Genomic DNA, 112845 nt, shown 5'->3' on the forward strand with positions numbered 1-112845 from the left:
ACGTCGCCCTTGGCCCCGTCGTACGGCCCGCCGGTGTCGCTGGTGGCGATGTAGAGCGTCTGGCCGGTGTTGTCCAGCACGCCCTTGTGCGCGAGGTAGCCGGTCGGCTGCCCGGCGACCCTGGTCCAGGTGGTTCCGCCGTTGGCGGAGCTGTAGACGGTGTTCTCCTTGTCCGCGACGCCGACGTAGATCTTCTGCGTCGTGTTGCCCGCGGTCGCCGAGGACTTGTCGAAGGTCACCCAGACCACGCCTGGGCGGTGGCTGAGGTAGCCGTTGGGGTCGGCGGGGTCCTGGGCGTAGTTGCCCGGGTTGGGGAAGGACGCGACCTTCGCCCAGGTCACCCCCTTGTCGGTGCTGCGCCACAGGCCGTTGCCGTCGGGCGCGCCCAGATACACGATGCTGTTCCTGTTGGGGTCGACGGCCAGCCTCTCGCCCATCCCCCTGCCCGGCATGTTGCCGCCGAGCTTGAACGGCAACGCCGTGGCCTGCCAGGTCGCCCCCTTGTCCGCCGAGCGCAGGATCGCGCCGTTGTTGGGATCCCAGCTGTTGGTGTACATCCCGGCCGCGACGTAGACCCGGTTGGTCTCCACCGGGTCGGTGGCGAGACTGACCACGCCGTTGTAGCCCCACTTGTCCCAGCCCACCCAGTCGAGCAGCGGGGTCCAGCTCTTGCTGGCCTGCTCCCAGCGGTAGGCGCCGCCGATGTCGGTGCGGGCGTAGATCAGGTTTCTCTCGGTCTGGTTGAAGATGATCCCCGGCACGAACCCGCCACCGTCGATCCTGACGTTCTTCCACTGGTACGGCTCGGCGGCGGCCACGGAGGATGACGCTGACGCGGTCCCGCCCGCGACGGCCGCGCCGACCGTGGCGCACGCCACCGCCACGGCGGTGAGCATGCTGAACAGCCTTCTTCGCATGTACGGCTTCCCTTCGCAAAGCAACGGACAAACCGCCATGCACGATCAGGTGGCGGGACCCTGACCGTCAGCCGCCCATGATGCGCGTGCATGAACGCCCAGAGGTTCACACGCCGAACCCTGGGACGTCAATAGTTTGGACACACAACTAACAGGTGCGCGGAAAAACTCGCGCAACGCGCATAAGTTTCGCCTGGAACACGGGGTAACGGCCATCCTCATCCAGGGCCCGCCGGATCGTCGAAACCGGCCCGCGCGGAGCGAATCACACAAACCACGATCGCGAATGTGCCGGCGAACCCCAGATCGGCGCGGCCGTCGCCAAGCCGATCGATCGCGGAGTGAACTTCGAGCGTCATGACGCCCCGCCGTACCGAACGACCTCCGGCGATGACGGCGGAAGCCTCCGACCTACAACCGAGGCATCCGAGGGCTTCGCCGAAGCGTGTGAACGTACGGGCCGCCCGGCTCGCACCACGTGGTGGCAATGGTCTGCAACTCGAACTTCGCATAGAAGGAGAGATTCGTCCGGCGACCGGTATGGAGCCAGAGAGGTGCTCCGTCGAGCCGTGCGAGAACGATGTCTTTCATCAACGAACCGCCCGCGCCTCGGGACCGCCCGGCGGCCGGCACCGTCAGGTACTGGAGGTACCAGGAGTCGGTGCCGCCGGGATCACCGGCGTGCAGTCGCCGCTTGTAGTCGTCCAGGAGGACCAGCGGCGACTGGAACGCGTTACGAGTGATCGCCTGGATCTTCGCCGCCTGCTCCTCCCCGTACAGCTTCCGCCCCGGCGGCAGGAGAACGACGACCCCTCTCTCGTCCATCCACAGGAATCCTCGTGCCGCGGCGGCTTCGACGGCCAGCGAGAACATCGCTCTGAGCACGCCACGACGCGCGGTCTCATCGGGAGTCGCCCACACGAAAAACGGATCATCCAAGAACCCGTCGACAAGGATGTTCGTGGCTTCATCGTTATTGGCGGGATTCATGAAATTTCGGACTTGAGTCATGTTGGGCTCCTCGGCTGATCGTGGAGGTGGCCGTGGCTTCAAAACAAGACGTATTCATCAGCCACAGCCGGCATGACACTGCTCAAAAGACCCGCTTAAGCAGTATCCGCGATCGAGTGAGAACGCGCCAGTCGAATTCCCTTCACCTCGCACGAACCACGCAGGTGGGGCAGGCCGGGAAAGCATCCCGGAACGTCCATTCCCCAACTCCGGGCATGACCTGGAGCCGATTTCCCTTTGTGGACCGCATGACACATCGAATAAGCATGTAATATGGCACACATTTGCTTTGATCGGTCGTTGTCACGACAATTTGAGCACCTGCAAGAAGTCGACTGATGCGACATTCCTCGAAGGCGGCAGGTAAACCGTCGACGTGGTCGTCGGGGCCGGTGACGGGCGTCCCCGGCTCCAGGGTTTGGCCTGTTCGTTGAGACGAGTGGCGGCGATGCGGCGGCCAGAACATCGAGAGTCCACGCCGCCGGCCCTTCCTCGACGAACGTCGTGCTAGCAGGAGGGGGCGCAGCCGTCGCGCGGGGGGACCATCAGGCGCGAGCCCGGCCCTCGGGCTGCGGCCACGTCGTCGGGGTTGGCCAGCGCGCAGCGGTCCAGGGAGAGGCAGCCGCAGGCGATGCACTCGGTCAGGCCGTGGCGGAGCCGTTCGAGCTGCCTGATCCGGTCGTCCAGCTCGCCCTGCCACCGCGCCGAGAGCCTCGCCCAGTCCTCGCGGGTGGGCGTGCGCTCGCCGGGAAGCGCGGACAGCGCGTCCTGGATCGTCTTCAACGGGATCCCCACGCGCTGGGAGACCCTGATGAAGGCGATCCTGCGCAGCGTGTCGCGAGAGAAGCGGCGCTGGTTGCCCGCCGTACGACGGCTGCGGATCAGGCCCTTGGACTCGTAGAAGCGCAGGGCGGAGACGGCCACCCCGCTGCGCTCGGAGAGCTGGCCGACGGTGATCTCCGGGGTGTTGGGCATGCCTTACCCTACCTTGACCTCAAGCAAGGTTGAGGTTACATCCTCGAATCATGACTTTCACGCAGGCAGAACTCGACTACCTCGCCACGCAGCACCTGGGCCGCCTGGCCACGACCGGCCCCGACGGGGTGCTCCAGAACAGTCCGACCGGTTTCCGCCACAATCCCGAGACCGGCACCATCGACATCTACGGGCGCGCGATGGGGACGACCAGGAAGTTCCACAACGTGCGGGCGAACGGCCAGGCGGCCTTCGTGGTGGACGACCTCGCCTCGGTCGACCCCTGGCGGGTCAGGGGTGTGGAGATACGCGGTGTGGCCGAGGCCGTCGAGGACCACGATCCGCCCTCGCCGTACATGAGCCACGAGATCATCCGCATCCACCCCAGGCGGATCATCTCGTGGGGCGTCGACCCGGCCCAGGCGGGCATGGAGGGTCGCGACGTCTGAACGCCGCGTATTGACCGGTCCGGTGACCGTCGGCTGCCGACCTGCCGGTGACCGCTCTCCGTCCTGTCGCCTGGCGACAGGCAATCGAGGGCCTTTCCCATTACGGTCTCAAGGGATGATCAGGTAAGAATAGGCACATGACGCGAACATTGGTGCTTGGTGGCGGGGGTATAGCGGGAATCGCCTGGGAGTCGGGGGTCATCACCGGCCTGCGCCGCGCGGGCGTGGATCTGGGAGAGGCCGACCTCGTGATCGGCACCTCGGCCGGATCGGTGGTCGGGGCGCTGCTGACCACCGGCGCCGACCTGGAGAGCTCGGTCGGCACCCAGGCCGAGACCCCGGCCGCGAAGGCCGCCCCGGTCGACATGGAGCCGGTGATGGCCGCCTTCGCCCTGCTCTACGACCCCTCACTCGAACCCCAGGAGGCCAGGCGCCGGGTGGGCGCGATGGCTCTGGCCGTGGAGGACACCGGAGCCAGGATCGAGACCGTCGGCAACCGGCTGCCCGTGAAGGAGTGGCCGGAGCGCCGCCTGATGATCACCGCCGTCGACGCCGAGACCGGCGAGTTCGTGGTCTGGGAGCGCGACTCCGGGGCGTCGCTGGTGTTGGCCGTCGCCTCCAGTTGCGCGGTCCCCTGCGTGTATCCGCCGGTGGAGATCAACGGGCGCCGTTACATGGACGGCGGGGTCCGTTCGGCGAGCAACATCGACCTGGCGGCGGGCAGCTCCACCGTGGTGATCCTGGAACCGCTGGCGAGCATGGGGCCGCGGCAGCGCTTCGAGGCCGAGGTCGCCGAGCTCGGCGACGCCACCGTCGCCCACGTGGGTCCCGACGAGGCGTCCATGGCCGTGTTCGGCACCAACGTCATGGACGGCGCGCTGTGGCGCCCGGCCTACGAGGCCGGTCTCGCGCAGGCCCCGGCCGTCGTGGAGATCGTGGCGAAGGCGTGGAAAGACTGACGGCCCCGCTGTGGGTGGTGAGCGGGCCGCCGGGCGCGGGGAAGTCGACCGTGGCGGCGGCGCTGCTCGCCCGGCTCGACCCGGTGCCCGCGCTGCTCGACAAGGACACCCTCTACTCCGGGTTCGTGGCGGCCACCCTCCGGGTTCACGGCCGCGAGCCCGGAGAGCGTGAGGGCCCCTGGTACGACGAGCACGTCAAGCGGCACGAGTACGAGGGGATGACGGCCGTGGCCCGGCAGATCCGCTCCCACGGCTGCCCGGTGATGCTCGAAGGACCGTTCACGAGCCAGGTGCACGACGCTCGGCGATGGGAGCGCTGGGTCGGGGAGCTGGGCGGACCGCCGGTCCGCCTGGTCTGGATCCGCTCGGACGGCCCCACTCTGCGTTCCCGGCTGGAGGCCAGAGGGCTCGCCAGGGACGCGGGGAAGCTCGCCCGGTTCGAGGACTACCTGCGGGCGATCAAGGTGGACGAACCGCCCGCCGTGCCGTACGCCGAGATCGACAACCGCCCCGGCGCCCCCTCCCTGGCGCTTCAGGTGGACAGCGCCCTTCGGGCGTAGGCACCGGGGTCGTTCAGGGGTCCTGCCGCGCCTGTCACGAGGCGCTCCGGTCCCCGAGCCGGTCAGTACTCCAGGCCCCACTGGTGGGGGCCGAGAGAATAGGCGCTCCCGGCCACCTTCAGCCAGCCCAGCTCGGTCAGCGTGTCCAGGCTGTGCCGTACGGCCTCCTCGGGCAGGGCGGTGGCGTGGATCACCTCGTCCACCGTCGCCGATCGCCCGTCCACCGCGAGACCGGCCACCGCCTCGTAGACGTGGCTGTCCGTGCCGGACAGCGCCTGGACGTCGGGGCGTTCCTCACGCATGGCCACACCTTTCGAACCTCTCGGATCTCCAGACCCCGTCGACTCGCCGGCTCTCCAAGCCTCCGGCCTCTCGGTCCCCCGGTTTCCGGCGTCCCGGACCTTCGGACTCCGCGACCCCCTCGCGGCCCCCGTGCTCCGCATACCCCCTAACGTCGCCGGGCGCCCTCCCGCAGCCGTTCGGGGTCGATGTTCCGTTCGGGGTTGCGGCGCAGATACTCCTGCTCCAGTTCCTCCGACCGCGTCGTGTGGTTGGCGAGTGCCTCATCGGAACCGTGCATGAGCGTCTCGGTCCGGGTCGCGTGCAGCTGCCGCAGCTCACGGAACAGATCGTCCTCTGACAGGTCCTTCGGATCAATTCCCATCGTCATAGGGACTCGCCTACCCCGTCACGGCTCGCCTTCACCTCCCAGATGGTTTGGCGACACTTTCCATTGGAACGATTCGACGAAAATCCGTCAGATTTCGTGACACATTTGCATTGCGGCCATAACGTTGCGGCCTTACGTTCCCGGTATGGACCTCGAGCTCCGACACCTCAAGATCGTCCGCGCGGTCGCCGATGCCGGGAGCGTCACCAAGGCGGCCACCAACCTAGGACTGGCCCAGCCTGCGCTGACAGCGCAACTCAAACGCATAGAGCGGGTGCTCGGAGGTGCTCTTTTCGAACGCGACCACAACGGCGCACGAGCCACCCCCCTCGGGGAGCTGGTGCTGTCCAGGGCGATGGTGCTGCTGCCCGCCGCCAGGGAGCTCCAGGAGGAGGCCGTCCGGTTCGCCAACGCGAGCGTGGACGTCACCAGATACCGGCTGGGCGCCACCAACGGCCCGATCCTGGGCGGGTTGGTGGACCGGCTCGCCACGGCGTGGCCGACGGCCCCGGTGACCACCCACACCTCCTGGTCGGCCAAGGAGCTCACCACGATGGTCATGCTGGGCCGGATCGATTTCGCGATCATCGGCGCCTGCGGTGAGAGCTCACCGCCGGTGGAGGGACCGGTGGCGTGGCTGACCGTGGGGACGGACCCGGTCTTCGTGCTGCTGAACGAGGATCACCCCCTGGCCGAGAAGAAGGAGGTCGCGCTCGCCGACCTGGCCGACGAGCAGTGGACGGTCACCCCCGGCGACAGCTGCTTCGGCGACTGCTTCGCCACTGCCTGTGCCCGCGCGGGCTTCACCCCCAAGACCATCTACGAGACCGATGTGGCCACCTGCATGCACCTGGCCCAGGTCGGTCGCGCCGTGGCCCTGTGCCAGGCGACCTTCCAGCCCGCCGAGGGCCTGGCGCTGGTGCCGCTCACCGGCGCCCCGCTGCGCTGGCGGCAGCTGCTCGGCTGGCATCCCGAGGCGTCCACCGCCGGGGTCGTCTCGACGATCTTCGAGCACGCGAAGGCCTCCCACACCGACGCGGTACGGCGGAGCAGGCGATATGCCGTCTGGCTGGCCGACAACCCCGGGTTCGGCACCTCTCCGTGACCTGACGATCTCTCCATAACGTGACGATAGGTGCCAGCTGGTAGATCCGTGCCTCATGTGAAGGCCGTTACGTTGACGGCACCCCCCCACATGAGGAGATCAACACATGCTCCGCAGAAGTGCCGTGACGGCGGGCTTCGCGCTCGCCCTCGCGCTGATGGCCACCCCCGCCATCGCCCAGACGGGACCCGGCGGCGAAACCGCCGCCCCGACCGCGTTCGCCCAGGCGCAGACCCAGGCGGCGGCCGCCGCACAGCCGTCGCCCGCCCTGATCGAAGGAATGAAGCGCGACCTCGGGATCACCGCCGAGCAGGCCACGACCCGTCTGATCAACGAGGCCGCCGCGGCCAAGGTCGGCCCCGCCATCCGCGAGCAGCTCGCCGCCGGCTTCGCCGGGGCCTGGGTGACCGGTCCCACCTCCACCTTCGTGGTCGCCACCAGCGACTCGACGAAGATCACCTCCATTCTCCGCGCCGGTGCCGAGGCCAGGCTCGTCAAGCACTCGCTGGCCACGCTCGACGCCGCCGTCGCGAAGCTCGACGCCGCCGTCGCCGACGCGCCGAAGTCGGTGCCCTCCTGGTACGTCGACCTCCAGAGCAACAGCGTCGTGGTGCTGGCGGCCGATCCCGCCGCCGCCGAGGCGTTCGTCGGCGCCAGCGGCGCCGACAGGTCCCTGATCCGCGTGGAGACCTCCGCCGAGCAGCCCCGGCCGTTCTACGACGTCCGCGGCGGCGACGCCTACTACATCGGCAGCGGCTCCCGCTGCTCGGTCGGCTTCTCGGTGACCCGCGGCACCCAGGGCGGCTTCGCCACCGCCGGCCACTGCGGCAACGCCGGGTCCACCACGAGGGGCTCCAACCAGGTCGCGCAGGGCACCTTCCAGGCCTCGTCCTTCCCCGGCAACGACTACGCCTGGGTCGCGGTCAACGCCAACTGGACCCCGACCGGCGTCGTGAACGGCTACAGCAACGGCATCGTCCAGGTCGGCGGTTCGGCCGACGCGGCCGTGGGTTCGTCGGTCTGCCGGGCCGGCTCGACCACCGGCTGGCACTGCGGCGCCATCCAGGCCCGCAACGCGAGCGTCACCTACCCCGAGGGCACCATCACCGGTCTGATCCGCACCAGCGTGTGCGCCGAGCCCGGCGACTCCGGCGGCTCCCTCGTCTCCGGCAGCCAGGCGCAGGGCGTCACCTCCGGCGGGTCGGGCAACTGCACCTCCGGCGGCACGACCTACTTCCAGCCGATCAACGAGATCCTGCAGGCCTACGGACTCACCCTGGTCACCGGCGGAACCACCCCGCCGCCCACCGGCGGGTGCACCGGCTACCAGAACACCTACACCGGCTCCCTGACCTCCAACCAGAGCACCTACGCGACGAGCAGCACCGGCTACAGCGCCGCCTCCGGCGTGCACCGCGTCTGCCTTGACGGTCCGACCGGTACCGACTTCGACATCTATCTGCAGAAGCTGAGCGGCTCCACCTGGACCAACGTGGCCAGCGGGACCAGCGCCGGCGCGGACGAGGCCTTCACCTACACCGGCACCGCGGGCACCTACCGTGTCCGGGTCCACGCCTACAGCGGCTCCGGCTCCTTCCGTCTGGGCCTGACCAGGCCGTAGGAACTCCCGGGGCCGACCAGGCCACGAGCGGCCCCGGGCCTGACCAGGCCATGAGCGCCCAGGGCCGGCCGTGAGCCGGGCGCCGCCGCCGCTCTCGTGAACCTCCCACGAGAGCGGCGGCGGCGCCGTCGTGTCCCCTCCACGAGGGCGGCGGCGCCGCCACGCCCCCGGGTCGAGAACAATGGACGAATGAGCGAGCTTCTGACGTTGAGCGAGGGCGCGGTGCTGACGCACCTCGTCACCCGGGCCGAGCTGGCGGACGGGGTGCTGCTGGCCGACGACGACCTGCGCCTGTGGGCGCGGCTGGCCGACGGCCCGGGAGTGCCACTGGCCGGGGGCGGCCTGGTCAGGACCTCGATCGACACGGGCGCGCCGGTCCTGACCGGACCCGAGGGCTGGCTCGCCGGGGTGGAGCCGGAGGACCTGATCGCGCTGCGCCTGCGCGACGGCGGCTTCGAACTGTCCGTCACGGAACTGGCCGACTTCCCCGCCGAGCGGACGATCAGGGTCGTCCAGGAGTTCGGGGAGCAGGCCCTGGACGGGTTGCGCGCCTTCGCCGAAGGACTGGAACCCAGCCCCGGTGTGCCGATCGACGTCGTGGTCCTGGAGTTGCTGATGAAGGCCCCCGAGACGTTCGCCGACCCGCTGCCGCCGCTGGCGCCGCTGCTCCGCAACGCCTCGATGGAGCTGCACGGCGGCCGGGTGGGCATCGTGGGCGCGCCGTGGGACCCCGCGTCGGTCGCGGACCTCACCTCGCTGGACATCATCAGGCTGACCCTGGTGCGCAGCGCGCTGCGCACCTACGACGAGGGCGGCGACCTGTCCAAGGCGATGACCTATCTGTCCCGTTCCGAGGTGGTCCTCGCGAGGATCGCCGAAGAGGTGGAGCGCGAACCGCTCAGCCCGGCGCTGATCGAGGCGCTCTCCCGCACCGAACCGGTCGCGCTGCTGCTGATCGCCAGGTCGGCCGAGGGCGAGGGCCGCTCGTTCGAGGCGGCGGGGCTCGTCTCGGAGGCGCTCTCCCTCGCTCCCGATCTCGCCCCGGCCCGGCAGGACGCGGCCGAGTACGCCGCCTGCCGTACCGACCCCGGCGCCCCGCTGCCCGAGCGGGCCGCGCACCTGTTCCGGCAGTTGCTCGTCTACCTCTACCGCCCGGCCCGCAGGCGCCTGATCGACGACCTGATCGCGCTGAGCGTCCGGGTGGCCGAGCCCGCCCTGGCCGACCTGGCCCTGTTCGAGAACGACGTGGTCGGCGAGTTCCTGGACGCTCGGGGCGACTGGCTGCGCGACGACGAGACGGAGCTGCTGGAGTCGTGGCGGCGGACGCCGCTGCGCCTGTGGGATGTCCTCGACGTCACCGGACAGGAGATCACCGTGCGCGACGACGGGGAACGGGTGACCCTGACCGACGAGCTGCTGTCCCAGCAGGCTCTGCCCGGCGACCTGATGCTGACCAGGCTGCTGGACGACGGGGCGGGCCCGCACGTGTTCGGCCACCCGTTCAAGGTGGACCCCGAGCGCCGGGAGGAGATGCTCGCCCTGCTCACCGACCCCGTCGACCCCTACGCGGTGGCCGCCTTCTTCAGACGCCCGCGCCGGACGGGGACGCCCCCCGAGCTCGGCGACGGCCCGGTCTGAGAGTTCACCGTCCCGCGCGCGGGCGATGGACGGCGAGCCGGTGGTGAGGTCCGCGCGCCGGGCTAGCCGACGCCGCCCGCGCGCAGGGCTTCGCCGAGCATGGGGGCGAAGCCGTCGGGCCGGTCCTGGACCGGCAGCGGATCGACGTAGAAGGTACGGATACCCACGGCTTCCGCGCCTCCGTCGGCCCGGCGGTTGTCGCCGACCATGAGGGTGTGGCGTGGGTGAACGGCCAGCCGCGCGCAGGCCGTGGTGAACAGCACGGGGTCGGGTTTGCAACGCCCCTCCTCATAGGAGAGCAGGACGTCGTCGAAATACCCGGCCAGGGCGTGGGCGGCCAGCACCGGCCGGGGGTCCCATCCGATGTTGCTGATCACAGCGGTGCGGATTCCCCGTTCGGCCAGGGTGGTCAAGGTGTGCAGCGTGTCGGGGTAGAGGGCCCATGCCTGTGGCTGGGTCGATCGTCGATGGAGAGCATCGGCCAGTTCGGGCCACGGCCACCCGGCATACATGATCAATCCGGTGTAGGCCGCCCGGTGGGCCTCGGGGTCCAGATCTCGTCGGTCCCAGACGGCACGAAGCCGATCCGGGATGTGCCCGGGAGCGTGCCCACCGGGCAGACCCCCCGCACCCTCCAGACGGAGCGCCCAGGATCGGATCTCTTCTTCGGAAAGGCCGACGCCCGCCTCTGTCAGCACGGCGGCCACCCAGCGTTCGGCGGACTCGGCCCGCATCAACGTCCCGGAAAAATCAAACAACACCGCGTGCACCGGCTCTGACATGAGCACGGACCCTATCGTCACCAGCCGGCGGACACTCCGGCGACGCTCGCAGACACGAGCAGCCACTCCGCTGACCACATTCTCTCCGCGACGTCATCCTGGACGGTGGCCCCGCTCCCCTGCGTGACGCCCCTCGCTTGAGGCTCGTCATGGCCTGGCTGATCTCCATGTGGGTGTCATCCCGGTCGACACGGGACTTTCAGATGTGCTGCCGTCAGCTAGCTGTCGAGGAATCCCTCGACTGCCTCGGCGAAGGTTTTCGGAGCGGTGACCCAGGGGTAGTGAGCCCCGGGCAGCACGATGCTGGTCCCGCGTGGGAAGATCCCGGCCAGCTCGGCCGCGTGCGCGGGCAACGGTCCTGGATCCCGCTCTCCCGCGATCACCAAGACCGGTGTGGTGACCTTCGCCAGGCTCGCCCGGGTCTTCTCGGCGGCGGGCATGCCGGCGTGGAAGCGCTTCGCCGCCTCGACCGAGCGTTCGGCAAACCGTGTGGCGTGCGCTTCGGCGGTCTCGTTCCAAGGACTGTAGAAGAACGGCTGCGCCCTCAGGCGCCGGCTCTCATCGCCCGCGTCCCACGCCTTGAGGTCTGGCAGTCTGCTCTCGTACCAGCTCTCATCGGCTCGGCGCTCGATCTGGGCGCACCACTGCTCATCGGTTATCTCGATCCCCACCGGGTCCACGCTCGGTGTGACCAGCACCAGGTGCCCTATCCGTTCGGGATACCGGGCCGCGTACAGCAGCGCCAGCCCTCCGGCCGCCGAATGCCCGAGCAGGTCCATCCGCTCGAACCCCAGACGCACCCGCAGCGCCTCGACATCCGCGACCATGCGGTCCATCGCATACGTGTCCGGATCACGTGGCGCCGCGGATTCGCCGGTTCCTCGATTGTCCAGCAGGAAGAGCCGACGCCGAGCCGCCAGACCGCCGAGATCTCCCAAGTATCGTGAGGACCGCCCCGGCCCGCCCGGCAAGCAGACCAGCGCCGGCCCTTCTCCCCGCTCATGACAGACGAGCACGGTCCCGTCATACGAAGTGAAACTGACCATTCCTCTATCCCCTCGTCCTCGCGTCGCAGCCCCCAAGAGCCGTCACGCCACGATCTCGACCTCCAGCCCAGAGCCAACCGGAGAACCGCCCGCGCGCCTCGCCACTATCGCGCATCGACTCGTAAGCGACACCTCCCATGCCCACCGGAATCCTTCAGATCACGGACCGTGCCTGACACGCCGGAAAATCAACCGGCGGATCAACACCACCGGCCCCGACGTCCGGCAGGAGGGTGATCTCCAACACGAGATCACCCTCCTGCCGGACGTTCTGGCAACGGTCACTCGGCGGGGGTGGTGGCCGGGAGGTCGCGGAGGCCGCGGAGGAAGGCCAGGCCGTCGGTGGCCAGAAGGTCCTGGCTGGCGGCGAGCGGGCGCCAGATCGAGGCGGCGGTGGCGATCGAACGGTTGTGCGCGGTGAAGGACTCGATGCAGAGCGGCCCCCGGTAGTCCACCGCTCGCAACGCCCCGACGAGGGCCGGCCAGTCCAGATGGTCGGCTCCCGGTGCGCCCCGGTCGTTGGCGCAGACCTGCACGTGCGCGACCAGTTCCCCGGCCCGCCGTACGGCCGCCGCCGGATCCCGCTCCTCGATGTTCATGTGGTAGACGTCCAGCGCGAGGCCGACGCCCGGGATCCCGCCGACCGCCTCGACGGCCTGCTCCACCGTGTTGATCAGACTGGTCTCGTACCGGTTGAGGGGCTCGACGGCGACCGTCACCCCGCGCTCCGCCGCGTACTCCCCGACCGGGGTCAGGTTCTTGCGCAGCTCGGCGTAGCAGGCCCGCCGTTCCTCGTCCGACATCCGCCAGGTCCGCCCGACCGACGCGTAGGCCGGCCCCCCGATGACCGGACTCCCCACCGCCACGGCGGCGTCCACGCATCGCCGCAGGTACTCCTGGGTCGATCTGACCGTCTCCGCGTCGGCCGCGACGAGCTCCCTGCCCGGCGGCATGACCAGCACCACCGACGCCTTCAGGCCGAGCTCCTCCAGGAGGCCGGCCGCCCACCGGGGATCCCAGTCGTCGACCCGCTCCACCGGCAGCTCGATCACGTCGAACCCCCAGGCGGCCACCCTCGGCGCCAGCCGTACGAGATCCTCGCCCGTCAGCGGCGAGACCCACACCCACGTGTTGACTCCGACGGAGAACACCGGCAACCCCTTTCCTCGTGAACACGCACCCGTTCCACGGCCGAGCGGCCTTCCCACCACGACCTCGTCGTCCCGGCCACCCGGCGGAACGGGCGGCCGGGGAGGGGCGGTGCCCGGCGCCGGGCACCGCCCCTCACCCACCGGGCGGATCAGCCTTCCTTACCGCCCCACTTGGCGGGGAAGTCGGGCATGTCCTCGCACCCGCAGAGCGCGTAGTGGAGCGGCGGCATGTTGGGCTGCAGGTAGGTGTCCAGACTCTCGGCAGTGATCTTGGGCTGGGGAAGCTTCCAGGTCTTGGGCACCTCCTCACCCTTGAGGATCTTCAGGGCGGCGATGATCGGGGTGCGCCACTGGTAGGTGGGGTAGGTCGGCGCGATGGCCGTGAGCCCGCCGTCCTTCCACTTCTGCAGGAAGTCCTGCTGGTCCTCGCCGACCATCGCCGGCACCGGCTGGCCGGCGTCCTCGAAGGCCTCGATCGCGGCCACGGCGGTCGCGCCCGCGTCCATCCAGACGCCGTCGATCTTGCCGTGACGCTGGATGTAGTCACTCACGATGCTCTTGGTCTTCGCGGCGTCGCCGTCGGTGAACTCCACCCCGACCACGTCGAGCTGGCTCTTGTCGAAGGACACCTTGGCCGCCGACCAGCGGGTCTCCAGGACGTCGACACCCGGCAGGATCCGCAGCGCGAGGATCTTCCCGCCCGCGGGCACCTTCTCCACCAGGAACTCGGCGCCGTCGGCGCCGAAGGCGTAGCCGCCGATCGGGTTGATGAACGTCACCGGGCAGTCGGTCTCCACCCCGCGGTCGAAGACGATCACCGGCAGCTCGGGGCAGGCACCGGTGACCGCGGGGGTCAGCGTCGCCGTCGTGTTGGGTGAGACGATCAGCGCGTCACAGTCCTGGCCGACCAGCTCGGCGATGTCGGAGATCTGCTTGTCGTCCTTGCCCTCCGCGTCGAGGGCGGTGAACTTGGTGATCTCCTTGTGCAGGGCCACCTCGGCCTGCATGGTGTTCCAGCCGACCTGCCGCCACGGGTTGTTGACGGCGGCATTGGAGAAGCAGAGGTGGTACGGCCCGTCCTTCTTGTACGTGGCGGTGTCGGTCATCTCTGGGGCGATGGCCTGTTCCCACGGTTTGTCCGCGGGCCCCTCGGCGGTCTGGCCGCGCATGGCGAGCTCGGCGTCGAAGTCCGCCTGGACGAAGAACTTCGACTGCTCGCCCGTTCCCGATGACGCGGCGGCCGAGGCCGACGTCGAGGCGCCCGGGGCGGCGCCGGTCGTCGGCGGCATGTCACTGGCACATCCGGCGGCCAGCAACAGCGCGGAGACTCCCGCGACGAGGGCCACGATAGACCTGTTCAATGTAGGTCTCCTTTTTTCAGGGGGTGTCTCTTGTTGAGAAGTGCCTCTGATGAGGGGCGCGTTCTGTTGAGAGGGTGCTGCGTCAGGTTTTCGAGGGGCGCGTCCCGGCGGGACGCGTCCTCTCGTCAGGCGCGTACCGCACGCCTGAACGGGAGCCGTACGGCTCCCGCCGCGACCGCGGCGATGATGATCACGCCTTGGACCGCGAATTCCAGGGGCCCCGAGATTCCGTGAAGATTGAGCAGGGTGAACAGCGCTTCGAGCGTGAGCGCCCCGGCCATGGCCGCGACCACCGAACCGCGACCGCCGCCCAGGGCCACCCCGCCGAGCACGACGGCCGTGATGGCCTGGAACTCCAGCCCCTGTCCGACCTGGGCGGAGACCCCGGCGAAGCCGCCGAGCAGGATGCCCGCGACGGCCGCGGCCAGGCCGGAGACGACAAAGGCGAGGATCCTGGTCCGGTTCACCCGGACGCCGGACAACCCCGCCGCCCGGTCGTTGTCGCCGGTGGCGATGAGCCGCTTGCCGAAGTCGGAGCGCATGAGCATGATCGCCGCCCCGCCCATGACCAGGAGGATGAGCACCGACCAGGGCACCGGGCCGAGGTCCCTGCGGCCGAACATCCTGAACGTCTCCGACAGCGCGCCGCGGGGGGCGCCGCCCGTCCATAGAAAGACCGCGCCGGACAATACGAGCATCATGCCGAGAGTGGTGATGAAGGACGGCACCCGGAGCCCGGTGGTGATCACCCCGTTGGCCAGCCCGACCAGCAACCCGATCACGATCAGCAGGGCCAGCACCCACCAGGTCGCGGTCTCGTTCCCGTCGATCAGCCGGGCGGCCACCACGACCTGCACCGTGACCAGCGATCCGACCGACAGGTCGAACTCCCCGGAGACGATCACGAAGTACTGGCCCGCCGCCAGGATGGCCAGCGGCGCGGCCCGCTTGACGAACGCGAGGAACCCGGCGGGCTCCAGGAAGAACGGGTTGGCCGCGGCGATCAGCACCAGCAGCACGGCCAGCACGAGGAAGATCGGCCCCATGGACCTGAGGGCTCTCATCGGGATCGCCTCCTGCTGGTACGGCGGGCGTAGACGGCCACGGCGGCGACGATGACCACTCCGCGCACCACGTCCTTGAAGAACGCGTTGACCTCAAGCTGGTTGAAGACGCTGTCGAGCACGGCCAGCAGCAACACGCCGCCGACCGTTCCTGCGATCCCGCCCTTGCCGCCGGCCAGGGCCGTTCCGCCGAGCACCACCGCGGCGATCGACTCCAGGTCGTAACCGCCGTCGGTGCCGACCGTGGGCGCCCCCGCGCCGAGCCTGCCGGCCAGCAGCAGTCCGGCGATCCCGGCGCAGATCGAGCACAGGACGTGCGTGGCGACGATGACCCTGCCGGTCCGCACCCCCGACAGCCGGGCGACCTCCTCGTCCCCGCCGACCGCGTAGATCCGGTATCCGAGCCTCGTACGGCGGAGCAGGAACCACGCCGCGACGGCGACGGCCGCCCAGAGCAGCGCCGAGACCGGAACCGGCCCGATCCTGTCGTAGCCGAGCCGCTGGAAGGATTCGGGGACGCTGCCCGACGGCCCGTCGTAGAGGTGGTCCACGACCCCTCTGATGATCAGTGCGACGCCGAGTGTCGCGATGAAGGCGTGCACGTGAAGCCGGGTGATGACCAGCCCGTTGACCAGGCCGATCAGCGCGCTCACCGCGATCACCGCCGCGACGGCCGGGAGGATCCCGCCGTCCTGCCCGGCCATGATCTCCGCCGCGACGAGCGACGTGAGACTGATCAGGTACGCCACCGACAGGTCCAGCGACCCGACCAGGATCGCCAGGGTCTGTCCCACCGCGACGATCCCCAGCGCGGCCGACCGTTGCTGGATGCCGACGACGGTCTCCAGGGTGAGGAAGTTCCCCCCGTCGACCGCGACCAGCACCCACCCGACGAGCAGGACACCGGCCAGGGCCAGGTAGATGATCTGTGTCGAGCCGGCCATCGTCACCCGGAAGGGGAAGCGGCGGGACACAGGGGTGATGTCGCGTTCGGTCACGGCGTCGCCTCGCCGGCGGCCAGGTGCATGACGGTCTCCTCTGAAGGGCCGGCGGGAAGTTCTCCGGCGATGCGTCCGTCGCGCATCACGATGATGCGATCGCTCATACCGATCAGTTCGGGGAGTTCGGACGAGATCATCACGATGGCCATGCCGTCCCCGGCCAGCCCGCGCATCAGGTCGTGGATCGCGGCCTTGGCCCCCACGTCGACCCCTCGTGTGGGCTCGTCGAAGATCAGGATCTTGGGCGCCACGGTGATCCATTTGGCCAGCACGACCTTCTGCTGGTTGCCGCCGGACAGGTAGCGGACCTCCTGCTCGGGCCGGGGCGGCTGGAGCCGTACCGACTCGAGGAGTTCCCGGATGTCGGTCCTGCCGCCTCTCCGCACCGAGCGGGAGACCAGCAGGGCGTTGTCCCGCACCGACTGCCGCAGGGCGAGTCCCTCGGCCTTGCGGTCCTCGTTCACCAGCCCGATCCCGGCGGCCACGGCCTGCCGTACCGACCTGGGCCGCAGCGGGCTCATCGTGCCGCGTGTGAACGGCTCCGCGCCGAACAGCGCCTTGGCCAGCTCGGTACGGCCCGACCCCTGCAGCCCGGCCACCCCGAGGATCTCCCCCTCGCGCACCTGGAGGTCGATCCCGTCGAGTACGGCGTTGCCGCCGCCCCGGACGCTGAGCCGTACCTCACCGGTCTCGGTGCCGCGAGGCGGGAAGTAGGTGCCGAGGTCGCGGCCGACCATCAGCCTGACCAGCTCGTCGGAGGTGATCTCAGTGGTGTTCGCGGTCCTGACCAGCGCGCCGTCCTTCAGCACGGTCACCCGCGCGGACAGGTCGAACACCTCGCGCAGCCGGTGGGAGATGTAGAGGACGGCGATCCCCCGCTCCCGCAGCCGGGCGACCAGCCGGTAGAGCAGTTCCACCTCGTGTTCGGCCAGCGCCGCCGTGGGCTCGTCCATCACGATGATCCGGGCGTCCAGGGAGAGCGCCTTGAGGATCTCCACGACCTGCTGCTGGGCGATGGACAGGTGCCGGACCAGGTCGTGGGAGACGAAGGAGGTCTCTCCGAGCTCCTTCAGCAGCCGGGTGGTGGCGGTCTCCATCGCGGTGCGGTCGACCAGCCCCCGCCGGACGGGCTCCCGTCCGAGGAAGACGTTCTCCGCGACGCTGCGCTCGGGCAGCAGGTTGAACTCCTGGTAGATGATCGCGACCCCGGCGCGCTGGGCCTCGACGGGGTGGGCGAAGGAGACGGGAACGCCGTCGATCTCGACGGTGCCCTCGTCGGGCGCGTGGACCCCGGCGAGGATCTTCATCAGGGTGGACTTGCCCGCGCCGTTCTCACCCACGACGGCGTGCACCTCACCGGCTTCGACCTCCAGATTCACCCCGCTCAGCACGCGCACCCCGAGAAAGCTCTTGGCGATGTCGCGCATCCTGAGAATCACGACGCGCTCATTTCCCGGAAAAACGCCGCGGCGGCCCTCCGCCGGGCCGGCGTCGGACGGCCGGGCGATCGATCATGCTTACCCCTGCCCACCTGCGCCGATTCCCCGTCGAGGCCGCCCGTGGAGAGCCTGTGAACCGTGCCCGCACATTCGGTTCCCGCAACACACGATCGCAATGGATTCGCCGGTAACCGTCCAATTTCCTCCATATTTCGGGATGCTAAAGGCGGCTTATGGCGATGGTCAAGCAAAAGTAAGTCACCATTAGGCATAATGAGGCTGTCGATAGGCGTAAGTCGCTTTGACGTGGTGGAAACGAGGAGTGTTGACTGTGCGCATGCTGAGTGAAGCGAACGGTTCAATCGCCGGCGCGGGGGCGCTTCTTAAGATCCTGCGCGACGGTCAGGCCCGCACCAGGGCCGAATTGGTGCAACTGACCGGGCTGGCGAGATCCACCCTGGCCCAGCGTCTCGACGCGCTGCTGAGCCAGCAGTGGATCATTCCGACCGAGGAGGCCATCTCGTCGGGTGGCCGTCCCGCCATCGCCTTCACCTTCAACCGCGCCGCCCGCGTCGTCCTCGCCGCCGACCTCGGCGCCACCCACGCCCGGGTCGCCATCACCGACCTGGGCACCGAGGTCCTCGCGGAACGCGCGGCCGAGATATCGATAGACCGTGGCCCCGAGGAGACGCTCGCCTGGCTCCAGCGCACCTTCGAGGAGATGCTCGCCGAGACCGGCCACGACCTGGACGAGGTCTGCGGCATCGGCGTCGGGCTGCCGGGCCCGGTCGAGCACAGCTCGGGACGGCCGGTCAATCCGCCGATAATGCCCGGCTGGGATGGTTTCCCCGTCCCCGAGTGGCTCGGCTCGCGCCTGGGCGCGCCCGTCCTCGTCGACAACGACGTGAACATCATGGCCCTGGGCGAGCACTGGGCCGCCCGCCCGGAGGCGGATCACCTGATCTTCGTCAAGATCGGCACCGGTATCGGCTGCGGCATCATCAGCGACCGCCGCCTGCATCGGGGCGCCCAGGGCGCGGCCGGGGACATCGGCCACATCCGGGTGGCCTCGGCTCTCGACACCGTCTGCCGCTGCGGCAACGTCGGCTGCCTGGAGGCCGTCGCGAGCGGCTCCGCCATGGCCGCCCGCCTGTGCGCCGGCGGCGTGGACGCCTCCGACAGCCGCGACGTGGTCCGCCTCGTACGCGGCGGCAACACCCAGGCGGTCCAGCTCATCCGGCAGGCGGGTCGCGAGGTCGGCGATGTCCTGGCCTCGATCGTGAACTTCTTCAACCCCTCGGTGATCGTGCTCGGCGGCGACATCGCCGAGGCCGGGGAGCAACTGCTCGCCGGTCTCCGCGAGGTCATCTACAGCCGATCGCTCCCCCTCGCCACCCAGCATCTGACGATCACCGCCAGCGAGCTGGGCGATCGCGCGGGTGTGATCGGCGCCGCCGTCATGGTCATCGAACACGTCCTGGCCCCCGGCAGCGTCGACCGGTCGGTCATCTCCGTCTGAGCCACCCTCGACACCCCCGGCCGGTCAGTCCGCGTCCGGCCCGCTCCCAGCGTCACCGGCCGGCCGGTCACCCACGTCCGACCCGCCCTCCACCTCACCGCCCGGCCGGTCGTCCACGTCCGGCCCGCTCTCCGCGTCCGCCCCGTCTCTCCCGGACAAGGCCGGGAGAGGCCAGACGATTCTGAAGTACGGCTTCTCTTCAACGGCCACTGAATCCTCCTCGACGAACCCGGTGCCAGTCGAACACAAACCGATCGCCAGGCGATTGCCAATCGTGGAACACTCGTTTGACCATGCATGCCGAACCGATCACGACTCCCCGGCTCACGCTCATACCGCTGGCGGTGGAGCACGCCGCCGAGATGGCCGAGGTGCTCGGCGACCCGGCCCTCCACGCCTTCATCGGCGGCTCCCCGGCGACCCCGCCGGAGCTCCGCGCCCGCTACACCCGCATGGTCGCCGGGCCTCCGCCGGGCCGTGACGAGGTATGGCTCAACTGGGTGATCCGCCTGCGCGGGGCCGCGCCGGAGGGCTCGGACGGATCCCACCCCCTGACCGGTTACGTCCAGGCCACCGTGACCCCCGACCAGGCCGCCATCGCCTGGGTGGTGGGAACCCCCTGGCAGGGTCGGGGCATCGCCGGCGAGGCGGCGCTCGCGCTCGTCGCCTGGCTCAGGGACCACGGCACGGACACCGTCGTCGCCACCATCCATCCCGACCACGCCGTCTCGTCGGCCGTGGCTCGCCGTGCCGGTCTCGTCCCGACCGACACCCGGGTGGACGGCGAGGTCCTCTGGACATCCCCACGGGCCGGGTGACCTCAGTACTTGCGTAATGAAGTGAGAAATTCCGCCTCAGCTGCCTGATGTGGAACCAAGGCCCTCGCCGGATTGATCCTTGTCATCGTCGAGGCGGCTTTGGATCAATGCTGTACGCCAATCGGCGAAATGGGACCGGAGCGCGCCCACCTGAGCCTCGGTCAGACCGTAGGCGACCAACTCACTGTCGGGATAAAGATCCAGAGCGGAGAGCATCTGGGCAAAGACTTCCCTGTCGAATCCGAGATCGCGGGACGCCGCGAGGGCGAGCAGCCGATCTCGGGAGAAGCGGCCGGTGACCAGCAGGGCATCCACGTCGATGAAATCGCGAGCCTCTGCACGGGTGAACAGTGCTTCGACCTTGCCTCCGGCAACGTCGTGGAGATGCACGACCGGTCCGATCTCCATGATGACCGGCGGATGTGAACGGAGATCGGCGGCCAGCTCCACCTTGGTGACTTGACCCGTCGCGGTGTCAGAGACGCTGAGCCGTACGAATTGCGGGCTGTCCACGTCGACACGGACGGTCAAGCCATGTTCAGCGTATGCGGTGCGGACCTTCGCGACCCCGTCGGCGAAGTCGTCGCGGGCGCTGGAGGTGAACAGGTCGATGTCCTCGCTGGGGCGCTGAAGCACGCCATGGGCCTGTACGGCATAACCGCCTGCCAGAGCGAACCCGTGATCAGCCGCTGCGGACAGGGCTATACGTGCGAGACGGTGATGGTATTCGTCCATTAGGCGGCTTGATGGCGGAGTTCGGGGAAACGATCGACCCACAGTGCGCGGACAGGTGGCGGTAGCACCAACTCGGGCCAGAGCCTGCGCAGCATCGCGGCGTTGAGAAACTGCCGTAGATCGGCGGGAGTGGCGCTTTCCCTGATCACCCGCATGTACAGCAGTCGCGCATCGGCGATCTGATCCAGGTGGTAACTGCGCTTCGGACCCCAGTCCAGATGCCTGGGCAACGTGATGACGCCGCCAACCGGCCCAATGAGCTCCTCCAGCGTCTCGGGCACGACATATGGGCGGAGCATTCCGTATCCCCTGGCACTCATGGTTTCAGTGTGACCGATGCGGCCATGATCATGCTTGTTCCCCTCATGGGAAGTTCTCAAGCTGTACGCGACGCTCTGACCTGTGGGTCCGGCCAGAACGATAAAAGCATCGGCTTTTCCGGAGTTCCCGCTCCAAAAGGTGGACCTCAGCAGTTCGGTGATCTGAGTAAGGGTGCTCAGTCACAGCTGAGTGTGCGCGCCCTGCCCCGGCGTCAGGATCTTCAGGACGATCTCCGTATGAAATGGTGGATTTTTCTGGTCGCGCTCGTCAGCACCGTGGCCGCCGCATGGCTCCTCATATACGCCGACGTGCCGCTGTCCACGATCCTGTCGCTCGGGCTCGGCGCGATCAGCCTCATCTGGCTGATCCTGCTCCTCACCCTCCCCTGGAACCTGTACTTCGGGGCGCGGCAGGTCGTCCACGAGATCCACGTGTCGCGGGAACGCGGCATCGAGGTCCCCGGCGCCCATGAGACCGAGGCCCTGGAAATCGCCAGGCGCATGCGCCGCTTCGCCGTCGGCGGCCATCTCGTCTCGGCGGCGGTCCTCGCCGTCGTCACCTTCTTCTCCGGCGCCGTCGTGGGCTACTACTTCGTCGGGTTCTACCTGCTCAGCACCTTCTTCCGCCCGGCGGGCGCCTATTTCTCCCACCTTCGCGAGCGGGTCACCACCCTGATGAGCGAGGCTCGCCACCCCCGTCAGGACATCGTGGCCCTCGTCGCCCGGGTGGACGACCTCGCCACCCGGACGGCCACGCTGACGGAGTCGGTCGAACACCTCCGGCGTGACGCCGAGACGCTCGGCGTCGAGCTGCGGGTGGGCGACGAGGACCTGGACCGCCGGATCACCGCGATCGCCCGGCGTTTCGAGGACACGGTGGACGGCCTCACCGACAACCACGAGGTCATCAGCGGGCTCAAGGCCTTCCTCCGGCTCCTCCGTGCCGACGCCCTCGGCCGGACCTGACCGCCCCGGTCGACGTCCTTGACCGTTCCTGCGGCTGACCGGCACCGATAGAACGTTGACGCCAGGAACGACCTTCGTGGGATTCGGAGTGGCCTGGCATCAACATGGCGTCAGCTCTCCGGCCATCTCCGTAGAGATTCCGTAGGGATCGTGCCACCGACTACCGACCTGGATCTAACGTCCTTCTTGTACGAGTTATCCGCAGGAGGAAGTCATGTCGGAAATTCCATTATTCGTCCCGGTCCGTGAAGGCACCTTCACCGTGTCGTTGCGCCTGTTCCGGACCGCGTCGGGCAGGCGGACGGCCGCCGCCTTCTCCTCGCCGATACGCCTGACCAAGGTGCTCGGCGCCGACCAGCGCTGGATCCGGCTCAGTGAGTCCGCGCTTCGATGCATGATCGACGATCTGAACGTCCTCGACATCGTGATCGACCCCGCCGGGACGACGACCCGGCTTTCCTCCGAGGCCGCGTGATGTGCATCCTCCATCAGGACCTGGAGTCCTCCCAGCACGGCGAATCGTCCTGGGATCAGCCCTCCACCGTGATCGAGGAGACCCCCGCGTCCTCCCCCGGCCGATCGGCGAGCACGTCACGGTAGACGGACTCGGTGCGCTCCGCCACCCGCGGCCAGCCGTACCGGTGCCGGGCGCGCCGCTCGCCCGCCGTCGCGAGCGACGCCCGCAGATGGGGACGGCCCAGCACGTCGAGCAGGGCCTCGGTGAGAGCGCGCGGGCGGCGGGGCGGCACCAGCATCCCGCACCCGGCGACCGTGTCGAGATGGCCGCCGACCGCGGACGCGACCACGGGCACCCCGCAGGCCATGGCCTCCACCGGGACCATGCCGAACGGCTCGTACCAGGGAACGCTCACCAGGACGTCGGCCGAGCGCATCAGGGCCGGGACCTCGGCCCGGCCGACGCCGCCGACCAGACGGACCCGGTCCGGCAGCCCGTAACAGTCGATCATCCGGGACAGCCGCACCACCTCGTCGTCCTCGGGCGCGCCTCCCACGATGAGCAGTTCCACCTCCGGCAGGTGGCGCATCGCCTGCAGGACGGTGTCCAGACCCTTGCGGGGGACGATGCGGTCGATGCTGAGAACGCGCCGCCGCGATTCGCGGGGGGCGACGGGTCCGGACGGGCGGAAGAGTTCAAGATCGACCCCGCACGGCACGACGGCGATCCGTTCCCTGGGCACGCCCATCCGCAGGAGCTCGTCCACCTCGTCGTGGCAGGTGGCGATGACCGCGTGAACTCGCCGTCCGATGTCGGCCTCGGTGGCCGCCCGGCCCGCGGGGCTGGTGTCCGCCGCCCCCTGCCAGCGCCGTTTGACGGTGCCCAGGGCGTGAAAGGTCTGCACGACCGGTATCCCGTGATCCCGCGCGGCCATCAGCGTGGCCAGGCCGCTCATCCAGAAGTGCGCGTGGGCCACGTCGGGTGGGCGCTCGGCCCATCGCCGCGCGAGATGCGCGGCGAACATCGGCATGTACGGCAGCAGCTCATCCTTGGGAAGGGCAACCGGAGGCCCGGCCAGGACGTGCTCGACGGTCAGGCCCGGACGCAGGAAGACCCTGTCCGGCTGGGTCACGGCCGTGCGCCGGGTGTGGACGACGACCTCGTGCCCTCTCTCCGCCAGCGCGGCGGCCAGGCCCGCGACATGGACGTTCTGCCCGCCGATGTCGGCACCGCCCATGACCGCAAGGGGACTTGCATGCTCTGATATCAGAGCAATTCTCATTTAACATCCTCTTTTGCGAATACCAGGCGGGTGACGGCTTCGACCACCTGCTCGCTCGGTACGGACGAAAGACACGGATGACCTGGAACCGGGCACACCCTGGCCTGAGTGCCCCGGCAGGGGGCCTGCTGATCACCGAGAACCACGGTCGGCACGCCGTACGGCGCCCATCGGCCGGCCGGGACCACCGGAGCGAACAGGCTGACCACCGGCGTGCCGACCGCCGCCGCGAGATGGGCAGGACCGGTGTTGGCCACGACCACCGCGCTCGCCCCGGCGAGCACCGCGGCGAGCTCGGCGAAGGTCGTCCTTCCCCCCAGGTCGGTGACGGATCTCCCGGCGGATCCGTTCTTCTCCCAGCCGCCCGTGAGGGCGGCGCCGCCTTCCACCCAGCCGTCCGTGAGCGTGCGTTCGTCCTCTGTCAGGCCGCGGGCGAGGGTGGGCCCACCCGCCATCCACTGGCCGGTGAAGGCCGATCCCGCCGAGAGGCCGTGCTGCCCGGCGCCACCGGCGACTCTCGCGGTGAGCGCCCGCTCTCCGCGGCCGCCGGTCACCACGACCCGCCGGCCCGCGCGGACGAGGTCCTGGACCACTCGCGCCCAGCTCGTCACCGGCCACGCCCTGGCCTGGGCCGAGACTCCGGGATGCACGACCACGTAGCCGGGCGGCCCGGTGAGATAACCGACCTCGGGCAGCGGACGCCGTACGGCGAGCGTCCCGGTGTCCCCCGGCGGCAGATCGAATCCCGCCGCTTCGGCCAGCCCGAGCATGCGCTCGGCCTCCGGCACGTCCACCGTCTCGTCGACGACGTGCCGCAGATCCAGCAGCGAGCCGGCGTAGTCGGCGCAGATCGCGGCGGTCCTCGGCGTTCCGGCCAGCTTCAGCAGCAGGGCGAGCGGCAGCGGCGACTGCTGGAACGAGGTGAGGATCAGCGCCTGTTCGGGGGCGGTCTCGCGGAGGATCCGGAGAAGCCGCAGCGCGTACGGACCGGTCATCGGCAACGGCTCGGGATCGATCCACGGCGTCCGCCACTCCACCACCCGGGACACGCCGGGCAGCAACTCACCCGCCGCCCGGCCACGCGGTCCCACCAGCAGCACGACCTCCCGCGCCCCCTCGGCGACCGCCCGGATGGCGGGCCCGGCCAGAAGGACGTCGCCCGCGTCGTCCAGACGGGCGACGAGAACGGTGCCGGTCGTCGTTCCGGTCATCGCCGTCCTCGCGGCCCACCGCGGAGGCGACGCGCACGCGCCACCGGCGGATCATGAAAGGTCGCGTTCAACCCGAGCAGTCTCATGGAGCTGGCCTCTCGTCCGATATCTGAATGACTACCGAGAGCGGCGCTCCTCAAACAGAAAAACTGGATATAAGCGCAGTTAAGGGACCTATCGGCTGATTCTTGTTACTTTAAGTAGTTATTTTCGGGTTTATTCGCACTTGCCAGTCACGGCCGACGGCATGACGGACGGGTGCCCCCGCGTCAGCGGGAGAGGAGATGGGCGTTGGGCTCGCGGGCGCGCCATGCCAGTTCGGGGATCTCCAGCACGGTGACCCCCGCCGCCGCGAGCTCCTCCGCACCGTGGCAGTCGACGAAGAGCAGCGGCTCCCGCCAGGCCATCACCACTCGCCGGATGCCGCTGTCCAGGATCAGCCGGGTGCAGGTCCTCGGGCGCGAGCTGCGCGTGCTGCACGGCTCCAGGCTGCTGTAGATCGTGGCGCCGGCCAGCCTGGGGTCATCGGGGGAGATCTTGCTGAGCGCCGACTCCTCCGCGTGGACGTGCTGGTCGGTCTCCCGCGAGTATCCGCGGGCGATCTCCTCGCCGTCGGCGGCGACGACCACCGCGCCGACCGAGAAGGCCGTGTCGGAGGACGGGCACAGCTCCGCCAGGTCGCATGCGAGCCGCAACCAGTCGCGGTCGCCCTCGGCGGCCGTCACAGGAGGTACCGCAGGAGGGTGACGTCGCCCATCTTGCGGACCTCCGCCAGGTCCATCCGGCGCCGGCGATCGTGGGGAAAGCCGCCGTCCCGGACGAAACGCGGGGCGGTGGAGTCGCCGACGAAGAACGGGGCGATCACGAGATGGAGCTCGTCCACCAGATCTTCCTGGAGGAACCGGGTGTGCACCGAGGCCCCGCCCTCGACCATCAGCCGGCGCACCCCGCGCCCGGCCAGGTCTCCGAGAAGACGGCGGAGCTCCACGGGGTCGCCCGCGTCGACGACCTCGGCGTCCGTCCCGGCCTCGCCGAGGCGGGCGGAGAGCTTGCCGACGGCGGCCGACGCGGCATAAACGATCTTCTCCGCGTCACCGGCGGCGAAGAAGCGGCTGGACGGATCGAGGTCCCCCGCCGTGGTCAGCGTCACCTTCGCGGGCGACGGCGGCACCCCTCGTGCGACCCTTTCCCGCCTGCGGGCCTGCGACCGGACCAGGAGCCGGGGATCGTCACGGCGGACGGTGCCCGCTCCCACCAGGATCGCGTCGCAGGTGGCCCGCACCTCGTCGACCCGGTCGAAGTCCTCGTCGTTGGAGAGCAGGAGCCGCTCCGGGGAGCTGTCGTCGATGTATCCGTCGACGGACATCGCGCAGCTCAACAGCACATAGGGACGATCCTTCACCCTTCGCCTCCCGAACTCGCCCTTGCCTTCTCGCTTGCCTTCTTGCCTTCTGAAACGGATATCGGCCGATCGTAACAACCGTTCCGGAGGAGCCGCCCACCGCCACCTCCGACGATCGTCGCCGCGGCCCGCGAGCGGACGGAACTACGGTGACATGCCGTTCGTCATTCACCGTACGACCTCCCTTCGACACCGAGAGGCATCCACGCGTGCGTAGCTCGTTCTTCGGAAACCTGGAGCAGGGTCAGGTACCCGGCCATTTCACCCTGCAGAACTCCAAGATGGTGCGGGTGCACCTGAACGGAGAGGTGCTGGCGCGGCAGGGCTCCATGGTCGCCTTCCAGGGAAAGATGGACTTCGACTACGAGGGCTCCGGCGGGATGGGCCGGTTCCTGAAAAAAATGGTCACCGGAGAGGGCGCGCCGCTGATGCGGGTCCGCGGGCAGGGCACGCTCTTCCTGGCCGACAACGCCGACGACGTTCACCTGTTCTATCTGGAGAACGAGGCGATCACCGTCAACGGGACGAACCTGCTGGCCTTCGACCCTCAGCTCACCTGGGACATCCAGCGCCTCCAGGGCGCCGGCATCGCCACCGGCGGCCTGTTCAACACCACGATCCAGGGCACCGGCTGGGTGGCGGTCACGGCGCACGGCGCACCCGTGCTGCTCGACACCTCCGACGCGCCGACCTTCGCCGACAGCCAGTCCGCGGTGTGCTGGAGCGCCGGGCTGCGCGTGGGCGTCAACCGCACCATGAAGGCGGGTGCGCTGATCGGCCGCGGGAGCGGCGAGGCCGCGCAGCTCGCGTTCCAGGGCGCGGGCTTCGTGCTGGTTCAGGCCAGTGAAGGCCCGATCATGCCGCAGAGCGGCGGCTGATCATCACGGGATGAGAGCCGCCGCTCCGCCCCCACGCGCCGCGTGAGCGACGCGGCGGAAGAATCCCCGGCCTTCGGCGAAGGCCGGGAAGGGGTTCACGATCTGGCCTGGATCAGGCCGTGTGTGCCACTGACGCGCCACGGTTTTCCGCTCGCCTCCAGAGCCGTGACCGTCCCGGCTTCGAGGCCGACCACCACCTCGGACTTCAGGGTCCGCAGGGCCGCCACGGGACCGGGAAAATATTCGGTGGCCACGGCGAACGGCGTGGTCGGCGGCCAGTACCGATCGCCGACCAGCCGCCGGTAGTTCAGGTCGCCCTTCATGATCGTCAATGAGGCGGACGCGAAGTCCTCCCTCAGGTCGCCGGGCATCTCCTCGTACGGCAGGGGCGCGCACGCGAAGGCGTGTGCCCGCACGAGCAGCCGCCCCGATCCCATCGCCTCCCGGAGCCGTCCGCCGATCTCACCGGCCCTGCCACCGGCCGCCGACATGCGCCGCAGGCAGGCGACGACGTCCGCCATCATGGCGTCGGACACGTAGTAGGGAGACGGCTTGACGTGGAGGACGACCTCCTCCACGCCCCGGGCGTGCAGCAGGTGGTCGATCAGGACGAGGTCCGGCAACAGTTCGTTCCCGGCGTTGTCCGCGACGAGGCAGACCCGCGAGGAGCGACCGCCCGCCGGTGAGGCGCCGCCGGCCGAGGAGCGACCGCCCGCCGCGGAGGCCCCGCCGGTCGGCGAACCGTCGCCCGCCGCGGGTCCGCCCCCGGCCGGCGAACCATCGCCCGCCGGTGAGGCGCCGGCCGCCGAAAGGTCGTCGATCATCGACCAGACGAGCGCGCTGTCGTCGGCCACCAGGCCCGGAACCCGAACGTCGAGCCCCGAGCCCCCGGCGGAGATCAGAAATCCGAGATCCGCCCGGTTTCCCCACAGCGCCTTCAGCGTCAACGCCTGGGCCTGCTCCCCCGGGCTCAGGGCGGAGAACCCGTCGAGCGCGCGGAGCTCGTCGTCGACGGCTCCGCCGAACAGCTCGGCCTGCTTGAACGGCTCGAAGGGATCCACACCCCACCACGGACCGGGATCGAAGTATCCGACCGCGGCGAGGAGCTTGCGGTAGAAGTAGCTCTCCGCCCACAGGAACGGCGCGTCGTCCCATCGCCGCCCGAGGTGGCCCCGATCCCAGCTCTCCCAGAGGTCCCGATCGTGCGTGGCGCCCCGCAGCGGCCCGATCACACCTTCGGTGATCTCCCCGAGCAGAAGGTCGAGCGCCCGAAGCCGGTCCGGATCGTACGGCGTGGCATCGCGGACCTTCTGGATCAGGGCGGGGTGCCGCTCGTGGAGGACCTTCCAGGTGAAGGAACCGGGCACGTCGCTCAGGATCACGGACGCGTCGGACGGCACCCCGAGCCGTCCGGGTCCCCTCCGGATATCACCGTCTGCCACTTTCCACTTCCTTCGACGCCCGGCTGACTCTCGTGGACGGCACACCGTACCGGGCCCGGCGGGCTGATCGCCGCGTCAGGCGAGGCACCGCAGGGCGGTCCTGAGCCTGCGGTCGAGTGGGTGATCGTCCGGCAACCGGCCGACCGTCGTCTCGACGAACACCTCCGCGGGCATCCTCTCGCTCCTGCCGTCCGCCCGCACCACGACTCCCTCGCCGGTCAGGTCGGTCTTGATTCCCGAGCCCAGCTCGTCGAGCACGAACGCGCCCACCCTGGCCCGCCACCGCGTCCGCTCGCCGGCCTCGTCCTCCGAGACGGGCGCTCCCACGTCGTCGGCGTGGGTGGCGTACTCCGAGTCGTAGTGGAAGGCCTGCAGGCCCACCGGGTACGGTCCCGCCGAGGTTCGCAGCTCCGCCTCGCGACCGAGCGCGCGCATGCGCTCGCGCGTCTCCCCGTTCGCCCGCCGCCACTCCTCCAGCACCTCCCGGACGGGCACGTCCCGGCGGCTCCGTACGCACCACTCGTTGAAGCCGCTGAAGCCGCCTCCCACCCCTTCGCGTTCGAGCGTCGCGAAGAAACCCTCAAGGTCGTCGTCGAGGCAGGCGTGGTTGTACAGCTCCTCGCCGGCGAGGTGCCCGAGGACGTCCCGCACCGACCAGCCCTCGCACCGGGAGGGGGAACTCCAGGCTTCCTCGTCGAGCCGCGAGAAGTGCCGGTCCAGGCGGGCGGCCTCGGCGTCGAAGACGTCGAAAGGGTCGAGATCCGCCAGTGGATCCTTCGATTCTGAGGTCATGCCCTCAGCGATACCCAGGAAGGAAGAAGTGGAACGGCGCTCACCTGTGCCGCGACGGGGCCGACGCCAACGGTTACGACCGGCTTACGATCAGGACATTGTCTCCGGAATGTTGCGAAGCAAGTGTTAACGTTCACACAAGCGCTGCCAACACGCCGTTCCCCGCCGATCCTCGCTGCTCGGACCCGGGAACGGACCTTCGGGCGGACGCCGCGAGGGCCGTTCTCGTCGACATTCATCCCTCAGGGGTTGACAGTCGGGCAATGCGGGCATTTGATGGCACGTCACAAAGTCAATCACGTCATCGCAAGGTTTATAAAGATCAATGTGAGCGCTAACACCTTCAAGGCGGGCTGTGTGGGAGCCCACCTGTATGCCGCCGGAGGCGCGACTCGACCGAGTCGCGCCGCCTTTCGGCACCCGGACCACGGGCGCCGGGGCGACGGCTCTGCCCCTTGCGGCCGCGGCATGCCGCCCGAGCACCGGCTGCCCTCGGGACGCCAGGCGTTCCCGCTCTCCTCCGGCGTCCCAGGAGCGGCATGGCCCCCTCCCAGAGGGGCATACGGGTCTGAACTTCCCCACCGGGTCGAACCCCCGACACGTGAAGGAAAGAGATTGGCGTTCTCCCCACGGCTGAGGCCGAGGGACTCCGGCCCTCGCGGGTCGGGTCTCCCGCGTCACCGGCGGCCGCTCTCCGGACGGAACCGGTCGTGCGTCTCCCCGGCCTCCGCCGGCCTCACATCCCGGCGGTCCGATGACAGGCCCGGTGTCCCGATCGGCGCCACCGCACCGCCGGCACCGCATCGAACACCACGCGTCACCGTTACCCGCCCTCTCCCCAGGCCCGAAGCCCGGGGTCTCCACACAGAAGGAATTCGATGAAGCTAGCGAAGCTGGCCACCGCCTCGGTGGGCCTGGCTCTCGCCATGGTGGTAACCGCCTGTGGCTCGAGCACCAAGACCGTCGACCAGGCCGCGTCGAGTTCGGCCGCGCCGGGCGACGCCCTGGTCGGCGTCACCATGCCCACCAAGTCGTCCGAGCGCTGGATCCACGACGGCGACAACGTCAAGGGCGCCCTGGAGAAGCTGGGCTACAAGGTCGACCTGCAGTACGCGGAGAACGACATTCCCACGCAGGTCAACCAGATCGAGAACCAGATCACCAGGGGCGCCAAGCTGCTGATCATCGCCTCGATCGACGGCACCGCGCTCACCACCCAGCTGCAGGAAGCGGCCGACAAGAAGATCCCGGTGATCGCCTACGACCGGCTCATCCGCAACAGCCCCAACGTCGACTACTACGCCACCTTCGACAACTTCAAGGTGGGTGTGCAGCAGGCGACCTCGCTGCTGGTGGGCCTCGGGCTGAAGAAGGAGGACGGTTCCGACGGCGACGCCAAGGGCCCGTTCAACATCGAGGTCTTCGCCGGCTCGCCGGACGACAACAACGCCACCTTCTTCTTCAACGGCGCCATGGAGACCCTGAAGCCCTACATCGACAAGGGCACGCTGGTCGTCAAGAGCGGCCAGGTCGACTTCAAGACCGTCGCGATCCTGCGCTGGGACCCGGCCACCGCGCAGAAGCGCATGGAGGACGTGCTCACCAAGACCTACTCCGGCGGTGACGCCAAGGTCCAGGGCGTGCTCTCGCCGTACGACGGTCTGTCCATCGGCATCCTGTCGGCGCTGAAGAGCAACGGGTACGGCACCGCCGACCAGCCCTACCCGGTCGTCACCGGCCAGGACGCCGAGGCCGCCTCGGTGAAGTCGATCATCGCGGGTGAGCAGTACTCCACGATCTACAAGGACACCCGCCAGCTCGCCGACGTCACCGTCAAGATGGCCGACGCCGTGCTCAAGGGCGCCAAGCCCGAGGTGAACAACACCACGGACTACGACAACGGCAGCAAGGTCGTCCCGTCCTACCTGCTCGACCCCGTGATCGTCTACAAGGACAACTACAAGCAGCTCCTGGTCGACTCCGGCTACTACACCGAAGACCAGCTCAAGTAGGAACACCGGCATGACGAATGATGTCCGGCCGGCCGCGAGTGCCGATCACCGCCGGCCGGACATCGGGCGGATGGGGAAACGGTGCGGAGGCGGACGGTATGACCGACCACATACTTCAAATGCGCGGGATCACCAAGACGTTCCCGGGCGTCAAGGCACTTCAGGACGTCAACCTGACGGTGCGAAAAGGCGAGATACACGCGATCTGCGGAGAGAACGGCGCCGGCAAGTCGACCCTGATGAAGGTCCTGTCCGGCGTCTACCCCTACGGCTCCTACGACGGCGAGATCTACTTCGACGGTGAGCTGAGCCAGTTCTCCGACATCAGGCAGAGCGAGAAACTCGGCATCGTGATCATCCATCAGGAGCTGGCGCTCAGCCCGCACCTGTCGATCGCCGAGAACATCTTCCTGGGCAACGAGAGGGCCAAGCGCGGCCTGATCGACTGGAACCGTACGAACGCCGAGGCCATGGAGCTGCTCGAACGGGTCGGGCTGCACGAGAACCCGGTGACGCGCGCGATGGACATCGGCGTGGGCAAGCAGCAGCTGGTGGAGATCGCCAAGGCGCTGTCCAAGCGGGTCCGGCTGCTCATCCTCGACGAGCCGACCGCGGCGCTCAACGACGAGGACTCGGCGCACCTGCTCAACCTGCTGCGCGGGCTGCGCGACGAGGGCATCACCTCAGTGATCATCTCGCACAAGCTGAACGAGATCCGGGCCGTCGCCGACTCCACGACGATCCTGCGGGACGGGCGGACGATCGAGACCCTGGACATGAGGAACGACGCGGTCTCCGAGGACCGGATCATCTCGGGCATGGTCGGCCGCGACCTCGACAACCGCTACCCGCCGCACGAACCGAAGATCGGCGAGGAGGTGCTGCGGATCGAGGACTGGACCGTGCACAGCCCCTCCCAGCGCGGTCGTGTCGTCGTGTCCGGCGCCAACCTGATGCTGCGCCGCGGCGAGATCGTCGGCCTGGCGGGTCTCATGGGCGCCGGCCGTACCGAGCTGGCGATGAGCGTGTTCGGCCGCAGCTACGGGACCGACATCTCCGGCCGCGTCTACAAGAACGGCAAGGAGATCCAGCTCCGCTCGGTCGGCGAGGCGATCCATCACGGGCTGGCCTACGCCACCGAGGATCGCAAGCGGTACGGGCTCAACCTGATCGAGGACATCAAGCGCAACGTCTCGGCCGCGGCGCTGGGGAAGCTGGCCAAACGCGGCTGGGTCGACGACAACGAGGAATACCGGGTCGCCAGCGACTTCCGCACCGAGATGAACATCAAGGCCCCCAGCGTCCTGTCGGTCACCGGAAAGCTCAGCGGCGGCAACCAGCAGAAGGTCGTGCTGGCGAAGTGGATGTTCACCGACCCCGACGTGCTGATCCTCGACGAACCCACCCGCGGCATCGACGTGGGCGCCAAGTACGAGATCTACTCGATCATCAACAAGCTCGCCGACCAGGGCAAAGCCATCCTGGTCATATCCTCGGAGCTTCCCGAGCTCCTCGGCATCTGCGATCGCATCTACGCGCTGTCCGCCGGCCGCGTCACCGGTGAGGTCTCAAGGGCGGACGCCACCCCGGAGCGGCTCATGCAGTTCATGACCAAGGAAAAGGAGTAATGGCACAGATGAGCAGCAGCGGTCAGGCCCCCCCACGTGAGATATCGCCCACGAGCGGGAGCCTTCCACCCGTTCCCGCGGCGGCGTCGGGAGGCCGTTTCTCCATCAACCTGCGGCAGAGCGGCATCTACATCGCCTTCGCGCTGATCATTGTTCTGTTCTCGATCGTGACCGGGGGTGAGCTGCTCAAACCGCAGAACATCTCCAACATCATCGTGCAGAACTCCTACATCCTGATCCTCGCGATCGGCATGATCCTGATCATCATCGCCGGCCACATCGACCTGTCGGTGGGATCGGTGGTGGCGCTCACCGGCGCGATAGCGGCGGTGCTGATGGTCAACATGAACGTGGCGTGGCCGCTGGCGATCCTCATCACGCTCGTCGCCGGCGCGCTGATCGGGGCGTGGCAGGGCTACTGGGTCGCCTACTTCGGCATACCGGCGTTCATCGTGACCCTGGGCGGTCTGCTGATCTTCCGGGCCCTGACGCTGACCGTGCTCGGCAACCAGGGCATCGGCCCGTTCCCCGACGAGGTCCGCACGCTGGCCAACGGCTTCACCTCCTCCTACCTCGGCAACATCGGCCTCGGCCCGCTCGGCGGTGCCGACCTGCTGACGCTGCTCGTCGGGCTGGCGGCGGTGGCCGCGATCATCGGCAGCCAGTGGCGCACCCGCCAGGGACGCATCGGCTACCGGCAGCAGGTCGACGCGCTGCCCCTGTTCATCCTCAAGATCGCCGCCGCGGTCGTGGTGGTGATGGCGGTCATCGTCCAGCTGGCCAGGTTCAAGAACCTGCCCTGGGTCCTGGTGCTCCTCGCGGTCCTCGTGCTGGCCTACACCCTGCTGACCAACCGCGCCGTCTTCGGCCGCCACATCTACGCCATCGGCGGCAACCTGAACGCCGCGAGCCTGTCCGGAATCAAGGTCAAGTCCGTCACGTTCTGGATCTTCGTCAACATGGGAGTGCTGTCCGCGCTCGCCGGCGTGATCTTCGCCGGCCGGCTGAACCAGGCGGGTCCCACGGCGGGCACCAGCTTCGAGCTGGACGCCATCGCCGCCGCGTTCATCGGCGGTGCCGCCGTTCAGGGCGGTGTCGGCAAGGTGATCGGCGCCATCACCGGCGGTCTCATCATGGCCGTGATCAACAACGGCATGTCCCTCATCGGCGCGCCCAGCGAACGGGTGATGCTCATCAAGGGGCTGGTGCTGCTCGCCGCCGTGGCCTTCGACGTCTGGACGAAGCGTCGCGCCGGCGCCTCGACCTGAGCCGTTCACCCCGCCACCGGTTCTCCTCCCCGGCTCCCCGGCACCCCCCTACTCGCTCCCCCGCACGCCGGCGCCCCCGCCGCTCTCCTGCCCGGGTCTCGGCGTCTCGGTCTCGCCGGATCCGCGAGGGTCGCCGCTCCGTCGCATCCAGCCGTCCCACCCCACCGGGAGGGAGAAGCCGGCGACGGCGACCTTGCGGATCACCACGGTGAGCGCCGCCACGGCGACGGCCGTCCAGGTCTGGGCCTCGGAGAGGCGGAGAAGCCCGGCCGCGAGAAGGAAGTCCAGCAGCACCGCCATCGCGGTTCTCGGGCCTCCGCCGGCGAGCAGGGCGGCGAGCGCGCAGACCAGGCCCGCGGCGACGATCAGGGTGACGCCCGTCTGGACGAGCCGCTCAGCCACCTCCGGCACCGGACGCGGGAGGGCGGGAGGCGCCGTTCACCGTAAGCCGCTCCTTCTCGATCTCCCTGCTCAGGAAGAAGTTCAACGCCGTCCGGATGGTCGCGATCGCCGCGAGCTGCCCTATCTGCGTGAAGGTCGGCGCGATGGCCGTACGCAGCACGTCGCCGGCCAGCTGGAACTCCAGACCCAGCGCGAGGAACCGTCCCAGGAACAGGCGCACGGCGATGAACCCGTTATCGCCGTGCCGCCGGAAGGCGACCAGCAGAAAGCGCACGAACGCCACCGCCGCGCCGGCGAAGATGATCAACGCGCCGACCGCCTCGACGAGGCGGACCAGCAGGTTGACGATCTCCCGGAGGGTTTCCTCGGTAAGAGATCAAGCATGTGCTGCTGATTACCGTTCCTATTCAGTAAGCAGGAGTGAGTCTTGGACCCATTCCTGATCGCTGCGCGCATCCCGAACGGTTGTGGATGCACTGGTCGCCCGCGTACCTGATTGTGTCCCTGTCCGGGCGCGTGCATCGTGTGCACGGTCCGTGACAGGGCGGCGGGTTTCCTCACCCCCAAGAGCCTCCGCTCGGGCCTGGACGGTCCGATGCCCGTAACGATCACTCTGGTCGTTACGGGGCGGTGCCGTCCGTCGCCGGATCGGATGCCCCTGGGCGCGTCGGCCGATGGCGATGCTCGCAGCATCGTGCCGGCTGGTCTTCCGGGTGGGGGCGTGCAGGGGCTTTTGCCAGTGCTGCGCCCCCCACCTGCTGGTATACGCCGGATCAACGGCGATGATCGTAATGCCGGTGGCGTCGGCCATCGAGGTCAGCCGGGCACGGAGCCTGCCCGTGGGCATACCGGAGATGAGCTGCCGAAAGCGGCGCTTACGGCCGTGCTTCTCCCGGGTCGTGGAATCGCCGAAGTCCAGGTCCTCGACCGCGATGGCGGTAACGCCGCAGGTCTGTGCCCAGTTCAGCAGCCGAGACAGGGCATGCCGCACCTGGGCGTCACGATGATCGGCGGTGCCAGACACGTCGTAGAAGAACCGGCGGGGTTGTGCGACCGGGTTGCCGCGCGGGTCGAGCCGCCAGGCGGCGAGGTGGTCGGCATTGGTGTCCACGCCGATCACGCCCCGGGCGAGCGCGGTCGGCATGGAGACGGTGGCCACGACGGGGAAGGTCCAGGAGGCGTCGAGGTACCAGCGCTGCCGGGCCACGTCATAGTGGATGCGGTAGGCCACAGCCCGGCCGGCTTCCACCCGGTCGGCCCACTCGGTACCCCGGTGCGGGAACGACACCTTCGCGGCCAGCATGTACCGGCCGTGCGGGGTGTTGGCCAGGTCGGCGAGCGGCGCGGGCAGCTTGATGCGGACCTCGCCGTCGGGCGTGATCCGGATCGTCTCGTTGCCGAATCGCTTGCCGGACTCCCCGTCAGCGGACAGAAACCAGCGTGTGGTCTGCCACTTCTCACGCCACTCGGGCTCGGTGAGCCGGGCCGCGTCCAGGTGGTGGCGGGTGTTGGCCATCTTGCGCCCGCCCCGCGCCACGTGCACGACACCGGCCGCACGGTCCGCCCGGACCTCGTCGAGGCGGTCTTCCAAGACTGCCAGGCGGCGCCTCTTGTGGAACCACTCTCCCTTGGACCGGTAACCACCGGGGGCCCGGGTGGAGCCTTTCTCACCGATGGGCAACGACAGGCGGTGCGCGACGGTTTTGACGCCGGCCTCCAGCGACTGAAGATGCGAGGCCTGCCCGCGCCGGGCGAGCGCCCACTGATCGTGTGTCGCCTTCGTGATGCTCCCGGCCCACCGCGACGACGACACCGCGGTCAGGTTCCGCTTGCGTTCCGCCCACGTGGTGGTGGAGTGCTCCAGCCCGTCCGCGCAGCGCGCCTTGAGGTCCTGCGACGCCAGCGACCCCAGATGCGCGCCGACCAGACGCAGGACCTTCTCATCGTGCAAGGTCAGGTTCTTGAGGCGGTCGCGTATCGACACCCCGGACGGCCCGGGGGCGATGAACGGCGGGGCGATGGTGCGGAGCCGTTTGCCGGGCTGTTCGCCGGACTGTCTACCGGGCTGTTTGCCGGGCTCAGTCACCGGCTACCGCCGCTTCCAAGGCAGCCTTGGCCCGGTTCTTCGCGGAGCGGCGCCCGTACCGGCGGGCACAGAACGAGGTCAAGACCTCGGCCATGTCGCGCACCAGGTCGTCGTCGACCTCGCCGTCATCCAGCACGACCAGGCGACGGCCCGTGGCCGACAGGGCGGCTTCGATCAGCTCTACGTTCATCCGCCCGAGCCGGTCCTGGTGCTCCACGACCACCGTGGTCACCTCCGGATCGGCCGGCAGCCGTTTCGCCTTCGCGCGGCCGCCGTTCATCCCGGAGCCGGTCTCGGACTCGATCCGCACGACCCGGTGACCGCCCCGCGCGGCCCACTGGGCCAGCCGGGAGACCTGCCGCTCCAGGTCAGCCTTCTGCTCCTGCGATGACACGCGGGCATACAGGCCCACCCCACCCGTCGCGGGAGGTGAGGAGGAGTTCGCCTCGATGTTCACCAGGATCGTGTGCTGCACCCGCTCGGCGGGCACCGGCAGCGTGCCCTCACGGAACCAGCGGTAGGCGGTATGCGGGTGCACGCCGTTCGCTATCGCCCATTCCTTGAGGTTCATGCCGTGACCGTAACACCAGCTCAGAGGCTGCAGTACACACTTGAGTCGACTCAACCCTGAGCAGTTACCAACCCCTCGGTTCAGGGGCCTAACCGGAGGGTACGATCTGCCCCTCCGGACGGCCTACGACCTGATCGCCGCGCGCGCGTGGGCCGCCCGCACCGCGGCGGAGAGCGTGGCGATGTCGTAGGCGCCCCGGTGCCGCTGCCCGTTGAGGAAGAACGTCGGGGTGCCCGACACCCCGCTCAGGTCGGCGGAGTCCACGTCCTCCGCGATCCGAGCGGTCCCGAGGTGCTCTCGCAGATCACGGTGGAAGCGTTCGGTGTCGAGACCGAGCTCCGCGGCATGGCGGAGCAGATCGCGTACACCCAGATCGCCCTGGTCCTCCAGCAGCCGGTCGTGCATCTCCCAGAACGCCCCCTGTTCGGCCGCCGCCTCGGACGCCTCGGCGGCCAGCTGCGCGTTCGGGTGGACGTCGCTGAGCGGCAGGTGCCGCCAGACGTAACGGACGTCGCCGAAGTTGGCGAGCAGCTCGCGGACGACGGCTTCCGCCTGTCCGCAGTAGGGACATTCGAAGTCCCCGTACTCGACCACCGTCACGGGGGCGTCCATGGGCCCGCGCACGTGGTCGCGGCGTGAGTCGACCGGGGCGACCAGATCGACGAGGGACTCGGCCGTCCCGAACAGCGCGCGGATCCGGGCGCGCAACGGGAGGAACCCGGTCACCCGGGCGGTCACCCAGGTCAGGACGGACGCGCAGATCGCCGCGCTGAGCACGCCGACCTTCGCCTCCTCCAGCTCGGCACCGCTGAAGGCGATGCTCGCGACGAGCAGGGAAACGGTGAAGCCGATACCGGCGATCGTGCCGCCGCCCAGGACGGCGGCCCAGCCCACCGGCGGGCGCAGCCGGCCACGGCTCAGCCGCGTGACGAGCCACGAGACCCCGACGACCCCGACCGGTTTCCCCAGGACGTAGCCGAGCAGGATCCCGATCGTGATCGGCGAGGTGAAGGCGCGAGAGAGCAGGGCGCCATTGATCACGATCCCGATGTTGGAGAGCGCGAACAGCGGCACGATCACGTAGCTGGTCCACGGATGGTAGAGCTGCTGCAACCGCTCGTTCGGCGAGAGCGCCGACGCGAGCCCTATCTGGGCCGAACGTGCGAGCTCCGGGGTGGGTTGCTCGCGGAACAGCCTGAACAGGCCGCTCGCGCGTTCGAGGTCGCTGCGTGCCGCCGGGTACGCGTAGGTCAGCAGCCCCATCGCCAGGCCGACGACGAGCGGATCGACGCCGGATTTGAAGAGCGCCACCCATGTGGCCGCTCCGAGCAGCACGTACACCAGTCCGTAGCGCACCCTGTTGGCCCGCACGAGCAGGGTCACGCCGAAGATCCCGAGTGCGGCCATGAGCGTCGGCAGCGCGATGTGACCGCTGTAGACGATCACGATGACGCCGAGCGCGACGATGTCGTCGACGACGCTGATGTTGAGCATGAAGGCGCGCAGGCGTTCGGGGAAGCGGGTCCCGACGAGCGCGAGGATCCCGAGCGCGAACGCCGTGTCCGTCGACATCGCCGCGCCCCAGCCGTGCGCGGAGGGCCGCCCGGCGTTTACCGCGAGATAGATCACAACAGGAACGATCATTCCGCCGATGCCCACCAGGAGCGGCAGGGCCGTCCGCCGCCGCTCGCGCAGCTCCCCCATGTCGAACTCGCGGCGGGCCTCCAGCCCGATGACGAAGAAGTAGAACGTCATCAGCCCGTTGTTCATCCAGTGACGCAGATCCTGCGATACGGCCATGTCGCCCAGGCGGATCGAGAGAGGCATCCCCCAGAAGGACTCGTACGACGACAGGTCCGTGTTCGCCCACAGGAGCGCGAGGAGCGTCGCGATGAGCAGGAGTGCGGCACTGCCGGTCTCGGTGCGAAGGAAATCACGCAGGGGTGTCTGGAGGTTGCGCGCCCATGCGGTCCGCCCCGAGAAGGGTGAGCCGGCTGCTTGCGGTCCCGTCATTCCGTAATTCTTTACCACCCGAAAAACGACCTCACGGCGCCCTGCCACCGATCCCCCGATCCGGATGCGCCCGATCTCGCCGAAGCCTGCCGACGAGCTCGGACGCGTGTTCCCCCTGCCGGCCGTCGAGGGCGCCCATCGGACCGGCCCGCCGGGCGTCCTCACGCCGCGGGTCATGCCGGGCGCCCTCGCGCCATGGGCCATTCCGGGCGCCCAAGGCCGCGGCCCGGAAGTCCTGGGACTTCCGGGCCGCGGCCTTGCTCACCGGATCGCTTTTCTGTGCTCAGTGCCCGTGACCGTGGTCGCCGGAGTTCCCATGACCGTGGTCGTTGGAGTTTCCGTGACCGTGGTCGCCGGAGTTCCCATGACCGTGGTCATTGGAATTCCCGTGGCCGTGGTCGCCGGAGTTTCCGTGGTGCCGGTGGCCGGAGAGGTGCCCGCGGTCGAAGCCGAGACGCCGGACGGCGGCGTTCGTCAGGCGCTTCCATTTGCCGTCGTGCCATTTGTAGAAGTGGTCGCCGTCGAAGCGGTAGCGGTCGCCGTGGACCACGAGGTAAAGATCGCCGTATCTGCTGTAGCGGTTCCACCACCGGTGACCGTCCCAGCTGCGGCTTTCCTGCTTCACCGCCTCGTGCCGGACGGCGGCGGCACCGGTGGCGCTCCCACTCTCGTATGTGGTGGCCGCCGAGGCGGCGCCGCCGGCGGCGAAAAGGATCCCACCTGTGATCGCGAGGGTGGCGGTCGCGGTTGCCAGACGACGAGTGACCTTGCTCATGATCGTGTTACTCCTTGGGTTCGCGCTGGTCCAGTGGTTCCAGGCGATAGGCGTGCTCTGTGTTACGCAGGTATCAACCCGGCACGTATCCCATATAGTCCCAATCATCCCATGATGTGACGTTACTCACCGAATGTCCGAATTTGCCCGTGGCCATCAGGCCGCTCATCCACCACGGACACCACCCATGACCCACCGAGATCGCCATCGACGTATCCACCCCATTCGGTGCGAACCCCTCCGCCCAGACGGCTTCTCGCCGCCTTGCCGTGACGCGTGAGGCATGCGCGGCAACGGACCGTTTCCCATCCGGAAGCGTGATGTGGCGCCAAAAGGGGCAAGCGGCTAGGGACAGGGATTCCGCACCGGGGAAGGATTCGAGGTCATGACCAACCGGCAGAGAGTCGTCATCGCGGGCGGGGGCTTCGCGGGGTTCAACGCCGCACGGACCCTTTCGCGGATCGCCCGGGGCGCGGTCGAGATCGTCCTGATCAACCCGAACGACTACTTCCTCTACCTGCCGCTGCTGCCCGAGGTGGCGGCGGGGATCCTCGACCCACGCAAGGTCGCGATCCCGCTGACCTGCTGCGACCGGCTGGGGGTCCGGCACCTGCTCGCCACCGTGGACTCCGTGGACGCGCAGGAGCGAACGGTGAGATGCACCGACGCCGAGGGCAACCACCGCGACCTCCGCTACGACCGCCTCGTGGTCGCGGTCGGCAGCGTCAACAAGCTGCTGCCCGTCCCGGGACTGGCCGAGTACGCGCACGGCTTCCGCAGCATCAACGAGGCGCTCTACCTGCGCGACCATCTCATCCGCCAGATCGAGCTCGCCGAGGCCGACGAGCCCGGGGAGCGGGCGGCGCGCTGCACGTTCGTCGTCGTGGGAGCCGGATACACCGGGACCGAGGTGGCCGCGCAGGGCCAGCTCCTGACCCTCGACGCGCGCGAGCGCCGGCCGGGCCTGCGCGACCAGCCGCTCCGCTGGATCCTCGCCGACCTCGCTCCGCGCATCCTGCCGGAACTGGACGAGCGCCTGTCGCGGATCGCCCACCACACCCTGTCCGAGCGCGGCATGGAGATCCGTACCGGCACCAGCGTGGCCGAGGCGACCGCCGAGGGCGTCAAGCTCTCCACCGGAGAGTTCGTGCCGACCCGCTCGCTGATCTGGTGCGTGGGCGTGCGGCCCGACCCGCTCGTGGATTCGCTGGGACTGCCCACCGTGAAAGGGCGGCTGCTGGTGGACGAATACCTCAACGTGCCCGGCCACCCGGAGATCTTCGCCTGCGGGGACGCGGCCGCGGTCCCGGACCTGACCAGGCCGGGCGCCTACACCGCGATGACCGCCCAGCACGCCACCCGCCAGGGCAGGCGCGCCGCGCGCAACGTCGCCGCCTCCTACGGCCACGGAGAGCGCAAGCCGTACAAGCACAGCGACCTGGGATTCGTCGTCGACCTGGGCGACGCCGCGGCCGCGGCCAACCCGCTGGGCGTGCCGCTGTCCGGCCTCGTCGCCAAGGCGGTGACCCGCGGTTACCACCTGCTGGCCATCCCCGGCGGCCGGGCGCGCATCGCCGGAAGCTGGCTGCTGGACGCGCTGTTGCCGCGCCAGACGGTGCAGCTGGGCGTGGTCCGCCCCGGGGAGGTCCCCCTCGACAGCGCCTCTCCCGAGGCTTCCCTCACCGAGGCCTCCTCCAGACGCTGACGGAGCCGGCCCGGCGCTCGGCGTCCCGGGCCGGTGCGAGTCGCGGCGAGGGCGATGAGAGGCGAGCGCCTGCGGGGTCACCTCGACGCCCGGCGTCTCGTCGGCACCGCCGCCGGCCGTGGCGTCACGGCTTCAGTTCCAGCACCAGGTTGAACGGCGTGGCGGTCGCCTTACGCATCCGGGTGAACCCCGCCCGCGCGGCCACCTCGAACAACCGCTCCGGCCCCGCCTGGGCGCCCAGCGCCTCCGGGCCGTCCTGCGAGAGCGCGCCGGGCACGCAGACCGTGGCCGAGCCGTTGAAGTAGAGGCGGCCCACCGGGTTGAGGTCGTCGGGCAGCCGGCCGTACGCGAACGGCTCGACCAGCAGCACGGTGCCGTCGGGCGCGAGAGTCGAATGGATGTGCCGCAGTGCGGCCTCGGGATCCCCCATGTCGTGCAGGCAGTCGAACAGGCAGGCCAGGTCGTAGCCGGTCCCGGGATAGTCGTCGGCGTAGGCCGTCTCGAAACTCACCCGGTCCGCCACCCCGGCCCGTGCGGCCAGCTCACGGGCCCGCACGATCGAGGCCTCGTGGGCGTCGAAGCCTGTGAAGGAGGAGTTCGGGTACGCCCGCGCCATCACCAGGGTCGAGGACCCGTGCCCGCAACCGACGTCGACCACCCGGGCACCGCCGGTCAGCCGGTCCTTGACCCCCATGAGCGCGGGAATCCAGCTGGTCGAGAGGTTGGCGGCGTATCCCGGGCGGAAGAATCGTTCGGTGCCGTCGAACAACGCCCGATCGTGGTCGCCCCAGGCCAGACCGCCGTCACCTCGATACGCCTCCACGAGCTTGGCCTCGTCGCGGTACACGGAAGAGATCATTTCGGCGATCCCGATCATGAACACCGCGCTGGAGTCGTCGGCGAACACGGTGGCCTGCTCGTCGCTCAGCGTGTAGGCGCCGTCGTCGTAGGAGACGTATCCGGCGGCGGCCTGGGCCGCGAGCCATTCGGCGATCAGCCGCTCGTTGGTGCCGGTGCGCCGGGCCAGCTCGCCGGCACTGAGCGGGCCCGCCCCGGCCATCGCCTTCCACAGGCCCAGCCGGTCGCCGAGCATGACCGTCGCCGTTCCGAACGCGGCCCCCATGTCGAGCACGACCTGATCCACAAGCTTCCGCAGCCTGGTTTCGTCCATTGGAGCCCCCTCACGAAGCCGTCCGGCAGAAGCCGAGAGCCGTCCCCGGTGACTACTGCCCGAGCGTATCGGCGGCCTCGCACGCCTTCTCAAAACGGACACTTAACATCGAGTAATGGCTCACCCAGACGAATGTGACCGTTGTTTTACCCGCTCGGAGGGGGCACACGGGAGATCGTCGCCGTGATCCCGGCGCGGAGTGGCACCCCGCCCGCGGTACGGCACAAAAAACCTCTTGAATAGGATCGCCGGAAGTACCAGATACCGGCGACCCTGAAATCGAGGCCCCAGCAGGTGAGTTCACGACCGGTCTCCCTGGCCGGCATGGTGCCGTCCGTCTTCCTCCCCACCCTGATCTTCGAGACCGGCATGGGCGCGATCATGCCCATGATCGCGCTGAGCGGGCTCAATCTCGGCGCCTCCATCGGCACGGCGGGGCTGCTGCTGGCGTTGCTGGGCGTGGGGCAGATCCTGGGCGACATTCCGGCCGGGGCTCTCGCGGCCCGGGTGGGCGACCGCAAGGCGATGCTCATCGCCTCGGGAATCGCCGTGGTGACGCTTCTGGGATGCGCGATGAGCACCACGCTCTGGCAGCTGGCGCTGGCCGTCACCGCCACGGGGTCGACGAACGCGGTGTTCAACCTGGCCCGGCAGTCCTACCTGACCGAGGTCATCCCCGTGGGGCTGAGGGCCAGGGCGCTGTCCACGCTCGGCGGCATGTCCCGGGTGGGAGCGTTCATCGGGCCGTTCCTCGGCGCCGCGGTGGTGTACGACCGCCCGGTGTACTACATCTACTGGCTGGCCCTGGCGTGCGCGGTGATCGCCGGGCTGATCGTCCTGCTCGTACCCGACGTGGCCGAACCGTCGGCGGCGCGGGAGCGGCGGCACGCGCCCGTCTCCGTCTGGTCGGTGATGGTGCGGCACCGCCGGGTGTTCATGACCCTCGGCGTGGCCATCTTCCTCGTGGGGTCGGTGCGCGCCACCCGGCAGACGGTGCTGCCCCTGTGGGCGGAGCACCTCGGCCTGAACCCCTCCACCACGAGCATCGTCTTCGGGATCGTCGGGCTCGTGGACACCCTGACCTTCTACCCCTCGGGGAAGGTCATGGACCGCGCGGGCAGGCTGTGGATCGCCGTCCCGTCGATGCTCGTGCTCGGGCTGACCCAGGCCCTGCTGCCGCTCACTCACGGGCTGGCGTCGTTCACCGTCGTCGCGATGCTGATGGGATTCGGCAACGGGATCGGCAGCGGGATCCTGATGACCCTCGGCGCGGACGTCGCGCCACCGGAGATCCGCTCGAAGTTCCTCGGGGTGTGGAGGCTGTGCGCCGACTCCGGAAGCGCCGGCGGACCGCTGATCGTCTCCGCCGCCGCCGGGCTGGGCAGCCTGGCCCTCGGCATCTCCGCGATGGGCGTGACCGGGCTGGTGGCCGCGGCCGCGCTGCTGCGCTGGGTACCTCGATACTCACCGTTCGCCACCACGGGGACCCGGTCACGAGGCCCCGCGCCGGAAGACCCGGCGCCCGGAGGTCCCGGCCCCGACACGGCCGGAACCCACCGTTCGTCGGTCAGCGAGCCCTGAGCCCACCGGCGTCGATCCCGCCCGGCCGCGTCGGAGACAGGGATTCGCCGTCGCGCGAGGAGGCGGGCGAGACGGGCGTGGGTACGGCTCGCGCCCCGGGACGCGAGCCGTACCCCGGGATGCGCGGAAGGCTCAGTTCCCGAAGGTGATCCAGTTGAGGTTGACGAAGTCGGCGGGCTGCCCGCTGGTGAAGGTGACGTAGACCGTGTGGGTCCCGGTCACCCCCGCGATGTTGGCGGGGACCGTCCGCCAGCTCTGCCAGCCGCCGGTGTTGCCGAGGGCGAAGTCCCCGATCGGGGCGGCCGTCAGACTGTCGAGGCGCACCTGGACCAGCCCGCTGGCCCCGCCCGCGGCTCCGGAGGCGACCCTGGCCTTGAACTGGGTGGCCGCCGCGGTGCCGAAGTTCACCCCGTCGAAGCGGAGCCAGTTACCGTTGCCGATCTGGCTGACGTTCTGCCCGCCGCCGGTGTCGGTGGTCGTCTCCACCGCCGTGCCCGACTGCGCCTGGTAGCGCTCGGCCTGGATGGTCGAGCGGGCGTCCACCCCACCTCCTGGAGGGGGTGTCGGGGTACCGGTGGGCGGGGTCCCGGAGCCGCTCTGCCAGACGGCCACGTAGTCGACGAGCATCGGGCGCCCGGAAACCGTGGCGGCGGTCGGGGTCTGCCCGGCCAGCGCGTTGGGGAACGCACCGCCCATGGCCACGTTGAGCAGGAGGAAGTAGCCCTGGTGGCCGGTCATGGCGTTCCAGGTCCCGGCGTCGAACTGGGCCTGGCTGACGCTGTGGAACTGCTGCCCGTCGACATACCAGCGGAGCTGGTTCGGGGTGACGGCGCGGTCCCATTCGAAGCGGTAGGTGTGGAACGCCGACTGGCAGGACGACCCGGGACAGGCCCTGCTGGCGCCGAGTCCGGTGGTCTCGTTGCAGGGGCCTCCGGGGCTCACGCCGCAGTGGAGCACCCCCCAGACGGAGTTGATCCCGTTGACGTTCTCCATGATGTCGAACTCGCCGATGCCGGGCCAGTTCCAGTAGCTGCCCCGGTACGGCGCGCCGAGCGCCCAGAACGCGGGCCAGTACCCCAGCGCGGCGCTGCCGGTGACGTTGGGCATCTGGATCCGGCCTTCGATGCGAAGGACGCGGCCGTCCGCGGGCTTGAAGTCGGAGCGGCGGGTCTCGATACGGGCCGACGTCCACTCGGTCCCGTTCTTGACGGGGGTGATGCGCAGGTTTCCGCCGCCGTCGAGGCTGAGGTTGGAGGGACTGGCGGTGTAGTTCTGGACCTCGCCGGTGCCCCAGTTGGCGGGGCCTCCGGGGTAGGCGTGGCCCGTGTCGACGATCCAGTTGGCTGAGGAGGGAAGCGACCCGGCACCGCCGGTGAAGTCATCGCTCCAGACCAGGGACCACCCGGAGGGGGTCGGGGGAACCGCGGCGTGGGCGGTGATCGCGACCATCGGCAGCAGCAGGGCGGCGACGACGATCGAGATCCACCCGAGAGAGCGCTTTCTCGTTGGGGGGTGACTCATTCGAGACCTCTCACAAGGCGAACGAGGTGGACGGCCGAACGTCGCTGCAGCGTAAGACCGATTGATGTCACTGTTACGCGAAGGTTGACATCGGTCAAGGCCAGAATGTGAAAAAGCCAGAGAGCGCTCTCAATCCTCGCTCATTGGCCTTCGAGCCGCCGGCCGTCTCCGCGGGACGCGGGACGGCGCGCCCGCGGGAACGGCGCTTCACCCCTCCGGCACGGTGTGGTATCAATTAAATGACCAGATACGTTCATTTGGTCAAAAATATAGGGAACGGCTGGGTGGGAGACGTGAAGCCACACGCCAGGAGGGCGGGACGACCGCCGCAGGATGCCGAGCGCCGTCTGGAGCGGGCGCACCGCATCCTGGACGCCGCCGCGGACCTGGTCCTGCGCTGGGGTTACGACAAGACCACCGTCGAGGACGTCGCCCGGCGGGCCGAGGTCGCCAAGGGCACGATCTACCTGCACTGGAGGACGCGCGAGGAGTTGTTCGCCGCGCTGTTGCGCCGGGAGCGGGTCGAGATGCTCTCCCACCTGCGGCAGCGCGTCGCGGAGGGCCCCGGCACGCTCCGCGACCTGCTCAGGCTGCTCGCCTCCGAGCTCATGAGCAGGCCCCTGATGAGGGCGAGCCTGCTGGGCGACTCGGAGATCCTGGGCAGGCTCACACGTCTGAAGCGGAGCGACAAGGCCGCCGCCGCCGAGGTGCCCACCGGCTTCGAGACCTACCTTGGGGTGCTGCTCAAGCACGGCGGCCTACGGACCGACCTCTCCCCCACCGAGCATGTGACCGCGCTCGTCTCCGTCCTGTACGGATTCCTGCTCGTCCCGCGGATGCTGCCGGAGGCGTACAGCCTGCCCGACGAGCGGCTGGCGGAGCTGATCGCCGACGCCGGGAGCCGGGCGGTGGAGCCTCTCGGCCCCGTCTCCCCGGACGGCGCCCACCCCACCTCGCCGGACGACGCCCGCGCGATCTCGCGGGCGACCCTGGATTTCGTCGACTACGCCACGGAGATCGCGCAGCGGAAGCTGCGCGCCTCTCTCGGCTTCCAAGGAGAATGAGACGTGAAGGTCCTTCCCCTCTCCGACGCGACGGCCGATCTCGCCCTGACGGGCGGAAAGGGAGCGTCGCTGGCCCGGCTGGCCCGCGCCGGCCTGCCGGTTCCCGGGGGCTTCCACATCACCACCGACGCCTACCGCGACGTCGTCTCGCGTGACGGCCTGCACGACCAGATCATGCGGGCGGTCTCCGGAATGCCCGCCGACCAGGCCTCCCTCCGCATCGCGGCCCTGTTCGCCGAGCGCGAGATGCCCCCGGAGATCGCCGCGGAGATCCGCGCGGCCTACGCGGGGCTCGGCGACGACGTGGCGGTCGCCGTCCGGTCCTCCGCCACCGCCGAGGACCTTCCCGACATGTCGTTCGCCGGGCAGCAGGACACCTACCTCAACATCCGCGGCGACACCCTGCTGGACGCGGTTCGGCGATGCTGGGCCTCGCTGTGGACCGCGCGGGCCATCGCCTACAGGTCCGCGAACGACGTCGCCCACGACGACGTCGCACTGGCGGTGGTGGTCCAGGAGCTGGTGCCCGCCGACGCGGCCGGCGTCCTGTTCACCGCGAACCCGATCACCGGCGCGCGCGACCAGGTGGTGATCAACGCCTCCTGGGGTCTGGGCGAGGCCGTCGTCGGCGGGCAGGTCACGCCCGACACCGTCGTGATCGACACCTCCACCGGCGAGATCGTCGAGGAGCGCGTCGGCGACAAGCACGTCATGACGGTCCGCACGCCCGGCGGCACCCGCGAGGAGCCGATGCCCGAGGAGGCACGCCGCCGGCCCGTGCTCGACCGGGCGCAGGCCGTACGGCTCGCACGGCTCGGAACGCGGATCGAGGAGCTGTACGGCACGGCCGTGGACGTGGAGTGGGCCGCCCACGACGGAGCGTTCTTCGTCGTGCAGGCCCGTCCGATCGCCCGGCTCCGGCGGCCGATCCAGGAATGGAACGACAGCCTGAGCGGCGACTACCTGTGGACCGGCGCGAACCTCGGCGAGGCCATCCCCGACGTGATGACGCCGTGCACGTGGTCGCTCGTCCAGATCTTCATCCGCGAGGCCATGTCGGCGTCGGCGATGCCCGGGTTCAAGCTGGTCGGCAACATCGGCGGCCGCTTCTACATGAACCTGAGCATCGCGATCTCGGTGGCCAGGGCGATGGGCCTGGAAAACCGGCTCGGCGCGATCGAGCAGGTCTTCGGCAAGCTCCCTCCGGGCCTGGACGTGCCGCTGCTGCCCACCTCGCGCTGGCGGATCGTCAAGGACGTGCTGCCCGTCGCCTTCACCCTGCGCAGGCGGGTGGCGGCCAACGTGGCGAGGATGCCCGGTTTCCTCGCCACGGCGCAGCAGCGCTGTACGGCGGTGCGCGAGCACATCGCCGCCGTCACCACCGCGGGCGAGCTGGCCGGGCTGTGGGAGGGCGAGCTGCTGCCGTACTTCGTCGACGCCTGCCAGGTCCTGGAGGCCGCCGGACGTCAGGGCGGCACCGAGCTGGTCATGACCCGCGACAAACTGCGCAAGCTGGCGGGCGAGGCCGACGCCGAGGCCATGCTCACCGGGGTCAACGCCGACGGGGAGCTGGCCAGCCTCGCGTCGATCGTCGGCCTGGAAAGACTCGCGAGGGGCGAGATCGACCGGGAGACGTTCGCCCGCACCTACGGGCACCGGGGCGCGCACGAGTTCGAGGTCTCCGTCCCCCGCCCCGGCGAGGACCCGCGATGGATCGACGCGCAGCTCGCGGCCGTCTCCGGCGCGGAGTCCGCGTTCGCCTCGGGCACGGGGCCCACGGCCGTCTCCGGCACGGAGTCCGCGACCGCGTCCGGCGTACGGCTCGCGGCCGCATCCGAACCCCGGCACCGTACCGGCATGCTGCTCGCCCGCCAGCAGGAGGCACGCGAAGCCGCCTGGAAACGGTTCGAGCGGCGCCACCCCGGCAAGGTCGCGAAAACCCGCCTGCGCGTCAAGCGGTGGAACGCGATCGTCCGCGACAGGGAGGCGACCCGCTCGGAGGTGGTCCGCGTCTTCTGGGCGCTGCGCGCCTTCGTCCGGCGGGCCGGGGAGCTCACCGGTCACGGCGACGACCTGTTCTTCCTGTCGATCCAGGAGATCCTCGCTCTCCTGCGTGGCGACGACGCGCCGTTGGAGCAGGTGGCGATCCGGCGCGCGACCTACGAGCACTACGCGGCCCTGCCCGCCTACCCCACGTTGATCGTCGGCCGGTTCGACCCGGACCGCTGGGCCGCCGACCCCGACCGTCGCGGCGACATCTTCGACGCCCGGGGCGGCGGCACCCCGGTGAGCGACACGGTGACCGGTTTTCCCGGCGCGCCCGGCATCGTCGAGGGCGTGGCCCGCCTCATCGCCGCCCCCGAGGACGGTGACCGCCTCGCCCCCGGCGAGATCCTGGTGACGACCCTGACCAACATCGGCTGGACCCCGATGTTCCCCCGCGCCGCCGCCGTCGTCACCGACATGGGCGCGCCCCTGTCACACGCCTCGATCGTCGCCCGCGAACTCGGCATTCCGGCCGTGGTCGGGACCGGCAACGCGACCATGCGCCTGCGCGACGGCGACAGGATCCGCGTCGACGGCGAACGCGGCACCGTGGAACTGCTGACCGCGTAGGTTCCAGCCCTTGATCACGCCCTCTTCCGCGCCCCTGAGGAGGAATCGCCGGGGCGCGGAAGAGGATCACGATCGGCCGGGTCATTTCGCCTCGGCGCCGACGACACCACGCGGAGGCGCCGGGGCCGGCGCCACGTCGCCGCCGGACGTGTGGAGCGCGCGCCGGACGGTGGGCACGAGGAGCGCCGCCGCGACGGCGGCGAGGGAGAGCCCGGTGAGCATCGTGAAACCGTGCGTGTACCCGGCTTCGTACGGCAGCCCGTTCGACCGCAGGTCACCGGTGACGACACTGCTCATCACCGCGGCCCCGATCGAGCCTCCGATGGTGCGGATGTTGGCGTTCATCCCGGCCGCGGCACCCGTCTGCCGCGCCGGCACGTTCTTCACGATCAGGTTCGTCATGGACGAGAACGCCAGGCCGATACCGAGGCCGAACACGCCCGCGGCGACGCCGACCTGCCAGCGCTCGCCATGGACCGCGGCGAGCGCGGCGCAGGCGAGCACGCCGAACGCGGAGCCGGTGGCGAGCTGCGCCTTCAGGCTGAACACCCTCTCCACGCGCCCGCTGAGAACGCCCGCGACGAACATGGTCACGAGCATCGGCAACATCAGCAGGCCCGCTTCGGTGATGCTCGCCCCGAATCCGTAACCCGAGACCGTCGGGGTCTGCACGAACTGCGGGAGGAACCCGTACACGGCGAACATCGCCGCCCCGAAGAGCAGCGCGTTGAGGTTGGTGGTCCACACCGCCGGCAGGCGCATCATGCGCATGTCGATGAGCGGGTTGGCCGAGCGGAGTTCGGCGACGACCCAGGCGGCGAAGACGACGACCGCGACCGCCAGCAGGCCGATGACCCCAAAAGAGCTCCAGCCCCATACCGGGGCCTCGCTGAGCGGCAGCAGCAGGGCGACGAGCCAGCCCGACAGCAGGAGGGTGGCGAGCCAGCTGATCCGTCCCGGGGTCCGGATCGGCGACTCGGGTACGAGCAGGTACGCCGCCACGGCCGTCAGCGCGACGACGACCATGGGAATCCAGAACAGCCAGCGATAGCCGAGAGCGTCGACGATCGGCCCGGCGAGCACGACGCCCAGGCCTCCTCCCGCCGCGACGATGGCCGACATCGCCCCGATGGCCGAGGGCACACGCGCCGGCGGGAACTCGTCGCGGATGATGCCGAACGACAGGGGGAACACCGCGCCGCCGACGCCCTGGATGACGCGGGCGACGATGAGCACGCCGATGTTGGGCGCGATCGCGGCGAGCAGGCAGCCGACGGCGAGCCCCACGAGGGCGATGACGAGCATCCGCTCCTTGCCGACCATGTCGCCGACTCTCCCCAGGATCGGAGTGCAGATCGACGCGGAGAGCAGGTAGGCGATCAGCACCCAGGTCACGGTGCTCTGGGAGGTGCCCAGATCGTGCTGGATCGTCGAGAGGACCGGGCTGATGAGCGACTGCAGCATCGCGAAGAACCCGGCACCGGCCGCGAGGACCACGAAGGTCAGCTGATGGGTGGTGCGTTTGGTGGTCGAGGCCACAAAGATCTCCATTTTACGATCGAGAGATTCGTTTCCGGGCGCGCGTGTTCGAGGCACCTGGAAACGAGGTTGATCCGGGCCGGCGGTTCGGAGAATCCGAGAATGAAATCGGTCCGGTCCGGTGGTTCAAGGAGTCCGGCAATGAGGTCGATCCGGGCCGGCGGTCACCCGGTGCCCGGGACGCCGCCTTCCGGAAGGCCGGAAGGAGAGCACGCCGCTCTCCGGAAAGAGGGCACGCCACCTTCCGGAAGGCGGGCACGCCGCTCTCCGGAAGAAGGACACGCCGCTCTCCGGAACGAGGGCACGCCGCCGAGAGGACGGTCCGTCCGTCCCCCGCCCGCCGGTGTTCCGCCGGCGGAACACCGGCATCGGTTCACGCGGAGGGTCGGTTCGTGATGGTCACCGACAAAAGGGGCCGGCCAGGTGATTCGAGCCTGGTTCCGCCGCCGGGCAGGGGAGCCGGGCCCCCGCTCGGGCTCCCCTGCCCGGCGGCGCTTTCGCCCGTACGATCCCCGGCCGCTTCGCGGCCTACGGTGACATCGCCCCCGCCGTCACCTACCGGTCCGCTCTTCCGTTGTTCTCGGGTGAAGACGCTTCGCCCACCCGCTCGCGATGGATGTAAAGTATTCGGAGGCTCTCCTCCGAACAGTAACGGAGGGGCACCTCCACAAAGTATCGGAGGAATGCCTCCGTTTGCAAATGAGGTAAGGAGGCATCCCTCCATGACGAATGCGGAGCAGGTTCCCCAGGCCCTCTCGCGGCGCCCCAAGCGCGCCGACGCCCGGCGCAACTACGAGACGCTCATCTCCGCGGCACGCGACGCCTTCGCCGAAGACGGGGTCTCGGCGTCACTGGAGGACATCGCCCGGCGCGCCAAGGTCGGCATCGGCACGCTGTACCGGCATTTCCCCACCCGCCAGGACCTGTTCGAAAGCGTCTACGTCGAGGAGGTCGAAGCGCTGTGCCGCACCGCCGACGACCTGGCCGATCTCCCCCCGTGGGACGCCCTCAGCCGCTGGCTCCACCGCTTCGTCCGCTACACCGCCACCAAACGAGCCCTCGCCGAAGCCCTCAACCGCGACTCCGGGATCTTTCACACCTGCCGCACCGCGATCTACGCGGCCGGCGAACCGCTCCTCCAGCGAGCCCAGCAGGCGGGCACCGCACGATCCGACACGAACTTCGACGACGTCCTGCGACTCCTCAACGGGATCACGATGAGCCACTTCGTCGAGCCCGGGCAACTCGACCGAGTCGTCAACATGGCTCTCGACGGACTGCGCCACCAGCCGCCGGCCGCCGGAGCCGGCGCCTGATCAGACCTCCGCGGCGGAATCGTCCGTGATGTCAGGCTCCTCCGTGAGGTCGGGGTCCTCCGCCGGGTCACGGTATCCACCGGGGAGCAGATCCCCCGGCTCGGAGATCTGAAATCCCCACCCGTCGGTCGCCTGCCCTCTGAAGGACTCCACGATCGCGAGGGCCACCGCTCCGGTCTGGAGCATGGCCTCGTCTCCCGACAGGAGGGTCGTGCCGTCGGCGTCCTCGAAGGGACGCACGTCGACCTTGACCAGCTGCGTCGCGTACGGCATCACCGCGTACACGGCCGGAGGGATCTCGTTCTCGTGGACGGCGGAGACCAGGATGTCGGCCCCGCCGTACATCTGAAGGTCCTCCCGGATGAGGTGGACGACTCCGTCGTCGAGTTCGGCGGGGCCCGCCTGCTGCCAGCTCTGCTTCACGGAATCGGCCGGACGCAGGTGCCGCCGCAGCAGCGAGGCCATCTCCTCGGGTGACGGCATCTCCCCCAGATACGCGATCGGCCCCCGGTGGTCGTCCTCCGCGGGGTCGCTCATCAGGCCTCTCGTCATCGACCAGCCGCCGAGACGATAGGCGATCCCCTCCGCGAGTCCCCTGTCGAAACCGTTCACGGGCAGCGGACCGTCGGAGACGATCCGATGAGCCCAGAGCCGCTTCTCGCCGTCGATGTTCAGCTTGCGAAGCTCCGGCTCCGCCAGCTCGACGCCGGCCGTCACCCGCACCCCCGTCACCATGATGTCGTCGCCGTCGGAACACGCGCCGGGATCGACGAGCCGGAGCATCTCCAGAAGGACCGGGTGACTCGCCTCGGCGGGCAGCAGAACCGTGGGGCCCGTACGCAGGCGTCCGAAAAAGAGGCGATCCGAGAACCAGCTCATGCACATCTCCTCATGATCGAGAGGTGGCCGATGCTAGCCGGAACCTTCATGGTTGGCGATGCATCTTTGCCTGTCCGTGACCATGGGACTACGGATTTCCGCCCCGTGACCGGTCAGGCCCTCAGGGGACCAGCGGGAGCGCGTAGGTGACGGTGCGATGTCCGGTCTCGAAACCCGCGCGGGTGTAGACGCCGAGGGCTCCCGTCGGGTTGTCCGCGTCCACGCCCAGCCCGGCCCTCCGGTACCCCTGCGCCCGGAACTCGGCCAGGGCGTGGGCGATCACCGCGGTCGCCACTCCCCTGCCACGCCACTCGCGCAGGGTGCCGATGAGCTGGATCCATGCCTCACGGATGCCGGTCGCGGCGGTGTCGGCCTCGAAGTAGTGGGTCACCAGAATGCCCACGCTCGCCCCCGACTCGTCCTGGACGACGAAGGAGCCCTCGGGCCGGAAGGCCTTCACCCCGACGATGCCGGCCCTCCAGGACTCCGCCGTGTGCTCGACGCTGCCCCAGTGGTCGGTGAAGGAGAGGTTGCGCACCTGGCGAGCGGCGTCCTCAAGGTCGTCACGATAGGTGACGATCTTCAGTCCGTCGGGCAGGGAGACCTCCGGCAGATCGGCGTCAAGATCGCGGGTCATCTCGTGGAACCACCGGACCTGGCTCATGCCCACCGAGGCGGCCAGCGCCTGCGCGCCCTCGTTCCGGACGTCCGAGTAGAGGTGGAGTTCGAGCGGCTGCCCGGGAAAGCGGCGCTCGTGCAGTGTCGGGGCGGTGCCGATCGCCCAGCGGAGCAGGTGCCCGCCCAGACCTCGACGACGATGTCCGGGGTGCACCCCGCCCCACAGCGTCATCTGATGGACGGGGGCGGCTGCGGGCCGGGCCATGACCACTCCGACCGCGACGAGCCGGCCGGAGTCCCATGCGGCCAGCGTGCCCTCGGCGGGATCGAGCAGCGGGTTGGCGAGACGCTCGGCGAGGTCGTCGGCGTCGTAGTTCTCCCCGGTCTGCTCCACGTCCTCGATCGCGGCCAGCAGGCCCGCCCACGCGTCGACGTCGTTCACGGTCAGCGGAACCCACTCGATGGTCATGGTTCCCGAGCATAGGAACAGGCCCCCCGAACCGCGACCCGTTTTCCGGCGCTCGACAGGGCCGCCGGCCGGCCCCGGCCGGCCTCGCCGGGACCGGCCCGTTCACGGAACCGGCCCATTCATGAGACGCGCCGGACGGGGAGGGCCACCGTCAGAGGAAACGGCCGGGATGGCCAGGGGCGTGTCGAGGTCCCCCGGCCACCCCGCGCCGCGGCTGCCGCCGTCCCCTCAGCCGGTGACCCGCTCCACGGGGATCCACAGCTCGGCGTCCGCGTGCGTCCCGTCCTGCGACAGTCTCGTGCTGGAGATCTCGGGACCCGGCCTGCTCCGGTACGGGTTGGAGGGGAACCACTGTGTGAACACGTCCCGCCACAGATACTGGAGCGTCTGCGGGAACGCGCCCGAACTCTCGAAGACCGCCCACGTCCCCGCCGGGACGGTGAGGACCTGCATGTCCTCGGGCGCGGCGGCACCGCTCACCACGCCGTGGTAGTAATCGAGTTCGGTGCCCTCCTCACGCGAGCCGGCGAGGTTGTCGCTCACGTTGACGATCCCCCGCGGCCCCTGGTCGGAGAGTCCCTCCATCCGCTGCACGGTCTCCCGGTCGATGCCCCGGATGAAGGCGACGATCGCCGGGTTCATCCCTTCATGAACGAGGGGGACACGCGCCTTCCTCCCCACCACACGAAACTCCTCCTTCTCCACGACCCGATACCGCATGTCGCTGCTCCCTTCGACGATGAGACGGAAGGACATCCGTGACTGGGAGCGCAGAGCCGCGCCGGTCCGCCTGGCCTCGCCGGGCCCGACGCCGTGCACGGAGCGAAACGCCCGGGCGAACGCCTCGCCCGAGCCGTAGCCGTAACGCGTCGCGACGTCGAGCAGCGTCTCCTCCCCCGCGAGCACCTGGGCGCCCGCGACGGTGAGCCGCCTGCGGCGGATGTACTCCGACAGCGGGATGCCCGCCAGCGCGGAGAACAGCCGCCGGAAGTGGTACTCCGACGTGACCGCGATCCGCGCGAGTTCGGCCACCTCGATCCGCTGGTCGAGGTGCTGCTCGATGTACTCCATGGCCTGGTTCAGCCGCTCCAGCAACTCCCGGCCTCCTTCCCTTACGAGCACCCACGCTAGGCGGGGCGCTCCCCACCGCACCCGACATTCCGTGCCCGTCACGATCGGGTACGGCGCACCGTTTCCCTCCGCGCGCCTCATCCGCGAGGGGTTCCGCCCTCGTGCCATACCGGACATCCTGTCGAGAGCACCTTCCGTACGTCGTTCCGAGCCGCTTGGAGGTGGGAAGGAGGGGGAGAATCGACAGATGCGCCGGTCGAGCACCGCACCACACGCCGAGTACCGCTGTCGAGCACGTGGGCCCGATCACCACCGGACCGCGGGCCGGGCGGCCGGGCCGTCGGAGCCCGGGCACGCGGCACGGTCGACGGGAAGTGCGCAGACGACACCATGCGAGAGGGCAGATCATGACGTATCCGGAGCCAACCTACTTCGGCGACAAGGGAGAGATCAGCGCGACCTACCGCCCGGCCGCGCACGAACCCGAGCTGACCTACCAGTCCGGCAACACGGTGCACTACCTGGCCACGGGAGCCTCCACCAACGGCCAATTCGGCCTCTACCGCTGGGAGATGGGGCCGGAGCCCAGCGGACCCGACCGGCACTTCCACCGGTCGATCTCCGAATCGTTCTTCATCCTCACCGGAACGATACGGATCTACGACGGCAACCGCTGGATCGACACCGAGCCGGGCGACTTCGTACACGTCCCCGAAGGCGGCGTCCACGCCTTCCGCAACGAGTCGGGCGAGCCCGCGTCGATGCTGCTGCACTTCGCCCCCGGCGCTCCCCGCGAAGGCTACTTCGAGGGCCTGGCGGAGTTCGCCGTCTCCGGCCCTCCCAGTGACGAGGAACTGGCGGCCTTCTACTTCCGCCACGACACCTTCTGGCTCTGACCGGCTGATCCGGCGCCTGTGACCTGTCCCGTCCGGTGCGGGAACCCGTGCGTGTCAGTCGTCGGAGCCGCCCCGGAGACGACGCCCGGCCGCCCCGCCTCCTTCACGCCCGGCCCGGCCCCGCGACGACGCCTCCCCGGCCTGATCCACGGGGGGCGTCCGAGCGTGATCGTCGTGGTGCGCGGGAACACGCCCGTGGTCGTCGCGCGGTACGGCGGGCCCGTCCGGGAACGGCTCGCCGGCCCCGGTGTCACCGACGGTCACCCGGTTGCCGACGTCGAAGGACCGCACGTGGACGCGCCGGCCGATGGGCTCGCCCGTGCTGAGCAGCCCAAGCGTTTCCTCGTCGCCGTCGGCGGTCCTGGCCAGGAAGCGGCGGCCGTCGGCTTCGAGGCGTCCGACGACGATGCCGGTCCGGTTGCCGCCGCGACCGTGTTTGACGGTGTAGGTCTCGATCGTGCCCCACCCATCGGCCTGGACGGCCTGCTCGACGGCGGGCCAGGCGTCGATCTCGGCCTGAAGCGCCGCGCTCTCGTCCGGACGCCACTCACAGGGGGTCGTCGAGTAGACCCCGACGGAGTACTTGCTCAGCATGCCGCCGTTGGCGCCCACCATCCCGTACGCGCCGGGCCGAGCGCGAAGCCGCCGCACGACCTCGGCGATGGCGTGCGTCGAGTAGTTGTTGCCCGCCCCGCCGAAGAAGGGCAGGCCACCGGTCACCGTCAGCTCCCGCGTCCCGTCGGCGGCCAGGCCGAGACCGTCGCAGACGTTGGACACCGCGATCGGGAAACAGCTGTAGAGGTCGATGGCGTCCAGGTCGTCAGGGCCGATCCCGGCCAGGTCCAGGGCGTGCCGGGCGGCCATGACGGCGGCGGGACCGGTGCTGAGGTCGCCGCGGTCCAGCAGGTCTCGCTCGCGCAGGTCGGCGTGGCCGTGCAGGAAGACCCACTTCTCCTCCGGGACGCCGAGCCGCCTGGCGGCGGCCACGGACATCAGCAGGACGGCGGCTCCCTGGTTGACCTTCTCGCGCGCGACGACGTAGCGGGTGTACGGCTCGGCGATGAGGCGGTTCTTCTCGGTCGGGGTGACCAGTTCCCCGGCGCCGCGCTCGGTGGGCGCGGCGGCGTGCGGGTTGGCCGCGGCGACCTTCGTGAACGGGGCGAACAGCGCCCCCATTCCGGCCGCGTACTCCTGCCGGGTCTGCCGGAGTCGCGCCCGGCGCGCGTTGTCGAAAAGCGCGTACTGGCTGGGCGCGCCCGCCAGACCGTGTGCGGCCAAAAACTGTGAGGCCAGGCCGTCGAGGCCGAAGCCACGGTCCTCCAGATCGCCCTCCACGGTCTCGCTGAAATCCGGCCTGTCCTCCGCCCCGGCCAGGTGCCGCGTCGTCGAGATCGCCTCCGCCCCGAAGACGAGGACCGCCTGGGCGTCTCCCGCCGCGATCGTGGCGGCGAGTTCGTTGACCAGGTGCTGGGGCCCCTGCCCGCCGGCCACCTCAAGGATCGCCCGGCCGGGGGTCGCCCCCACCCGGACGGCGACGGACCGGGGATAGTTGGTGGACCTGCCCAGGGGGGCCGGGGCTCCGGGCACGGAGATCTCGAACTGGCGCACTCCCGCCACGGTGTCGACGGCGGCGGCGACCGTCGCGGCGACCGCGCCGGTGTCGGCGATGGCCTCGCGGGCGGCGGCGGCCGCCAGCTCGACGGAGGACAGGCACCGGTAGCCGGGCTCGCCGATGCGCTCCGATACCTGCCCGACCCCCACGAGCACAGGCGTGCTGGGGTCGATGTCCTCGAAGGTCACCTTCACACTCCACTCGACACACTGCTGGGCGGCGTGAGTCGCGAACTGCGGCGCCGGCATCACATCGTGCCCCGGGGTGGATCGGAGGCGCCACCCCCGGGCCCGGTCACGCTATCGGGGGGTCAGCACACAGAACTCATTGCCGTCGGGATCGGCCATCACCACCTGACCGGCCTCGCGCCGGCCGACGTCGAGTCGAGTCGCTCCGAGGGCGACGAGACGGTCGACCTCCGCTTGCTGATCACCGTGCGCAGGCGGAGCGAGGTCGAAGTGCAGTCTGTTCCTCCCGGTCTTCGGCGCCACCGGCGGACCACCCCACGTGATCTTCGGACCGCCGTGCGGCGAGCGGATGGCGGTCTCCTGGTCCTGGTCCCAGACCAACGGCCAGCCCAGCGCCTCGCTCCAGAAGTACCCGACCTCCTGCGAACCGTCGCACGCGAGCGCTCCGACGAATCCGCAGTCGGCGAGGAAGCCGTTGCCCGGCTCGATGACGCAGAACTCGTTGCCTTCGGGGTCGGCGAGCACCACATGGCCCTCCTCCGGGCGTTGCCCGATGTCGATGTGCCGCGCGCCGAGGTCGAGCGACCTCGCCACCGTCCGCCGCTGGTCCTCAAGGGACGTGCTCGTCAGATCGAAGTGCATCCGGTTCTGGCCGGTCTTCTTCTCCTCGCTCGGAAGGCATCGGATCCGGAACCCGGTGTCATCGCCCGGCAGGAGCGTGATGCCGTCGTGGGGGTCGTCGGCCGTCTCCCAGCCCAGGACGCCGGCCCAGAAGCGCGCGAGACGGAGTGGGTCGTGCGCGTCGAAACAGAGCGCGACAAGTTGAGACGTCATCCCGCGTCTCCAATCTGCTGACTCACCGGCGCAGACAGGACATATCCGCCTGGCGCATGACGGAGGCAACGCTAACCCGCTCGACGACTGCGACGCCAACGCATATGAGCCGGAAGGCGACGGATGGACCTGCCGGTCTTCGGGGAGAATCGGTACGGACTCCAGCGACAGGGACTGACGTTTCAGCAGTTCAGGAGCCAGAGTCGAGGCAGAGGGCCGACTACCGTGAAAGGTCACACTCCATGAGGATCACCCTGGTCCAGGGAGACATCACCGCGCAGGACGTCGACGCCGTCGTCAACGCCGCCAACTCCTCACTCCTGGGAGGCGGCGGGGTCGACGGGGCGATCCACCGGCGCGGCGGCCCCGCGATCCTCGCGGAGTGCCGGGAACTGCGCGCCTCGCACTACGGCAAGGGGCTGCCGACCGGCCAGGCGGTGGCGACCACCGCGGGTGAGCTCGCGGCCCGCTGGGTCATCCACACCGTCGGCCCCGTCTTCTCCGCCGCGGAGGACCGCTCGGACCTGCTGGCCTCCTGCTACCGGGAGTCGCTCCGGGTCGCCGGCGAACTGGGTGCGACCAGCGTGGCGTTCCCCGCGGTGTCCACCGGGGTCTACAGCTGGCCGATGGACGACGCCGCCCGCATCGCGATCGACACCGTACGCGCCACTCCGACGCAGGTGACCGACCTCCGGTTCGTCCTGTTCACGCAGGACGCGTACACCGCCTTCGAGGAGGCGCTCGACGCGGGATCTCCCGGCCAGGACGGCTGACGTGATCGTGTGGTCACTGGTGGGCGGATGATCTGGGGCCCTTGGCGTACAGGTCGGCGACGTGACCCGCGAGCACGGTGAAGAAGCCGGTGAAACCGAGCAGGGCGAGCACCGCGCCGACGATCACATCGTTGCGCGTGGCGGCCGTCCACGTGGCGCCGTCCGGTTGCCGTCCGGTCACGAACGGCGCGGCGACCAGCCAGATTCCCGTGACGAAGAGCAGGCCGATGCCGATGATTCCCAGTCTGCTCACTGTTCCTCCTTGGGATGCCCGCCGGTCGTGCCGCCGGAACGCCTGCCCGCGTGCTCCAGCTGATCGGCGGCCAGTGCGGCCACCAGGGGCTTGAGCAGGCCGTGCAGGTCTTCGATCGTCGGCGCGGGTTCGGCGGGGAGCGGCTCGTCCGGTGCCTCGGGCCGCGCGGTGGGCCGCTCGGGGAGAAGCCCGTCGGCGCGGAGCCGGGCACGCCATTCCCGCGCCCACACCAGGATGGTGACCAGGGAAAGCCCGCACACTCCCGCTCCGGCCCACAGGTCGGCCTTCGACGCGCCGCTCCCGGAGGGGTAGTTCAGCGCGTACGGTGCGAGCAGCAGCCATACCCCTGCGCCCAGCGCGGCGGTCGCCGTGATCAGGCCGGCCAGGTAACGCGTCATTTCATCTCCTTTTCCGTCAGTGCCGCGAGGAGGACCTGTCCGGCCAGTGGCCTGAGGATCCGGCGAGAGGCCATTCGGGCGCGGGTGACGTCGTCACCGGCCTGCTCGGCGGGGATGAGCCGCGCGGCGGCCGCGACCAGCCGCGGTGATCCGCCGTTTTCGAGCCGGTCGGCGAGCCACGACAGGGCGACGCCGGTCACCGCGAGGGTCACCGCGCTCGGCTGGGCGGGCGCACCCCCCTGCAGCGGTATCTCCTTCAGGAACAGCGCGAGCAGCAGGCTGGCGATCGCGAACGGTATCGCCCACAGGTAGACGGCCTGGACGGCCGCGGTGAACGCCTCGAGCAGTTCTCCCAGCTGCGCCGCGGGAAGCCGTCCGAGAAACCCGGGATCGAGCTGTACGGCCTGCGCCGGCAGGCCGGCCCCTCTCAGTTCCTCCTCCAGGGCACGGATCTGGATCGTGCCGAACAGCGCGGTCCCCAGCGAGCCGCCGAGCGTGCGGAAGAAGGCGATCGCGCTGGACGCGCTGCCGATGTCGCCGGGCCGTACCGCGTTCTGCGTCGCCACCAGCGGCACCTGCATGAAGGCGCCCACCCCGAGGCCGACCACGACGGTGAAGGCCAGGATCACGGTTACGGAGGTGCCGACCTCGACGAGGCTGAGCAGGTAGAGGCCGGCGGCCAGGATCGCCGCGCCCAGGACGGAGATCGTCCTGTAGCGGCCCGTCCTGGAGATCAGCCATCCGCTCACCATCGAGGCGACGATCACCCCGCCGGTCAGCGGGACAAGGGCGAGCCCGGATTCGGTGGCCGTGTCGCCGCGGACGATCTGGAAGTAGGCGGGCAGGTAGACGATGCCGCCGAAGAGCGCGGCCCCCGACAGCAGCGACAGTCCGGCGCTGACCGCGACCACGGGGTGGGTGATGACTCGCGGCGGCAGGATGGGTTCGGACGCCCTGCGCTGCCAGGCGCCGAAGGCCACGGTCAGGCAGACGCCCACACCCGCGAGGCCGATGATCTGCCAGGAGGACCAGTCGTACGTGCGGCCGCCCCACACCGTGACCATCAGGATGCAGCACACGGCGGCGGTCAGGAGGGCGGCCCCGAGATAGTCGATGCTGTGCTGCACCCTTCTGCCGGGCAGGTGGAGCGTGACCGCCACCACCGCGAGGGCCACCGCCCCGAGCGGAAGGTTGATCCAGAAGATCCAGCGCCAGGTGGCATGGTCGGTGAAGAATCCTCCGACCAGGGGCCCGGCGACGCTGGCCAGGCCGAACACGCCACCGAAGAGTCCTTGGTAGCGCCCCCGGTCGCGGGGTGGGACGACGTCGGCGATGATCGCCATCGCGAGCGCCATGAGACCGCCGCCGCCCAGCCCCTGCACGCCCCGGAAGACGATGAGCTGGGTCATGTTCTGGGCGAGACCGCACAGGATGGAGCCGATCAGGAAGATGACGATCGCGCTCTGGAAGATCCGCTTACGGCCGTACAGGTCGGAGAGCTTGCCGTACAGCGGGGTTCCGGCCGTCGAGGCGAGCAGGTAGGACGTGACCACCCAGGAGAGCTGGTCCAGCCCGCCGAGCTCCTGCGCGATCGTCGGCAACGCGGTGGCCACGATCATCTGGTCCAGGGCGGCGAGCAGCATGGCGAGCATGAGTCCGGCCATCACGAGCCGGATCTGCGCGCGAGTCAACAACGACAACCCCCGCTTCGGTCACGATTTGTAGCGATGACCTTACGCAGAGAGTTCGTTCGACGCATGGAGAATCGATATATCTTCCGTCATACGGCTCTGACCATTGGTTTTGCGAAAGGGCGAGCGGTGGGCACGCCTTCGGTCCGCAGGTGCCGTCCGCGAACGGTCCGCCCGGCGGTCTGTCACCAAAACGATCACCTTGACACCGGTCGGCCGTGCCGTACCGGCATGGCCGGGAACAGTCGTGGAAAGCTGTCCTTTACGGACGCTTTTCTTGTTCTACAAGCTCTGTAATCCCATTCTGCAGGAGATTACGCACATACCGTAGGACCGAAAACCAGGTCGATTCGGGATGCTCCATGGCGACGGCGTCCGCTCGGCGCATTCGGCACAGCAGCCTCCGCTCGGCGCCCTCGGGGTCGACGCCTTCGTCGGTGCCGGCCTCGGCGTCGTACTCGGGCCGCTCCTCTTCCAGCGCGTGGAGGAAATACGCCAGCGTGTCGATGCCTGTGTTGAGCAGGTGTGGAGGACCGTTCTCCGGGATGGAGTACACCACCCCCGTGTCCGTGTCCACGATGACGTCGTCCAGGGCTATCCCTCCCAGGGTCAGCCAGGCCGACATGTCGAACGGGCAGTTCGGATGCCTCCGCGCGACTGCCTGCCACGCATCGCCGCCGATCCGCAGATCGCCATCGAGAAGCCAGTGGTCTGCCTCGAACCAGCCAACCTGGTCCGGCAGACCGATTTCCCGCAGGAAGGCCCGGGTCGGCTCGTGCGCGATCGCGGCGAGTGCGCGGTCGTCCAGGGTGACCAGTTCGTCGGCGGGAAACACGGACTCCATCGTGATCCGGTCGATCAAGGGGCTCATGGATCCACATCCTTGCGCTGAGGGGTGGTCCGCGGCGACCGATGCCCCGCGTACGCGGGCGATCGGTCATCCCGAATATTGAAGCGACATCGCGGCCGAAGGACGACAGGATGAGGACTCTTTAGGGTTGTGAAGGAGTCAGCAGGTGCACAGTTACCGCCGCGATCTCGACATGCTCCGAGATCGGCGCTTCACCCTGCTGCTCGCCGCCCGGACCATCTCGGTGCTGGGCAGCTCGTTCGCACCCGTGGCCCTCGCCTTCGGCATCCTCGCCCTGCCCGGTGCGACGGCCACGACGTTGTCGGTGGTCCTCGCCGCGGAGGCCCTGCCGACGGTGGCCTTCATGCTTGTGGGCGGGGTGATCGCCGACCGGTTGCCCCGGCACCGGGTGATGATGGCCGGTGAGACGATCAACGCGGGGGCGTTCTTCTGTCTCGCCGCGATGCTGCTCACCGGATGGACCCCGCTTCCCGCCCTCGTGGCGGCGGCGGCGATCAGCGGCATCGCGATCGCGATTCTTTTCCCCGCCCTGACCGGGATCATCCCCGACGTCGTCCCCGCCGACCGGCTGCAGACCGCCAACGCCCTGCTGGGACTGGGCGCCAACATCTCACGCGTCGCCGGGCTCGTCCTGGGCGGAGCCACGGTGGTCCTGCTCGGCGGCGGCTGGGCGCTGGTCGTCAGCGGCGCCATGTTCGCCGTGGCCGCCGTGCTCGTCGCGGCGCTGCGCCTCACCCCGGCGCAACGTTCCGCGTCCGAGCGGCACTCGGTCCTCGCCGACCTGCGCGACGGCTGGCGTGAGTTCATCTCCAGGCAGTGGCTGTGGGTCGTGGTCGCGCAGTTCTCTGTGCTGGTGATGGCCGTCCAAGCCGCGCACGGCGTGCTCGGGCCGCTGATGGCCAAGGAGCATCTGGGTGGAGCGGCGGCCTGGTCGGCGATCCTCGCCGGCGAGGCGATCGGCATGATCGGTGGCGTCTTCGTCGCGCTGCGGCTGCGGCCCCGCCGTCCCATCCTGGTCGCCACGCTTCTCACCCCGCCCACGGCGTTGCCCTACCTGCTGCTCGGCCTGGGCGCCCCGTTGTGGATGATCATCATCGGGGCGGTGGTGATGGGCGTCTGCTTCGACATCTTCGGCGTGCTGTGGAGCACCACGATGCAGCGGGAGATCCCGGCCGACTCCCTGTCGCGCGTCAGTTCCTACGACGCCCTCGGGTCCCTGATGTTCGGCCCGATCGGCCTGCTGCTGGCGGGGCCGCTGGCGATCCTGACCGGCCCGAAGCCCGCCCTGCTCGGGTGTGCCGCGATCGTCGTCCTGGCCTCTCTCGCCGCGCTGCTCTCCCCGGAGGTGAGAAGGCTGCGGGCCCCGGCACCCGCCGAGGGGGATGGGGTCGCGTCACACTGACGCCGTGGAGGTCCGGGGCCCCGGCGTTCCCGGTGCGGCTCTCCTCGCCTGACCTGCGTGCTCATCGGCGGGTCATGCCGGGCACGCCGCCGGCGCCCGATCTCCTCGGCCTCAGCCGCCGAGCTCCGTCGTCACAGCGTAGGCGATGACACGCCTCGGTCCGGCGGAGAGGACCGCGCCGGTCACGGCGTGCAACGGTCCGGGTCGCCGTTCAGGAAGTCGTCCCGGTCCGTTTTGGTGTTCTTGTCCCCTCCGGCCCAGGTCAGCACTTCCCCGCTCTTGAGCCCCGCCAGGTCCTCGACCGCGAACGGGACCCGTCCCCTCAGGCCCCTGTTGCCCGCACTGCCGGCGACGTTCGCGACGTACGGGACGCCCTCCCGCAATGCGGTGAGCTCGCCGCCCGTGGAGCGCCAGCCCTCGGGCGGGTCCTGGAAGACCCGTATGTCGTGCACCGACCCGGTCCAGCCGCCGTTGTGCACGCTCCAGCCGACCGGCTCGCCGTCGTCGCCGGTGTCGGCGATGACGGAGAAATCTCGCGCGACATAGCCGGGGCAGTCGGCCACCAGCAGCCTGACGCCACCGTCCTGGACCCCGTTCGACGGCGAGGACGGCTTTCGGCACGGGTGTGCACCCGTGCCGAAGAAGGCCAGGGCGATCGACGCGACGACCGCGTATCCGCGCCCCGGCCTTCTTCGAATCATCGTCTCTACTGCCTGGGCCTGTATTCCAGCGGCTCCCACTCCAGGTAATGGCCCCACCACAGATTGGCGCTCTCCTCGAAGCGGTTGACGGCTGCGGGATCACCCACGCTCTTGTTGGAGTGCAGAGCAGCGGCGCCGTAGTCGGCGAGGAAATCGGTGGCGTTCTTGTAGCGCGACCACTGCTGCGAGTGCACCGCCTCGTGCTTCTCGAGGTTCGGCCCGTACTTGTCCGCGGTCTTGCGGCCGGCGACCTTCGCAATGTCGTCCCGGGACTCCTTCTCACCCCGCAGCCGCTTCTTGAAGTTCTCCTTCGTGGACGGGTAGAAGTGGACGTCCCCGATCGTCATCGGCTGGTCGCCTCCGGGGGAGCCGCCGTAGCAGATGTACTGCAGGGAACGGCGTTCGCAAGTGCCGCCGTTGTAGGCCAGCGCCGCTTGGTACGTCGCGGCCATCACGTTCGCGCCGTTGAAGTTGTTTCCCCAGTGGAACGGCTTGGTGAGGAGCGCCCTCACCAGATTGATCCCGTTGTTACGCGTCCTGCAGCCGCACCCGCCGGGCGGCGGCTTCGGCGACGGGCCCGCGGACGGCCTCGGCGTGGCCTTCTTCTTTTTCTTCTGCATATGGGGCGGGGTGGCGAGGTGGGTCTTCGGGTTGTAACCGACCTGCTTCTGCACCTTCTTCGAGCAGTACTTCAGGTCGTACTGGCAGGAGTTGGGCTTGGACCCGATCTCCTCGCCCGTGGGGTCGCTGAACGTGACGGGGTTGTTGTTCCCGTACGAGTAGCCGTTCAGGGACTGACTCTGGTCGGTGGAGAGCACGGGGTCCACGCTCAGGAACCTGCCGATGAGCGGATCGTACATGCGGGCCCCGACATAGGTGAGCCCGGTGGCGGCATCGGCGGGTTTGCCGAGGAATCCCTTGTCGTCGGGCCAGCCGCCGCCGACCGTCGTGCCGCGCGGCGCGCCGAACGGGGTCGTGTAACGCTTGCTGATGACCTGGCTGCTCGCGTCGACCGCCAGCGAGGACGTGCCGTGCGCGTCGCCGGCGAGGAAGGAGACCTTGTTCGTCCCCGTCTCCCCGGTACGCACCGCGACCACCTGGGCGTTCGCCGCGTAGAAGCGGCTGCCCCAGGTCTTGACGGTGCTTCCCGTCTTCTTCGAGTGGATCTCGGTGGCGCCGAGATAGAGCACGCTTTCGCCGTCGCCCACCGCGCGGCGGATCAGCAGCGACCCGTCGGCGTCGTACAGGTAGGCGGTCTTTTGCGCGCCCTGGGTCAGGGTGGCGATGCGGCCCCGCGCGTCCCAGGTGAGAACCTGGCCGCCGCGCCCGGTGGTGTTGCCGGACTTGTCATAGGAGTAGGTGGCGGGTGTGCCCGTGCAGGAGCCGGTGGTCGAGATCGAGGTGAGGGCGTGCCGCTTGACGGTGTCGCCGTAGCAGTAGGCCGAGGAGGTGGCGGTGGAGCCGTTGTACTTCGTCTCCGTGGCTCGCAGGCCCGCACTGTTGTAGGTGTAGCCGGTGCGGTACGGGGCCGCGCCGCCGAGTGTCTTGCCGGTGCAGTCGTCCGTGGCCGGCGTCCACGCCTCGGACAGGCGGCGCTGCCCGTCATAGGTGAAGCACTGGATGTCGCTCGCGCCCGCGCCGTCCTGGGTCGGGGTGTCGGCGATCTTGATGACGTTGCCCGCGTCGTCGTAGTGGTAGGTCAGGTCCTGCGGTTTGACCGGCGTGGACTGAGTGGTGACGAAGGACCTCTTCAGCCGGTCGGTCCCTTCTTCGTAGCTGTTGTTGATAAAGGTCTTCTTGGCGCCCGTCGCTCCCGACAGGCCGAGGGTGAACTGCTGGGCCTGGCCGAGGGCGTTGTAGCTGGCCGCCTGGAGGTAGTCGTTGGTGCCGGTGACTTTGACGACCTGTCCGGTCGGCGTGTAGGTCAGGCTGACGGTCTCGGCGGCGAGACCTCCGGCCGCGGGCTCGGTGGAGTTCTTCAGGGTGCCGTCGAGGTTGTAGGCGCTCGCGAAGGTGTAACGGCTCTGGGCCGCTCCCGACGTGACCATCGGGTCGTTCGGGTCGATGGCGATCTCGGTGCTGGTCGCACGGTACTGAAGGTCGTAGGCGAGGACCTTTTTGGTGTACGCCTTGCCCGAGGCCCCGCCGTCGTAGCTGGTCGACGAGGTCAGCAGGCCCTTCGCCAGCGTGTCGTACGTCCAGGCGGCGAGCTTGCCCGCGTCGGTGCGGGATCCGGACCACAGCCCGGTCTTACGGCCGAGCTCGTCGTAGCCGTACAGCAGCACGGTGCCGTTCGCGCCGGTCACCGTGTCGGGCTGGTCGAGCGCGGTGTAGCGGACGGTGCTGTCGCCCTTGTCGGGGTCGGCTATGCCGGTCTGCCGCCCGTAGAGGTCGTAGGTGTAGGACCATTTCGAGCCGTCGGGGCCGGTGAAGGTCCGCTCCCGGCCGTCGGGCGTGTAGGTGAAGGAGGTGGAGGCGTGGCCACTGGACGTCAGGGCGCCGTACTGGGTGTCGGCGGGCGAGGGCGAGTTGTACTCTCGGCCCTCGACGGTGCGTCCCAGCGCGTCGGTGATGGTCCGGGTCGCCTTGCCGCCGGCCGGTGCGCCGACGGCGGTGGAGTCACCGGTGTAGGAGGTGGTGGTCGTCCATTTCCGCACGCCGTACGTGTGCAGCGTGGTGCTGATCCCGCGGCCGGCGCCGTCGAAGACGATGCTCGTCTGCTTGGGCGCCTCGCCGTACTCCTCGCGGGTGTAGGTGGCGTTCGGGGTTTGCGTCGCGTCGAAGATGTCGGCGTACGTCTCGTAGGCGAGGCCGCGTGAGTCGTAGCGGGTGTCGGTCAGCAGCCGCCCGCCGTTCGGAGTGGGCCGCTGCGTCTGCATGGGCCGCAGAAGCGAGTCGAAGATCTCGTACGACCAGGTGGCCGTGGTGGACGACTTGAGGGTCGAGGTGCCGATCGCGGGCGCCTTGCCCCGTTCGTACACGTAGGAGTAGGCCATGCTGGCGGTCTGGCCGCCGTCCTTGCTCCGGTCCGGCAGCCACACGCCGGTCAGCCGGCCGAGGCCGTCGTAGGTCTGCTCGGTCTTGGCGTTGTTCGAATCGTAGGTGCGCAGCGGCAGGCCGCGCGTCCCGTCGAGGAAGGTGGTGACCTTCTGCTGCCTGGCGTTGGTGACCGCCGTCCCGGTGGGGACGCCGGCGCCCGCCGGGGTGTACGCGGTGACGGTGACGCTGCCGCCCGCGTCGGTGACGGTCAGCGGCCTGCCCAGCGCGTCGTAGGTGGTCCTGGCCGTGCTCTGCCAGCCCGCCGGGGGCCGGTCGTCGCCGGTGACGGCGGCCGGGTAACCGGTGGGCCGTCCCGTCCAGGTCGCGTCGCCCTTGACCGGCTTCTGGCCGGCGGACCAGCCGGTCGCGGTGGCGTTGTCGTAGACGACGGCCGTATCGGACAGCACGTCGCCGGCGGTTCCGCTGGTGGTGGGCAGCGACAGGTCGGCTTCCTGTACCGAACAGGCGCGGCCGACCTCGCGGGTGCGGGAGACGAGCGCGTTGATGCCCTTGGCGTCGTCTCGTGCGTACCAGGTGCGGGTGCAGGTCTCGTCGCCGCTCTTGGCGGTGTCGCCCGTGCTGTCCTGCCTGACCTCCATGCCGTAGCCGTCGAACGTCGTGGAGGTGGTGACGGTGCGCCAGGTCTTGGGGACGGTGAGGTAGGTGTGCTCCGACGTCTTGCCGATGCGCACGTAGTAGGCCTCGGTGTCGGCGTACGACTTGTGCTGGGTCGCGGTCCTCGCCGCCCAGGGGTCGTTGACCGTCACGTCGACGGGGTCGGTCCCGTTGTAGTCGATCTCCTCGCGGGTGACGCCCGCGTACTGCTCGGAGTCGACGAGGTCGGGGACGTCGAGCCCGGCGACGTCGAGGCCGGGCACGGAGACGACGCGCCGCTTGTCGGGGTCGACAGCTCTGGGGGTACCGGCCTTGAGCAGCCGGTCGCCGTTCATGCCCTGGAGGTAGACGGAGACGTTCTTACTGCGGGTGCCGTCCGCGTCACCGACGTACGTGGTGACCTTCTGGTAGCCGCGCCAGAGCGACCAGGTGCGCTCGTCGGCCGGGGTGAACGGGCTGTCGTTGTAGTGCCAGGCCGGCTTCTCGTACTCGTAGGAGTACTCGGTGAGCGGGTTGTACCCCGCCGGATCGGCGGTGTTCACCGCGAGCACACGGTACTTGTTGAACCAGTCGATGGCCGCGTCCGTGGCGCCGTTGATGTGCCAGAACTGCGGATAGCAGGACAGGGAGTTGTCGTCCTCTGCCTTCGGCATCAGTGATCCGCGAACGCATTCGGGCTCGTTGTAGCCGACCGTGGTGATCGCGCCGGTCTCCGAGGTGATCGTCTCGATGCGCGGCCTGGTCAGCGGCAGGATGTTGCCGCCGCCCGGCTGGGTGCCGCCCGCGACCCGGTTGGGTCGCATCAGATACGTGAAGGAGACCGGGTCGAGCGTCAGGGGCGTGCCCGAGGCGCCGGTGCGCACGATCGACATCAGCGACAGCGCCTGGTCCGCGGAGGTGCCGATGTCGCCGCCGTCCAGATACTTCTGGGTGAACGCCCAGGAGTCGACCGGCTTGTACGCGGTCCCCGACAGCACGGACGACTCGATCTTCACCAGTCGCTTGCGCGAGAAGAAGGCGGGGCTTTCCGTGCGGCAGTCCTCCTTGCCCTTGTCCTTGGCGCAGATGGCGTCGAAGGGGACGTCGGGCCAGTTCTTCGCCGTGTCCTTGGTCAGGCTGTCGCAGTCGGAGGCCGTACAGCGCTCGGCGTAGAAGAAGGTCACCTTGTCGGGTGCCTCCGCGGTGAAGAGCGTGCCGGACCGCTGCCCGTAGAGGATCTTTTCGAGGTAACCGCCACGCGTGTAGAGGGTCGTCGCGGTGTCGGCCTTGTTCTTGCGGTAGTAGTTGGTCTCCGCCGCGTACCAGTACGACATGGCGTTGCCGTGGGTGTCCTCGACGTAGTCGAGGTTCCACCGCCACGCCTGGGTGAGGGAGCGGTCGGCGAAGGCGCCGCCCTTGTCGTGGCCGGGCTCGCCGGAGTCGTCGCCGTACACCGGGACCGTCCACACCGAGTTGGTGCGCTGGGTGCCCGCGCCGGTCAGCTTGTTGAGGCCGAAGACGTACTTGGTGCCCTCGCCGGTGATGACGGTCCAGTGTTCACCGTCGTTGTCGCCGTTGTCGGCGCCCGTGGAGCGGGTGACGGTGGAGGCGTCGTCGTTCTTCAGGCGCCATCTGCCGGTGCTGTCGTCCTTGACGAGTTCGCTGGACTTGCCGTTGAGGACGAGTGAGGCGTTGTCGTACTTCCAGCACAGGTCGCGCTGCTTGTCGTGGCCGTCCTCGTCACAGGAACCGTACTGGCGGTCGATGTAGGAGGTGGCCGCCAGCTCGAAGCCCTCGCCGACCGAGGTGCCCTGGTTGTTGCTGGTGGACGTGCGCCCGTCCACGGCGCCCGAGTCGTAGCTCAGGTCGAGCGAGGGTTCGAGTTCCGTCGCGGACTCCACCGGGGCCATCGGGTACGACCAGGTGAAGGAGCCGGAACCGCTGCCCGCCTCCCAGGTGGACGACGGGGCCAGCGGGGTGGCCGCGTAGTTGCCGCTGCCGTCGGACGCCTCGCCATCCGCGCCGGGGGCCTCGGCGGTCAGGGCCAGCACGGCCGGAACCGCCCCCAGGGTGACCGGCGCGGAGAGCGTCTGCGCGGTCGCGGCGTTGTCGGAGTCCAGCGGGGTCTGGGTGCGGCACTCGTCCTGCCCGGGCGTGGTCAGCGCGCAGGCGGGCAGTCGCACGAGGTGGAGACGGCCGCTCCATCCGCCGCCGTACGCGGAGGCGAAAGCGGCGTAGTCGACGCTCAGCTTCGCGCTGCCCTCGGTCGGTGCCGACGCGGTCAGCAGCACGCCGTCCACTCCGGCCGCTTCGGTGGCGGCGCGGTCGAGGACCTGCACGCGGGCCGCCGTGCCGGTCGCTGTGCCGGTCGCTGTGCCGGTCGCTGTGCCGGTCGCCGAACTCGGGTCCGTTCCGTCCGCCGCCGTCAGGGCGACGGGCAGCCCGCCCACGGTGGCCTCGCCGCCGACCGGAACGTCCGCCGCGCCGGCCTCCGGCCACCGGCCGGCCGTACGCTCCTCCTCGGCCCGCTTCGCCGAGGCGTCGTTACGCGCCTTGGACGCGGCGACCCTTTCGCGGGCCTCCTTGGCCCCGGTCGCGTTCATCACCCTGACTTTGCTGGACCGTTGTTTCGGTACGGCGGGGGCGCCGGGTGGCTCGCCCGCCGCGAATGCCACGGGCGTCACCCCCATGGGTAAGAACACCACCACCGCCACCGCGGTCACCAAAGCAGCACGTATTCCGGCCGGACTCATGACCCAACTCCTGAAGAGGACAAAAAGAAAGAACCAGCTGATCAACCGGGAGAAACCAGAGGTGCGGGGACCGGGGTGCCGGTCCCCGCACGCCGTCAGTCGCCGATGACTGCGTCGATCTGGTCGGAATCGGACATGGCGCCCACCCAGAGCCTCAGATCGGTGATCCGCGCCGGCAGGAAGTGGCCCCAGGCAGTTACACTGAACCCCTTGCCGACCGCGAAGTCACCGGATCCGGCCAGCGCGGTGTACGCCAGGTCGAGGTCGTTCTGCTCGTGGCCGATGTAGAGCCGCACGACGGGCCCGTCGGGTGCCAGGGCGTCGTAGACGCCGGTCAGCCTGACCGGGCTCTGCAGGCTCGCCGAGGCGTCGGAGCTCACCCAGCTCTTCGTGCCGTCCTTGTTGACCCGGCCGAAGCGCCAGAAGCCGACCGGGACGGTGACCTCGTTGCCGTCGTCGTCGAGCTGCGTCTCCTTTCCGGTCAGCTCGAACCAGACGCCCCATGAGGAGCCGTCCGCGGTGCGCTGACCGGCCACCTGGCCGACGGATCCGACCGGCATCGCGAGAACCTTGTCCTGGTCGAGCTCGGCCTTCATGGTCACCGTGAACGAGCCGGTGTCGTCGACGACCGAGCCCGCGGTGGTGGCCGCGTCGTCCTTGCCGTCCAGCACCAGGGCCTCGCCGTCCAGCGACGCGCCGCCGGCCGGCGTCAGCGAACGGCCGTAGCCGGAGAGCGAGTCGGGCAGCACCGTTCCGGTGACGCCCGCGGGGTTCCAGTCCGCCACCAGCTCCACGTCGTTGCGCCCCGAGGCGGCGGACTCCGACCGCGCCTCCGACGCGACCTCGTCCGGGGTCAGGACCCGCTGCCAGGCGGCGACCTCGTCGATGGAGCCGGGGAAGTAGTGCTGGAAGACGTTGGCCCACTTGTAGCGGCCGATCTCCAGCGGACCCGTCGCGGACCACGAACCGGGAGCCGTGGCGGTGCCCTGCGGCACGCCGTTGACGTAGAAGTTCAGTTTCTGCGTGGCCGGGTCATAGGTGCCGGTCAGGTGGGTCCAGGCGTTCACCTGGGCCATGTTGTTCTTCGCGCAGACCCCGAGGTACGCCTTGCCCGTATCCGCGTCCTTGTCCTTGACCCCGAAGCACCAGGACCGAACGTCCGTCTTGTACCAGAGGAGGAAGGGACTGTACCCTCCGGCGCCGTCCTGCGACATCACGACGCCTTCCGCGCTCGTCTTGTCGAGCCGCGCCCAGGCCGCGACCGTGTAGGCGGAGCGCGTCTCCAGCACGGGTCCCGAGGTCGCCGCGTATCCCGACGTGCCGTTCAGGCTCATCCCCTTGTCGGTCCGCGGGGCGGTCAGCGGCCGGCCGCCGTCGTCGTACCAGAGCTCGCCGCGGCGTCCTCTGTCGGTTCGCACGGCACCGGTGGAAAGCGTGGCGGTATGGCCCGCCGTGCCGGACGCGTTGAGGGCGACGCCGGAGTCCTCGTTGAAGTGCCACCTGCCGACAGGGCCCGCTCCCGCGGCGACCAGGAAGTCGACGACGGTGGTGGCGCCGTATCGGCCCACGTTGTCCTTGGCGCGTACGTACAGGCTGTAGGTGCCGGCGGCCTGAGGAGTGATCACGGGCCGGACCGTGGAGCCCGCGATCGGCGCCGACCAGGTCGGGGTGGTGGACGCACGATACTCGTACGACACGTTGTTGGCGTCACCGGACGCCGGCGCGAACGTGAAGGTCGCGCTCTGCCCCGGACCTCCCGCCGGCACGCAAGCCGTGGTGGTGCACGCGGTGTACGGGGCGCCGAGCGTGACCACGGGGGCCTTCGGCGCGGTCGGGTCGACCTTGAAATAGCAGTAGCCGGTGGTCGAGCCGTTCGAGGGACCGGGCAACTGCTTGGTGTAGTTGCTGTAGTACGAGCGCGTCCACGATCTGTAGCGGTACAGCACTCCTTCGGCGAGCGTCGGCGTCGACGCGGTCACCTTGGTGTTGTCGGCGATGTGTCCGGTCGTCGGCCGTTCCATGGTGGTGAAGGCGTCCGGCCAGGTGCCGTCGGCGTTCTTCTTGTCGACGTCCATCGCCGCCCGCAGCATCGCCCCGGACTCGCCGCCCGCGACGGTCTGCGGGATGGACGCCAGGGCGGGCGTGGGGTCGGAGACGATCGCAGGCGCCGACTCCTTGGTCTCACAGACCGTGCCCGTACCGACCACGAGGCCGATGCCGGTCGGCTTCGCCGGCAGCCCCACGTAGTCCACGGCCAGCACGGCGTCGTTCCTGAACCGTTTCCAGGCCGCGGTGTCGCCCTCGTCGTGCGCCCGCAGCTCCAGCGTGAGCTTGGCGAACTTACCCGCGGCGAAGTCCTTCACGGTCGGGGTCAGGTTCTCGTTGGTCTCTTCGGGGTTGTCCCTGAAGTCGATGGGCGCGCTCGGCTGGTCCGGGTCGCACGACGAGCCACGGCCCGCCGACACGTTACGGTCGCCCATCATGTCGAGGGCCTTGGGCTTGCTCGACCAGGTCGTGGACGACGTGAAGTTGTTCGTACGGCTCAGGTCGACCCACCGGGGAGAGCACTGGAACGCCCACGGCTCGGTGACGCGGAACGTCGCGCTCAGCACCTGCTTGCCCTTGAGGCTGGCGGGCGAGAACTGGAAGTACAGCCGCTGGGTGTAGCCGGGCCCGCAGTAGTAGCCGTTCCAGGTGCCGCAGCGGCCGGCGCCCTCGCCCTGGTTGTTGCTGCCGTTGCCCCAGTTGTACGACTTGTAGCCGTCCGAGCGCAGCAGCGTCCGGTCGGTCTCGCCCCAGGTGACGGTCGGGTCGATGTAGACGGGGTAGGCGGCTTCGTCCTTCTGCTGGAGCAGCGTGACGTCGGGGACGAGGGTGAGCTTGTCCTGGCCGACCTCGATGGGCAGCTCGGCGTGCCCGGCCCCGGGGGCCGGGCCGTCGGCGGCGTCTCCCTCGCCCGCGGTGGCGGCGGTGTCCTGCGGGGCCGCCTCTTGCGGGGCCGCGTCCTGCGAGGTCGCGGCGTCATTCGGGGCCGCGGTCGACCTGCGCCCGGCGAGCGGCGAGGAGGGCTCCTCCGTCGCGCCGGCCTGGCCCGCGGCGATGTCGCCGGTGGAGTCCCACATGGCGGCGGGCGGCGAGGAGAAGACCTCGGTGGCGTTGCCGTCGGTTGCGGACATGCCGCCGTCCTCGGTCTCCTCCACCTTCAGCCCGGACGACGTGACCCCGTACTCGATCCGCTTGAGGGCGGGGTTGTTCGCGGCCTCCGGAGTCTTGACGACCAGAACCTGACGGAAGCCCTCGGTCGTCGCGGTCATCCTGAGGTCGACGTCCGGCAGCACATCGCGGTAGGTGGCATTCGGCCCGTCCAGCACCGGGACCGGCAGACTCTGCGGCCATCCCAGCGCGAGGGTCCGGCCGTCGCGGGTCAGCTTCACCAGCTGAGTGCCGTCGCCGCCTCCGGAGAAGGAGACCCCCACGGCTGCGGCCACCGGTCCCACGCTTCCGTCGGCGCGCCGCTCAAGCGTGTCGTCGGGCGCCGTCCACGCGCCATCCACTCCCTTGACCCGAACGGGCACGGTCGACTGCTCCAGGTGGAACGAGTCGCCGTCGGGATTGGCATACGTGGTGGTGAACTCGGTCCGGGCCGCGGTCACCTCGACCGGCTCCCCGGTCCTGGCCGCATCGCGCGACGCCTGCTGCCACTCGCCGAGCCGGCCGTCGCCGGACTCGGCGTGCCTCCCGGGTGACGCCATCGCTACCGAGGGCGCCCCTGCCCCTAACAACGCACCCACCACGATCACGGCAGCGGTTGTGCGCCACCCCCGGAGGCCGGGACACCTTAACATATGTTGTCTCCAGGATTGACGACATTTTCAAGATCGCCACATCCTGACACTTGGCATCAGTTCACGTCAATAAACAGTTCAAGCCCATTCATGTAAGTAAGCGTTAATACCGCCTCAGGCCGCCCACGGAGTGTCTGCCATGGCGAACGGTCCAGACATCCACGTCCACTCTCCTCCGCACGGATGCCTTTGAAGCACCGGAGACTGTCTCGGTACCGGGCTCCACGGTGTACGGGCTCCCGCACCACTGACGGTGGAAATAATCTATATACAGACAAATACATATTAAGGGTGCCAAAGCTGCATAAGAATGTATTTTTTCGCCTGACGCCGACCACACGGTCCTCATGGCGCCTGGCGGTACCCATGGGGGCGAATACACGCACATACAAGTTCGCGCCCGGTACGGCGCTCCTGGACGCGGCCGCCAAAGGACAATCGGAGATCCTCCTCAAGGACCTGGCGGTGCCGTACGCGATGAGGCCGGTGCGACATCTCGGTCAGGCACCACAGGCGCCATCGGCAGTGGTGACAGGAGCATCGGACCTGCTCGCGGTGGCCTGGGCGAGAGGCCGCGGAAGCGCTCGCAGGCGAGATCGTCCACCGCTGATCCGCGCCGGCCCGTTCAGAGCTTCACGGGCAGCGCCTTGAGGCGCCATGCGCCCGGGTTCAGGTCGCGTTCGAGGTCGTCGCCGTCGACTCCGGCCGAGGAACTGATCGGGATCCTGCTGACCCAGCGGCACATGACCTCCCCGATGCCACCCGCCGTGATCCGCGACTTCTGGACCTGCGCCTACCAGGCCATCGACGACTGACAACGGCCACCTTGCCGCCGACCAGGAGCAGGCCAACGCGGAGCGCCACGAGCAGGGCAAGGGCGTACGACGAGTGACGGCCATTCCCGGCGACGAGATGTGGCCAGAACACCTTCAGGATCAACATTCCCGGCTCTTGGCGCCGAGGTTATTCTCCACGTACCAGGACGTCCCGGTCAGCACGGTCACGGGAAGGAGAAGTCGGCCGGGAAGCGTGGAGAGCAATCGCGCGGATACCTCGCGATGGGCATCGGACCGATCGATCGCGGCGTACAGCACGCCGGTATCGGCAAGTCAACCATCACAAAAGACGATCTGACCCTTCCCGAAGCAGTTCGTCATGCCGTTCGGAAATATCGCCGCGTCCGGAGGCTCCCAGGCCGATAAACGACCTATACGGGCAGTCACGATATCCGTAAGATCTCTGGGCATGCGTATGACAAGAGGGATTTATGTGATTACGGCGGTCGTGCTCGCCGTCACCTCCGCCATACCCGCCGCTGCCCAGGCTGCCACGCAGCTCGTCGTCCTCGACTGGAACATCCGCGGCGAGAGCGCCGACATGAAGGCCATCGCCAAGGTGATCCGCGACAGCGGCGCCAACATCGTCACACTCCAGGAAATCCACCGCAGGCCGAACGCCGACCAGGTGAAACAACTGGCCGATGAGCTCGGCTGGGACATCACCGCCAACGCCCACTTCGGGGCGGGCGACAACGTCGGCCCCTGCGACGACCCGCAACCCGGCAACGCGGGCAACGCGATCCTGTCCTCGTTCAAGATCGTCGAACGCGTGACGGTCCCGCTCACCGACTTCACCACCTGCCCCGTCAACCGCTCCATGGCCGGGGCGAAGCTTGCCCTCGGCGGCACTTCGACGATCACGGTGTTCAGCACCCACCTGTCCCCTGGCCTGTCGCAGACCTCGGTCAGCCGCCGGGAGGCTCAGGCCGCAAAGGTGCTGGGCTACTTCGGCTCCAGATCCCAGCTGATCCTCACCGGCGACTTCAACGCCAAGCCCACGGACGCGCTGTCGAAGCGATTTGTGAGCGCAGGCTGGGTGGACACCGGCGCCAGGTACGCGAACAAGCCCACCCACGGTAGCGCCCGCATCGACTACATCTACACGAAGGGAGTCACCACTACCAGCGGCTCCGTACTGTCGACCACTCTGTCCGACCACAGGCCGATCATCATGAGAATGACCCGCTGAGTTCGCGGACCCGAGGTCGGTGTGAGCAATCGTCAGGTGTCGGCGGTGGCCGGGACGCACTCGAGGATGGTGTGCCGCGCCGGGATGTCGTGCACGGCGGCGACCCGCAGCCCGGCGGCCGCGGCCAGCGACCGGTAGTCGTCGATGGTCCGTTCGCGGCCGCCGCTCAGGACCAGCATCCGCAGGTTCATCTCCGCGAACATGGCCGGATCGGCTTCCAAGCTACCGAGCGACTCGAGGATCAGCACCCGACCGCGCGGGCCCGCCGCGGCGGCGCAGCGGCGCAGGATGGCGGTCGCCTCGGCGTCGGTCCAGTCATGCAGCACACGGTTGAGCACGTACGCGTCGGAGCCGCCGGGCAGTTCGTCGAAGAAGCTCCGCCCGACCGTCTCGCACCGGTCCGCCAGCCCGCGCCCGGCCAGGTACCGCTGCGCGTGACGCGGTGTCCGGCAGGTCGATCAGCACACCGCGCAGGCCGTCGTGGCGCAACAGCAGCTCGGCCAGCAGCGCCCCGGTACCGCCGCCGACGTCGGCCATCCGGGTCAGCGCCGACCAGTCGTAGCCCTCCGACAGCTCGCGGTACGCGGCGTTGGCCGCCATCGTCGCGTCGAAGGACGCGCTCAGCTCGGGGTTGGCGTCGAGATAGTGCCAGAACGGTGCACCGAATACCGCCGGCCAAGCCGGCTGCCCGGTCCGTACCGTGTCCGCCAGGCCGGTGAAGGCCAGGTCCATCCGGCCGCCGAACCCGTCCAGGTCCAGCCACCGCCACACCGCGGACGGGTGGTCTCGGCGCAGCAGGGCCGCCGTCCCGTTCACCGCGAACGTGCCGGGCCGGGGCTCGACGAACACATCGCGGCTGACCAGATGGCGCAGCAGCCGGCCCAACGCATCCGGGTCGGCGCCGGCCCGGGCGGCCAGGTCGTCGATGTCCGAACCGTCCTCGTCCATCAGATCGGGCAGCCGCAGGGTCACGGCCACCCGGAGCGCCATCGGGGTCACCAGGTCCATCAGCGGCGTCAGGGCCCGCCATGCGGTGGGCCCGTCCAGCGCGGCGCCGCCGGTCGTCGCGGTCGTCTCGTCGTTGCTCGTCATGCGCGCCTCCCGCCCATATTGTGCGCGATGGTATCGGCCACGGCTTGGACGAATCGGACTTCATTCTTCCCGGCCGCGCGCAATGTGAATCGCCTCGGCTGTCTGGCGTTACTGCCCAGGCAATCCCGTCGTCGCCCGCGCGGCAACCGGAAGACCGCCGACGAACACACCCTCCCCCACTCCGGCTCAGAAGCAGGAACCACACCCGTCACAAGCCGGCCTCAACCTGACGGAACCCGTCCACGACTTCGATGCCGGAGACACCGGGTGGCGTCGGTGCGGTGGTCGGGTTCAGCCGTCGGTGTCCTTGGGATGGCGGGTGGAGGCATAGACGAGATAGACGGTTCGCCGAGCCTCGTCAACGAGGTAGCGCACCCGGCCACCTGCGGTGACCTCGTACTCCCACTGCGGATACTCGCGACCGCCCAGTGTCCCGGTGGCAAGACGTCCGCGCAACCGGTGCTGCCGGTCGGGATCTTCCTGCGACAGCGGGGCGTCGCGCAACGCCTCAAAGCAGCGCCGGGTGTTGCCCACGGCCTCGGAGCACAGATCAACCCATCCCTTGGCAGCCTCACTGGTGGCGAACCGCAGATGCCACTCATCCCCGATCGGTGGCGGGGCAACGGCGTCGCCACGCTTGGGACTCACAGCACGACCACCTCGCCGTGATCCTCATCGGGCAGCGCACGGGTGAGCTGCGCGGTCAACGCGGGATCGGCCAGGACCCGGGCGGTGGCACGCCATTCGACGATGACCTGATGCAGGGTGGCGTGGACGTCCAGATCGACCGCGTCTCGCGTAGCCTCGACCAGTTCTTGGACGAACTCCTGCGTCTCGTCCAAGGAAAGGTGACGGACCCACGGGAAGACCGCGGGTAAAGCGTGCAGGATCGCCCGAACGCCCTCGTCACTGGCAAGGAGCGCGGCGACCATGCGGGCCGCGACGTCCGCGGTTTCCTCCCGTTGCCGATCATGCCGCGCCGTGGAGATGAATAGGTCTTCTCCGTCGCGGCGCTTGACGTGCACTCGATGAACCCGATCAAGGGTCTCGGCGACACGCTTGGAGTGCTTCGACAGATCGGAGAACGGGACCGTCGGTGTAACCATGCTGCATGGTACTTCGGAACACATTCCGAAGTAAAGGACTCCTGCGCTCACTCACGTTCCCCAGACACCTGGACGTCCTCAATGCGAAGTTCGGTACGGATGCTCCATTCGCTGCCTCCCTTCAACCCTTGTCGAGTGGATTCGGCGTCGAACAGACCCAGCAGCGCCCCTTCGTCCCGACTGGAGGATATGAGTGGTCTCCAGCGGGATCCAGAAACACCTGAAGTCACCCCACAGGCGCATTCGGGTAGCCGATTTCGGTGATGTCCTTGACGAGTTCGACCATGTTGATCTTGGGGTTAAGGGCTTGGACGACCTTGTCGGAGAGCGGCCTCAAGGCGTAGACGTGCTCGATCGCGTCGAGGGGCGTCTTCGTTTCGAAGTAGTCGGACGCGAAACTCCGGTACGCCCCGGCTGAACGATCGGTGAGCAGAGCGAACAGCCAGTCGGCCCCGTCCGGATCCGGACGACGATCCGGGAACTCGATCTCACCGGTGCACCATCGGATGCCGGAGGTGGTTCGCCAGAGACAGGCGGTGACGCTCGGCGTACCCTCCATCATGAACGCGGGCTCGTTCATCTGGGCCTGGAAGACCTCGGGAACCGCGTCGATCACACCGGGCCACAACTCCCCGTCTTCATGAGCCCACGGGCTCATCGGGGACTCGTGATCGAAGCCCCGGATATAAACGCCGGCGTCGGAGAAGACGATGGAGTATTCATCGCCTGAGCCATTGCTCATCGAGGCCATCTCCTCCGCTGACGCCCAGTGCGCGTCGTAGGAGTGGTAACGGTATTCCCGCTCGGGGCTGAGGATGGCGTTCAGCATGGCCAGTGCTCGGCAATGAGCCCTCAGAACAGGGACTTCAGGTAGCTGCGCGGCAACCTCGTACACGGTCATCCCGACATTCAAGCCCAAGGCCGTTCTTCCCAGACTGAAGGTTGTCGTCAACTTCGATGAGCCGATATCCCCCGGTCCCCGAGAGGGCGGAACGATTCACGAGAAAACCCAGCTTCCATGACAGGTCGAGGGACTCGCAGGCGGTGGCCGCTGAACAACCACGCCGCCGCACGAGACCGATGACCGGGATCGCGCAGGTCATGGCCGCTTACTGACCCACCGGAGGTGGATCGTCCCGTAGCCTGCTGTACATCCAGCCGTCGCGCCACTGGCCGTCGCGGAACTCCACCGCGCGCAGGACGCCCTCCAGCGTGAAGCCGGCCTTCTCCAGTGACTTCTGTTCCGCGATGTTCTCCGGGTGGGTGGCCGCCTCAACGCGCTGGGCCGGAGTATGGGTGAACAGGTAGTCGCACAGCATTCCCTGCGCGCGCCAGCCGACACCGCGCCCGCGCCAGTCAGGGAGCAGGGCGATCCCTATCTCCCAGTATCGGGAGAACCCGCACCCTCGCGCCGACCAGCTCATGAAGCCCGCCGCCGTACCGTCGACCTCGACGATGACCCTGCTGTCCTCCTCGCCCAGATACCCGTCGACGGCGAAGCGCCGCGCCGGTGCCTGAGCATCGCGAAACCCCATCCAGTCCAGGCCGACCAATCCCGGCTCCACGGCGAAACGCCGGAACATGGCGAGATCGTCTTCGGCCGCTGGACGCAGTCGTATCCCAAGGGCGCTCACCGCGCCACCTCCCTGCGATCCCTCCCTGCCAAAATGGACAGAGGTAGCAAGTAGGCATAAAACTCTGTATCGAGGGCGGGGAAGGAGACATCCCTTCGTGGAAGCAAGCAAGCTGGATCCGCAAATCCCTGACCCGCAGGTGCGTGAGCGGGCTGCGGTCCGCCGATACACCGCGGCCTACAAGGCCCGGATCCTGGCGGAGTACGACCAGCTCGACAAGGCCGGCAAGGGCGCGCTGATGCGCCGGGAAGGCCTGTACTCGTCGTTGATCTCCAGTTGGAAGACAGCCCGAGACCATGGCGCGAGCGAGGCTCTGGCCCGGCCGGTCGGCCGCCCCAAGGCCGATCCACGCGATAAGAAGATCGACACGCTGGAGGGCGAGGTTGAGCGGCTGCGCGCCGAACTCGACAAGACCCGCCAAGTGATCGAGGTGCAGGGAAAGCTCTTCGCGCTGCTGGATCAGTTCGCCACCGGCAGCGAGGCACCGACGGGCCGGGGCGAGCAGTGACCGAGATCATCGAAACCGCCCAAGCCGAGGCGATTGAGGAACTGACTCCGTTGCTTGGGCGGCGCAACGCGTGCGCGGCGGCCGGAGTGCCACAGGCCAACTGGTATCGCAAGAACCGCACCAGCCCCGCCCCGGACCGGCCGAGCATCCCGCGCACGCCGCACCCGGCCGCGCTCTCGCACGGTGAGCGCGAGCGCATCCGCACCGTGCTGAATGAGCGGTTCGCTGACGCGGCCCCGGCCACGGCGTACTTCACGCTGCTGGACGAGGGCACCTACCTGGCATCCGAATCCACCATGTACCGGATCCTGCGCGAACACGGCGAGGTCGGCCGCGATCGGCGCCGTCAGGCCACCCACCCGGCCAAGACCATCCCCGAGCTATTCGCCGACGCCCCGAACCGGGTGTGGGCCTGGGATATCACCAAGCTACGCGGCCCGCACAAGGGCATCTGGTACCACTTGTACACGATCATCGACATCTACAGCCGTTGCGTGGTCGGCTGGATGGTCGCCTCCCGCGAGTCGGCCGCGCTGGCCAAGCGGCTGATCGCTCAGACCATCATCAAGCAGAAGGTCAACCGTGACGCCCTGACCCTGCATGCCGACCGCGGCAGCTCGATGAAGTCCAAGACCGTCGCCGAGTTGCTCATCGACCTGGGCGTGGCCAAGTCGCATAGTCGCCCCAAGACATCCAACGACAACCCGCATATCGAGGCGAGCTTCAAAACGCTCAAGTACTGTCCGGCCTTCCCAGGCCGGTTCGGCTCGATCGAGGACGCCCGCGCCTTCTGCCAGGACTTTTACACCTGGTACAACCAGGAGCATTACCACTCCGGGATCGGCTACCACCACCCGGCTGACGCGCATTACGGTCGCGCTGCCGCCGTCCGAGACCGCCGCGCCCACGTCCTGGCCACCGCCCAAGCCGCCCACCCCGAACGCTTCGCCAGCGGCGGCGCCCCCACCCCTCCCAACCTGCCCGGCCCGGCGTGGATCAACAAACCCAAACAGGACCAGACGGACGAGCAGAAGGACACACCAGAGAAGCCGACACAGAATTAGCCCAGCTCAACTGCCTTGATCAAATTGACAGGTTCCGGATCCGTTCGTCAGCGCATGATCACGTCACTGGCCTGGACTTTACCTCGCGAGATCCGGGAGCGCGGACGACCTTCCACGGTCTCCTCCCCCGGCGGGTGGGCGATCACCCTTAACCCTGTTGCACCAAGATCAAATTTAGGGCATCGTGCTCACCGCCGCCGACGAGCACACAGCTCCCTACGTGGCAGAGTCCGAGCCTGCTCGGCTTCGCACTCATAGAGGCTCGCGACACCCAGGAGGTCACACGGTGAAACAGGACTGGCTGAACGAGGTGGACCGGGTGTTCGCGACGGTGCCGCCATTGGATCGCGAAGTCGGCGGCTGCACCCGCTGTCACGCCGAGGAGGACCTGCGCATGCTCGGCGGCGATCCCGCGGTCATCTCCGACGAGCTCGTCGAGAGCTTCATGGGAGAGGTCGTCGACCACTGGGACGAGGACCAGTACCCGCTGCTGTGGCGTCGCCTGATGCCTCGCGTCCTGCGCTACCTGGCGTCGGACGCTCCAGCCGGTGACCCGGCCCGCGAGCTTCGCGGCCTGGCCTCCTACGGCGCCGGCTTCGTCGACTGGCCCGCACCCGAGCGAACAGCGACCGAGCGAGCCTTCGCCGCCCTGCTCACCGTGGCCCTCACCGACGGACGGCCCGCCGAATGCGTCGCCGGGCTCGTGGAGGGTCTCGCCCACGCGATCGGAGATCTGCGCCCCTGGCTGGACCGGCTCGCGGATCTGCCGGGTCATGAGGCCGACGCCGGACTGGTACGGCTGGCCTGTCACTGGTCAATCAACATGTTGTGGGAAGAGGACCTGTTCACCTGGTGGTACGACGGAGACCCTCAGGTTCTGGTCGATTGGTTGCCCACCCAACGTGACCGCATCGCCTCCTTCGCCACGAAGCATCGATGTAAGACCGCCGCCGACACGGTTGTCGCCATTGACCGGCTCCGGGCGGGCGAGCCGAGCCCCTGGTTCTACCACGGGGCCGAAGACTTCTTCATGCGAGACCTGGACCCGAAAGTGCGCCAGAGCGTCGTGTGGGCGGCGAGCTGAGTTTCGACACCTACGCGCGGATACCTCGTGATGGGCATCGGATCGATCAATCGCGGCGTACAGCACGCCGGTATCCAGCAAGGTAACCGTCACGAAGGACGATCCAACCCTTCCCAAAGCAGTTCGTCATGCCGTTCGGAAACATCGCCACGTCCGGAGGCTCCCAGGCCGATAAACGACAGCTCTCGTCGCGTGGTTTCAGGGTCCGGAGCCTCGACGAACCTGGCGAGTTCCGGATCGGACTCCACCAGCAAGCGCAGACGCCGCACCCCGGCTGGAGGAAGCCGATCGACAAGGTGATGCATGTCCTCGTGGTCATAGGCAGCGGTCATGTCTCCGAGCGTACGTGCCATCCGATCTCGAGACCGGATCTCCGCAGGTTATACCGGGTAAGGGTCAATGTCGGTCTTAGCTTCGCTTTTAACCCGGTGACGGGTGGTGCTCGACGTGGAACGGCCACCGCGCGATGCTCCGAGTACGACCAAGTGCCCGGAGGTGTGTGGTGGCCGTCGTTTCGAGTGTGCTCTTACCGAACCCATCTCGCCAAGGGCTGGCCCGCCTGGCGGTGTTCCGGCAGGAGCTGATGGGCTGCTTCACCCACCGGCCGGATGCGCTGTTCGAGCTCGCCGATGCCGTGCCGGCCGCCGGGCCGGTGCTCTCATTGCCGCACCTGTCGCTGGATCCGCTGCACCGCCGCGGACACGGCAGCGTGTATGCCGCGCTGGCCAAAGGGCAGATCAACACCGGCACCCTGCGAGATCTGCTGGCCAGACAGTTGGATCAGCGGCCTGCGGTGTTCGCCATCAACGTCAGCTGCTGAGCGCGCAGCGATCCGGGTTAAAAGCGAAGCTCAGCGCTGCCCGGGTTGAGCCTGCGGGGGCATCTGGGTCGGCCACTGGCTGGGCGGGGCAGCGGGCGCATGGGGTGGCTGCCCCGAACCGAAGGGCGCCGGGGGGAAGGAGACCGGGGCGGCAGACGGCGAAGCCCGGACCGAGTCCCGGCTGCGGGCCCCCACCGCAACGGAGACGCCCGCGATCTCGAGAGCGAGCCCGCCCATGCCGAGGAGGATCGGGGTCTGCACGCCGTCCTCGGTGCTGCAGATCTGCACCGGCTCCTTCCCGATTTTCGTGGCCCGGCATTGCCACCCGGTGGCATCGTCCATGTCCCACAGGGCGGCATAGCCAAGTACGGCAAAACCGGAGACCATCAGGAGAATCTGCAAGGTGCGAGCCATCGGCGACAGAGCAATGATCGAAACCTGTGGATCTGCCGGGGAGGGGTGTACCTTCCCGGATCATCCGATGATGGTTTCGAGATAAGGCCGACGTTGGCGCGTCGGTCGGGAAGGCACACCCGTGCCGCTCACCGTAGTGCCCGAACCGCCCGCTGACGACAGCTCATCGACGGCCGCCGCCTCCTCGTTGATCGATGAGATCGTCCGTGAGGGCGCCCGTAAGATGCTGGCCGCCGCGTTGCAGGCCGAGGTGGACGCCTACATCGCCGCCTTCGCTGACGAGCGCGATGCGGCCGGTCGCCGTCTGGTGGTGCGTAACGGCTCCCATCAGCCGCGCGAGATCCTCACCGCGGCCGGCGCGATCGAGGTCACGGCCCCGCGCGTCAACGACAAGCGCATCGACGAGCAGACGGGTGAGCGTCAGCGGTTCTCCTCATCGATCCTGCCGGCCTGGGCGCGTAAGACCCCGCAGGTCAGCGAGGTGTTGCCGCTGTTGTACCTGCACGGCCTGTCCTCGGGCGATTTCATCCCCGCGCTGGGCCAATTCCTCGGCTCGACCGCGGGCCTGTCCGCGCCGGTGATCACTCGTCTGACCGAGACCTGGAAGGGCGAGCAGCGCGCGTTTGCCGCCCGCGACCTGTCCGGCGCCGACTACGTCTACCTGTGGGTCGACGGCATCCACGTCAACATCCGGCTGGAGGAGCACAAGCTGTGCCTGCTGGTGATGATCGGGGTGCGCGCTGATGGCCGCAAGGAACTCGTCGCGCTGAGCGACGGCTATCGGGAGTCGGCTGAGTCGTGGGCCGATCTGCTGCGCGATGCCAAAAGGCGCGGGATGCGGGCGCCGGTGCTGGCGATGGGGGACGGTGCGCTGGGGTTCTGGTCCGCGCTTCGGGAGGTGTTTCCGCAGGCCAGAGAGCAGAGGTGTTGGTTTCACAAGATCGCTAATGTGCTGGGGGCGCTGCCGAAGTCCGCTCACCCCGCAGCGAAGAAGGCCCTGGCCGAGATCTGGAACGCCGAGGACAAAGACCATGCCCAGGCCGCGGTCAAGGGCTTCCAGGCCGCCTACGGCGCCAAGTATCCCAAGGCCGTGACCAAGGTGGTCGACGACCTCGAGGAGCTGCTCGCCTTCTATGACTTCCCGGCCGAGCACTGGGTGCACCTACGCACGACCAACCCGATCGAGTCGACCTTCGCCACCGTCCGGCACCGCACCAAGGTCACCAAGGGGCCCGGCTCACGCGCTGCCGGGCTGGCCATGGCGTTCAAGCTGATCGAGTCCGCCCAGGCCCGCTGGCGCGCGGTCAACGCCCCTCATCTGGTCGCGCTGGTCCGCGCCGGGGCGACCTTCACCGGCGGCAAGCTCGTCGAACGACCCGACGACCACGTCCCATCCGCAGCCGCTTAAAAGATCTTGATCCACAGGTATTGACGATTGCTCCGGCGACATGGTCCGCCACCATAGTGGTCAGGTGCGCACTTTGCAGCCGAGCAGCCGCAGCCGTTGACTGTGCCTCAGAGAATCCGCCGAGTACGGACAGCAGACGCCTCTCGCCCGGCCCTCGGTCGAGCTGGGAGGAATAGCCGCGGCGGGCGATCAGCGGTTTCACGCCGAGTTCCCGGACCAGACGGCGGTACTTGCCGTGGTCGCCCAGTACCACGTCCAGGCGCCTGCGGGGCCGGCCGCGTTTGCCTCGTACTGGTGGCACTGCCTGGAGGAGCGGGATCAGCTGGGTGACGTCGTTGCGGTTGCCGCCGGTCAGGGTGACGGCGAGCGGGATTCCGGTCCGGATGCCGCTTACGTCCCGGATGCCGAGCCCGACGCTCGACCTTGGGCAACAGCGGCTCGATCACCGCCCACAACTCGTCATCAACATCCCACGGCTTCGGCCGAGCCACCCCACACCCCCAGATCAGCAGTCCTGGAGCGATCCAACCACCTCGTAGATCATTTCGTTAGGAGTTCTTAGCTGTAGCCGCCTCCGGCACTGTGCAACGGATTCAGAGAGGGAAACCGGGAACTCCTCGGTGCCAAGGCTGTGGTCACCAGGCGCTGGAAGGCGTCCCGAGTAGCGTCCATGTCCTGGATCTCCTTGACCGCGATATTGCCGCTCTTGGTGCGGACACACCAGTTGCGATTCATCAAACCCTCGGCGGTTGGGGCGATCTACCAGGGCGTGAACTGGCGCCCTCACGTGACCCCTTATCAAGGTGGATCCGTTCGAGGAAGGCGCCCCGTTCAGCTCGTTTGACCTCCGCTATTTTCTCGATGTCTCGCCACTCATGCCCGTGGACATCAGCGATGGCCCGAAGGACTTCGAGCACATCGGCGATCTCCTCCGCCACCTCGGTCGCCGAAGCCTCGCTGAGCTCTGTCGACTCCTCAAACAGCTTCTCGAGAAGCGCCCTGCGGTAGTCGACCTCACCGAGAACGGTCACCGCCGGGTCTCCGCCGCGCTCGCGAATGATGTCCGGAATCCTGTCTCGCACGAGCTTGCCCATAACCGGTCTCCTCTGCACGGATGCCTTTCGAAGCCCCAGAGACTGTCTCGGCACCGGACTCCACGTCGTACGGGTTCTGTCGGTGATGGATCCTACGATGACGGCATGATCATAATTTCTGGCTGGCTCGCTATCGATCCAGACGATCGGGATGCCTACCTGCAGGGCTGCATCGGTGCGGTCGAGCAAGCGCGCGTCTCCCCCGGCTGCCTCGACTTCGCGCTCGGTGCCGACCTGATCGACGCCGGGCGGATCAATGTCCATGAGCGGTGGGAGTCCGAGGAGGCTCTCTACGCGTTCCGCGACTCGGGACCGGACGAGGGGCAAACGGCGATGATCCGCAACGCTGAAGTGCTTCGGTATCAAGTATCCGGAGCCGGCCCGGCCTGATCTGGCCGACCGTCGCATGGATCGAGTCCTGCTCTCGACACGGCTGGCAAGCCAGAGTCACGTTCGCGCGCGTCATCCTGCTTAGGAGCCATTGGGGAAGGCCGGTGCCCAAGAGCCGCGACGAACTCGACGACTGATCCGCTCCGGGGCCGGCGCGTTCAGAGTTTCACGGGCAGCGCCTTGAGGCGCCAGGCGCCCGGGTTCAGGTCGCGTTCGAGGTCGTCGCCGTCGACGGCCAGAGAGAGTCCGGGGAAGCGGCGCAACAGCGCCTCGAAAGCCACCTCGCCCTCCTGCCGGGCCAGGGCCGCGCCGAGGCAGTAGTGCATTCCGTGGGAGAAAGCGACGTGGGTCTCACGGCGGCCGTCGGGCACTCGGGTGATGTCGAGCCGCCGCGGGTCGCCGAACATCCGCGGGTCGTAGTTGGCCGCGACCAGGGACGGCATCACCGCCTCTCCCCTGCGTACCGTCTCACCGCCGACCTCGACGTCTTCCGTGGCGTAGCGCATGCGCACCGCCAGAGCCGGGCCGCACCAGCGCAGCAGCTCGTGGACGGCGCGGGGGGTGAGGGCGAGATCCGACCGCAGCAGGGCGAGCTGATCGGGGTGGGTGAGCAGTGCGGCGGTTCCGTTGCCGATCAGATGGGCGGTGGTCTCGTGCCCGGCGACGACCAACGTCATGATCATGGTGACCATCTCGGTGTCGCTGAGGCGGTCGCCGTCCTCGTCCTGAGCCTGGATCAGCCCGCTGATCAGGTCGCCCGTGGGCTCGGCGCGGCGCCGCTCGATCAGCTCCTGGATGTAGGCGACCATGTCGCGCACGGCCTCGGCGAAGCTCGGGCCGTACGACGAGACCATGGTCCTGCTCCACTCCCGCCACAGCGGGTGGTCCTCCTCGGGGACGCCGACCAGCTCGCAGATCACGATGATCGGCAGCGGGTAGGCGAAGTGCTCCAGCAGGTCGACGACCCCGTTCTCGGCCGCTTCCGGGAGCCGGTCGAGCAGCTTCTCGGTGATCTCCTCCACCCGTGGCCGCAGCTCCAGGACCCTGCGCGCGGTGAACGTGCGCGAGACGAGCCTGCGCAGCCGCAGGTGGTCCGCACCGTCGAAGGCGAGGATGCTCTCCAGCAGATACTTGTTGTACTCGGGAGGCACCCCGCGCGCCTGGAGCATCTGCGCTGCCATGTCATCCGTACTCGCGCCCGGCACGTTCGCCGGATCGCTGACGAACCGCGGGTCGTTCAGCACCAGCTTGACGTCGTCGTATCGGGTGACGAGCCACACCGGCTGCTCGACACCGGGAATGGCGCAGCGGGCGAGCGGGCCCCGTTCCCGGATCCGCGAGAAAGCGGTGAACGGGTCGCGTATCAGTTCCTCGTCCATGAAGTTGACGGTGTCCATGGTGACCCCTTCTGTCGTGGTCAGATGTTCATGTGGCTGCGGATCTCGTCGTGCAGGCGGTCGACCATGCGCTGGAGGACGCCGCGGATGTGCGGCACCAGCGTGTTCAGCCGCTCCGGGTCGTCGGAGACCTCGAAGGCCAGGCGCACGACCTGGGCGAGCATGTCCCCCGCCGCGCTCTTGAGCCCCGGCTCCACGGTCAGGAAGCCGATCAGGATCGCGGCGAACGCGTGACGCTGGTCCTGAACGGATGAGTCCGCGCGCAGCACGCCGTGCTCGCGCAGGAGCTCGAAATACTCGTCCATGGCGCGCTCGCGCTCTTCGGCCAGGTCCCCGAGGACTGTCGATTCGGCCCGGGTGAGCGAACCGAGGGTGTCGGTGTCGCCGATGAAGGTCGCACGGAGGACGGGGTCCTCCTGCGCCTGCGTGTAGGCCGACCTGGCCATCCTGCCGAGCAGGAGTGCCGCGGGATCCTCGTCGAGGTCGCGCAGGAGGAGCTCGACCATCCGAAGGTGCGAGGCCGTCATCACCGTCATGAACAGCTGCTCTTTCGTGCTGAAGTGCAGGTAGACGGTGCCCTTGCCGACGCCCGCACGCCGGGCGACCTCACCTATGGTGATCCGCCCGTATCCCCACGACACCAGCAGCTCACGGGCCGCGTTCAGAATCCGATCGGCCCGCAGGTCGCGCTCGGCGTCGACCGAGCCTGCGGAAAACCGCGCCATGTTCCAGCCTCCTTCGAGGTCCCGGCCCCGTGACCAGATTTGAAATCTGGTCACGGGGTCATGCGGCTGAGACTAGAGCACGGTGTGATCGAGGGCAAGACAGTGCCGAACGCCACGGGTGGCCCAGCGCTCCCAGTTCCAGCGTCGTCATACGGTGGATCCATTGGTCGGGAGGCGGCACCACGGAGGAGCAGGGATGAGCGTTTCAGGTCTGTCGACGGTACGGCTCGCAAGGATGCGCGAGGTGCTGACCGGGCATGTCACACGCGGCGACCTGCCGGGCCTGGTCACCCTGGTGGCCCGGCGCGGCGAGGTGCACGTGGAGGCGATCGGCAGCACCGAGACCGGTGGCGGCGGGCCGATGCGCCGTGATTCGATCTTCCGTATCGCCTCGGTCACCAAGCAGATCACGGCGGCGGCGGCGATGATCCTCATTGAGGAGTGCCGGCTGCGGCTGGACGACCCGGTGGACGAGCTACTGCCCGAACTGGCCGACCGCAAGGTTCTGAGGCGGCCCGACGGACCCCTCGACGACACGGTGCCGGCACACCGGCCGATCACCCCGCGCGATCTGCTGACGTTCCGGATGGGCATCGGCGCGGTGATGGCACAGCCCGGGGAGCATCCGATCCAGCGGGCGATGGACGAGACCGGGCTCGCCCCCGCCCCGCAGGCCGCACCGATCGAGCCCGATGAGTGCGCGGCGTATAGCACGCTGGTATCCGGCAAGGCAACCATCACAAAAGACGATCTGACCCTTCCCGAAGCAGTTCGTCATGCCGTTCGGAAATATCGCCACGTCCGGAGGCTCCCAGACCGATAAACGACAACTCCCGTCGCACGGTTTCAAGGTCCGAAGCCTCAACGAACCTGACGAGTTCCGGATCTGAACCGGCGCCCTCGCGTAACCCCTTATCCAAGGTAGATCCGTTCGAGGAAGGCACCTCGTTCAGCTCATGAGCCACCTCGCAGAAGTCGTTCGATATCACGCCAGAACTTGTCGAAGGATGGCGCGGCCTTGCGGGCCTGCTCCATGTCGAATGCGCTTGCCAGTCCCGCTTGATCCACAGTCGGTTTGTACGGCGTGCCGTCCGTCTTTCGGGCGGAGAGCCATTCCTTGGCACCCCGGATCCCCTCCGGATCCGGTGGCGGATTTAGCGGATCAGCAAGACCTCGACACCCGGACAGCGACGCCGCAGCGGCCAGGAACCATGCCTCGAACTCCCGGTGGGCGAGCACCACCGAGATCCCCTTGTCACCGCGCGCCTCACGGGCCCGCTGGAGGAGCGTGGGGCCGAGGGAGGCTGGGCAGTCGTCATCGGAGTCGATCAGCAGCAGGATTCCGCCCGCGCCGGTTACCTGATAGGAAGCCTGGAGAACAGCGTCCTCGACTCCACCGGGGGCGATGAGTTTGCTTCGCGGTATGCGGCGCGGCGTAGGAATCCGCACATTCCAGACCGAGAGCGATCCGGCGATCCTGCGGAGCAGCACGGGAAGCGCGGACACCTCGCCGTCACCCTCCACGATGGAGGCGATCGTGATCGGACCGGCCGCCTGGGGGGACATAGTGATCGGGTCGGTCATTCGCCCACCTCCGACTGGAGTTGGCCACCACGCATCAGCTCACCGAGAGTGGTCCGTTTCTCCTCAACGAGACGGCGGCTGACCTCGTCGATCTTGCCGATGACCGTGACCCCGCCGTTCATCGTCACCACCCGGACGGAGGACGGATCGAAGTCGTCACGGTCGAGCAGGTCGGCACTCTGCGTGGTGATCACGACCTGGACCCGCTCGCTCGCCTCGGTCAGCGCATCAAACAGCGCCCCGGCGACGGCCGGATGGAGCGCGGTCTCCGGCTCTTCGATCGCTACCAGCATTGTCTGCCCATCCAGTACGGCGGGCTGGAACAGCGCAGCGAGCACGCCCGCCGCGTGGAACGTCCCCACGGAGATGGCCTCGGGTCCGAACGGCCGCTCTCCATCTCGGGTGCGCAACTCCACGGTTGAGTACTTATCGATGAGCCGCTCGTCCATCCCCAGCGCGTCCGGGACGATCGCCTTGAGATAGTCGTCAATGCGAGCCTTGAACACGGGATACCTGAATGCGAGTTCCCCGAGCACGGATCCGATGTGCTCTCCGGAGTAGCCGATCCTCCCAGTCCGCTGATCCGAATGGAACTGCCGCATCTCATCGACATCCAGATGGTGAAAAAGCATATTCCGGAGGTCGTAATACACGTCGCTGAAGTCGTCCTGGGTGGCGGCCAGCGGCAAGTAGAGCCGATCTTGCTCGATGCCTCCCCCGCCAGTGACCAGCCCAGCCATCACATCGAATCGGGTCCCCCCCGATCCAGAGTCGCTCTGGCCCCGATGAATGACGCAGTGCTCCTCCTTGACCACCAGCGGGCGACGTCCTGTGGAGTCCCGGCCGATGGTGAATCCATACTCAGCCGGCGTCGGCTTGCCCGCCACCTCGATCACGAACTCCAGATAAACGGTGAGCTGGTCCACGGGCTCGGGCACCTGCCGGAGCACCTCATCCAGACCACCACGCTTGGCCACGGCATCGGCCGGAGTCGAATCCAGCGCATCCGCCACGAACCGCAGCGCGTCGACGAAGTTGCTCTTCCCCGCCCCGTTGGGCCCCAGCAGGACCAGCAGCGGGGTGAAGACGACCTCACAGGAGGCGATGCTCTTGTAATCGGTCACCTGCACTCGCCGTAGGAACGGCGACACCTGTCCCATCACACCCCCCGCGCCATCGTCACATCCGTCTGCCCGGTCACCGCCGCTGTGATCAGCGCTTGTCTCCACTCGGACGGCAAAACCGGCTGGACTCCAGGTATTGAACTCATCTCGTCAAGCCTCTTGTCCATCCGTTGGATTCTCAGGTTGACGGCATCACACAGTCCGTCTGCCACCCATCGTCTCCCATCCACATCCTTCAACTCGATCAACTGGACCTTGAGCCGGCAGATCTGGACGGTGCTCGTCGCAAACTCTCCTCGGGATGCTCGGCGGGGATCACAGTCCTCGGTGGTCATGTTCAGTCATCAGACCAATTCTGGCGTCCGCCAGGTGCCCGTAGGCCGGAATCGCCTCGGCCAACCGAGAGAAGCAGGCACAGAAAAGCTGGAGCAACCGTGTCTCACCGAGCTTGACAAGTTCCGGCCCCCCGATGCGTCACCGCACCCACATCCTGCCGTCCGTGGAGCGGTATTCACACGTTGGGTCTTGTCGATGTGCGCTCGGAGGATCAGTGTCGAAGCAAGGGAGTCCCCCCACCCTGAAGGATCGCCATGACTGAAGTCACCCGGTCCCATCCGCTCGGAGTCAGCCGTCCGGATCTCGCCATCGCGGATCTGCCCGAGCCCGAGGAGGTCTTCGGAGTCTCTCGGCTCGGTACGAAAGAGCTGTTCAAATATGCCGTCGGCCCAAGCCTTATCGCGCTCGGCATCTCCATCGGCAGCGGCGAGTGGCTGCTGGGGCCACAGGCCGTCGGCCAGTACGGGTTCGTCGGGGTGGGCTGGGTCATCCTGGTCTCGGCCATCTTGCAGACCTTCTACAACGTCGAGTGCTCCCGCTATGTCCTCGCCACCGGCGAGTCACCGGTGGTGGGCTGGGGGCGCGTGCCGCCCGGCTTCGCGCTCTGGGTGCCGTTGTCGGCCTTCATCATCATCTTCGCCTTCATCGCCGGAGGCTGGGCCGCCTCCGCGGGGCAGGGCGTCTACGCCCTCGTGCACGGCGAGGTCGCGCCGGCCGGCGCCGAGGAGCCGCGGCTGTGGGCGATAGGCCTGCTCCTGCTCGTCTTCGCCATCACCGCCGCCGCCCGCAAGATCAGCCGGACCCTGGAACTCGCCAACTGGGGCATGGTCGGCGCGATCCTGGTCGCGCTGCTGCTCGTCGACCTCTTCGTCGTGCCGTTCGAGATCTGGTGGGACGCGATCCGCGGCTTCGTCACCCCCGCCGCGCCGCCGGCCGGGATCACCGCGACCCAGCTCGGCGGGCTGGCCGGGTTCACCGCCCTCGCCTCCGGATTGAACTGGTACGTCATGGGCCACTACCGTGACAAGGGCTACGGCATGGGCTATCGCACCGGTTTCATCGCTGGGCTGCGCGGGCCGAAAAGCGAGCTCCTGGACAGCGGCGTGACCTTCCCCGACAATCCCGCCAACGCCGGTCGCTGGCGCCGCTGGTACCGCCTGCTGCTGATGGACATGTGGGGCGTCTTCTTCGTCGGGGCCATCCTCGGCATGCTGCTGCCGACCATCCTGATGGCCAGGGCCGTCGAGCTGTCCGGCCAGAGGCCGACCCAGGCGAACGTGCCGACGTTCGTGGCGAGCGCCCTGGGCGACGAATACGGTCAGGCCATGTTCGTCGGTGCGCTGATCCTGGGGGTGCTGATCCTCTTCTCCACCCAGCTGGGCATCTTCGAAGGGATGGTCCGGGTGGTGACCGACGCCGCCCACGCCACCAGCCCCCGGCTCCGGGTGCTCATCGAGGGCGATCCCCGGAGGTTCTACTACCCGTTCATGTTCGGCCTGCTGGTGGTCATCGCGATCGTGCTGCACCTGGCGCTTCCGATCAGCCTGGTCCAGTGGTCGGCCAACATGTCCAACCTGGGCGCGCTGATCTACCCGTTCATGCTGATGTACCTCAACTCCAAGCTGCCCCGGCCCGCCCGTCCCCGCTGGTGGCACTACGTGATCCTGGTGCTGAACTTCCTGTTCTTCGGGTTCTTCTTCGTCAACTTCATCGCCGACTTCGTCGGAGACCCGTTGGTGACGTTCTGACCCCGCCACGGCCCGCCGCCCTCGCCGGGTGATCGGCTGGAATGTCGATCACCCGGGCCCGCGTGCGCGCGAGGTTGTGACTCCCGACCACAACGCAACCGGAGTATGACGGTGATCGGGCCGGCCGCACCGGGCGGATCACCCGGACCTGATGAGAGGGCGGTCGTGCTCGGCCCCGGAGGTGTTGTCGGCACCGCCTGGACGACCGGGCTCGCAAGCGGGCTACGCGCGGCGGCGTGAACCTGGCCGAGACCGGCACCGAGGTGTCGCAGCACCTCGGCGTGCTGCGCGAGAGCGGGCTGGTCACGCGCGAGCGATCCGGACGCAACGTCCTGTACATGACGACCGCCCTCGGGGCTTCCCTGAGCGGGACAACTACCGGCCCCTTGGCCGGACGGTTCACCGGGCGGATCTTACGGGGCGATCCGATGTCAGACCAGACCGAGTTCGTAGATGATGACACCCGGCTGACAGTGCGCTGAGATGGCTGAGGCCCGATGAACCCAGCGCCGCCGTACGGTGGGCCTATTGGTCGGGAGGCGGCACCGCGGAGGAGCAGGGATGAGCGTTTCAGGTCTGTCGACGGTACGGCTCGCAAGGATGCGCGAGGTGCTGACCGGGCACGTTGAACGCGGCGACCTGCCGGGCCTGGTCACCCTGGTGGCCCGGCGCGGCGAGGTGCACGTGGAGGCGATCGGCAGCACCGAGACCGGTGGCGGCGGGCCGATGCGCCGTGATTCGATCTTCCGTATCGCCTCGGTCACCAAGCAGATCACGGCGGCGGCGGCGATGATCCTCATTGAGGAGTGCCGGCTGCGGCTGGACGACCCGGTGGACGAACTGCTGCCCGAACTGGCCGACCGCAAGGTTCTGAGACGGCCCGACGGACCCCTCGACGACACGGTTCCGGCACACCGGCCGATCACCCCGCGCGATCTGCTGACGTTCCGGATGGGCATCGGCGCGGTGATGGCGCAACCCGGGGAGTATCCGATCCAGCGGGCGATGGACGACGCCGGGCTCGCCCCCGGCCCGCAGGCCGCACCGATCGAGCCCGACGAGTGGATGAAACGGCTCGGCGACCTGCCGCTGGTCCACCAGCCGGGAGAGAAATGGATGTACCACACCGGCTCCGACGTCCTGGGAGTCCTCATGGCCCGAGCCACCGGGCGGCCGCTGGAGGAGCTTCTGAAGGAGCGCCTCTTCGAGCCGCTCGGCATGAAGGACACCGGATTCCACGTGCCCGCCGACAAGCTGGACCGGCTGACCGCCTCCTACCGGCCCGATCCCGGAACGGGAGCGCTCGTTCTCGACGACGACCCCCGCCGGTCCCGATGGGGACGGCCGCCCGCCTTCCCGTCCGCGGGTGGCGGACTGGTCTCGACCGCCGACGACCTGCTGGCCTTCTGCACGATGATGCTGAACAAGGGCCGGTACGGCGGGCAACGCATCCTGTCCAGGCCCTCGGTCGAGCTGATGACCACCGACCAGCTCACCGAGGGGCAGAAGGCGGAGAACGCCGTGTTCTTCGGGGGTGGAAGCGGCTGGGGACTCGGGGTCAACGTCATCACACGGCGGAACGACCTGCCCGCCGTCCCCGGACGGTTCGGCTGGAACGGCGGCACTGGCACTTCCGTCTATACCGATCCGGCTGAGGAGCTGATCGGGATCCTGCTGACCCAGCGGCACATGACCTCCCCGATGCCACCTGCCGTGATCCGCGACTTCTGGACCTGCGCCTACCAGGCCATCGACGACTGACAGCGGCCACCTTGCCGCCGGCCAGAAGCAAGGCCGACGTGGAGCGCCACGAGCGACACAAGGACGTACGACGAGTGACGGCCATTCTCGGCGACGAACTGTGGCCAGAACTCCTTCGCGATCAACGCTTCCATGCCCATTGGTGCGGGGGAAGGCGAGCAACGGCCTTGGGCGTCCTCTGGTCGGAACGAGGCATTTTTACCAGCACCTAAGCGATCTCCGAGCTTTCGCGCGAGCTCACGCCCGGGGCTCCCCCTCACCTCTTGATCCGCACTCGTTTAGCGAAAAGGTCCAACGAAAGAGGGTTGCGACAACCGATCACCTTGGCTCGGTCAGCCAGTATCAAAGTCAACGATCGTCACGACGTCATCGTGGGCATTCCAAAAGGCACCCGCGTTAGGAGAGCGCGGCCGGAACCGTTCCGCCAGCCGATCTGACCTGGGCAAACAACCTGTACCAGTGCCGCCCCCGCTTGATTATCCCGTGCGTGTCCCACAATCGCGCCATCGCCGCCGAAGCCGGCTTCAGGGCCGCGATGGTCGAGGCAGCCTGGGTCACCGCCCGCACCCGGTCCAGCGTCGGCACCCGACTGCGCCGCCTGGGCCGCGGCTTCGGCAAACAGCACGCTCAGCAGGGCGCCGTCGCCGACACCCTGCTCCCACCCTGCTTTGTCATCGCTTAGGCGGTCATGGCTAGCAATACCGACTACCGAGAAGACGGCAACGACTTCTACGCCCGCCGCAGCGCCCGCCACGCCCAGCACCTGGCCGCCCGTCATCAAAAGACCCTGGAACTCCATTACCAATCCTCCTCGCAATTAGGGATCGGGCGTGCGGCGTGGCTTAGGGCCGGCTGAAGGCTTTCGCTTGCCCGATGGGCGGGCCCACCCTCTGAGCCAAGATGATCACTGCGTCATTCACTCCGGCGGTTCAATTGAGGTCGCCTTGCGCCACGCCTCCGCGACCTCCGAAGGGTTCTGCTGATAGAGGTTACGGAGGAGCACTATTGTCACGCGGACGAGATCGAGAAAATCCCGCTCTACAGCGATCTGGAGGCCTTTCATAATTAATTCAAGGCCCTCCTCAAGTTGTTCTGATTCACTTGGTAACTGGCCGTTGACAACGCAGCTGGTGGCCAAGGCCACCGAGTGGACCTTAGGGTTGGCACGAGCAAGCGTGCGCCTGACGTCCTCCAAACGCCGCCTGCCGGTGACCGGGCTCGCGCTCGACGTGCGGCGGGGGCCTGTCTTCCCTTGCGACAAGCGGCGTAACCAGTTGCCGCGGCGCCCATCACCGTGGCCGCGACCGTCGACGGCCCACGCCGGCGTCGAGATGAACCGTCGATTCGACATACTCGAATGCCCGGTGAGGAATCCGTCGATCAGCCAGGAAAGTCCATGAATCAAAACCCTTGACAAGGTGTATCGCATTTATAAAGGCTGTGATCAGGTAACAAATCGAAGAGGATTCGAGTTATTCGAATGGTGACGACAGGAATGGCGACGACGAGGAAGTCGTCGAGTACGACCAAGGCGTTCGAGCTGCTGGAGACGGTGGCGTCCGCCGGCACACCGGGCGAGGAGTCGACCTGGGGTTCGCCGACGATGGACATCGTCACGAACGTCGACACCATCCGGTACGACTCGGCCTACCACTGGATGGCCGACGTCGAGCAGCCGGCTCACCCGCAGACGCCGACCGACCGGTATCTCGTGCTCGACAAGATCAAGAAGTCGTCCGAACGGCCACACATCGAGCTCTGGGCGGGTACGTCCGACAGGTTCTTCTCCCCGGCGGTCCTCCAGCAGCACCAGACGGGCTCGTGGACGGAGTCCTTGGCGCCGGCGCTTGGGCTCGCCGACGTCACCAACGCCACCGCCGACGGCGCCGCGCACGTCGGGTTCGCCACGACGACGAAGGTGTGTCGGTCACGGCCAACGTGTTCACAACCCTCATCGACCAGGACGTGACGGCCGCCCTGGTCGACGACTCGACCGGAAGCACGCTGACGAGTGCGACTCACGGGTGACGCGTACGTCTCGCACGAACTCTCGGCACCTGTCGAGTCCGGTGCGACCGCGACGCTCGTGCTCACCGATGGTGGCGGGAAGGAGTTACCGCGCACGAGCGCGACCGACGAGTGAACCGAACCAACGCACATCGGCACCCGTGACGGGGGCCGCGCCTCACGCGCGGCCCCGAGGCCCGGAGCGGCACGAACGGACGCCTTGCTCAACGGAGAAGGAAGCGCAATGAGAGCAACAACTCGCAATCGCAGACGTCGCTCGGCCGTGGCGGCCCTGAGCGTGGTCACCCTGGGGGCATCTCTGGTCCTCGCCGCGACGCCGACCGCCGCGACGTCGGCCGCCGCGGACGGGCCCAGCGCCTCGATCATCTTGGGCGAGGTCAACGAGGAGAACGGTCTCCGCCAGATCGAACAGGGTGACGGCACGACCGCACCCGTGACGGTTGGCGGGCTGAGCGCACGCAAGACCGTGCAGACCTCGGCACCGGCGCAACACATGTATTTCCAGGTCGACGACGCGGTCGCCTTCGATGGCGCCTTCGTCGCGTGCCTGCAGGTCGAGTACTTCGACGAGGGCGGGGCCACATTCCGCGTCCAGTACGACTCGACCAGCAGCGCGTACGGCTCGACGGGTTCGGTGAACCGCACCGGGTCGAACACGTGGAAGACGGCGGGCTTCGAGCTGATGGACGCCCGGTTCGCCAACCGCGAGAACGGCGGCGCCGACTTCCGCGTCGAGGCGGGCACGGCCGGGGTGACCTTCCACAGCGTGAAGTTGACGATCATCCAGAACGACGACGGCGTGACCCCGCCGTGCGCGGCCGCCTCGCCCGAGCCGGAACCCGTCCCCCCGCGCTGGAAGCTCAAGTATGTCGAGCAGTTCGGGAAGCCGATCCGCACTGAGGCCAGCCCGTGGGTGCTCGACGACTACAGCGAGCCGGTCGACGACTTCAACGACGACAACGGCGACCTCTACCGCCTTCAGCTCGGTCCCGAGTTCGACGCGGCGATGGCGACCATGCGGACCTACCGGCAGGAGACCAAGTTCGGCCGGGACGGCTGGCTCACGGCGTCCCTCTCCGCGCGCGAGAGCGGCGGGCGGGTCGACGACAGCTACACCGACACTGCCGAACGTCCGTCGATCACGACGGAGTCGCTGAAGAAGGCGGGCTCCGTCGCCAAGATCACCGTGCCCAACCACACAGGTGGCGCGATCATCCGCAACACCGAGCCGCTGCCGAAGTACTACCGCATCGAGTACGACCTCAAGACGCTCGACTTCGGCGGCTTGCGTGACGGCTCGCTGTTCTACGACGGCAAGTACAACGGGTACGCCCTCGGGGAGTGCAAGACGTTCTACCCCTGGGTCGGCGACCCGAACGACATCGAACCGGCCGACCCCTGCGCCACACGCTCCGTGCGGGAGGACAGCAACGAGGCGTACAACGCGTTCCACTTCATGTCGATCCTGGACTTCCCGGCGATGCCCCGGAACCTGGCGATGTACCACTGGCACCGCAAGGTGCTCATGGACCAGTTCAGCCCGGCCCCGTCCCGGAACACGGACGGCTACGACGTCTGCAACTCGCGGACCGGTGAGAAGTACCCCTGGGACGAGAGCAACCGCACCACGGTGAACATGCTCTACTTCACGGGTTCGCTCGGTCAGTCGCAGACGTTCGTGACGAGCTGCGACCGTCGGCCGGTTTCCGGCGTGCAGAAGTCGGCCGTGGAGCTGCAGCCCGAGCTGATGCCCAAGCAGGACTACACGTTCGCCATCGAGCGCACCGAGGCGGGTTACACGCTCGAGGTCAGCGGCAACTTCAAGAACGTCGGCAAACAGACCTACCGGTTCACCCGGGGCTTCATCGACGACGACGCCGGCGTGGTCGGGGCGAACGTCCCGATCTTCCACTACAACGTGGACGCCGAGGAGTACGACGGCCAGTTCAACACGTCGCACACCGCGCAGGGCGCATTTGGCTCCAAGACGTGGGACAACCAGTGGCCGGCCGGCTCGGCCTACCCCGACTACTTCGTCATCGGTGAGCCGTACACGAACGTCGGTGAGGGCCAGGCCCGCATCGACAACATCCGGCTGTACGTGCCGAAGAAGTAGGCACGGGAAGGTCGCGGTCGAACTGACGCAGCCGCGCCCCTGGGACCTCAGACTGCACCCAGGGGCGCGGCCTGCGCTTCGAATTCACGCGATCCTTCGTTTCGAGTCTTCGATTAGTTCGAATCATCGTCAACCAAAGTTGTGTTGACAGTCTGACCAAAGAGCGGCCCCTGTCCAGGAAGCCGTCACCCTCTTCAGCCGGCTGCGTGTTCGGCGTCAAGGAGCCGGGGTCACGGCGCCCGGCCTCGGCTGCTGTTGCCAGGGCTCTCCGGTGCCATTGGCGGCGAGGTGTCGTTCGTAGGCGGCCACTTTGCCGTTGATGAGATCGAGACAGTCGTGCAGCTGCGCGAGTTGCGCGGTGACATGGCGCTGGTGCTCGCGCAGCACCTCAAGCCGTTCCGCTTCGTTGCCGCTGCCCTCGCGGACGAGCCGGGCCAGCCTGCTGATCGTCGCCAGCGGCATGCCGGAGGCCCGGAACCTCACGCAGTTGCCCAGCCATTCGACGTCCCAGGTGCTGTACACCCGCCGACCGATCTCGTCGCGCCGCACCTCGCTGGCGAGTAGCCCCGCACGCTCGTACAGTCGCAGCGCGTGCACGCTCAACCCGGTGCGCCTAGCCACCTCGCCGATACGCAGAACTTCAGCCCTCACCGGCTGATCCTATCCGGTTGACCTAGACCTCGGTCTAGCACCTAGCGTCTGCCACATGACCAGCGACACGACCAGTGGCACGGGGCGGAGCGCAAGCGAGGTCCTCGCCGGAATCGACCTCACCGGAAGGACCGCAGTTGTCACCGGTGGCTACTCCGGCCTGGGGCTCGCAGCCACCCGCGCGCTCGCCGGCGCCGGGGCGCGAGTCGTCGTCCCGGCTCGTCGGCCCGATTCGGCGGAACAGGTACTCGCCGATACTCAAGGTGTAGAGGTCGACCGGCTCGACCTCGCCGACGTGAATTCCGTACGAGCGTTCGCCGAGCGGTTCCGGCGCCGGCAGACCACCCTCGACATCCTGATCGCCAACGCCGGGATCATGGCCTGCCCCGAAACTCGGGTGGGACCCGGTTGGGAGGCGCAGTTCGCCACCAACCACCTTGGCCACTACACGCTGACACAGCTGGTGTGGCCCACCCTCGCGGCCGCCGGTGCGGCCCGCGTCGTTTCGGTCTCCTCCGGGTACAGCGTGGACTGGCGCATCATCGATGACGGCCCGGCAGATGATGGCGAGGCATCCCGGCTCTGGGCGCTCTCGGCCAACCTGACGGGCCTCGACCTCGTCCACTGAGCCCCGGGCAGCGGGTGACCTCCGGGCAGGCGCGCAGCGGACGGTGGTCGACCCGGGCCGACCGCCGTCGGCGGCCGGTACGCGATCTGCCGTGGTGTGACGACTGTCGCCAAACCCGCCGCACCGAGCACCACGGCAGGCGCCCTCGTCCGCACCAACCCGCCCGGCGGCGGCTATGTTCGGCTTCCGGGACGACGCGGCGGGTTGCCGACGACATCGAGGCCACCCCGGTGACGGCGGTCGCGGCGGACTGCCGTCCAGCCGCCCGATGGCTTCCACCCGGAAACCGACTAGACGAGTAAGTCCGATGTGATCAGTGGTCGTAGGCGATCAGCGAGCGGGTGACCGGGGCTCCGGTCTTGTTGTTGTGCCAGATTGCCGCGGCCATCGCCAGGATGCGCTGGGCGACGCGGACGGCGACGCCCTCGAAGGTCCGTCCGCCGTGTTGTTCCAGGTCGAGTTGGCCTTTGAGAGTGTCGTTGACCGACTCGATGAGCTGGCGGACCTTCTTGAGCATTGGCTCGCCGTGCCGCTGTTTCTCCCGCTTGCGGGAGGGACGCAGCAGGTCGATGCCGTGGGCGGCGAGTTCCTTCTCAAAAGGCTTGGAGGCGAAACCCTTGTCGCAGATGAGCAGAATGCCCTCGCGTTCGGCGATCAGGCCGGCATCGACCTCGAGCATCGCGGCCAGCACCTCCCGCTCGCCGATCTTCGGGTTGGCCAGCGCCCATAAGATCGGCATGCCGGTCGGGGTGCACACCAGATACAGCCGCAGGCCCCAGAAGAACCGGGAGTGTGAGGCGCAGTAGCCATAGCCGGCCCAGCCGGCCAGGTTCGAGCGCTGCACGGTTGGGCGCGACATCCCGCACGGCACCGGTGTGGAGTCAACGATCCAGTGGTTGTCGAACCAAAAGTCGCTGTCGGTGGCCAGCTCCCGGATCATCTGCTTGACCAGGGGCAATGCCGCGCGCAGGCGTTTGTTGTAGCCCGACTGCTGCGGCAGGTACGGGAACATGCCGGACAGGTGCGTGCGGGCGAAGCGCAGCCAGCGGGCCTCGGAGTGGTGACCGAGCAGCGCCTGGGCCACCGCTAGGCAGACGAGCTCGGAGTCGCTGAGCAGCGGCGGCCTGCCCATCGATCGGCTTCCTCCGATCTTGTCGTCGATCTTCACATATAGTGCGGTCAAGAGGGTGTTCAGGTCTTGCGTCACAACATGATCTTGAACGCCCTCTCTTCATGCCCGGTCACCGGCCCCAGACATCGGACTTACTCGTCTAGGACAGAGAGGACACCGCGATGGTCGTCAACCCGGTCATCCCTGGCTTCCATCCCGACCCGAGCGTGTGCCGGGTCGGTGACGACTACTTCCTGGCCTGCTCCAGCTTCGAGTACTACCCGGGCGTTCCGATCTTCCACAGCCGCGACCTGACGGCATGGAGCCAGATCGGCAACGTGCTCGACCGGCCGTCCCAGTTGCGCCTGGTCACCGCGCCGTCCTCCGGCGGGATCTACGCGCCCACCCTGCGCCACCACGACGGCCTGTTCCTGCTGATCACGACCAATGTCTCCGACCGGGGCCACTTCATCGTGACCGCCCAAGATCCGGCCGGACCCTGGTCGGATCCGATCGTGATCGATGGCCTGCCCGGTGTCGATCCGGACCTCGCCTGGGATGAGACCGGGACCTGCTGGTGCACCTACGCCACCTTCGGCGCCGAGGCCGGCACCATCATGCAGGTGCCCATAGACCCGCTGCGGGGAAAGATCCTCGACGCGCCCCGTCCCCTGTGGTCCGGCACCGGCCTCGCCGCACCGGAAGCGCCTCACCTGTACCGGATCGACGGGAACTGGTACCTGCTGATCGCCGAGGGCGGCACCGCGCGTGGTCACGCGGTCTCGGTGGCCCGGGCGCCGGCGGCCACCGGTCCGTTCCAGGGCTTCCCGGCCAACCCGGTCCTCAGCCACCGCAGCACCAGCTCGGCGATCCAGAACACCGGCCATGGTGATCTGGTCCAGGCACCGGACGGGTCATGGCAGATGCTGCTGCTGGGCGTCCGTCCTCGCGGCGTCACGCCTGGCTACCACGTTCTGGGTCGCGAGACCTTCCTCACCCCGGTCCGGTGGGTGGACGGCTGGCCACAGCCCGCGCCCGTGTCGCCCGCCGGTCCGGCCGCCGGCGTCTGCGAACGGGACCACTTCGAGGACACGACCCTCGGGCCGCAATGGCTGTCGATCCGTCACCGGCCCTCTCACGACTACTCCCTGGACGCCCGGCCGAGCTGGCTGTCCCTGCACGCCGGCGGCGAGTCGTTGGACGACCCGCTTCCGACGTTCGTCGGCCGGCGCCAGCAGCACACCACCTGCCGCGTGCGGGTCCGCATGGACCCGGGCAGCGGCTGCGGCGGCCTGGCGGTACGCCTCGACGAGCGCCATCACTACCGAATCGAGGCCACCGCGGACGAGGTCCGATGCCTGGCCCGGATCGGCCCACTCGCCCAGTCGGTCGCCACCCGCCCGGTCGAAACCGACGGTCCGGTCGTGCTGGTCATCGACATCGACCCTGGACCGGCGTCGGACGCGGTCGGCACACCACCCGACGTGGTTCGGCTGGGCGTCGAGGAAGACGGCCGGTTCACACCACTCGCCGAGCTCGACGGACGCTACCTGTCAACCGAGGTGGCGGGTGGTTTCACCGGGCGGGTCATCGGCGTGTACGCCGCCGAGGGCACCGTCGCCTTCGACTGGTACGAGTACACCGGGACGGCCGGCTGACAAGCGGGTGACCCGTATCCATCGCGCCCTCGTCTCCGAGGGCCACACCGAGTTGCGGCCGGAACCCGCCAAGGACCTGTTGTTCAGAGCGTCCACCATGCAGGAGATCGGTCCACCTGACCAGGCACTACTGGTCGCACGAGTCGCAAGCGCCGGTTGAAGGAAGCTGCATGGAGCAGCGGGGACAGACCGGGGAAGGCCTCTCCGTGCGTACGCGTTGACGCTCGACGGCCGCTTGATGCCGTGGAGCGAGTGCGGGAACGCCGCCATCAGGAGGCAGGATCGCGCCGAAGCGCCGATAGCACTCCAGCCGGGAGCGAGCGGCGTGCAGCTCGCGAGCCAGATCGTCGGCTGCCGGTGGCTCTCCGGCGACCTCAAGAACCTCTTTGTAGCCCGCGCCCACCATGCCGTCATCGGTGTGCACCACCAGCGCGGTGAGTGGCGGGTCGCCGCGGCGATGACCTTCCCGAACCACCATGCTCAGGACGGTTCCGATCCAGTTATGGAGCAGAGCCCTGGTGCGGATACCTGTGCTCTCCTGAATCTTCTCAGCGAGCTCCTTGTAGGTGATGACCGCGTGATACGTACGTGCCAGACCAACGAGCACGGGATAGGCCTCACGTGCCCAGATCTCTCGAGCCTCCGCCGCCGTCACGGGAGCACCGTCAGATACGCGCCAATAGCCAGGTTGCGACATGCCCAGTTCTCCAAGGCCCGTTATGCGTTTAGTCGTCCAGCGGGCGATCGACGCCCCCGGGGTCATCTTTTCGCATACGGTGCGTGTGCACCATGAATTTGCTTTAGTCGGCGTTCATACCGGCCACATCCAGCAAAGTAGAGATTTATCCGGTTCGGTAGCTGGGGTTGAGGCTGAGACCCGTGACGACCTGCGTTGAAGCCCCGGTCGAGCGTCGGAGCGAAACGGACACTCCAGCATGTTCTTCTACTACGCCGGAACCCTGGGCGCACAGCACCCAGCCCACCATTCCACACGGTCAGCTAAGAATGGGCAGTTCGCGTGCCCTGCTGCGTGCGGCTGCTCGCAGACTCTTCAGGTGGGCATGAAACTTGTTGTGCCGGTTCTGGTCCAGGTTGAGCGGCAGGTCCAGCTCTGCGATGAACGCGGACTCGGCGGTCCACGGCTCCGGGTGGAGCAGCCAGCACACCTGAGCGTTCTCCGCCATCCACCCCGTGAGCTCCTGTTCTCCGGTCTTTCCGAAGGTGAGCCGCTTCCCGCTGCCCACACGGCGGAGTTCGAGCCCAAGCAGGCAGCCCAGAGTCAGACGCAGGGTGGAGCCTTCGGCATTGCCCCGGAAGTGGTAGCGAACACGCGTTCGCAGGTTCTGCTTACTCTCGTGCGCGGCCATCCGGCGCGGAGCGATACCCACGTAGAGAAGTTGACCGGCCGGCAGTCCCGCGCCCGGCGAGTGGTTGAAGTGCCACCCGTAGACACCGGGGGCCGCAGGGAGTGCATTCGGCTGCGCCATCAGGTCAGCCGATCGCCACAGTATGTCCGGCTTAACGAGGGCGGCGTGCATCGCTTCTCCCAGCTGGCCCCTGTCGATTCAGGGAGCGCTAGAGCATGCTACCCAAATCCCCCTAAAAGGCCAGAAGCCACGTGAGATACCACATGGCCCGTAAAGCGGAGTTTCTCCGGATGGAACTTCAGATACTTCATGCTCCAGGTCGACAACCAACCAAACAACCCGTCCAATCGTCCTTTAGGTACAAATAACCTCTTAACCGCCACCCACTCCCTCCCCGCAGCCATCAACCGTGACCTACGAGAACGTTCTCCCTGGCGTCCTGCTGGTCTTCGGGAGTTCGAGGCCGTCACCGAGTCTCAGTCCGCGAGCCGGGTGCCGTCGTCATTGAGGAGAACGGGTGTGCCGGTTGCGGCGGACAGGTTGGCCGAGACCCCGATCATGACGCTGGCGACACCCGCGTGGTGCCCTGCCTGGCGGCCCAGGGGGTCCTCGCCGGCGCCGCGGAAGACGTCGTTCAGCAGGAGGGCGTCGCCGCCGCCGTGGCCGCCCGAGCCGGAGGAGATGGCGATCTCCTCCGGCTCGCTCCAGTGCCGGTGCAGGACGAGCCGCTCGGAGGCGCCGACGGCGTGAGCCTTGTCGGCGGCAGTCGGATCGATCGCGGCCTGCGGCGGGGTCCAGGCGCGTTCGACGACCTCCAGCTCCAGCCGTCCCGCGGTGCCGTTGACGGCTACCCGGTAGCCCTCGAAGGGGCCGTGGGCGTTGAGGGAGTAGCTGAGCGTCGCTCCGCGGGAGTAGCCGACGAGGACGGCCATGTTGTCCTCGATGGTCACGCCCTCACCGAACACGTCCTGGTCGCGGATATAGCCGTCCTCGTGCTCGGCGTCCAGGTAGAGGCGCTTGAGCCGGGGATCGGCGGAGATGTCGAGGAGGTAGGGGTCGGTGCCGAGTTCCAGTGCGCCGAGAGCACGTTCCGGCCGGTCGTGCAGGCCGCGGGCGCGGGCGTTGTCGGCTCCGTAGAACCGCAGCGCCGACCGGGCGTAGACGGAACGGGCGGTGTCGGCGAGCCACCAGTTGACCAGGTCGAAGTGGTGGGTGGACTTGTGCACCAGCAGACCGCCGGAGTTGGCCTTGTCGCGGTGCCAGCGGCGGAAGTAGTCGGCTCCGTGGATGGTGTCCAGCACCCACTCGAAGTGCACGGAGGTGACGTCGCCGATCGCTCCGCCGGCGATCAGCCGGCGGACGGCGCTGTTGCGCGGCGAGTAGCGGTAGTTGAAGGTGACGATGAGCCGGCCGGTGCTCCGCCCGGCGGCCTCGATGATCGCCGCGCAGTCCTCCGCGGTGGTGCAGAGAGGCTTCTCCACGATGACGTCCTTGCCCGCCTCCAGCGCGGCGACGACGTAACGGGCGTGGGTGGCGTCGACGGTGGCGACCACGACGGCGTCCGCGAGCTCGAGCATCTTGTCGAACTCGTGCGGCGCGAAGCACGGGACGTCGCGTCCGATCCGGTCAAGGTAATAGCCGAGCCGGGTCCGGTTGACGTCGCAGAGGGCGACGATCTCGCCGGTGTCGCTCCACTCGCCGAGCAGCGCGTCGATGTACATCTGTGCTCTGTGGCCGAGCCCGACAAAGGCGTATCGCATCAAGGACTCCATAAAGAGAGACGTGTCGTACGGCTCGGGCCGAGCCGTACGGCACGCCGGCGGATGCCGGTTACTCGGTGAGGGCGGCGTTGGCCTCGGTGAGGAAGGCCTTCGCCGCGTCGTCCGCGGAGGCCTTGTCGAACAGCACCGAGTCGGTGGCACGCTTGAGGATGTCCTCCATCTCCATGGAGCCCTTCGGCGGGATCGCGATCGGGCTCAGCTCGCTCCTGATCGAGTCGATGAAGGTCAGCACCTTCTGGTCGGCCGGGGTCAGCTTGTCCTTGATGGCGGTGACGACCTTGGGGTTGGTCGGCAGGCCGCGGTCGCTGAGCAGGATGGCGCCGGCCTCGGGGTCGTTGACGAGGAAGTCGACGAACTTCTGGGCGGCGGCGGCCTGCTCGGTCTTCGACGAGATCGTGTAGTACATCGCCGGCTGCAGGAACATGCCGGCGGTGGTCGCGCCCTCGGCCTTCGGCATCCGCATCAGGTCGAGTTCCTGGCCGGAGCCCTTGCTCAGGGTGGTGAGCTGGTTGCTCCACCAGCTGCCGAACGCGCTGGCGTTCGTGGCGAGCAGGGCCTGGTCGACGTTGGTGCCGGTCTCCAGCATCTGGGCGGCGCTCGGACCGGCCTTGGTGGAGATGATCTTCTGCAGGAGGGCCCACCAGTCCTTGACGGTCTGCTCCGACAGGCCGATCTTGCCGTCCTGGTAGAACTGCTCCCCGCGCTGGGCGGCGAACAGCTGCAGGAAGGCGGGGTTCTCGTTGTACTCGGTGCCCCAGACCTTGCCGTCGCCCTGCTCGGTCACCTTCTGGGAGATCGAGATGTATTCGTCCCAGGTCCAGGTCGTGTCGTCCGGAACCTTCTGGCCCGCCTTCTCCACCGTCGCCCTGTTGACGATCATCGGGAAGGCGTTGACGCCGGTGGGGATGGCGTACTGCTTGCCGTCGACCTGGCCGGCCTTGAGCACGTCCTGGTCGAGGTCGGCGGTGTTGACCTTGCCGGTGAGGTCGGCGAGGGTGGCGCGGCCGGCGTACTCGGCGAGACCGCGGATCTCGATGGACATGACGTCCGGGGCGTCGCCGGCCGCGGTCTTGGTGGCCAGCTTCTCGTAGTAGCTGTCCCAGTCGGAGAAGTCACCTTCGATGTCGATCGTCGGGTTCTTCTTCTCGAACGTGGCGATGGCCGACTCCGTCAGTTTCTGCCGGGCGTCGCTGCCCCAGTACGAGAAGACGACCTTCGTCTTCCCGCCGGAATCGCTGTCGTCGCCGCTGCCGCACGCGGTGGCCGATATCGCGACCAGGGTGATGGTGGCGGCCGCCAGAATGCGCTTCATCGGGGTACCTCCGGGGGGTGGGGAGTGGGAGGAACTATTTGAGGCCGGTGGTCGCCATGCCCCGGACGAGATACTTCTGGCCCGCGAGAAAGAAGCCGAAGATCGGGCCGAGGGAGATGATCGACATTGCGAACAGCGGCCCCCAGGAGGAGTCGCCACCGGAGTCCATGAACTGCCGGAGCGCGACAGGAACGGTGAGATTGTCGGAGTTGGTCAGGTAGAGGTTCTGGGTGAAGAAGTCGTTCCACGTCCAGATGAAGGTGAAGATCCCGGTGGTCGCCAGCGCCGGGACGCACAAAGGCAGGATCACCTGGACGAACGTGCGCCAGTAGCCCGCGCCGTCGATCGCCGCCGCCTCGTCCAGCTCCCGGGGAAGGGTGCGGATGAACTGCACCATCAGGAAGATGAAGAACGCGTCAGTCGCGAGGAACTTCGGCGCGACGATCGGCCAGATCGTGTTGATCCAGTCGATCTTGGCGAACACGATGTACTGCGGGACGACCGTGACGTGATGCGGCAGCATGATCGAGCCGAGCATGATCGCGAACCACATCTTCTTCAGCGGGAACTCCAGCCGGGCGAAGGCATAGGCCGCGAGCGAGCAGGCGATCAGGTTGCCGATCACCGCCAGGGAGGTGATGACCGCCGAGTTCCACAGGTAGTAGCCGAAGGAGTGCTTGAGGGCGTCCCAGCCCTGGGTGTAGTTCTCGGCCGTCACCGCGGTCGGTATCAGCCCCGGCTCCCGGAAGATCAGATCCTCGGGCTTGAGCGAGCTGGAGACCATCCAGAGCAGCGGGTAGAGCATGAACAGCCCGGAGACGATGAGCAGCAGATGCCTGACCAGGCGAGGGGCCGGCCGGAACAGGGCCGGCACGCGCTTACTTCTCGTCGCCATAAAAAACCCAGAATCGAGACATGAGGAAGTTGACACCGGTCAGCGCGGCGATGATGAGCAGCAGCACCCAGGCCATGCCGGCCGCGTAGCCCATCTCGTAGTTCTTGAAACCCTTGATGTAGAGGTAGAGCGTGTAGAAGAGGGTCGAGTCGACCGGTCCGCCGTTGCCGCCGCTGACGATGAACGACTGGGTGAAGGACTGGAACGACTTGATCACCTCCAGCACCAGGTTGAAGAAGATGATCGGGGTGAGCAGCGGCAGGGTGATCGAGCGGAAGTTCCGCCACTTGCCGGCGCCGTCGACCGAGGCCGCCTCGTACAGGCTCTGCGGGATCTGGCGGAGCCCGGCCAGGAAGATGACCATCGGGGCGCCGAACGTCCAGACGTGCAGGATGATCAGTGTCCAGAGCGCGGTGTCGGGACTCGTCACCCAACCGTGTCCCTCATAGCCGAACAGGCCCAGGAACGAGTTGACGATGCCGTCGACTCCGAAGATCTTCCGCCAGAGGATCGAGATCGCCACGCTGCCCCCGAGCAGCGAGGGCAGATAGAAGATCGAACGGTAGAACGACAGGCCGCGCAGACCCTTGTCCAGCACGAGCGCCAGTCCCAGGGCGAAGGCCAGCTGCAGCGGAACGGACACCACCACATAGGTGGTCGTCACCTGCAGCGAGGCCATGAACCGGTCGTCCTGGGTGAACATCTTCTCGTAGTTGTCGAGGCCGACCCAGTGGGCCTCGCTCAGCAGGCTGTAGTCGGTGAACGACAGATAGAGCGAGGCGATCATCGGGCCGATCGTGATCGCGAACAGGCCGATGAACCAAGGGGCCAGGAACAGGTAGGCCGCCCATGCCTGCGATCGGCCGCGGGAGCCTTTGAGGCGCCCGGGGTGGGAGGCGCCCGCCTTTTCGGGGGGCGTGACCGGTACCTCGGTCGTCCCCGCCGGTGCGGGACTCAGGGTCATCACTGGCCCTTCGGGGAATCGGTGAATGGGATAGCGCTTTCCTATAGCTCACAAACTAAGAGGTCAACCCTTTGCAGTGATCTGGCTCACGAAGTGCAACATTCGGTTTTATCGCCGTCGCAGCTCAGACGGGACAGACCTCATCAGAGGTCAAGCGGAAAAATCTCCTTCGAACGCGGGTTAATACAACCGCTTGCAGGAGCGGCTCAGGATCTGTGGCCACCCGCCGGCGGAGATTGACAAGAGACGTCCTCGCGTGCCCACCAGCGCATCTTCAACGACCGCACCGTCTTTCCGGCCGCGGCGCAGGGCTCGAACCCGTTCGGATTCGCCCGTTCGAAGGTGCCGCCCAACTCCGCTTTGAGATGACCTTTCTGTGCTGGGCCAGGTGCTCCGGCTGGATCTCGTGGTTCGGGGCGAGCCGGAGCGGGCCCGTCGGGGCGCCCGAGGTCATGTCCGTCACCGTGGGGTCGTCCTGGACGGCGATCACGCCTCGGTCGAACAGCACGTGGTGGTTGGGGCAGAGGCACAGGAGGTTGCCGGGTTCGTCGGGGCGGCCGCGATGCTGCGCCGGGCCGTACGAGTGGAGGAGGAATCGGCGCTGAGTGACCTGCTCGCCGACCTGGCTGCGGACCGGCGGTGATGACGTGGCCGAAGACTCCGGGACGTTCCTCTCAGCCGGTAGGCGGATCGGCGAGCCCGGCGCGGTCGAAACGCTCGACGAGGCTGGGCTTGCGCAGATGCTGCCGGTACAGGAGCGTGAAGCGCCGCCTGAACCCGTCGAGACGGTCGGCACGCTGAGCCACGGCCCGCAGATCTCTCAGAAGCTCGACGGCCGCGTCGTACTCGCCCGGTTTCCTGGTGCCGATCATCGTGTCGACACGTAGCCAGGCTCCGTCCTCGTCCCGCGCCAGCGCTTCCAGCCGTCTCTCCCGTGCCAGGGCCCGCTCCCGTTCATGACGGGCTTCCTCCTCGGCCCGTTTGGCCCCGACCTGGCGTTCGCGCTCCTGACGGCGCTCGGCCGCGGCGTCCAGCAGCTCGGCCACGCTACGCCGAGGAAGGTCACCATGGTCGTTCTTGGGTTCGCCGCGGAACCGGCGCAGCAACTCCATCCGGACCGCAGCCGCCTGATCCCGGACGACCCGCAACAGCAGGTCGGCCTTCTCGCTCTCGGCCAGGTTCGCGATCCATGGGGCCAGCTCGCGCGGATCGTCCCGCACGACAGCCTGCGCCGGACTCGCCTCGGCCGCGACCGCAAGCAAATCGGCATCGATGCGAAGGAAGTCGGCCA

The 112845-nt window shown here is 68.5% G+C and carries 105 protein-coding genes and 2 pseudogenes (2 of these 107 running past the window's edge); 39 read left to right on the top strand and 68 right to left on the bottom strand.

All coding sequences use genetic code 11. From position 1 onward, the window contains the following. The 4 genes from J2853_RS22525 to soxR form a co-directional block, all read right to left on the bottom strand. Positions 1–917: the 5' portion of a cellulose binding domain-containing protein gene (locus J2853_RS22525; protein ID WP_307561026.1), read on the bottom strand. It extends 2011 nt beyond the left edge of the window; 917 of the gene's 2928 nt are visible here — the first part of the coding sequence; its start codon is at positions 915–917; the stop codon falls past the left edge of the window. A gap of 218 nt (positions 918–1135) precedes the next feature. Beyond that, positions 1136–1276: a hypothetical protein gene (locus J2853_RS22530; protein WP_307561028.1), complete on the bottom strand. Its 141-nt coding sequence runs from the start codon at positions 1274–1276 to the stop codon at positions 1136–1138. A gap of 52 nt (positions 1277–1328) precedes the next feature. Beyond that, on the bottom strand, positions 1329–1856 hold the full coding sequence (locus tag J2853_RS22535) for a hypothetical protein (protein ID WP_307561029.1): 528 nt from the start codon (positions 1854–1856) through the stop codon (positions 1329–1331). Positions 1857–2435: 579 nt separating this feature from the next. Beyond that, positions 2436–2903: a redox-sensitive transcriptional activator SoxR gene (soxR, locus tag J2853_RS22540; protein ID WP_307561031.1), complete on the bottom strand. Its 468-nt coding sequence runs from the start codon at positions 2901–2903 to the stop codon at positions 2436–2438. A gap of 50 nt (positions 2904–2953) precedes the next feature. Here soxR and J2853_RS22545 point away from each other — a divergent pair, with 50 nt between their 5' ends. The 3 genes from J2853_RS22545 (at position 2954) to J2853_RS22555 (ending at position 4871) form a co-directional block, all read left to right on the top strand. Continuing rightward, positions 2954–3352, top strand: coding sequence for a PPOX class F420-dependent oxidoreductase (locus tag J2853_RS22545; RefSeq protein WP_307561033.1), 399 nt, complete (start codon positions 2954–2956; stop codon positions 3350–3352). A gap of 137 nt (positions 3353–3489) precedes the next feature. Continuing rightward, positions 3490–4311: a patatin-like phospholipase family protein gene (locus tag J2853_RS22550; protein ID WP_307561035.1), complete on the top strand. Its 822-nt coding sequence runs from the start codon at positions 3490–3492 to the stop codon at positions 4309–4311. Next, on the top strand, positions 4308–4871 hold the full coding sequence (locus tag J2853_RS22555) for a P-loop nucleotide/nucleoside kinase family protein (protein ID WP_307568774.1): 564 nt from the start codon (positions 4308–4310) through the stop codon (positions 4869–4871). The genes J2853_RS22550 and J2853_RS22555 overlap by 4 nt, the downstream gene beginning before the upstream one ends. A 62-nt stretch (positions 4872–4933) precedes the next feature. Here J2853_RS22555 and J2853_RS22560 read toward each other — a convergent pair whose 3' ends face one another. Then, positions 4934–5173: an IclR family transcriptional regulator gene (locus J2853_RS22560; RefSeq protein ID WP_307561037.1), complete on the bottom strand. Its 240-nt coding sequence runs from the start codon at positions 5171–5173 to the stop codon at positions 4934–4936. A 146-nt stretch (positions 5174–5319) separates the two neighbouring features. Next, positions 5320–5541 carry a DUF6158 family protein gene (locus tag J2853_RS22565; protein WP_307561038.1) on the bottom strand — a complete coding sequence of 74 codons (222 nt, stop codon included), beginning with the start codon at positions 5539–5541 and terminating at the stop codon, positions 5320–5322. Between the two features lie 145 nt (positions 5542–5686). On the opposite strand from J2853_RS22565, the gene J2853_RS22570 reads away from it, so the two are divergent. From J2853_RS22570 to J2853_RS22580, 3 genes are all read left to right on the top strand, one after another. Further along, complete coding sequence (locus tag J2853_RS22570) at positions 5687–6646, top strand: LysR family transcriptional regulator (RefSeq protein WP_307561040.1); 960 nt, start codon at positions 5687–5689, stop codon at positions 6644–6646. Between the two features lie 106 nt (positions 6647–6752). Beyond that, the gene (locus J2853_RS22575) at positions 6753–8267 is read left to right on the top strand and encodes a S1 family peptidase (protein WP_307561042.1); all 1515 of its coding nucleotides are present in this window, start codon (positions 6753–6755) and stop codon (positions 8265–8267) included. A 189-nt stretch (positions 8268–8456) separates the two neighbouring features. Then, positions 8457–9905: a hypothetical protein gene (locus tag J2853_RS22580; protein ID WP_307561044.1), complete on the top strand. Its 1449-nt coding sequence runs from the start codon at positions 8457–8459 to the stop codon at positions 9903–9905. Between the two features lie 62 nt (positions 9906–9967). Here the strand turns inward: J2853_RS22580 and J2853_RS22585 are convergent, their stop codons facing one another. The 7 genes from J2853_RS22585 to J2853_RS22615 form a co-directional block, all read right to left on the bottom strand. Further along, the gene (locus J2853_RS22585) at positions 9968–10687 is read right to left on the bottom strand and encodes an HAD family hydrolase (protein ID WP_307568775.1); all 720 of its coding nucleotides are present in this window, start codon (positions 10685–10687) and stop codon (positions 9968–9970) included. Between the two features lie 218 nt (positions 10688–10905). Beyond that, on the bottom strand, positions 10906–11733 hold the full coding sequence (locus tag J2853_RS22590; protein ID WP_307561046.1) for an alpha/beta fold hydrolase: 828 nt from the start codon (positions 11731–11733) through the stop codon (positions 10906–10908). A 281-nt stretch (positions 11734–12014) separates the two neighbouring features. Then, positions 12015–12884 carry a sugar phosphate isomerase/epimerase family protein gene (locus J2853_RS22595; protein ID WP_307561048.1) on the bottom strand — a complete coding sequence of 290 codons (870 nt, stop codon included), beginning with the start codon at positions 12882–12884 and terminating at the stop codon, positions 12015–12017. 149 nt (positions 12885–13033) lie between these two features. Beyond that, a complete protein-coding gene (locus tag J2853_RS22600; RefSeq protein ID WP_307561050.1) occupies positions 13034–14245 on the bottom strand; it encodes a substrate-binding domain-containing protein in 1212 nt (403 codons plus the stop codon). A gap of 125 nt (positions 14246–14370) precedes the next feature. Continuing rightward, positions 14371–15309 (bottom strand): ABC transporter permease, encoded by a 939-nt coding sequence (locus J2853_RS22605; protein WP_307561052.1) that lies wholly within the window; start codon positions 15307–15309, stop codon positions 14371–14373. Further along, positions 15306–16307, bottom strand: coding sequence for an ABC transporter permease (locus J2853_RS22610; RefSeq protein ID WP_307561053.1), 1002 nt, complete (start codon positions 16305–16307; stop codon positions 15306–15308). The genes J2853_RS22605 and J2853_RS22610 overlap by 4 nt, the downstream gene beginning before the upstream one ends. Next, on the bottom strand, positions 16304–17737 hold the full coding sequence (locus tag J2853_RS22615; RefSeq protein WP_307568777.1) for a sugar ABC transporter ATP-binding protein: 1434 nt from the start codon (positions 17735–17737) through the stop codon (positions 16304–16306). Before J2853_RS22615 ends, J2853_RS22610 begins: the two co-directional genes overlap by 4 nt. A 349-nt stretch (positions 17738–18086) precedes the next feature. Between J2853_RS22615 and J2853_RS22620 the strand changes: the two genes are divergently transcribed. After that, positions 18087–19268: an ROK family transcriptional regulator gene (locus tag J2853_RS22620; RefSeq protein WP_307561055.1), complete on the top strand. Its 1182-nt coding sequence runs from the start codon at positions 18087–18089 to the stop codon at positions 19266–19268. Positions 19269–19292: 24 nt separating this feature from the next. Here the strand turns inward: J2853_RS22620 and J2853_RS22625 are convergent, their stop codons facing one another. Beyond that, positions 19293–19478 carry a hypothetical protein gene (locus tag J2853_RS22625; RefSeq protein WP_307561056.1) on the bottom strand — a complete coding sequence of 62 codons (186 nt, stop codon included), beginning with the start codon at positions 19476–19478 and terminating at the stop codon, positions 19293–19295. Positions 19479–19561: 83 nt separating this feature from the next. On the opposite strand from J2853_RS22625, the gene J2853_RS22630 reads away from it, so the two are divergent. Next, positions 19562–20086 carry a GNAT family N-acetyltransferase gene (locus tag J2853_RS22630; protein WP_307561058.1) on the top strand — a complete coding sequence of 175 codons (525 nt, stop codon included), beginning with the start codon at positions 19562–19564 and terminating at the stop codon, positions 20084–20086. A 36-nt stretch (positions 20087–20122) separates the two neighbouring features. On the opposite strand, the gene J2853_RS22635 is transcribed toward J2853_RS22630, so the two are convergent. Then, entirely contained in the window at positions 20123–20821 is a 699-nt protein-coding gene (locus J2853_RS22635) for a nucleotidyl transferase AbiEii/AbiGii toxin family protein (protein WP_307561059.1), read from the bottom strand. Beyond that, on the bottom strand, positions 20821–21141 hold the full coding sequence (locus J2853_RS22640) for a hypothetical protein (protein WP_307561061.1): 321 nt from the start codon (positions 21139–21141) through the stop codon (positions 20821–20823). Before J2853_RS22640 ends, J2853_RS22635 begins: the two co-directional genes overlap by 1 nt. A gap of 237 nt (positions 21142–21378) precedes the next feature. On the opposite strand from J2853_RS22640, the gene J2853_RS22645 reads away from it, so the two are divergent. Further along, a complete protein-coding gene (locus tag J2853_RS22645; protein ID WP_307561063.1) occupies positions 21379–22107 on the top strand; it encodes a hypothetical protein in 729 nt (242 codons plus the stop codon). Positions 22108–22321: 214 nt separating this feature from the next. Next, complete coding sequence (locus tag J2853_RS22650; protein WP_307561065.1) at positions 22322–22582, top strand: SAV_915 family protein; 261 nt, start codon at positions 22322–22324, stop codon at positions 22580–22582. 55 nt (positions 22583–22637) lie between these two features. Here the strand turns inward: J2853_RS22650 and J2853_RS22655 are convergent, their stop codons facing one another. The 4 genes from J2853_RS22655 to J2853_RS22670 all read right to left on the bottom strand — a co-directional run bounded on the left by J2853_RS22655 (position 22638) and on the right by J2853_RS22670 (position 26459). Next, positions 22638–23846 (bottom strand): glycosyltransferase, encoded by a 1209-nt coding sequence (locus J2853_RS22655; protein WP_386376437.1) that lies wholly within the window; start codon positions 23844–23846, stop codon positions 22638–22640. Then, the gene (locus J2853_RS22660) at positions 23843–25057 is read right to left on the bottom strand and encodes a glycosyltransferase family 9 protein (RefSeq protein WP_307561068.1); all 1215 of its coding nucleotides are present in this window, start codon (positions 25055–25057) and stop codon (positions 23843–23845) included. The genes J2853_RS22655 and J2853_RS22660 overlap by 4 nt, the downstream gene beginning before the upstream one ends. A gap of 269 nt (positions 25058–25326) precedes the next feature. Then, positions 25327–25782, bottom strand: coding sequence for a cytidine/deoxycytidylate deaminase family protein (locus J2853_RS22665; RefSeq protein ID WP_307561070.1), 456 nt, complete (start codon positions 25780–25782; stop codon positions 25327–25329). Beyond that, positions 25779–26459: a RibD family protein gene (locus J2853_RS22670; RefSeq protein ID WP_307561072.1), complete on the bottom strand. Its 681-nt coding sequence runs from the start codon at positions 26457–26459 to the stop codon at positions 25779–25781. Before J2853_RS22670 ends, J2853_RS22665 begins: the two co-directional genes overlap by 4 nt. Positions 26460–26668: 209 nt before the next feature. Between J2853_RS22670 and J2853_RS22675 the strand changes: the two genes are divergently transcribed. Next, the gene (locus tag J2853_RS22675) at positions 26669–27337 is read left to right on the top strand and encodes an AIM24 family protein (protein WP_307561074.1); all 669 of its coding nucleotides are present in this window, start codon (positions 26669–26671) and stop codon (positions 27335–27337) included. 95 nt (positions 27338–27432) lie between these two features. Here J2853_RS22675 and J2853_RS22680 read toward each other — a convergent pair whose 3' ends face one another. Further along, positions 27433–28779, bottom strand: coding sequence for a damage-control phosphatase ARMT1 family protein (locus J2853_RS22680; RefSeq protein ID WP_307561076.1), 1347 nt, complete (start codon positions 28777–28779; stop codon positions 27433–27435). A 75-nt stretch (positions 28780–28854) separates the two neighbouring features. After that, positions 28855–29571, bottom strand: coding sequence for a maleylpyruvate isomerase family mycothiol-dependent enzyme (locus J2853_RS22685; protein ID WP_307561078.1), 717 nt, complete (start codon positions 29569–29571; stop codon positions 28855–28857). Between the two features lie 878 nt (positions 29572–30449). Between J2853_RS22685 and chvE the strand changes: the two genes are divergently transcribed. The 3 genes from chvE (at position 30450) to mmsB (ending at position 34479) form a co-directional block, all read left to right on the top strand. Next, positions 30450–31583, top strand: a complete 1134-nt coding sequence (gene chvE / locus J2853_RS22690) for a multiple monosaccharide ABC transporter substrate-binding protein (RefSeq protein WP_307561080.1) — start codon at positions 30450–30452, stop codon at positions 31581–31583. Positions 31584–31681: 98 nt separating this feature from the next. Beyond that, positions 31682–33211 carry a multiple monosaccharide ABC transporter ATP-binding protein gene (mmsA, locus tag J2853_RS22695; protein ID WP_307561081.1) on the top strand — a complete coding sequence of 510 codons (1530 nt, stop codon included), beginning with the start codon at positions 31682–31684 and terminating at the stop codon, positions 33209–33211. Between the two features lie 8 nt (positions 33212–33219). Continuing rightward, positions 33220–34479, top strand: coding sequence for a multiple monosaccharide ABC transporter permease (gene mmsB / locus J2853_RS22700; protein WP_307561084.1), 1260 nt, complete (start codon positions 33220–33222; stop codon positions 34477–34479). A 48-nt stretch (positions 34480–34527) separates the two neighbouring features. Here mmsB and J2853_RS22705 read toward each other — a convergent pair whose 3' ends face one another. The 6 genes from J2853_RS22705 to J2853_RS22730 form a co-directional block, all read right to left on the bottom strand. Further along, positions 34528–34881, bottom strand: coding sequence for a hypothetical protein (locus J2853_RS22705; RefSeq protein ID WP_307561086.1), 354 nt, complete (start codon positions 34879–34881; stop codon positions 34528–34530). Beyond that, positions 34874–35188, bottom strand: coding sequence for a DUF1622 domain-containing protein (locus J2853_RS22710; RefSeq protein ID WP_307561088.1), 315 nt, complete (start codon positions 35186–35188; stop codon positions 34874–34876). The genes J2853_RS22705 and J2853_RS22710 overlap by 8 nt, the downstream gene beginning before the upstream one ends. Before the next feature lie 96 nt (positions 35189–35284). Next, positions 35285–36967: a transposase gene (locus tag J2853_RS22715; RefSeq protein WP_307561090.1), complete on the bottom strand. Its 1683-nt coding sequence runs from the start codon at positions 36965–36967 to the stop codon at positions 35285–35287. After that, on the bottom strand, positions 36960–37538 hold the full coding sequence (locus tag J2853_RS22720; RefSeq protein WP_307561091.1) for an IS607 family transposase: 579 nt from the start codon (positions 37536–37538) through the stop codon (positions 36960–36962). Before J2853_RS22720 ends, J2853_RS22715 begins: the two co-directional genes overlap by 8 nt. A gap of 123 nt (positions 37539–37661) precedes the next feature. Next, positions 37662–39551 (bottom strand): Na+/H+ antiporter NhaA, encoded by a 1890-nt coding sequence (gene nhaA / locus J2853_RS22725; RefSeq protein ID WP_307561093.1) that lies wholly within the window; start codon positions 39549–39551, stop codon positions 37662–37664. A gap of 283 nt (positions 39552–39834) precedes the next feature. After that, a complete protein-coding gene (locus J2853_RS22730) occupies positions 39835–40326 on the bottom strand; it encodes a hypothetical protein (protein WP_307561095.1) in 492 nt (163 codons plus the stop codon). Between the two features lie 385 nt (positions 40327–40711). Between J2853_RS22730 and J2853_RS22735 the strand changes: the two genes are divergently transcribed. Further along, entirely contained in the window at positions 40712–42031 is a 1320-nt protein-coding gene (locus tag J2853_RS22735; protein WP_307561096.1) for an NAD(P)/FAD-dependent oxidoreductase, read from the top strand. Between the two features lie 124 nt (positions 42032–42155). Here the strand turns inward: J2853_RS22735 and J2853_RS22740 are convergent, their stop codons facing one another. Further along, positions 42156–43202: a class I SAM-dependent methyltransferase gene (locus tag J2853_RS22740; protein ID WP_307561098.1), complete on the bottom strand. Its 1047-nt coding sequence runs from the start codon at positions 43200–43202 to the stop codon at positions 42156–42158. Positions 43203–43496: 294 nt separating this feature from the next. On the opposite strand from J2853_RS22740, the gene J2853_RS22745 reads away from it, so the two are divergent. After that, positions 43497–44783, top strand: coding sequence for an MFS transporter (locus tag J2853_RS22745; RefSeq protein ID WP_307561100.1), 1287 nt, complete (start codon positions 43497–43499; stop codon positions 44781–44783). 132 nt (positions 44784–44915) lie between these two features. Here J2853_RS22745 and J2853_RS22750 read toward each other — a convergent pair whose 3' ends face one another. Further along, the gene (locus tag J2853_RS22750) at positions 44916–46304 is read right to left on the bottom strand and encodes a glycoside hydrolase family 16 protein (RefSeq protein WP_307561102.1); all 1389 of its coding nucleotides are present in this window, start codon (positions 46302–46304) and stop codon (positions 44916–44918) included. Between the two features lie 239 nt (positions 46305–46543). On the opposite strand from J2853_RS22750, the gene J2853_RS22755 reads away from it, so the two are divergent. Beyond that, on the top strand, positions 46544–47368 hold the full coding sequence (locus J2853_RS22755; RefSeq protein ID WP_307561104.1) for a TetR/AcrR family transcriptional regulator: 825 nt from the start codon (positions 46544–46546) through the stop codon (positions 47366–47368). Between the two features lie 3 nt (positions 47369–47371). Continuing rightward, entirely contained in the window at positions 47372–49984 is a 2613-nt protein-coding gene (locus J2853_RS22760) for a PEP/pyruvate-binding domain-containing protein (protein ID WP_307561106.1), read from the top strand. Between the two features lie 81 nt (positions 49985–50065). On the opposite strand, the gene J2853_RS22765 is transcribed toward J2853_RS22760, so the two are convergent. Continuing rightward, positions 50066–51535 carry an MFS transporter gene (locus tag J2853_RS22765; protein ID WP_307561108.1) on the bottom strand — a complete coding sequence of 490 codons (1470 nt, stop codon included), beginning with the start codon at positions 51533–51535 and terminating at the stop codon, positions 50066–50068. Positions 51536–52245: 710 nt separating this feature from the next. Here J2853_RS22765 and J2853_RS22770 point away from each other — a divergent pair. After that, on the top strand, positions 52246–52839 hold the full coding sequence (locus J2853_RS22770; RefSeq protein ID WP_307561110.1) for a TetR/AcrR family transcriptional regulator: 594 nt from the start codon (positions 52246–52248) through the stop codon (positions 52837–52839). Here J2853_RS22770 and J2853_RS22775 read toward each other — a convergent pair whose 3' ends face one another. The 3 genes from J2853_RS22775 to J2853_RS22785 all read right to left on the bottom strand — a co-directional run bounded on the left by J2853_RS22775 (position 52840) and on the right by J2853_RS22785 (position 55900). Further along, the gene (locus tag J2853_RS22775; RefSeq protein ID WP_307561112.1) at positions 52840–53718 is read right to left on the bottom strand and encodes a hypothetical protein; all 879 of its coding nucleotides are present in this window, start codon (positions 53716–53718) and stop codon (positions 52840–52842) included. Between the two features lie 121 nt (positions 53719–53839). Beyond that, on the bottom strand, positions 53840–54805 hold the full coding sequence (locus J2853_RS22780) for a GNAT family N-acetyltransferase (protein WP_307561114.1): 966 nt from the start codon (positions 54803–54805) through the stop codon (positions 53840–53842). 228 nt (positions 54806–55033) lie between these two features. Next, positions 55034–55900, bottom strand: a complete 867-nt coding sequence (locus J2853_RS22785) for an AraC family transcriptional regulator (protein WP_307561116.1) — start codon at positions 55898–55900, stop codon at positions 55034–55036. A 383-nt stretch (positions 55901–56283) separates the two neighbouring features. Here J2853_RS22785 and J2853_RS22790 point away from each other — a divergent pair, with 383 nt between their 5' ends. Next, complete coding sequence (locus J2853_RS22790) at positions 56284–56772, top strand: cupin domain-containing protein (protein ID WP_307561118.1); 489 nt, start codon at positions 56284–56286, stop codon at positions 56770–56772. A gap of 54 nt (positions 56773–56826) precedes the next feature. Here the strand turns inward: J2853_RS22790 and J2853_RS22795 are convergent, their stop codons facing one another. Further along, entirely contained in the window at positions 56827–58572 is a 1746-nt protein-coding gene (locus J2853_RS22795) for an acetyl-CoA acetyltransferase (protein WP_307561120.1), read from the bottom strand. Positions 58573–58683: 111 nt separating this feature from the next. Continuing rightward, positions 58684–59406, bottom strand: coding sequence for a VOC family protein (locus tag J2853_RS22800; RefSeq protein ID WP_307561122.1), 723 nt, complete (start codon positions 59404–59406; stop codon positions 58684–58686). 242 nt (positions 59407–59648) lie between these two features. Here J2853_RS22800 and J2853_RS22805 point away from each other — a divergent pair, with 242 nt between their 5' ends. After that, complete coding sequence (locus J2853_RS22805; RefSeq protein WP_307561124.1) at positions 59649–60179, top strand: O-acetyl-ADP-ribose deacetylase; 531 nt, start codon at positions 59649–59651, stop codon at positions 60177–60179. A gap of 13 nt (positions 60180–60192) precedes the next feature. Here the strand turns inward: J2853_RS22805 and J2853_RS22810 are convergent, their stop codons facing one another. From J2853_RS22810 to J2853_RS22825, 4 genes are all read right to left on the bottom strand, one after another. Beyond that, on the bottom strand, positions 60193–60432 hold the full coding sequence (locus J2853_RS22810; RefSeq protein WP_307561125.1) for an SPW repeat domain-containing protein: 240 nt from the start codon (positions 60430–60432) through the stop codon (positions 60193–60195). Then, complete coding sequence (locus J2853_RS22815; RefSeq protein WP_307561127.1) at positions 60429–60830, bottom strand: hypothetical protein; 402 nt, start codon at positions 60828–60830, stop codon at positions 60429–60431. Before J2853_RS22815 ends, J2853_RS22810 begins: the two co-directional genes overlap by 4 nt. Continuing rightward, positions 60827–62521 carry an MDR family MFS transporter gene (locus J2853_RS22820; RefSeq protein WP_307561129.1) on the bottom strand — a complete coding sequence of 565 codons (1695 nt, stop codon included), beginning with the start codon at positions 62519–62521 and terminating at the stop codon, positions 60827–60829. The genes J2853_RS22815 and J2853_RS22820 overlap by 4 nt, the downstream gene beginning before the upstream one ends. A 262-nt stretch (positions 62522–62783) precedes the next feature. After that, positions 62784–63392 (bottom strand): SUKH-4 family immunity protein, encoded by a 609-nt coding sequence (locus J2853_RS22825; RefSeq protein WP_307561131.1) that lies wholly within the window; start codon positions 63390–63392, stop codon positions 62784–62786. 145 nt (positions 63393–63537) lie between these two features. Here J2853_RS22825 and J2853_RS22830 point away from each other — a divergent pair, with 145 nt between their 5' ends. Beyond that, positions 63538–64794, top strand: coding sequence for an MFS transporter (locus J2853_RS22830; protein WP_307561133.1), 1257 nt, complete (start codon positions 63538–63540; stop codon positions 64792–64794). Positions 64795–64976: 182 nt separating this feature from the next. Here J2853_RS22830 and J2853_RS22835 read toward each other — a convergent pair whose 3' ends face one another. From J2853_RS22835 to J2853_RS22845, 3 genes are all read right to left on the bottom strand, one after another. Then, on the bottom strand, positions 64977–65495 hold the full coding sequence (locus J2853_RS22835; protein ID WP_307561136.1) for a hypothetical protein: 519 nt from the start codon (positions 65493–65495) through the stop codon (positions 64977–64979). Positions 65496–65500: 5 nt separating this feature from the next. Then, positions 65501–71731: an RHS repeat-associated core domain-containing protein gene (locus J2853_RS22840; RefSeq protein ID WP_307561138.1), complete on the bottom strand. Its 6231-nt coding sequence runs from the start codon at positions 71729–71731 to the stop codon at positions 65501–65503. Positions 71732–71976: 245 nt separating this feature from the next. Continuing rightward, on the bottom strand, positions 71977–75633 hold the full coding sequence (locus J2853_RS22845) for a LamG-like jellyroll fold domain-containing protein (protein WP_307561140.1): 3657 nt from the start codon (positions 75631–75633) through the stop codon (positions 71977–71979). Between the two features lie 740 nt (positions 75634–76373). Here J2853_RS22845 and J2853_RS22850 point away from each other — a divergent pair. Both J2853_RS22850 and J2853_RS22855 read left to right on the top strand, forming a co-directional pair. Beyond that, on the top strand, positions 76374–76541 hold the full coding sequence (locus J2853_RS22850) for a hypothetical protein (protein WP_307561142.1): 168 nt from the start codon (positions 76374–76376) through the stop codon (positions 76539–76541). 430 nt (positions 76542–76971) lie between these two features. Next, a complete protein-coding gene (locus tag J2853_RS22855) occupies positions 76972–77754 on the top strand; it encodes an endonuclease/exonuclease/phosphatase family protein (protein ID WP_307561144.1) in 783 nt (260 codons plus the stop codon). Positions 77755–77786: 32 nt separating this feature from the next. Here the strand turns inward: J2853_RS22855 and J2853_RS22865 are convergent. The 5 genes and pseudogenes from J2853_RS22865 to J2853_RS22885 all read right to left on the bottom strand — a co-directional run bounded on the left by J2853_RS22865 (position 77787) and on the right by J2853_RS22885 (position 81586). After that, a pseudogene (locus J2853_RS22865) lies at positions 77787–78846 on the bottom strand (methyltransferase). A 291-nt stretch (positions 78847–79137) separates the two neighbouring features. Next, entirely contained in the window at positions 79138–79494 is a 357-nt protein-coding gene (locus tag J2853_RS22870; RefSeq protein ID WP_307561148.1) for a hypothetical protein, read from the bottom strand. Next, positions 79491–79952 (bottom strand): hypothetical protein, encoded by a 462-nt coding sequence (locus J2853_RS22875; protein ID WP_307561150.1) that lies wholly within the window; start codon positions 79950–79952, stop codon positions 79491–79493. The genes J2853_RS22870 and J2853_RS22875 overlap by 4 nt, the downstream gene beginning before the upstream one ends. A 226-nt stretch (positions 79953–80178) precedes the next feature. Further along, positions 80179–80904, bottom strand: coding sequence for a hypothetical protein (locus J2853_RS22880; protein ID WP_307561153.1), 726 nt, complete (start codon positions 80902–80904; stop codon positions 80179–80181). Between the two features lie 157 nt (positions 80905–81061). Next, positions 81062–81586: a GNAT family N-acetyltransferase gene (locus J2853_RS22885; RefSeq protein ID WP_307561155.1), complete on the bottom strand. Its 525-nt coding sequence runs from the start codon at positions 81584–81586 to the stop codon at positions 81062–81064. 97 nt (positions 81587–81683) lie between these two features. Between J2853_RS22885 and J2853_RS22890 the strand changes: the two genes are divergently transcribed. Then, a protein-coding gene (locus J2853_RS22890) for an IS3 family transposase (protein WP_307557867.1) occupies positions 81684–83158 on the top strand; the annotation gives its coding sequence in 2 pieces (ribosomal slippage) (positions 81684–82023 and positions 82023–83158; 1476 coding nt in all). Between the two features lie 286 nt (positions 83159–83444). Then, positions 83445–84242 (top strand): hypothetical protein, encoded by a 798-nt coding sequence (locus tag J2853_RS22895; protein WP_307561156.1) that lies wholly within the window; start codon positions 83445–83447, stop codon positions 84240–84242. Positions 84243–84331: 89 nt separating this feature from the next. Here J2853_RS22895 and J2853_RS22900 read toward each other — a convergent pair whose 3' ends face one another. Then, entirely contained in the window at positions 84332–84574 is a 243-nt protein-coding gene (locus tag J2853_RS22900) for a hypothetical protein (protein WP_307561158.1), read from the bottom strand. Between the two features lie 170 nt (positions 84575–84744). Between J2853_RS22900 and J2853_RS22905 the strand changes: the two genes are divergently transcribed. Further along, complete coding sequence (locus J2853_RS22905; RefSeq protein ID WP_307561160.1) at positions 84745–85062, top strand: hypothetical protein; 318 nt, start codon at positions 84745–84747, stop codon at positions 85060–85062. Between the two features lie 30 nt (positions 85063–85092). On the opposite strand, the gene J2853_RS22910 is transcribed toward J2853_RS22905, so the two are convergent. After that, entirely contained in the window at positions 85093–85476 is a 384-nt protein-coding gene (locus J2853_RS22910) for a hypothetical protein (RefSeq protein ID WP_307561161.1), read from the bottom strand. A gap of 136 nt (positions 85477–85612) precedes the next feature. Here J2853_RS22910 and J2853_RS22915 point away from each other — a divergent pair, with 136 nt between their 5' ends. After that, complete coding sequence (locus J2853_RS22915) at positions 85613–86884, top strand: IS256 family transposase (protein ID WP_307568683.1); 1272 nt, start codon at positions 85613–85615, stop codon at positions 86882–86884. On the opposite strand, the pseudogene J2853_RS22920 reads toward J2853_RS22915, so the two are convergent. Next, a pseudogene (locus tag J2853_RS22920) lies at positions 86826–87260 on the bottom strand (transposase); the annotation flags it as partial. The gene J2853_RS22915 and the pseudogene J2853_RS22920 overlap by 59 nt on opposite strands. Before the next feature lie 358 nt (positions 87261–87618). After that, positions 87619–87978, bottom strand: coding sequence for a nucleoside triphosphate pyrophosphohydrolase (locus J2853_RS22925; protein ID WP_307561163.1), 360 nt, complete (start codon positions 87976–87978; stop codon positions 87619–87621). 105 nt (positions 87979–88083) lie between these two features. On the opposite strand from J2853_RS22925, the gene J2853_RS22930 reads away from it, so the two are divergent. Continuing rightward, positions 88084–88368, top strand: a complete 285-nt coding sequence (locus J2853_RS22930; RefSeq protein ID WP_307561165.1) for a putative quinol monooxygenase — start codon at positions 88084–88086, stop codon at positions 88366–88368. Between the two features lie 158 nt (positions 88369–88526). On the opposite strand, the gene J2853_RS22935 is transcribed toward J2853_RS22930, so the two are convergent. Then, on the bottom strand, positions 88527–89765 hold the full coding sequence (locus J2853_RS22935) for a cytochrome P450 family protein (RefSeq protein WP_307561167.1): 1239 nt from the start codon (positions 89763–89765) through the stop codon (positions 88527–88529). 20 nt (positions 89766–89785) lie between these two features. Further along, positions 89786–90490, bottom strand: coding sequence for a TetR/AcrR family transcriptional regulator (locus tag J2853_RS22940; RefSeq protein ID WP_307561169.1), 705 nt, complete (start codon positions 90488–90490; stop codon positions 89786–89788). 196 nt (positions 90491–90686) lie between these two features. Here J2853_RS22940 and J2853_RS22945 point away from each other — a divergent pair, with 196 nt between their 5' ends. Beyond that, complete coding sequence (locus J2853_RS22945) at positions 90687–91313, top strand: serine hydrolase domain-containing protein (protein ID WP_307561171.1); 627 nt, start codon at positions 90687–90689, stop codon at positions 91311–91313. A gap of 131 nt (positions 91314–91444) precedes the next feature. On the opposite strand, the gene J2853_RS22950 is transcribed toward J2853_RS22945, so the two are convergent. The 3 genes from J2853_RS22950 to J2853_RS22960 are packed head-to-tail and all read right to left on the bottom strand — an operon-like array spanning position 91445 to position 93533. Beyond that, positions 91445–92074 carry a DUF4276 family protein gene (locus J2853_RS22950; RefSeq protein WP_307561173.1) on the bottom strand — a complete coding sequence of 210 codons (630 nt, stop codon included), beginning with the start codon at positions 92072–92074 and terminating at the stop codon, positions 91445–91447. Further along, positions 92071–93234, bottom strand: a complete 1164-nt coding sequence (locus J2853_RS22955) for an AAA family ATPase (protein ID WP_307561175.1) — start codon at positions 93232–93234, stop codon at positions 92071–92073. Before J2853_RS22955 ends, J2853_RS22950 begins: the two co-directional genes overlap by 4 nt. Beyond that, a complete protein-coding gene (locus J2853_RS22960) occupies positions 93234–93533 on the bottom strand; it encodes a hypothetical protein (protein WP_307561177.1) in 300 nt (99 codons plus the stop codon). The genes J2853_RS22955 and J2853_RS22960 overlap by 1 nt, the downstream gene beginning before the upstream one ends. Positions 93534–93788: 255 nt before the next feature. Here J2853_RS22960 and J2853_RS22965 point away from each other — a divergent pair, with 255 nt between their 5' ends. The 5 genes from J2853_RS22965 (at position 93789) to J2853_RS22985 (ending at position 97899) form a co-directional block, all read left to right on the top strand. Next, complete coding sequence (locus J2853_RS22965) at positions 93789–95282, top strand: Nramp family divalent metal transporter (protein WP_307561179.1); 1494 nt, start codon at positions 93789–93791, stop codon at positions 95280–95282. Between the two features lie 236 nt (positions 95283–95518). Then, positions 95519–95764: an ArsR/SmtB family transcription factor gene (locus tag J2853_RS22970; RefSeq protein WP_307561181.1), complete on the top strand. Its 246-nt coding sequence runs from the start codon at positions 95519–95521 to the stop codon at positions 95762–95764. A 79-nt stretch (positions 95765–95843) separates the two neighbouring features. Further along, positions 95844–97043 (top strand): serine hydrolase domain-containing protein, encoded by a 1200-nt coding sequence (locus tag J2853_RS22975; protein ID WP_307561183.1) that lies wholly within the window; start codon positions 95844–95846, stop codon positions 97041–97043. A 487-nt stretch (positions 97044–97530) separates the two neighbouring features. Beyond that, positions 97531–97725, top strand: a complete 195-nt coding sequence (locus J2853_RS22980; RefSeq protein WP_307561185.1) for a hypothetical protein — start codon at positions 97531–97533, stop codon at positions 97723–97725. 6 nt (positions 97726–97731) lie between these two features. Next, positions 97732–97899 carry a hypothetical protein gene (locus tag J2853_RS22985; RefSeq protein WP_307561187.1) on the top strand — a complete coding sequence of 56 codons (168 nt, stop codon included), beginning with the start codon at positions 97732–97734 and terminating at the stop codon, positions 97897–97899. Positions 97900–97959: 60 nt separating this feature from the next. Here J2853_RS22985 and J2853_RS22990 read toward each other — a convergent pair whose 3' ends face one another. Beyond that, positions 97960–98472, bottom strand: coding sequence for a hypothetical protein (locus tag J2853_RS22990; RefSeq protein WP_307561188.1), 513 nt, complete (start codon positions 98470–98472; stop codon positions 97960–97962). 51 nt (positions 98473–98523) lie between these two features. Here J2853_RS22990 and J2853_RS22995 point away from each other — a divergent pair, with 51 nt between their 5' ends. Together J2853_RS22995 and J2853_RS23000 are read left to right on the top strand one after the other, a co-directional pair. Next, on the top strand, positions 98524–99012 hold the full coding sequence (locus tag J2853_RS22995; RefSeq protein ID WP_307561190.1) for a hypothetical protein: 489 nt from the start codon (positions 98524–98526) through the stop codon (positions 99010–99012). A 282-nt stretch (positions 99013–99294) separates the two neighbouring features. Beyond that, entirely contained in the window at positions 99295–101187 is a 1893-nt protein-coding gene (locus J2853_RS23000) for a hypothetical protein (protein ID WP_307561192.1), read from the top strand. 216 nt (positions 101188–101403) lie between these two features. On the opposite strand, the gene J2853_RS23005 is transcribed toward J2853_RS23000, so the two are convergent. Further along, positions 101404–101838: a MerR family transcriptional regulator gene (locus J2853_RS23005; protein ID WP_307561194.1), complete on the bottom strand. Its 435-nt coding sequence runs from the start codon at positions 101836–101838 to the stop codon at positions 101404–101406. A 55-nt stretch (positions 101839–101893) separates the two neighbouring features. Here J2853_RS23005 and J2853_RS23010 point away from each other — a divergent pair, with 55 nt between their 5' ends. Then, positions 101894–102466 carry an SDR family NAD(P)-dependent oxidoreductase gene (locus J2853_RS23010; protein ID WP_307561196.1) on the top strand — a complete coding sequence of 191 codons (573 nt, stop codon included), beginning with the start codon at positions 101894–101896 and terminating at the stop codon, positions 102464–102466. Between the two features lie 313 nt (positions 102467–102779). On the opposite strand, the gene J2853_RS23015 is transcribed toward J2853_RS23010, so the two are convergent. After that, positions 102780–103673, bottom strand: coding sequence for an IS982 family transposase (locus J2853_RS23015; protein WP_307555729.1), 894 nt, complete (start codon positions 103671–103673; stop codon positions 102780–102782). An 86-nt stretch (positions 103674–103759) separates the two neighbouring features. Here J2853_RS23015 and J2853_RS23020 point away from each other — a divergent pair, with 86 nt between their 5' ends. After that, positions 103760–105235, top strand: coding sequence for a glycoside hydrolase family 43 protein (locus tag J2853_RS23020; protein ID WP_307561197.1), 1476 nt, complete (start codon positions 103760–103762; stop codon positions 105233–105235). 127 nt (positions 105236–105362) lie between these two features. Here J2853_RS23020 and J2853_RS23025 read toward each other — a convergent pair whose 3' ends face one another. From J2853_RS23025 to J2853_RS23060, 8 genes are all read right to left on the bottom strand, one after another. Further along, the gene (locus J2853_RS23025) at positions 105363–105890 is read right to left on the bottom strand and encodes a hypothetical protein (protein ID WP_307561200.1); all 528 of its coding nucleotides are present in this window, start codon (positions 105888–105890) and stop codon (positions 105363–105365) included. Positions 105891–106230: 340 nt separating this feature from the next. Further along, the gene (locus J2853_RS23030; RefSeq protein WP_307561202.1) at positions 106231–106722 is read right to left on the bottom strand and encodes a GIY-YIG nuclease family protein; all 492 of its coding nucleotides are present in this window, start codon (positions 106720–106722) and stop codon (positions 106231–106233) included. Positions 106723–107078: 356 nt separating this feature from the next. Beyond that, entirely contained in the window at positions 107079–108362 is a 1284-nt protein-coding gene (locus tag J2853_RS23035; protein WP_307561204.1) for a Gfo/Idh/MocA family protein, read from the bottom strand. A gap of 70 nt (positions 108363–108432) precedes the next feature. Continuing rightward, on the bottom strand, positions 108433–109695 hold the full coding sequence (locus J2853_RS23040; protein WP_307561206.1) for an ABC transporter substrate-binding protein: 1263 nt from the start codon (positions 109693–109695) through the stop codon (positions 108433–108435). A 34-nt stretch (positions 109696–109729) separates the two neighbouring features. Further along, the gene (locus J2853_RS23045; protein WP_307561208.1) at positions 109730–110590 is read right to left on the bottom strand and encodes a carbohydrate ABC transporter permease; all 861 of its coding nucleotides are present in this window, start codon (positions 110588–110590) and stop codon (positions 109730–109732) included. After that, a complete protein-coding gene (locus J2853_RS23050; protein ID WP_307561210.1) occupies positions 110574–111554 on the bottom strand; it encodes a carbohydrate ABC transporter permease in 981 nt (326 codons plus the stop codon). The genes J2853_RS23045 and J2853_RS23050 overlap by 17 nt, the downstream gene beginning before the upstream one ends. A gap of 274 nt (positions 111555–111828) precedes the next feature. Continuing rightward, positions 111829–112296 carry an HNH endonuclease gene (locus J2853_RS47940; protein WP_370879535.1) on the bottom strand — a complete coding sequence of 156 codons (468 nt, stop codon included), beginning with the start codon at positions 112294–112296 and terminating at the stop codon, positions 111829–111831. Further along, a protein-coding gene (locus J2853_RS23060; RefSeq protein ID WP_307561214.1) for a hypothetical protein crosses the window boundary here: on the bottom strand, positions 112229–112845 show its 3' portion. Its footprint extends 562 nt past the window's final position; only the last 617 of its 1179 coding nucleotides appear in the window; its start codon lies off the right edge, out of view — the gene reads right to left on this strand; the stop codon is at positions 112229–112231. Before J2853_RS23060 ends, J2853_RS47940 begins: the two co-directional genes overlap by 68 nt.

The sequence above is a fragment of the Streptosporangium lutulentum genome (assembly GCF_030811455.1).
Taxonomy (GTDB): domain Bacteria; phylum Actinomycetota; class Actinomycetes; order Streptosporangiales; family Streptosporangiaceae; genus Streptosporangium; species Streptosporangium lutulentum.

What these genes read in the sequence shown, in the direction of transcription:
- J2853_RS22530 (WP_307561028.1), bottom strand. Translation starts at nt 1,276, where the DNA reads ATGACGCTCGAAGTTCACTCCGCGATCGATCGGCTTGGCGACGGCCGC.
- soxR (WP_307561031.1), bottom strand. Translation starts at nt 2,903, where the DNA reads ATGCCCAACACCCCGGAGATCACCGTCGGCCAGCTCTCCGAGCGCAGC.
- J2853_RS22545 (WP_307561033.1), top strand. Translation starts at nt 2,954, where the DNA reads ATGACTTTCACGCAGGCAGAACTCGACTACCTCGCCACGCAGCACCTG.
- J2853_RS22550 (WP_307561035.1), top strand. Translation starts at nt 3,490, where the DNA reads ATGACGCGAACATTGGTGCTTGGTGGCGGGGGTATAGCGGGAATCGCC.
- J2853_RS22560 (WP_307561037.1), bottom strand. Translation starts at nt 5,173, where the DNA reads ATGCGTGAGGAACGCCCCGACGTCCAGGCGCTGTCCGGCACGGACAGC.
- J2853_RS22565 (WP_307561038.1), bottom strand. Translation starts at nt 5,541, where the DNA reads ATGACGATGGGAATTGATCCGAAGGACCTGTCAGAGGACGATCTGTTC.
- J2853_RS22570 (WP_307561040.1), top strand. Translation starts at nt 5,687, where the DNA reads ATGGACCTCGAGCTCCGACACCTCAAGATCGTCCGCGCGGTCGCCGAT.
- J2853_RS22575 (WP_307561042.1), top strand. Translation starts at nt 6,753, where the DNA reads ATGCTCCGCAGAAGTGCCGTGACGGCGGGCTTCGCGCTCGCCCTCGCG.
- J2853_RS22580 (WP_307561044.1), top strand. Translation starts at nt 8,457, where the DNA reads ATGAGCGAGCTTCTGACGTTGAGCGAGGGCGCGGTGCTGACGCACCTC.
- J2853_RS22585 (WP_307568775.1), bottom strand. Translation starts at nt 10,687, where the DNA reads ATGTCAGAGCCGGTGCACGCGGTGTTGTTTGATTTTTCCGGGACGTTG.
- J2853_RS22590 (WP_307561046.1), bottom strand. Translation starts at nt 11,733, where the DNA reads ATGGTCAGTTTCACTTCGTATGACGGGACCGTGCTCGTCTGTCATGAG.
- J2853_RS22605 (WP_307561052.1), bottom strand. Translation starts at nt 15,309, where the DNA reads ATGAGAGCCCTCAGGTCCATGGGGCCGATCTTCCTCGTGCTGGCCGTG.
- J2853_RS22615 (WP_307568777.1), bottom strand. Translation starts at nt 17,737, where the DNA reads ATGCGCGACATCGCCAAGAGCTTTCTCGGGGTGCGCGTGCTGAGCGGG.
- J2853_RS22620 (WP_307561055.1), top strand. Translation starts at nt 18,087, where the DNA reads ATGCTGAGTGAAGCGAACGGTTCAATCGCCGGCGCGGGGGCGCTTCTT.
- J2853_RS22630 (WP_307561058.1), top strand. Translation starts at nt 19,562, where the DNA reads ATGCATGCCGAACCGATCACGACTCCCCGGCTCACGCTCATACCGCTG.
- J2853_RS22635 (WP_307561059.1), bottom strand. Translation starts at nt 20,821, where the DNA reads ATGGACGAATACCATCACCGTCTCGCACGTATAGCCCTGTCCGCAGCG.
- J2853_RS22640 (WP_307561061.1), bottom strand. Translation starts at nt 21,141, where the DNA reads ATGAGTGCCAGGGGATACGGAATGCTCCGCCCATATGTCGTGCCCGAG.
- J2853_RS22645 (WP_307561063.1), top strand. Translation starts at nt 21,379, where the DNA reads ATGAAATGGTGGATTTTTCTGGTCGCGCTCGTCAGCACCGTGGCCGCC.
- J2853_RS22650 (WP_307561065.1), top strand. Translation starts at nt 22,322, where the DNA reads ATGTCGGAAATTCCATTATTCGTCCCGGTCCGTGAAGGCACCTTCACC.
- J2853_RS22655 (WP_386376437.1), bottom strand. Translation starts at nt 23,846, where the DNA reads ATGAGAATTGCTCTGATATCAGAGCATGCAAGTCCCCTTGCGGTCATG.
- J2853_RS22660 (WP_307561068.1), bottom strand. Translation starts at nt 25,057, where the DNA reads ATGACCGGAACGACGACCGGCACCGTTCTCGTCGCCCGTCTGGACGAC.
- J2853_RS22685 (WP_307561078.1), bottom strand. Translation starts at nt 29,571, where the DNA reads ATGACCTCAGAATCGAAGGATCCACTGGCGGATCTCGACCCTTTCGAC.
- chvE (WP_307561080.1), top strand. Translation starts at nt 30,450, where the DNA reads ATGAAGCTAGCGAAGCTGGCCACCGCCTCGGTGGGCCTGGCTCTCGCC.
- mmsA (WP_307561081.1), top strand. Translation starts at nt 31,682, where the DNA reads ATGACCGACCACATACTTCAAATGCGCGGGATCACCAAGACGTTCCCG.
- mmsB (WP_307561084.1), top strand. Translation starts at nt 33,220, where the DNA reads ATGAGCAGCAGCGGTCAGGCCCCCCCACGTGAGATATCGCCCACGAGC.
- J2853_RS22720 (WP_307561091.1), bottom strand. Translation starts at nt 37,538, where the DNA reads ATGAACCTCAAGGAATGGGCGATAGCGAACGGCGTGCACCCGCATACC.
- nhaA (WP_307561093.1), bottom strand. Translation starts at nt 39,551, where the DNA reads ATGACGGGACCGCAAGCAGCCGGCTCACCCTTCTCGGGGCGGACCGCA.
- J2853_RS22730 (WP_307561095.1), bottom strand. Translation starts at nt 40,326, where the DNA reads ATGAGCAAGGTCACTCGTCGTCTGGCAACCGCGACCGCCACCCTCGCG.
- J2853_RS22735 (WP_307561096.1), top strand. Translation starts at nt 40,712, where the DNA reads ATGACCAACCGGCAGAGAGTCGTCATCGCGGGCGGGGGCTTCGCGGGG.
- J2853_RS22740 (WP_307561098.1), bottom strand. Translation starts at nt 43,202, where the DNA reads ATGGACGAAACCAGGCTGCGGAAGCTTGTGGATCAGGTCGTGCTCGAC.
- J2853_RS22750 (WP_307561102.1), bottom strand. Translation starts at nt 46,304, where the DNA reads ATGAGTCACCCCCCAACGAGAAAGCGCTCTCTCGGGTGGATCTCGATC.
- J2853_RS22755 (WP_307561104.1), top strand. Translation starts at nt 46,544, where the DNA reads ATGACCAGATACGTTCATTTGGTCAAAAATATAGGGAACGGCTGGGTG.
- J2853_RS22765 (WP_307561108.1), bottom strand. Translation starts at nt 51,535, where the DNA reads ATGGAGATCTTTGTGGCCTCGACCACCAAACGCACCACCCATCAGCTG.
- J2853_RS22770 (WP_307561110.1), top strand. Translation starts at nt 52,246, where the DNA reads ATGACGAATGCGGAGCAGGTTCCCCAGGCCCTCTCGCGGCGCCCCAAG.
- J2853_RS22775 (WP_307561112.1), bottom strand. Translation starts at nt 53,718, where the DNA reads ATGAGCTGGTTCTCGGATCGCCTCTTTTTCGGACGCCTGCGTACGGGC.
- J2853_RS22780 (WP_307561114.1), bottom strand. Translation starts at nt 54,805, where the DNA reads ATGACCATCGAGTGGGTTCCGCTGACCGTGAACGACGTCGACGCGTGG.
- J2853_RS22790 (WP_307561118.1), top strand. Translation starts at nt 56,284, where the DNA reads ATGACGTATCCGGAGCCAACCTACTTCGGCGACAAGGGAGAGATCAGC.
- J2853_RS22800 (WP_307561122.1), bottom strand. Translation starts at nt 59,406, where the DNA reads ATGACGTCTCAACTTGTCGCGCTCTGTTTCGACGCGCACGACCCACTC.
- J2853_RS22805 (WP_307561124.1), top strand. Translation starts at nt 59,649, where the DNA reads ATGAGGATCACCCTGGTCCAGGGAGACATCACCGCGCAGGACGTCGAC.
- J2853_RS22815 (WP_307561127.1), bottom strand. Translation starts at nt 60,830, where the DNA reads ATGACGCGTTACCTGGCCGGCCTGATCACGGCGACCGCCGCGCTGGGC.
- J2853_RS22825 (WP_307561131.1), bottom strand. Translation starts at nt 63,392, where the DNA reads ATGAGCCCCTTGATCGACCGGATCACGATGGAGTCCGTGTTTCCCGCC.
- J2853_RS22835 (WP_307561136.1), bottom strand. Translation starts at nt 65,495, where the DNA reads ATGATTCGAAGAAGGCCGGGGCGCGGATACGCGGTCGTCGCGTCGATC.
- J2853_RS22840 (WP_307561138.1), bottom strand. Translation starts at nt 71,731, where the DNA reads ATGAACGCGACCGGGGCCAAGGAGGCCCGCGAAAGGGTCGCCGCGTCC.
- J2853_RS22845 (WP_307561140.1), bottom strand. Translation starts at nt 75,633, where the DNA reads ATGGCGTCACCCGGGAGGCACGCCGAGTCCGGCGACGGCCGGCTCGGC.
- J2853_RS22855 (WP_307561144.1), top strand. Translation starts at nt 76,972, where the DNA reads ATGCGTATGACAAGAGGGATTTATGTGATTACGGCGGTCGTGCTCGCC.
- J2853_RS22875 (WP_307561150.1), bottom strand. Translation starts at nt 79,952, where the DNA reads ATGGTTACACCGACGGTCCCGTTCTCCGATCTGTCGAAGCACTCCAAG.
- J2853_RS22900 (WP_307561158.1), bottom strand. Translation starts at nt 84,574, where the DNA reads ATGACCGCTGCCTATGACCACGAGGACATGCATCACCTTGTCGATCGG.
- J2853_RS22910 (WP_307561161.1), bottom strand. Translation starts at nt 85,476, where the DNA reads ATGGCTCGCACCTTGCAGATTCTCCTGATGGTCTCCGGTTTTGCCGTA.
- J2853_RS22925 (WP_307561163.1), bottom strand. Translation starts at nt 87,978, where the DNA reads ATGGGCAAGCTCGTGCGAGACAGGATTCCGGACATCATTCGCGAGCGC.
- J2853_RS22930 (WP_307561165.1), top strand. Translation starts at nt 88,084, where the DNA reads ATGATCATAATTTCTGGCTGGCTCGCTATCGATCCAGACGATCGGGAT.
- J2853_RS22935 (WP_307561167.1), bottom strand. Translation starts at nt 89,765, where the DNA reads ATGGACACCGTCAACTTCATGGACGAGGAACTGATACGCGACCCGTTC.
- J2853_RS22940 (WP_307561169.1), bottom strand. Translation starts at nt 90,490, where the DNA reads ATGGCGCGGTTTTCCGCAGGCTCGGTCGACGCCGAGCGCGACCTGCGG.
- J2853_RS22945 (WP_307561171.1), top strand. Translation starts at nt 90,687, where the DNA reads ATGAGCGTTTCAGGTCTGTCGACGGTACGGCTCGCAAGGATGCGCGAG.
- J2853_RS22950 (WP_307561173.1), bottom strand. Translation starts at nt 92,074, where the DNA reads ATGACCGACCCGATCACTATGTCCCCCCAGGCGGCCGGTCCGATCACG.
- J2853_RS22955 (WP_307561175.1), bottom strand. Translation starts at nt 93,234, where the DNA reads ATGGGACAGGTGTCGCCGTTCCTACGGCGAGTGCAGGTGACCGATTAC.
- J2853_RS22960 (WP_307561177.1), bottom strand. Translation starts at nt 93,533, where the DNA reads ATGACCACCGAGGACTGTGATCCCCGCCGAGCATCCCGAGGAGAGTTT.
- J2853_RS22965 (WP_307561179.1), top strand. Translation starts at nt 93,789, where the DNA reads ATGACTGAAGTCACCCGGTCCCATCCGCTCGGAGTCAGCCGTCCGGAT.
- J2853_RS22975 (WP_307561183.1), top strand. Translation starts at nt 95,844, where the DNA reads ATGAGCGTTTCAGGTCTGTCGACGGTACGGCTCGCAAGGATGCGCGAG.
- J2853_RS22985 (WP_307561187.1), top strand. Translation starts at nt 97,732, where the DNA reads ATGGCTAGCAATACCGACTACCGAGAAGACGGCAACGACTTCTACGCC.
- J2853_RS22990 (WP_307561188.1), bottom strand. Translation starts at nt 98,472, where the DNA reads ATGCGATACACCTTGTCAAGGGTTTTGATTCATGGACTTTCCTGGCTG.
- J2853_RS22995 (WP_307561190.1), top strand. Translation starts at nt 98,524, where the DNA reads ATGGTGACGACAGGAATGGCGACGACGAGGAAGTCGTCGAGTACGACC.
- J2853_RS23000 (WP_307561192.1), top strand. Translation starts at nt 99,295, where the DNA reads ATGAGAGCAACAACTCGCAATCGCAGACGTCGCTCGGCCGTGGCGGCC.
- J2853_RS23010 (WP_307561196.1), top strand. Translation starts at nt 101,894, where the DNA reads ATGACCAGCGACACGACCAGTGGCACGGGGCGGAGCGCAAGCGAGGTC.
- J2853_RS23020 (WP_307561197.1), top strand. Translation starts at nt 103,760, where the DNA reads ATGGTCGTCAACCCGGTCATCCCTGGCTTCCATCCCGACCCGAGCGTG.
- J2853_RS23030 (WP_307561202.1), bottom strand. Translation starts at nt 106,722, where the DNA reads ATGGCGCAGCCGAATGCACTCCCTGCGGCCCCCGGTGTCTACGGGTGG.
- J2853_RS23035 (WP_307561204.1), bottom strand. Translation starts at nt 108,362, where the DNA reads ATGCGATACGCCTTTGTCGGGCTCGGCCACAGAGCACAGATGTACATC.
- J2853_RS23040 (WP_307561206.1), bottom strand. Translation starts at nt 109,695, where the DNA reads ATGAAGCGCATTCTGGCGGCCGCCACCATCACCCTGGTCGCGATATCG.
- J2853_RS23045 (WP_307561208.1), bottom strand. Translation starts at nt 110,590, where the DNA reads ATGGCGACGAGAAGTAAGCGCGTGCCGGCCCTGTTCCGGCCGGCCCCT.
- J2853_RS23050 (WP_307561210.1), bottom strand. Translation starts at nt 111,554, where the DNA reads ATGACCCTGAGTCCCGCACCGGCGGGGACGACCGAGGTACCGGTCACG.